This is a genomic window from Streptomyces sp. NPDC005803 (genome assembly GCF_040630435.1).
In the GTDB taxonomy this organism is placed as follows: domain Bacteria; phylum Actinomycetota; class Actinomycetes; order Streptomycetales; family Streptomycetaceae; genus Streptomyces.
In genome coordinates, this window is record NZ_JBEXXO010000015.1 from 11707 (window position 1) to 126649 (window position 114943).

At 71.6% G+C, this 114943-nt stretch carries 92 protein-coding genes, 3 pseudogenes and 1 riboswitch; of the genes and pseudogenes, 26 read left to right on the top strand and 69 right to left on the bottom strand.

Annotation, left to right across the window (positions count from 1 at the left end; all coding sequences use genetic code 11):
- Positions 1–145: 145 nt before the first annotated feature.
- On the bottom strand, positions 146–934 hold the full coding sequence (locus ABZ454_RS21625; protein ID WP_359540165.1) for a GH25 family lysozyme: 789 nt from the start codon (positions 932–934) through the stop codon (positions 146–148).
- Positions 935–1342: 408 nt separating this feature from the next.
- Between ABZ454_RS21625 and ABZ454_RS21630 the strand changes: the two genes are divergently transcribed.
- Positions 1343–2938, top strand: coding sequence for an adenosine deaminase (locus tag ABZ454_RS21630; RefSeq protein WP_359540001.1), 1596 nt, complete (start codon positions 1343–1345; stop codon positions 2936–2938).
- Between the two features lie 53 nt (positions 2939–2991).
- Here ABZ454_RS21630 and ABZ454_RS21635 read toward each other — a convergent pair whose 3' ends face one another.
- From ABZ454_RS21635 to ABZ454_RS21685, 11 genes are all read right to left on the bottom strand, one after another.
- Positions 2992–3588, bottom strand: a complete 597-nt coding sequence (locus tag ABZ454_RS21635) for a dihydrofolate reductase family protein (protein ID WP_359540002.1) — start codon at positions 3586–3588, stop codon at positions 2992–2994.
- 77 nt (positions 3589–3665) lie between these two features.
- Positions 3666–5114 carry a hypothetical protein gene (locus ABZ454_RS21640; RefSeq protein ID WP_359540004.1) on the bottom strand — a complete coding sequence of 483 codons (1449 nt, stop codon included), beginning with the start codon at positions 5112–5114 and terminating at the stop codon, positions 3666–3668.
- A gap of 86 nt (positions 5115–5200) precedes the next feature.
- On the bottom strand, positions 5201–8272 hold the full coding sequence (locus ABZ454_RS21645; protein WP_359540005.1) for a glycoside hydrolase family 3 N-terminal domain-containing protein: 3072 nt from the start codon (positions 8270–8272) through the stop codon (positions 5201–5203).
- A 145-nt stretch (positions 8273–8417) separates the two neighbouring features.
- Positions 8418–10289, bottom strand: coding sequence for a discoidin domain-containing protein (locus ABZ454_RS21650; protein WP_359540006.1), 1872 nt, complete (start codon positions 10287–10289; stop codon positions 8418–8420).
- 54 nt (positions 10290–10343) lie between these two features.
- Positions 10344–11762, bottom strand: a complete 1419-nt coding sequence (locus tag ABZ454_RS21655) for a GH1 family beta-glucosidase (protein ID WP_359540007.1) — start codon at positions 11760–11762, stop codon at positions 10344–10346.
- Positions 11763–11792: 30 nt separating this feature from the next.
- Positions 11793–12800: an ABC transporter ATP-binding protein gene (locus tag ABZ454_RS21660; protein WP_359540008.1), complete on the bottom strand. Its 1008-nt coding sequence runs from the start codon at positions 12798–12800 to the stop codon at positions 11793–11795.
- Positions 12797–13813 carry an ABC transporter permease gene (locus tag ABZ454_RS21665; RefSeq protein WP_356316720.1) on the bottom strand — a complete coding sequence of 339 codons (1017 nt, stop codon included), beginning with the start codon at positions 13811–13813 and terminating at the stop codon, positions 12797–12799. Before ABZ454_RS21665 ends, ABZ454_RS21660 begins: the two co-directional genes overlap by 4 nt.
- Positions 13814–13817: 4 nt before the next feature.
- The gene (locus ABZ454_RS21670) at positions 13818–14798 is read right to left on the bottom strand and encodes an ABC transporter permease (protein WP_356316719.1); all 981 of its coding nucleotides are present in this window, start codon (positions 14796–14798) and stop codon (positions 13818–13820) included.
- Complete coding sequence (locus ABZ454_RS21675; protein WP_359540009.1) at positions 14795–15862, bottom strand: ABC transporter ATP-binding protein; 1068 nt, start codon at positions 15860–15862, stop codon at positions 14795–14797. The genes ABZ454_RS21670 and ABZ454_RS21675 overlap by 4 nt, the downstream gene beginning before the upstream one ends.
- A 39-nt stretch (positions 15863–15901) precedes the next feature.
- A complete protein-coding gene (locus ABZ454_RS21680; protein ID WP_356316715.1) occupies positions 15902–17578 on the bottom strand; it encodes an ABC transporter substrate-binding protein in 1677 nt (558 codons plus the stop codon).
- Between the two features lie 132 nt (positions 17579–17710).
- Complete coding sequence (locus ABZ454_RS21685; protein WP_359540011.1) at positions 17711–18685, bottom strand: LacI family DNA-binding transcriptional regulator; 975 nt, start codon at positions 18683–18685, stop codon at positions 17711–17713.
- Between the two features lie 290 nt (positions 18686–18975).
- Between ABZ454_RS21685 and ABZ454_RS21690 the strand changes: the two genes are divergently transcribed.
- Entirely contained in the window at positions 18976–20844 is a 1869-nt protein-coding gene (locus ABZ454_RS21690; protein WP_359540013.1) for a ricin-type beta-trefoil lectin domain protein, read from the top strand.
- A gap of 67 nt (positions 20845–20911) precedes the next feature.
- Here ABZ454_RS21690 and cimA read toward each other — a convergent pair whose 3' ends face one another.
- The 8 genes from cimA to ABZ454_RS21730 all read right to left on the bottom strand — a co-directional run bounded on the left by cimA (position 20912) and on the right by ABZ454_RS21730 (position 30755).
- Positions 20912–22519, bottom strand: a complete 1608-nt coding sequence (gene cimA, locus ABZ454_RS21695) for a citramalate synthase (protein WP_356316709.1) — start codon at positions 22517–22519, stop codon at positions 20912–20914.
- A 277-nt stretch (positions 22520–22796) separates the two neighbouring features.
- Positions 22797–24128, bottom strand: a complete 1332-nt coding sequence (locus ABZ454_RS21700; RefSeq protein ID WP_359540014.1) for an MFS transporter — start codon at positions 24126–24128, stop codon at positions 22797–22799.
- Positions 24129–24225: 97 nt separating this feature from the next.
- On the bottom strand, positions 24226–24834 hold the full coding sequence (locus ABZ454_RS21705) for a TetR/AcrR family transcriptional regulator (protein WP_359540016.1): 609 nt from the start codon (positions 24832–24834) through the stop codon (positions 24226–24228).
- A gap of 4 nt (positions 24835–24838) precedes the next feature.
- Entirely contained in the window at positions 24839–25840 is a 1002-nt protein-coding gene (locus ABZ454_RS21710; protein ID WP_359540167.1) for an agmatine deiminase family protein, read from the bottom strand.
- A gap of 26 nt (positions 25841–25866) precedes the next feature.
- On the bottom strand, positions 25867–27555 hold the full coding sequence (locus ABZ454_RS21715) for an urease subunit alpha (RefSeq protein WP_359540017.1): 1689 nt from the start codon (positions 27553–27555) through the stop codon (positions 25867–25869).
- On the bottom strand, positions 27552–28232 hold the full coding sequence (gene ureA / locus ABZ454_RS21720; RefSeq protein WP_359540018.1) for an urease subunit gamma: 681 nt from the start codon (positions 28230–28232) through the stop codon (positions 27552–27554). The genes ABZ454_RS21715 and ureA overlap by 4 nt, the downstream gene beginning before the upstream one ends.
- A 152-nt stretch (positions 28233–28384) precedes the next feature.
- Positions 28385–29473: a branched-chain amino acid aminotransferase gene (locus ABZ454_RS21725; protein ID WP_356316699.1), complete on the bottom strand. Its 1089-nt coding sequence runs from the start codon at positions 29471–29473 to the stop codon at positions 28385–28387.
- Between the two features lie 241 nt (positions 29474–29714).
- Positions 29715–30755 carry a 3-isopropylmalate dehydrogenase gene (locus tag ABZ454_RS21730; protein WP_356316697.1) on the bottom strand — a complete coding sequence of 347 codons (1041 nt, stop codon included), beginning with the start codon at positions 30753–30755 and terminating at the stop codon, positions 29715–29717.
- Between the two features lie 130 nt (positions 30756–30885).
- On the opposite strand from ABZ454_RS21730, the gene ABZ454_RS21735 reads away from it, so the two are divergent.
- Entirely contained in the window at positions 30886–32457 is a 1572-nt protein-coding gene (locus tag ABZ454_RS21735; protein WP_359540020.1) for a metallophosphoesterase family protein, read from the top strand.
- A gap of 74 nt (positions 32458–32531) precedes the next feature.
- Here the strand turns inward: ABZ454_RS21735 and ABZ454_RS21740 are convergent, their stop codons facing one another.
- Together ABZ454_RS21740 and ABZ454_RS21745 are read right to left on the bottom strand one after the other, a co-directional pair.
- Positions 32532–32663, bottom strand: coding sequence for a hypothetical protein (locus ABZ454_RS21740; RefSeq protein ID WP_351398127.1), 132 nt, complete (start codon positions 32661–32663; stop codon positions 32532–32534).
- 259 nt (positions 32664–32922) lie between these two features.
- Positions 32923–33142 (bottom strand): annotated as a pseudogene (locus ABZ454_RS21745) (LysR substrate-binding domain-containing protein); the annotation flags it as partial.
- 6 nt (positions 33143–33148) lie between these two features.
- Here ABZ454_RS21745 and ABZ454_RS21750 point away from each other — a divergent pair.
- A pseudogene (locus ABZ454_RS21750) lies at positions 33149–33369 on the top strand (NADP-dependent oxidoreductase); the annotation flags it as partial.
- Positions 33370–33372: 3 nt separating this feature from the next.
- Here ABZ454_RS21750 and ABZ454_RS21755 read toward each other — a convergent pair.
- On the bottom strand, positions 33373–33930 hold the full coding sequence (locus ABZ454_RS21755; RefSeq protein WP_359540022.1) for a GNAT family N-acetyltransferase: 558 nt from the start codon (positions 33928–33930) through the stop codon (positions 33373–33375).
- Positions 33931–34029: 99 nt separating this feature from the next.
- Between ABZ454_RS21755 and ABZ454_RS21760 the strand changes: the two genes are divergently transcribed.
- The 3 genes from ABZ454_RS21760 to ABZ454_RS21770 are packed head-to-tail and all read left to right on the top strand — an operon-like array spanning position 34030 to position 36664.
- A complete protein-coding gene (locus tag ABZ454_RS21760) occupies positions 34030–34602 on the top strand; it encodes a CDP-alcohol phosphatidyltransferase family protein (protein WP_359540024.1) in 573 nt (190 codons plus the stop codon).
- Positions 34599–35459, top strand: coding sequence for a phosphatidate cytidylyltransferase (locus ABZ454_RS21765; RefSeq protein WP_359540027.1), 861 nt, complete (start codon positions 34599–34601; stop codon positions 35457–35459). Before ABZ454_RS21760 ends, ABZ454_RS21765 begins: the two co-directional genes overlap by 4 nt.
- Entirely contained in the window at positions 35456–36664 is a 1209-nt protein-coding gene (locus ABZ454_RS21770; protein WP_359540029.1) for a lysophospholipid acyltransferase family protein, read from the top strand. The genes ABZ454_RS21765 and ABZ454_RS21770 overlap by 4 nt, the downstream gene beginning before the upstream one ends.
- Before the next feature lie 101 nt (positions 36665–36765).
- Here ABZ454_RS21770 and pruA read toward each other — a convergent pair whose 3' ends face one another.
- The gene (pruA, locus tag ABZ454_RS21775) at positions 36766–38397 is read right to left on the bottom strand and encodes an L-glutamate gamma-semialdehyde dehydrogenase (protein WP_359540032.1); all 1632 of its coding nucleotides are present in this window, start codon (positions 38395–38397) and stop codon (positions 36766–36768) included.
- Positions 38398–38435: 38 nt separating this feature from the next.
- A complete protein-coding gene (locus tag ABZ454_RS21780; protein WP_359540034.1) occupies positions 38436–39362 on the bottom strand; it encodes a proline dehydrogenase family protein in 927 nt (308 codons plus the stop codon).
- 189 nt (positions 39363–39551) lie between these two features.
- Here ABZ454_RS21780 and ABZ454_RS21785 point away from each other — a divergent pair, with 189 nt between their 5' ends.
- A complete protein-coding gene (locus tag ABZ454_RS21785) occupies positions 39552–40694 on the top strand; it encodes a helix-turn-helix domain-containing protein (RefSeq protein ID WP_359540036.1) in 1143 nt (380 codons plus the stop codon).
- Between the two features lie 98 nt (positions 40695–40792).
- Here ABZ454_RS21785 and ABZ454_RS21790 read toward each other — a convergent pair whose 3' ends face one another.
- The 8 genes from ABZ454_RS21790 to ABZ454_RS21825 form a co-directional block, all read right to left on the bottom strand.
- The gene (locus ABZ454_RS21790; RefSeq protein WP_359540038.1) at positions 40793–41326 is read right to left on the bottom strand and encodes a hypothetical protein; all 534 of its coding nucleotides are present in this window, start codon (positions 41324–41326) and stop codon (positions 40793–40795) included.
- Positions 41327–41427: 101 nt separating this feature from the next.
- Entirely contained in the window at positions 41428–42033 is a 606-nt protein-coding gene (locus ABZ454_RS21795) for a TetR/AcrR family transcriptional regulator (protein ID WP_356316679.1), read from the bottom strand.
- A gap of 132 nt (positions 42034–42165) precedes the next feature.
- Positions 42166–43758 carry a phosphoglycerate dehydrogenase gene (gene serA, locus ABZ454_RS21800; RefSeq protein ID WP_359540040.1) on the bottom strand — a complete coding sequence of 531 codons (1593 nt, stop codon included), beginning with the start codon at positions 43756–43758 and terminating at the stop codon, positions 42166–42168.
- A gap of 276 nt (positions 43759–44034) precedes the next feature.
- Positions 44035–45036 carry a ketol-acid reductoisomerase gene (ilvC, locus tag ABZ454_RS21805; RefSeq protein ID WP_359137153.1) on the bottom strand — a complete coding sequence of 334 codons (1002 nt, stop codon included), beginning with the start codon at positions 45034–45036 and terminating at the stop codon, positions 44035–44037.
- A gap of 107 nt (positions 45037–45143) precedes the next feature.
- On the bottom strand, positions 45144–45671 hold the full coding sequence (gene ilvN / locus ABZ454_RS21810; protein WP_136329340.1) for an acetolactate synthase small subunit: 528 nt from the start codon (positions 45669–45671) through the stop codon (positions 45144–45146).
- Between the two features lie 22 nt (positions 45672–45693).
- Positions 45694–47550 (bottom strand): acetolactate synthase large subunit, encoded by a 1857-nt coding sequence (locus ABZ454_RS21815; RefSeq protein ID WP_356316673.1) that lies wholly within the window; start codon positions 47548–47550, stop codon positions 45694–45696.
- 217 nt (positions 47551–47767) lie between these two features.
- Positions 47768–50704, bottom strand: coding sequence for an EAL domain-containing protein (locus tag ABZ454_RS21820; protein ID WP_359540043.1), 2937 nt, complete (start codon positions 50702–50704; stop codon positions 47768–47770).
- Between the two features lie 183 nt (positions 50705–50887).
- Complete coding sequence (locus ABZ454_RS21825; protein WP_359540044.1) at positions 50888–51850, bottom strand: 2-hydroxyacid dehydrogenase; 963 nt, start codon at positions 51848–51850, stop codon at positions 50888–50890.
- A gap of 113 nt (positions 51851–51963) precedes the next feature.
- Here ABZ454_RS21825 and ABZ454_RS21830 point away from each other — a divergent pair, with 113 nt between their 5' ends.
- The 3 genes from ABZ454_RS21830 (at position 51964) to ABZ454_RS21840 (ending at position 54768) form a co-directional block, all read left to right on the top strand.
- Positions 51964–52920, top strand: a complete 957-nt coding sequence (locus tag ABZ454_RS21830; protein WP_356316745.1) for an aldo/keto reductase — start codon at positions 51964–51966, stop codon at positions 52918–52920.
- A 286-nt stretch (positions 52921–53206) separates the two neighbouring features.
- Entirely contained in the window at positions 53207–54397 is a 1191-nt protein-coding gene (locus ABZ454_RS21835) for a PQQ-dependent sugar dehydrogenase (protein WP_359540045.1), read from the top strand.
- 59 nt (positions 54398–54456) lie between these two features.
- The gene (locus tag ABZ454_RS21840; protein ID WP_359540046.1) at positions 54457–54768 is read left to right on the top strand and encodes a DUF6191 domain-containing protein; all 312 of its coding nucleotides are present in this window, start codon (positions 54457–54459) and stop codon (positions 54766–54768) included.
- 39 nt (positions 54769–54807) lie between these two features.
- Here ABZ454_RS21840 and ABZ454_RS21845 read toward each other — a convergent pair whose 3' ends face one another.
- The 3 genes from ABZ454_RS21845 to ABZ454_RS21855 form a co-directional block, all read right to left on the bottom strand.
- On the bottom strand, positions 54808–57951 hold the full coding sequence (locus ABZ454_RS21845; RefSeq protein WP_359540168.1) for an AAA family ATPase: 3144 nt from the start codon (positions 57949–57951) through the stop codon (positions 54808–54810).
- 56 nt (positions 57952–58007) lie between these two features.
- Positions 58008–58187, bottom strand: coding sequence for a hypothetical protein (locus tag ABZ454_RS21850; protein ID WP_356316663.1), 180 nt, complete (start codon positions 58185–58187; stop codon positions 58008–58010).
- Between the two features lie 427 nt (positions 58188–58614).
- Positions 58615–59208 carry an NAD(P)H-dependent oxidoreductase gene (locus tag ABZ454_RS21855; protein ID WP_359540048.1) on the bottom strand — a complete coding sequence of 198 codons (594 nt, stop codon included), beginning with the start codon at positions 59206–59208 and terminating at the stop codon, positions 58615–58617.
- Positions 59209–59558: 350 nt separating this feature from the next.
- Here ABZ454_RS21855 and ABZ454_RS21860 point away from each other — a divergent pair, with 350 nt between their 5' ends.
- On the top strand, positions 59559–59894 hold the full coding sequence (locus ABZ454_RS21860; protein WP_359540171.1) for a DUF6281 family protein: 336 nt from the start codon (positions 59559–59561) through the stop codon (positions 59892–59894).
- A 76-nt stretch (positions 59895–59970) separates the two neighbouring features.
- On the opposite strand, the gene ABZ454_RS21865 is transcribed toward ABZ454_RS21860, so the two are convergent.
- The 4 genes from ABZ454_RS21865 to ABZ454_RS21880 form a co-directional block, all read right to left on the bottom strand.
- Entirely contained in the window at positions 59971–60633 is a 663-nt protein-coding gene (locus tag ABZ454_RS21865) for a hypothetical protein (RefSeq protein WP_359540049.1), read from the bottom strand.
- Between the two features lie 148 nt (positions 60634–60781).
- Entirely contained in the window at positions 60782–61873 is a 1092-nt protein-coding gene (locus ABZ454_RS21870) for an alpha/beta hydrolase-fold protein (RefSeq protein ID WP_359540050.1), read from the bottom strand.
- 108 nt (positions 61874–61981) lie between these two features.
- Positions 61982–63241 (bottom strand): serine hydrolase domain-containing protein, encoded by a 1260-nt coding sequence (locus ABZ454_RS21875; protein WP_359540052.1) that lies wholly within the window; start codon positions 63239–63241, stop codon positions 61982–61984.
- 84 nt (positions 63242–63325) lie between these two features.
- The gene (locus tag ABZ454_RS21880) at positions 63326–63553 is read right to left on the bottom strand and encodes a hypothetical protein (RefSeq protein WP_359540053.1); all 228 of its coding nucleotides are present in this window, start codon (positions 63551–63553) and stop codon (positions 63326–63328) included.
- 249 nt (positions 63554–63802) lie between these two features.
- On the opposite strand from ABZ454_RS21880, the gene ABZ454_RS21885 reads away from it, so the two are divergent.
- Positions 63803–66244 (top strand): helix-turn-helix domain-containing protein, encoded by a 2442-nt coding sequence (locus ABZ454_RS21885; RefSeq protein ID WP_359540054.1) that lies wholly within the window; start codon positions 63803–63805, stop codon positions 66242–66244.
- Positions 66245–66284: 40 nt separating this feature from the next.
- Here ABZ454_RS21885 and ABZ454_RS21890 read toward each other — a convergent pair whose 3' ends face one another.
- On the bottom strand, positions 66285–68504 hold the full coding sequence (locus tag ABZ454_RS21890; protein WP_359540056.1) for an MMPL family transporter: 2220 nt from the start codon (positions 68502–68504) through the stop codon (positions 66285–66287).
- A 306-nt stretch (positions 68505–68810) separates the two neighbouring features.
- Here ABZ454_RS21890 and ABZ454_RS21895 point away from each other — a divergent pair, with 306 nt between their 5' ends.
- Positions 68811–70811: a protein kinase gene (locus ABZ454_RS21895; RefSeq protein WP_359540057.1), complete on the top strand. Its 2001-nt coding sequence runs from the start codon at positions 68811–68813 to the stop codon at positions 70809–70811.
- Between the two features lie 80 nt (positions 70812–70891).
- On the opposite strand, the gene gatB is transcribed toward ABZ454_RS21895, so the two are convergent.
- From gatB to ABZ454_RS21940, 9 genes are all read right to left on the bottom strand, one after another.
- Entirely contained in the window at positions 70892–72400 is a 1509-nt protein-coding gene (gatB, locus tag ABZ454_RS21900) for an Asp-tRNA(Asn)/Glu-tRNA(Gln) amidotransferase subunit GatB (protein WP_356316642.1), read from the bottom strand.
- Positions 72401–72416: 16 nt separating this feature from the next.
- A complete protein-coding gene (locus tag ABZ454_RS21905) occupies positions 72417–72659 on the bottom strand; it encodes a hypothetical protein (RefSeq protein WP_356316640.1) in 243 nt (80 codons plus the stop codon).
- Positions 72656–74158, bottom strand: coding sequence for an Asp-tRNA(Asn)/Glu-tRNA(Gln) amidotransferase subunit GatA (gene gatA / locus ABZ454_RS21910; RefSeq protein WP_359540059.1), 1503 nt, complete (start codon positions 74156–74158; stop codon positions 72656–72658). Before gatA ends, ABZ454_RS21905 begins: the two co-directional genes overlap by 4 nt.
- 5 nt (positions 74159–74163) lie before the next feature.
- Entirely contained in the window at positions 74164–74460 is a 297-nt protein-coding gene (gatC, locus tag ABZ454_RS21915; RefSeq protein ID WP_003966094.1) for an Asp-tRNA(Asn)/Glu-tRNA(Gln) amidotransferase subunit GatC, read from the bottom strand.
- 219 nt (positions 74461–74679) lie between these two features.
- Positions 74680–76734: a bifunctional diguanylate cyclase/phosphodiesterase gene (locus ABZ454_RS21920; protein ID WP_359540173.1), complete on the bottom strand. Its 2055-nt coding sequence runs from the start codon at positions 76732–76734 to the stop codon at positions 74680–74682.
- Positions 76735–77088: 354 nt separating this feature from the next.
- Entirely contained in the window at positions 77089–79326 is a 2238-nt protein-coding gene (gene ligA / locus ABZ454_RS21925) for an NAD-dependent DNA ligase LigA (RefSeq protein ID WP_359540062.1), read from the bottom strand.
- A gap of 30 nt (positions 79327–79356) precedes the next feature.
- On the bottom strand, positions 79357–80382 hold the full coding sequence (locus tag ABZ454_RS21930) for a methionine synthase (RefSeq protein ID WP_359540065.1): 1026 nt from the start codon (positions 80380–80382) through the stop codon (positions 79357–79359).
- 100 nt (positions 80383–80482) lie between these two features.
- Complete coding sequence (locus ABZ454_RS21935; RefSeq protein ID WP_359540068.1) at positions 80483–81172, bottom strand: SDR family oxidoreductase; 690 nt, start codon at positions 81170–81172, stop codon at positions 80483–80485.
- A gap of 38 nt (positions 81173–81210) precedes the next feature.
- On the bottom strand, positions 81211–81750 hold the full coding sequence (locus tag ABZ454_RS21940; RefSeq protein ID WP_356316627.1) for a TIGR00730 family Rossman fold protein: 540 nt from the start codon (positions 81748–81750) through the stop codon (positions 81211–81213).
- 77 nt (positions 81751–81827) lie between these two features.
- On the opposite strand from ABZ454_RS21940, the gene ABZ454_RS21945 reads away from it, so the two are divergent.
- Entirely contained in the window at positions 81828–82163 is a 336-nt protein-coding gene (locus tag ABZ454_RS21945; RefSeq protein ID WP_356316625.1) for a DUF427 domain-containing protein, read from the top strand.
- Positions 82164–82269: 106 nt separating this feature from the next.
- Positions 82270–83070, top strand: a complete 801-nt coding sequence (locus ABZ454_RS21950; protein ID WP_359540070.1) for an alpha/beta fold hydrolase — start codon at positions 82270–82272, stop codon at positions 83068–83070.
- 271 nt (positions 83071–83341) lie between these two features.
- Here the strand turns inward: ABZ454_RS21950 and mnmA are convergent, their stop codons facing one another.
- Positions 83342–84478, bottom strand: coding sequence for a tRNA 2-thiouridine(34) synthase MnmA (gene mnmA, locus ABZ454_RS21955; protein WP_356316621.1), 1137 nt, complete (start codon positions 84476–84478; stop codon positions 83342–83344).
- Positions 84479–84539: 61 nt separating this feature from the next.
- Here mnmA and ABZ454_RS21960 point away from each other — a divergent pair, with 61 nt between their 5' ends.
- Positions 84540–85217: an N-acetylmuramoyl-L-alanine amidase gene (locus ABZ454_RS21960; protein ID WP_356316619.1), complete on the top strand. Its 678-nt coding sequence runs from the start codon at positions 84540–84542 to the stop codon at positions 85215–85217.
- 178 nt (positions 85218–85395) lie between these two features.
- Here ABZ454_RS21960 and ABZ454_RS21965 read toward each other — a convergent pair whose 3' ends face one another.
- From ABZ454_RS21965 to ABZ454_RS21975, 3 genes are all read right to left on the bottom strand, one after another.
- A complete protein-coding gene (locus ABZ454_RS21965) occupies positions 85396–86565 on the bottom strand; it encodes a cysteine desulfurase family protein (protein WP_359540073.1) in 1170 nt (389 codons plus the stop codon).
- Between the two features lie 162 nt (positions 86566–86727).
- Positions 86728–87105 (bottom strand): DUF4190 domain-containing protein, encoded by a 378-nt coding sequence (locus tag ABZ454_RS21970; RefSeq protein ID WP_359540076.1) that lies wholly within the window; start codon positions 87103–87105, stop codon positions 86728–86730.
- 97 nt (positions 87106–87202) lie between these two features.
- Positions 87203–87400, bottom strand: coding sequence for a hypothetical protein (locus ABZ454_RS21975; protein WP_359540186.1), 198 nt, complete (start codon positions 87398–87400; stop codon positions 87203–87205).
- A gap of 64 nt (positions 87401–87464) precedes the next feature.
- Here ABZ454_RS21975 and ABZ454_RS21980 point away from each other — a divergent pair, with 64 nt between their 5' ends.
- A complete protein-coding gene (locus ABZ454_RS21980; RefSeq protein WP_359540079.1) occupies positions 87465–88091 on the top strand; it encodes a TetR family transcriptional regulator in 627 nt (208 codons plus the stop codon).
- Between the two features lie 396 nt (positions 88092–88487).
- Here the strand turns inward: ABZ454_RS21980 and ABZ454_RS21985 are convergent, their stop codons facing one another.
- The 10 genes from ABZ454_RS21985 to ABZ454_RS22030 all read right to left on the bottom strand — a co-directional run bounded on the left by ABZ454_RS21985 (position 88488) and on the right by ABZ454_RS22030 (position 99713).
- On the bottom strand, positions 88488–89354 hold the full coding sequence (locus tag ABZ454_RS21985) for a thioesterase family protein (protein ID WP_356316611.1): 867 nt from the start codon (positions 89352–89354) through the stop codon (positions 88488–88490).
- Between the two features lie 94 nt (positions 89355–89448).
- Complete coding sequence (locus ABZ454_RS21990) at positions 89449–90108, bottom strand: trimeric intracellular cation channel family protein (RefSeq protein WP_359540082.1); 660 nt, start codon at positions 90106–90108, stop codon at positions 89449–89451.
- A gap of 52 nt (positions 90109–90160) precedes the next feature.
- Positions 90161–91552, bottom strand: coding sequence for a dipeptide ABC transporter ATP-binding protein (locus ABZ454_RS21995; RefSeq protein ID WP_359540176.1), 1392 nt, complete (start codon positions 91550–91552; stop codon positions 90161–90163).
- A 47-nt stretch (positions 91553–91599) separates the two neighbouring features.
- Complete coding sequence (locus ABZ454_RS22000; protein WP_356316607.1) at positions 91600–92694, bottom strand: ABC transporter ATP-binding protein; 1095 nt, start codon at positions 92692–92694, stop codon at positions 91600–91602.
- Entirely contained in the window at positions 92691–93701 is a 1011-nt protein-coding gene (locus ABZ454_RS22005; protein WP_356316605.1) for an ABC transporter permease, read from the bottom strand. The genes ABZ454_RS22000 and ABZ454_RS22005 overlap by 4 nt, the downstream gene beginning before the upstream one ends.
- 141 nt (positions 93702–93842) lie before the next feature.
- Positions 93843–95606, bottom strand: coding sequence for an ABC transporter substrate-binding protein (locus tag ABZ454_RS22010; RefSeq protein WP_356316603.1), 1764 nt, complete (start codon positions 95604–95606; stop codon positions 93843–93845).
- A gap of 69 nt (positions 95607–95675) precedes the next feature.
- Positions 95676–96674: an ABC transporter permease gene (locus ABZ454_RS22015; protein ID WP_356316601.1), complete on the bottom strand. Its 999-nt coding sequence runs from the start codon at positions 96672–96674 to the stop codon at positions 95676–95678.
- A 461-nt stretch (positions 96675–97135) separates the two neighbouring features.
- A complete protein-coding gene (locus tag ABZ454_RS22020) occupies positions 97136–97900 on the bottom strand; it encodes an enhanced serine sensitivity protein SseB C-terminal domain-containing protein (protein ID WP_359540084.1) in 765 nt (254 codons plus the stop codon).
- Between the two features lie 253 nt (positions 97901–98153).
- Positions 98154–98924, bottom strand: coding sequence for an enhanced serine sensitivity protein SseB (locus tag ABZ454_RS22025; protein WP_356316597.1), 771 nt, complete (start codon positions 98922–98924; stop codon positions 98154–98156).
- 102 nt (positions 98925–99026) lie between these two features.
- Complete coding sequence (locus tag ABZ454_RS22030; RefSeq protein WP_359540086.1) at positions 99027–99713, bottom strand: AAA family ATPase; 687 nt, start codon at positions 99711–99713, stop codon at positions 99027–99029.
- A gap of 169 nt (positions 99714–99882) precedes the next feature.
- Positions 99883–99976: riboswitch (glycine riboswitch) on the top strand.
- A gap of 142 nt (positions 99977–100118) precedes the next feature.
- On the opposite strand from ABZ454_RS22030, the gene gcvT reads away from it, so the two are divergent.
- The 7 genes and pseudogenes from gcvT to ABZ454_RS22065 all read left to right on the top strand — a co-directional run bounded on the left by gcvT (position 100119) and on the right by ABZ454_RS22065 (position 107839).
- Positions 100119–101234, top strand: a complete 1116-nt coding sequence (gene gcvT / locus ABZ454_RS22035; protein WP_356316593.1) for a glycine cleavage system aminomethyltransferase GcvT — start codon at positions 100119–100121, stop codon at positions 101232–101234.
- 102 nt (positions 101235–101336) lie between these two features.
- Complete coding sequence (gene gcvH, locus ABZ454_RS22040; protein WP_356316591.1) at positions 101337–101714, top strand: glycine cleavage system protein GcvH; 378 nt, start codon at positions 101337–101339, stop codon at positions 101712–101714.
- A 19-nt stretch (positions 101715–101733) separates the two neighbouring features.
- Positions 101734–102993 carry a serine hydroxymethyltransferase gene (gene glyA, locus ABZ454_RS22045; RefSeq protein ID WP_356316589.1) on the top strand — a complete coding sequence of 420 codons (1260 nt, stop codon included), beginning with the start codon at positions 101734–101736 and terminating at the stop codon, positions 102991–102993.
- Between the two features lie 271 nt (positions 102994–103264).
- Positions 103265–104647 (top strand): L-serine ammonia-lyase, encoded by a 1383-nt coding sequence (locus ABZ454_RS22050; protein ID WP_356316587.1) that lies wholly within the window; start codon positions 103265–103267, stop codon positions 104645–104647.
- Positions 104648–104706: 59 nt separating this feature from the next.
- A pseudogene (locus ABZ454_RS22055) lies at positions 104707–104952 on the top strand (hypothetical protein).
- A gap of 368 nt (positions 104953–105320) precedes the next feature.
- Positions 105321–106760, top strand: a complete 1440-nt coding sequence (locus ABZ454_RS22060) for a protein kinase (protein ID WP_356316585.1) — start codon at positions 105321–105323, stop codon at positions 106758–106760.
- 161 nt (positions 106761–106921) lie between these two features.
- Complete coding sequence (locus ABZ454_RS22065) at positions 106922–107839, top strand: restriction endonuclease (RefSeq protein ID WP_359540178.1); 918 nt, start codon at positions 106922–106924, stop codon at positions 107837–107839.
- A 138-nt stretch (positions 107840–107977) separates the two neighbouring features.
- On the opposite strand, the gene ABZ454_RS22070 is transcribed toward ABZ454_RS22065, so the two are convergent.
- Positions 107978–108562, bottom strand: a complete 585-nt coding sequence (locus ABZ454_RS22070; protein ID WP_356316583.1) for a hypothetical protein — start codon at positions 108560–108562, stop codon at positions 107978–107980.
- A 453-nt stretch (positions 108563–109015) separates the two neighbouring features.
- On the opposite strand from ABZ454_RS22070, the gene ABZ454_RS22075 reads away from it, so the two are divergent.
- Entirely contained in the window at positions 109016–109702 is a 687-nt protein-coding gene (locus ABZ454_RS22075) for an NADH oxidase (RefSeq protein WP_359540088.1), read from the top strand.
- Positions 109703–109884: 182 nt separating this feature from the next.
- Here the strand turns inward: ABZ454_RS22075 and ABZ454_RS22080 are convergent, their stop codons facing one another.
- The 4 genes from ABZ454_RS22080 to ABZ454_RS22095 all read right to left on the bottom strand — a co-directional run bounded on the left by ABZ454_RS22080 (position 109885) and on the right by ABZ454_RS22095 (position 114300).
- Complete coding sequence (locus ABZ454_RS22080; RefSeq protein ID WP_356316579.1) at positions 109885–110496, bottom strand: response regulator transcription factor; 612 nt, start codon at positions 110494–110496, stop codon at positions 109885–109887.
- A 20-nt stretch (positions 110497–110516) separates the two neighbouring features.
- Complete coding sequence (locus tag ABZ454_RS22085; protein WP_356316577.1) at positions 110517–111629, bottom strand: histidine kinase; 1113 nt, start codon at positions 111627–111629, stop codon at positions 110517–110519.
- 230 nt (positions 111630–111859) lie between these two features.
- Entirely contained in the window at positions 111860–114136 is a 2277-nt protein-coding gene (locus ABZ454_RS22090) for a TOMM precursor leader peptide-binding protein (RefSeq protein WP_359540090.1), read from the bottom strand.
- Positions 114133–114300, bottom strand: coding sequence for a hypothetical protein (locus ABZ454_RS22095; protein ID WP_356316573.1), 168 nt, complete (start codon positions 114298–114300; stop codon positions 114133–114135). The genes ABZ454_RS22090 and ABZ454_RS22095 overlap by 4 nt, the downstream gene beginning before the upstream one ends.
- Positions 114301–114943 lie beyond the last annotated feature (643 nt).

Here is a 114943-nt window from a genome sequence, read left to right on the forward strand (position 1 = left end):
GCCATGCCGTCGCATGAGGTCGTCATCGGTGTGGACAGCTCCACCCAGTCCACCAAGGCCGCGTTCGTCGACGGCCGCTGCGGCCCTCGCACTCCTCACGCGCAAGCCCCGCCCGGGCGGGCGCGGCGTGTTACGGCATCCACCGTCACGGGGTGTTGTTGGCCAGCGCCAGCAGGCGGGAGCGGTCACCGCTGAAGCGGTCGCGGTCCACGTTGCCCGAGACACCGCTCACCGAGCCGGTGGAGGTGTACTGCCAGACCGTCCAGTACGGGAAGCCCGACGGAATGCTGGGGCTGGCGGCGGAGGTCCAGTGCGCGACCCACAGCGGGCTGCGGGCGGACATGCCGCTCCAGCCGCCGGTGCAGGAGTTCCACCAGCTCGGGCTGGTGTAGATCACGACGTCACGGCCCGTGCGGGCCTTGTACGTGGTGTAGAAGTCGAGGACCCACTGCCGCATGGCGGCCTGGGAGTAGCCGTAGCAGGTTCCCTCGATGTCCAGCACGCCGGGCAGCGTGAGGTTGTCGCGGGACCAGGCGCCCCCGTTGCTCGCGAAGAAGCTCGCCTGGGCGGCGCCGCCGGAGACGTCCGGCCGCGCGTAGTGGTAGGCGCCCCGGATCACGCCCGCGTGGTAAGCGTTCAGGTAGTTGGCGCTGAACGTCGGGTCCTTGTACGTGAGGCCCTCGGTCGCCTTCATCCAGGCGAACTCGATGCCCGCGCCCCGGACGGAGCTCCAGTTGATTCCCCCCTGCCAGCTGGACACGTCGATGCCCACGGGGTTCGCCTTGAGCTCGGCGTCCGCCTCGGCGTCGAGGCGCAGCCGCCGGGTGTCGGGCATGAAGTCCTTGGTGTCCTGGAGGTAGCCGACGCCCAGGTATCCCTTGCCGTAGGGCACGGGGTTGTCCGGCAGGGGGGCCGCCGACGCGGTGCCGGACATCAGACCGAGCAGCAGCGCGGCGCTCGTACCGATGACACCGGCCAGGGTGAGTCTCTTCCGGGTGGGCTCGGGGGAGTTGCTCCGGGGGTACAAGGCGGCCTCCTGCTGGGTGGGGGGAGTGCGCTTCCGCGACTGGCGGCGGCCACGCGCTTTCCTTCACGGTCTACGCGCGTCCAGCTGTCGCGAACACGACATAGTGAGCCACAGGAGCCCGCGCCCGGTAAATAGCCTTCACCCTTCATTAGTGGTCCAGACCAATCCCCACCCCGGTGAGCTGTACGAACGGCCGGCGCCTGGCAGAAGTTTTCCGAACTGACAGCCACCCCCGCGCACTCGATCGGGTGGACGTTTCCCGTTATGGACGTGGTTCGAGGGATAAAGAGCCCTTCCAGACGCGATCATGCGGCGGTGATCTCTACTCATCGGACGGCAATCCGTCCCAAGTCCCCGCTCCTGGCCGGATTCGGCGGCGCGCTCGCCCTGCTGACCCTGCTGCCGGCCGTCCCGGCGGCCGCCGCACCCGGGAACGACGTGCCACCCCGCGCCGTGACCCCGGCCGAGCGGAGGACCGCCGCGTACCTCGACTCGCTGCACGGCAGGCCCGCCGCGCTGAAGGCCTTCTTCAAGGACCTGCCCAAGGGGGGCGACCTTCACAACCACCTGTCGGGCGCGGCCACCACCGAGTACCTGATCAAGCTCGCGAGCGACAAGGGCCTGTGCATCGACGCGACGATGACGGCCGTGGCGCCGCCCTGCGGTCCGGGCACGAGGCCCGCCGCCGACGCGCGGACGGACGCCGCCTTCCAGCGGCAGATCGTCCGGGCCTGGTCCATGCAGGACTTCCCGGCCGGCCAGTCCGGGCACGACCACTTCTTCGACACGTTCGGCAAGTTCGGCCTGGCGACGTGGGACCGGGGCAAGCTCCTGGCCGATGTGGCCAACACCGTGGTGGAGCAGAACCAGTTCTACCTGGAGACCATGGTCACGCCCGCCTCGGACAGCGCCCGCGCGCTCGCGGAAGAGGTGGGCTACGACGCCGACCTGGCCGCGTTCCACCGCAAGCTCCTGGCCGGCGGGCGCCTGGAGCGGGTCGTCGACGAGGCGGTCCGGGAGGCCGACGCCGGTGACGCGGACTTCCGGAAGACCGCCCACTGCGACACCGCCCGCCCCGACCCCGGTTGCCGGCTGCCCGTCCGCTGGATCTCCCAGGTCTCCCGGGGCAGTTCACCGGCGCGGGTGTTCACGCAGATGGCGGTCGGCATGCGGCTGGCCGAGCGCGACCCGAGGTTCGTCGCGGTCAACCTCGTACAGCCGGAGGACTGGGACAGCTCGCTGAGCAACTACAGCCTCCAGATGCGGATGCTGAAGTACCTGCGCGGCCAGTACCCGGGCGCCCACCTCACCCTGCACGCCGGCGAGCTGGCCCCCGGTCTGGTCAAGCCGGAAGACCTGACCTTCCACATCGACGAGGCCGTACGCGTCGCCGGGGCCGAACGCATCGGCCACGGCGTCGACCTCGTCCACGAGGACGACTGGCAGCGCCTCGCCCGGACCATGGCCCAGCGCCAGATCGCGGTCGAGGTGCCGTTCTCCAGCAACAAGCAGATCCTCGGCATCGCGGGGGCCGAGCACCCGTTCAACGCGTACCGCCGCTACGGCGTCCCCGTCGTCCTGTCCACCGACGACCCGGGCGTCTCACGGATCGACATCAGCCACGAGTACCAGTACGCCGCGAAGACGTACGGCCTCTCCTACACCGAGCTGAAGGACCTGGCCCGCGCCTCGCTGGAGTACGCGTTCCGTGACGGCCGCAGCCTGTGGGCCCCCGGTTCGGCCGCCTCCGGCTACCGTCCGGTCCCGGCCTGCGCCGACAGCCGTCCGGGCGGCGGCCGCCCGGACGCGCGCTGCGCCCGCTACCTCGCGGACAGCCCGAAGGCCGCGACCCAGTGGCGTCAGGAAGCGGCCTTCGCCGCCTTCGAGAGCGACCACGGCGGCCGTCGCTGACGCAGGCGGCCGCGCGCCGTCGGGGGTGGGGTGCGGGCCGTGGCCCCGTACCCCTACCCCTTCGCCGCCGGACGGTACGTGCACACCCGCACACCCGCGTCGCTCGTGGTGTGCGCGACCAGTTCCAGCGTGCGCAGCCCGCCGTCCGCCGGGAAGATCGACTTTCCGCCGCCGAGCAGCACCGGCATGATCACGAGCCTGAGTTCGTCGACGAGGCCCCCGCTCAGCAGGCTGCGTACGAGGGTGGGGCTGCCCATGACCAGGAGGTCGCCGCCGTCCTTCTCGCGCAGCTCCTGGATCCGGGCCGCGAACTTCTCGCCGGGGATGCGCTCGGTGTTGTTCCACGTCAGGTCGTCGTCGCCCAGGGTGTCGGTCACGACGTACTTGCCGATGGCGTTCATCCGGTCGGCGAAGGGGTCCCCGGCCCGCTCGGGCCACGCTCCGGCCATCGTCTGCCAGGTGCGGCGGCCGAAGAGGAGCGCCTCGGCCGAGCTCATCGAGTCGTCGAAGGCGCCGCCCACCACCTCCGGGTCGAAGAACGGGTGCGACCAGCCGCCGTGGGCGAAGCCGCCGTCCGTGTCCTCCTCGGCACCGCCCGGCGCCTGTACGACGCCGTCCAGGCTGATGAACTCGCTGATGACGATGCGCATGTGACTCGCTCCTCGAATGCTGATCAGGTGTACGGGAAGAGAGACTGCCGCGCGGCCCGGAAATCATCGCCGTTGTCCTAGAAGCCGCCGCCCCCGAAGTCGCCACCGCCGCCGAAGCCTCCGCCGTCACCGAACCCGCCCCTGTCGCCGAACCCGCCGCCACCGTCGCCGAATCCGCCGCCGTCGAAGCCGGACGAGTCGAAGTCGGAGCCGGAGAAGTCGCCGCCGGAGAAGTCACCGCCTCCGAAGTCGCCCCCTCCGTACTCCGCCGCGTACGCCGGGGTGGCGAGCATCGAGCCGAGCATGGTGCCGACCAGCAGGCCGGGGAGCAGGCCGCCGCCGAAGTAGCCGCCCGCCCAGGGGCCGTAGGCCGGACCGGCCTCCCAGTACGGGCGCCGGCTGCCGTCGCCCGTGTCGACGGTGCGGCTCATCGGGTCCTCGCCGTTGCGCAGGCGCACCGCGTCGGCGCCGCAGACCGGGACCTCGCGGGCCGTGCCGCCGGGCGGGGACCAGCGGACGTCGGCCACCGAGGGGCCGTGGCGCGGGTCGAAGAAGCAGGGCGGGCGGCGGGCCGGGAGTTCGCCGCCGGTGCGGCGGGCGTCCAGGACGGCCAGCGAGTAGCGCCCGTCCTCCAGGGCCTGGGTCACCCCGCGCACGTCCGAGGGGTGCCGGGCGTGTTCCATCCGGGACTTCGCGCGCTCGTAGGAGTCGAGGGCGCGTTCGTAGTCGGCGCGCATCGCGTCGTCCGCGCCGGGCTCCGCGGGGTGGAAGTCGAGCCGGTCCAGGGTTTCGCCGTATGCCGTGATGTCCTCGTCGACGACGACCCGGAGCTTGTCGAGGGCGGCCTGCTCCTCGGCCTCCTTGCGCTTGCGGTTGCGGCGCACGACCGTGTACGCCGCCGCTCCGCCGAGGACCACCACCGCGCCGACCGTGATCAGGCCCGCGGTGGCCGAGGTGCTGCGGGCGGACGAGCCGCCGCCCCAGGTGCTGGGGGCATGGCCCCGGGCCTGCTCGACGGCCCGGTCGACGAAGGCGTTCAGCTGGGTCGCGGCGGAGGTGTCCGCGCCGGGTGTCTTCACGGCGGCGGTGAGGTTGCGGACCGCCTGCACGGACATCACCCGCGGGTCGGCGCCCGCGTTGAAGCCGTCGCCGAGGCGGATCGCGTAGACGCCGGTGATCCCGGTGTCGGTGCGCAGGGTGCGGAGCACGCTGTCCTCGGGAAAGGCGGCGCTCTGCGGCAGTACGGCCACGAAGACCGGCTTGTCGGCGTCCTTGATCTTCTTCGTCAGGGCGTCGGCCTGGCTCCGGGAGAGCTGGCCGGCCGCTGCGGGATCGACGTACACCGGGCCCTTGCGCAAGGCCTGGGCGACCTCCTCGACGCTGGAGGCGCCGGTCGCGGCCGGGGCGGCGGATAGCGAGGCGCCGGTCGCGGCAGGGGCCAGCAGCAGGGCGGCCGCCGCCAGCAGGAGCAGCAGCCCCGCCAGGAGTGCCGGGGCCAGGGAGGTGGGGAACGCTTTGCTCCGCATACTACGAAGCTAACCCAGACGGGTGATAAATGCGTGACGGGCGGACCGACGGCGCCTTCGCCGTCCGCCCGCCCGCCCGCGAGGGCTCAGGCGGCCCGGTACGCCGCCCGCAGCTTCGCCACCGCACCGGTCAGGTCACCGGTGAGCAGCAGGTGGTCGGCATCGGCGAACGGCTTGGACACCGCTTCCGTCAGCTTCCCGCCGGTCTTCTGCTGGACCAGCAGACGGGCCTGGCCGACGATGGTGCGGCCCACGTCCGTCCGGCCGAGGCCCGTCCTCTGCGCGACCTGGGCGGCCAGCGCGAGCGCGCCGAGCGTGAGTTCGCCGCCGGCCGGGGGCTTCTTCAGGGTGGTGAGGCCCCAGCCGTACGGGAACTGGGGGTCGTACGCCGCGTCGCCGACGTTGATCGGCAGCTGCGACTCGGACTTCGGCCAGGTCACCGGCAGCTGGCCGGTGAAGGCGCGCTTACCGAAGAGCACGTCGGCCACGCCGTCGCCCTCGGTGCCCGGCAGCCAGGAGGCCACCAGCGCGTCGATGTCGCCGAGCCGGTCGCCGATGAACTGCGGGCGGCCCGAGACGATCAGGACGGCGCACTTCATCGCGGCGCAGACTGTGTCGACCGCTGCCTTGTCGGCGGCGGACAGCTCCAGGTCGTGCCCGTTGCCGACGTCGCCGATGCCCTCCGCGTACGGGGTCTCGCCGACGACCACGACGCCGACGTCGTAGCCGTCCGTGGCGGCCGAGGCGTCCTTGGAGTACGTGACCGAGGCCGCGTCCTTCTTCATGGCCGACAGGATCGTGGTGCCCGGCGTGATGGGGCCGGAGGAGCCCTGCCAGCTGACGGTCCAGCCGCCGGCCTGGTTGCCGATGTCATCGGCGTTGGAGCCGGCGACGTACACCTTCTGCGTGGACTTCAGCGGCAGCACGCCGCCGTCGTTCTTCAGCAGCACCTGGGACTTGGCGGCGGCCTCGCGGGCCACGGCGCGGTGCCCGTCCGACCCGACCTGGTCGAGGTTGGACGTGTCGGCGTACGGCTTCTCGAACAGGCCCAGCCTGAACTTCTGCGTCAGGATGCGGGAGACCGCGTCATCGATCCGGGCCTGGGTGATGCGGCCCGCGGTGACCTCTGCCTGGAGCGTCTTGGTGAAGTCCTTGTACGCCGTCGGGACCATGATCATGTCGAGTCCGGCGTTGATCGAGGTGCGGACGTCGCTCGCGTAGTCGCCGGGGATCTGGTCGATCGCCTGCCAGTCGCTGATGACGAAGCCCTCGAAGCCCATCCGGTCCTTCAGCACGCCGTTGATCATCTCGGCGTTGGCGTGCATCTTCACCGGGCCCTCGTCGTCGCCGAGGATGTCGAGCGACGAGTACGACGGCATGACCGTGCCGACACCGCGCTTGACGGCGTCCTCGAACGGGGCGAGGTGGACGGCTTCGAGCTCCTGCCGCGTGACCTTGGTGACGCCCTGGTCGATGGGGTACGAACCGGTGGTGGAGGAGCCGTACTCGGTACCGCCGTCGCCCACGTAGTGCTTGGCGGTCGCCAGCACCTTGTCGTTGCGGGCGAGGTCCTTGCCGGACGCGGCGCCCTGCATGCCCTGGATCACGGTCTCCAGGGACTCCACGAGGGCCGGGTCCTCGCCGTACGCCTCGTAGGCGCGGCCCCAGCGGTCGTCGCGCGAGACGCAGAGGCAGGGGGCGAAGTCCCACGGGATGCCGGTGGCGCGCACCTCGTTCGCGGTGACCGCGCCGGTCTTCTCGACCGTCTTCGGGTCGCGGGTCGCGCCGAGGCCGACGTTGTGCGGCATGATCGTCGAGCCGATCACGTTGTTGTGGCCGTGCACCGCGTCCACGCCGTAGATCAGCGGGATCTGGAAGCGGGTCGCCTGGGCGCGCAGCTGGTAGGCGTCGACCATCTTCGCCCAGGCCGCGGCGGTGTTGGGCGTGGGGACGGAGCCGCCGCCGGAGAGCAGCGAGCCGAGGTCGTACGTGGCGATGTCGCCCTGCGAGGAGAGTGCGTTGCGCTCCGCCTGCGTCATCTGGCCGGCCTTCTCGGCGGGCGACATCCGGGCGAGCAGGTCGGCGACGCGCTGCTTCACCGGCAGCTTCGGGTTCTGGTACGGCAGCCCGTGGGCGTCGATGACGACCTGCGGGTTCTCCTTCGGCGGCCTGGCTCCGGTGACGGTGAGTTCGAGCGGGACCGTCTTCGCGGACGCGGCGCCCGAGATCTTCTTCGTGGTGACGGCGACCCGGTGGGTGGTGCCGGAGGCGGTGCCCGCGGGGAAGGTGTACGTGCCGCTGACCGGGGCGTAGTCGGTGCCGGAGGCGGCGCTGCCGCCCTTCGTCTCGTAGGCGACGGTGACGGGCTCGTCCAGCGGGAGCGAACCGGTGGTGGTGACGGAGAGGCCGATGTCCGCGGTCGCGCCCTGCTTGACGGGGTGCACGGCCGCGTCGGTGACGACGCTCGCCTTCAGCGCGGCGTCGGCCTTGCCGTACAGCTCCACGCCGTCCATGGCGAACCTGCCGGGGGCTCCGGGCGGCAGGGTGAGCGCGTAGCCCCACATCTCGTTCAGGCCGAGGACCTGGTCGATGCCGCCGACGGGCTGGTAGTCGCCGCGGTAGGTGAAGTCGGCGAACGGGATCTCGACCTGGTGCCAGCCCTCCCAGTCGTCGGTGAAGGAGGTGGTCCAGAGCTCGGAGGCCTCGCCGTTGGCGCCGCCGTCCTTGATCTCGAAGGCGATCTTCTTGCCCGAACCGGGCGGCAGGGGCGCGGTGTTCTGGCCGTACCACCAGAAGCGGATGCCCTTGTGGGCGGACCAGTCGTGGGCGGGCTGGTCGGCGGCGTAGTCGTGGCTGAGGCCGCCGTAGCCGCTGATGTCGAAGGTGCCTTCGAGGACCTTGGCGCCCTCGGGGGCGTCCGCGCGTTCCTTCAGGGCGAGGGTGGGCGGGTCGTCGGCGTCGCCGCCCCAGGTGAAGATGCCCTCGGCGGGCTGGTTGGCGAAGGGGACCTCGCCCTCGAAGCGGTCGACGGCGACGGGTGCCGGTTCGTCGGCCGCGGCCGCGCTGGGGACGGCCCCGGCGAGCAGGCCGGCCAGGACCGTGGCGGCGGCCAGTGCGGCCGTCGCGGGTCTCGCCCGGTGACGGGTGCGTGGTGGCATGTGCGGCTCCTTCGTACGGTGACCGCGCGCGGCACGGCGGGTGCGGTGCCGCGCCGCGCGCGGGGGGTGCGGGTGGGACCGGGGGGTGACGTTGCGGGGCGGGGTGGCGTGGGTGCGGGCGGGAGGGTGGGTGCGGGCGGGGGTGCTACTTCTTCTGCTCGACCCGGACCCAGTCGATCTCCGCCCTGACCCCGCCCTGGGCGATGCGGTCGACGCTGGACTGCGGAAGACCCCAGTAGGGCTGGGTGACCTTGTTCCATCCGGCGGGATACGCGCCGCCGAGGGCCAGGTTGAGAATCACGTACTGGTCGTGGTCGAAGACCCACTGGCCGCGGGTCGACTCCAGCTTCTGGCGGGAGGTCGTCTGGACGACCCGGTCGTCGACGGTGAACGTCATGCCCTCGGGCGTCCACTCGACGCCGTAGGTGTGCCACGCGTCGGCGCGGCCGCCGTCCGGGTAGGTCTGCTGCTTGCCGATGTTGCCGTCGGCGGAGTAGCCGGGGCCGTGCAGCGCGGAGCTGGTCCAGTCCCCGTAGCCGATGTTCTCCATGATGTCCGTCTCGCCCGAGCCGGGCCACGAGACGGACGGGTCGTCGACGTTGCTGCCGAGCAGCCAGAAGGCGGGCCAGAAGCCGTCGCCGACCGGCAGCTTCATGCGGGCGCTGACCTTGCCGTAGGTGAAGTCGAACCTGGTGTGGGTGTCGACCCGTCCGGAGGTGAAGTCGAAGGTGCCGGCCGGCGTGGGGGTGCAGCCCTTGCAGTACTTCGGCTGCAGGACCAGGGCGCCGTTCTCGGTGCGGATGGTGTCGGTCGAGTCGACGTAGGCCTGCGACTCGCCGTTGACGGGGCCCATCTCCGTACCCGTGCGCACCACCCGCCACTTGGAGCGGTCCAGGCCCGAGCCGGTGAAGTCGTCGAAGAACGTGGTGCTGTACGTGCCGCCGGGGTTCTTGGGCAGGGCCGGGTAGGCGGCGTCGGCGCTGCCTCCGGTGCCCCAGACCTGGAACTCGTAGAGGGAGTAGCCGAACTGCGCGGTGGCGGGCGCGGGGTTGTAGAAGGAGCGGCGCTCCACGCCGAGCATCCGGACGTAGCGGCCGGTCGCCGGGGTGGACAGCTTGACCGTGTCGTGCCGTCCGACGGCGTCGCCGGGTGACTTCACGTCCGCGCGGCGGGCGGCGACCTCGGCGGCGGAGGGCTGGTACACGGTGCGCCAGGTGCGGTTGTCGTCGGAGACCTGGATCCGGTAGTCGACGGCGTACGCCGCCTCCCAGTACAGGTCGACCGTGTCGATCGTGGAGGCGGCCCCGAGGTCGACCCCCACCCAGCGGTCCGCGTTCCAGTCGCTCGACCAGCGCGACCGGTCCGCCTTGAGGTCGGCCGGCCAGCCGCCGTCGGTGACGAACGCCGGTGAGTTGCCCGCGTGCTGGTAGAGGTTTCCGTACGCGGGGTGGTTCAGGGCGAGGTTGGCGCGGGTCGTGGAGGCGGGGGCCGGCTCCCCTCCGTACACCTTGAAGGAGTACAGGGAGTAGCCCCAGGGGGTGGCGCGCTGGATGCCGCGCATCCGGACGTAGCGGCCGGTGACCTCCTGCGGGTAGGTGTGCGCGGTGACGCTGCCGCCGGTTCCGTCGTCCTCGGTGTAGAAGGCGGTCCAGTCGGTGCCGTTCCTGGACACCTCCAGGACGTACTTCTTGCCGTAGGCGGCCTCCCAGTCCAGGGTGACCCGGCTGATCCGGAGGACGGAGCCGAGGTCGACCCGGATCCAGGCGTTGTCGGCGAAGTCGCTGGACCAGCGGGTGGCGCCGTCGCCGTCGGCGGCGGCTCCCGGTCCGGTGCCGGCGTTCTCGGAGCCGGACGCGGTGACGGACGCGGGGTCGGCGGCGTGGGCGGCGGCCGCCCGGTCGGTGTCCCACGCCGCGGCCTGCGCCGCCGGCCGGGGGGCCGGGGCGGCGAAGGCCATGGGGGCGGCGAGGGCGATCAGAGCGGTGGTGGTGACTGCCAGAGTCGTACGAGAGGGCACGGTGGGGCTCCCGTTCGTATCCTTGGGGGTCGCGCGGGCGCTGCCGGACAGGCCCTACGCGTTGCGGGTGAGGCGGATGGTGTCGCGGTACCACTTGGCGCTGTCCTTGAGCGTCCGCTCCTGCGTGTCGTAGTCGACGCGGACGATGCCGAATCGCTTGTCGTAGCCGTAGGACCACTCGAAGTTGTCCATCAGCGACCAGGCGAAGTAGCCCCGGACGTCGGCGCCCTGGGTGCGGGCGGCGGCGACGGCGGCGATGTGGTCGGCCAGGTACGTGGTGCGGTCGGCGTCGTGGATCTCGCCGTCCGCGGAGACGGTGTCGTCGAAGGCGGCGCCGTTCTCGGTGATGACCGTCGGGAGGCCGTAGTCCTTCTCCAGACGGACCAGCAGGTCGGTGAGGGCGGTGGGGGTGATCTCCCAGTCCATGGCGGTACGGGGCAGCTCGCGCTCCACGACCCGGGTGACGGGCAGGCCGTCGGCGTCCGTGGTCGCGCCCTCCTCGGTGACGCCGGAGAAGAGCGAGCCGCGGTAGAAGTTGACGCCGAGGACGTCCAGCGGGGTGGAGATGACCTCCAGGTCGCCTTCCTGGACGGGGAGTTCGATGCCCTGGGCCGCGAGGTCGGCGACGATGTCCTCGGGGTAGGCGCCCTTGACGACGGGGTCCAGGTAGAGGCGGGCGCCGAGCCCGTCGGCGCGGCGGCAGGCCTCGGCGTCCTCGTGGCTGCCGGTCTCGGGAGTGGCGGTGCCGAGGTTGAGGGTGATGCCGAGTTCGAGCGCGTTGCCGCGCGCGGCGGACTGCTCCCGCATGTACTGCGAGGCGAGGCCGTGGCCCAGGAGCAGGTGGTGGACGGCGTGGATCGCCTCGCCGAAGTCCTTCCGGCCGGGGGCCTGGTTGCCGTACGCGTAGCCGAGCATCGCCGAGCACCACGGCTCGTTCAGCGTGGTCCAGTGCTTCACCCGGTCGCCCAGGGCGTCGTAGGCGAGGGCGGCGTACTCGGCGAAGCGGTGGGCGGTGTCGCGGGCCGGCCAGCCGCCCGCGTCCTCCAGCTCCTGCGGGAGGTCCCAGTGGTACAGCGTGATCCACGGGGTGACGCCCTTGGCGTCCAGCTCGTCGAGCAGGCGCTTGTAGAAGTCCAGGCCCTTGGCGTTGGCGGGGCCGCGGCCGCCGGGCTGGATGCGGGGCCAGGCCAGCGAGAAGCGGTACGTGTCGACGCCCAGGCCGGCGATCAGCGAGACGTCCTCGGGCATCCGGTGGTAGTGGTCGCAGGCCACGTCACCGTTCTCGCCGCGGACGACCATGCCCGGCACCCTGCAGTACGTGTCCCAGATGGACGGCGTTCTGCCGTCCTCCGCCGCCGCTCCCTCGATCTGGTACGCGGCTGTGGCGACGCCCCAGCGGAAGTCGGCGGGCAGCCCGGGTACGGCCTGGGCGGCGATCTCGCGGGCGTAGGCCTGGGGGGTGACGAGGTTCATGGGTCTCCTGTGGTGTGCGGTGCGAAGTGCCTACGACCGGGCGGCGGCCGGGGCGTCCCGGTGGAGCCAGCAGGCCACCGAGCGGGAGGCGTCCCCGGCCGGTGCCGCGAGCACCGGGACGTGGCTGTCGCACGCCTCGACCTTCTTGGCGCAGCGGGGGTGGAAGGCGCAGCCGGCCGGCATCGCCGACAGGTGCGGGGGCGATCCCGGGATGCCGCTGAGTTCGCGGCGGGGACCGTGCAGGGCGGGGAAGGAGTGCAGCAGGCCGTCGCTGTACGGATGGCGGGGGTCGCGGTAGATGTCGGACGCGCCGGCCTCCTCGACGATCCGGCCGCCGTACATGATCGCGATCCGGTCGGAGAACTCGATGAGGAGGGAGATGTCGTGCGTGATGAAGACGACGGAGAAGCCGAGTTCCTCGCGGAGCCGGACGAGCTGGCGCAGGATCTGGCGCTGCATGACGACGTCGAGCGCCGTCGTGGGCTCGTCCATGATGACGATCTCGGGTTCCAGCGCGAGGGCCATCGCGATCATCACGCGCTGGCGCATGCCGCCGGACAGCTGGTGCGGGTAGGCGCCGAGCCGGTCGGCGGAGATGCCGACCAGGCTGAGCAGTTCCTTGGCCCGCGCGGTCCGTTCGGCCTTCCTCATCTCCGGGCGGTGCGCCTGGAGCACGTCGGTGAGCTGGCTGTGGACCGTGTGCACCGGGTTGAGGGAGTTCATCGCGCCCTGGAAGACGATCGACAGCTCCTGCCAGCGGAAGGCGCGCAGCTCGGGCGCCGACAGGGTCAGCAGGTCGAGCGCCTCGCCGCCCGGCTGGTGGTAGTGGACCTCTCCTCCGGTGATCACGCCGGGCGGGGACAGCAGCCGGGTGACGGCGTAGGCCAGGGTGGACTTCCCGGAGCCCGACTCGCCCGCGAGGCCGAGGACTTCGCCGCGGTGCAGGGTGAGGTCGATGTCGCGCAGCGCGTGTACGGCCTCGGCGCCGGTCCCGTAGTCCACGTTGAGGCCGCTGATGGTGAGGACGGGCTCGCTCATGAGCGGTTTTCCTTCTCGGGGGTGCCGGTACGGGCCACGGGGGTGAAGCCGGCCTCGGAGGTGCCGGTACGGGCCACGGGGGTGAAGCCGACGCGCATGCGGACCTTCCGGGAGCCGCCGGTCTCGGTGCGCAGCCGCGGGTTGACGAATTCGTCGATGCCGAAGTTGATGAGGGCCAGCGACATGCCGAGCAGGGCGATGCAGAGCCCGGCCGGGACGAACCACCACCAGGCGCCCTGGGCGAGGGCCTGGTTGGACTGCGCCCAGAACAGGACGGTGCCCCAGTTCCAGCTGGAGATGTCGGCGACGCCGATGAAGGCGAGCGTGATCTCGGAGAGGATCGCGAAGATGACCGTGCCGACGAAGCCGGAGGCGATGACGGCGGTCAGGTTGGGCAGCACCTCGAAGAGGATGATCCGCCAGGTCGACTCCCCGGTGGCGCGGGCCGCCTCCACGTAGTCCCGGCGGCGCAGCGAGAGCGTCTGGGCCCGTAGCACCCGGGCGCCCCAGGCCCAGGAGGTCAGGGCGATGACGGCCGCGATCAGGAGGTCGCCGGTGTCGGAGACGAAGCTGGCGATGATGATGATCAGCGGCAGTCCGGGGATGACGAGGAAGACGTTGGAGAGCAGCGAGAGCACCTCGTCGGCGGTGCCGCCGAGGAAGCCGGCGCTGACGCCGATCAGCACGGACAGGATCGTGGCGAGGATGCCGGCGAGGAAACCGACGACGAGGACGCCACGGGTGCCGACGAGGATCTGCGAGAGCACGTCCTGGCCGGTCTGCGTGGTGCCGAACCAGTGGGAACCGGAGGGCGGCTGGAGCAGTTCGTTGCTCATGGTGTCGGGGTCGTACGGAGCGATCCAGGGCCCGATCACGGCGATCAGCACGAAGAAGAGCAGGATGCCGATTCCGACGACGGTCTTGCGGCCGCGCAGGAAGCGGAACTTACGCTTGCTCGCTGCCGGGGTCTCGGTCGCGTCGAGCACGGCGACTTCGGTGGCGGTGACGGCCATGTCCCTAGGCCTCCCTTCGGGTACGGGGGTCGAGGACCATGTAGAGCACGTCGGCGAGGAGGTTCGCCGCGAGGACGGAGAGCGTGATGATGAGGAAGACGCCCTGCATGAGGGGGTAGTCCTTGGCTCCCACACCCTGGAAGAGCTGGTAGCCGATGCCCGGGTAGGAGAAGACCATCTCCACCAGCAGCGTGCCGCCGACGATGAAGCCGAGCGAGAGGGCGAAGCCGGAGATGTTGGGCAGGATCGCGTTGCGGGCGGCGTACCCGAACATCACCCGGCGCTCGGAGAGCCCCTTGGCCTGGGCGACCATGACGTAGTCCTCGCTCGACACCGTCACCATCATGTTGCGCATGCCGAGGATCCAGCCGGCCACGGCGCTGAGCACGATCGTGAGACCGGGCAGCGCCCCGTGGTAGAGCGCGCTGGAGATGAACGGCCAGTCGAAGGCGGGCACCAGCGAGTTGTCGTATCCGCCGGCGGCCGGGAAGAGCGGCCACTTCACGGCGAACAGCGAGATGGCGATGAGGCCGAGCCAGAAGTACGGGATGGCCGAGATGAACGTGGTGACGGGCAGCAGGCTGTCCATCCAGGAGCCGCGCCGCCAGCCGGTGAAGACCCCGATGCCGGTGCCGAGCACGAAGCTGATCAGCGTGGTGATCCCGACGAGCGCGAGCGTCCACGGCAGCGACTGGGCGATGACCTCGCTCACCGGGGTCGGGAAGAAGGTGAACGACAGGCCGAGGTCGCCGTGGAACAGGTGCGACCAGTAGTCGGTGTACTGCTCCCACAGCGACTGGTGCTTGTCGAGGCCGAACAGGGCCTTGAGCGAGGCGATGGCGTCGGTGTCCAGCTGGCCCTGGAAGCGGGCGATGAGGGACTGCACCGGGTCGCCGGGCATCAGCCGCGGGATGAGGAAGTTGATGGTGATCGCGGCCCACGCGGTGACCAGGTAGAAGGCGAGCCGTTGGAGCAGGTACTTCACTTCGCAGCCTCCTTCTCGTGGTCGTCGGTGGGGGTGGTGTCGCCGGCGGAGCCGTCGTACAGCCAGCAGGCGGCCCACTGGCCGTCGGCCAGGTCGAAGCGGGGCGGAAGTTCGGTGCGGCAGCGCTCCATGGCCTTCGGGCAGCGGGGGTGGAAGCGGCAGCCGGCCGGCGGGTCGATGAGCGAGGGCGGTTCGCCGCTGCCGGTCTCCTCCTGCTCCTCCTCGTCGACGACCCGGTCCGGGTCGGGCGCCGAGGCGATCAGCAGCTGGGTGTAGGGGTGGGCGGGGCGCTGGGTGACGGTCTCGCTGTCGCCGCCCTCCACGATCCGGCCCGCGTACATCACCAGCGTGGAGTCCGCGAAGTAGCGGGCGGAGGCGATGTCGTGGGTGATGTAGAGGATCGCGAGGTGCAGGCGGTCCTTGAGGTCCTTGAGCAGGTTGAGCACGCCGAGCCGGATCGAGACGTCCAGCATCGAGACGGGCTCGTCGGCGAGGAGGACCTGGGGGTCGGCGCCCAGCGCGCGGGCGATCGCCACGCGCTGGCGCTGACCGCCCGACAGCTCGTGCGGGAACTTGTCCAGGTACTGATGGGGAGGAGTCAGCTGGACGCGGTTCAGCAGAGCGGTCAGGTTCTGTTCCAGTTCCGCCTCGCCGCTGCCCGCCCGGCCGTGGATCTTCAGGGCGCGGGTGAGGTGGTAGCGCACGGTGTGCACGGGGTTCAGCGAGGCGAACGGGTCCTGGAAGATGAGCTGGACCCGGCGTACGTAACTGCGGAAGGACCGGCCACGTCCGGCCTTCACCGCCTGTCCGCCCAGGTGGATCTCGCCCTCGGTGAGCGGATACAGCTGGGCGAGCAGTCTGGCGACGGTGGACTTCCCGGAGCCCGACTCCCCCACCAGTGCCGTGACCGTGCCGCGCCGCAGGCGCAGGGAGACGTCGTCGACGGCGTGGACGGTACGGCGCTTGCCCGCGAGCAGGTCGCGGCCGGTGCGCCGTACGGCGAAGTGTTTGGTGACTCCGCGTGCTTCGAGCACGACTTGGTTCTTCTCGGTCTGTTCGGACATGGCCGGTATCTGGATCCCTGGGTATGAGGCCCGACGGCCTTACTTGGACGGCTTGAGCTTCAGCACGACTTCCAGCGACGAGGGCTGGGTGTGCTGTGGGTCGGCGTACGGGTCGGCCTCGGTGGGCCAGCCCACCCAGTTCTTGGTGGAGTACTCGGCCCCGATGGGGGCGGCGGCGGTGGGGATCATCGGCGCCTGCTCGACCATGATCTTCTGCAGGGTGTTCATGGCGGTGGTCCGCGCGGTGTCGGTCGTGGCGCTCGCGAAGTCCTTCAGCGCCTCGGTGGCCTCGGTGTTCTTGAAGCGGCCGAAGTTGCCGAGCTGGGAGGCCTTGCCGATGGGCTGGAGCAGCGCGCCGTCCATGATGTTCTGGTACATGTCGTACGGGGTGGCGCCGCTGTTGGTCCAGTGCAGGGTGGCGTCGAAGTTGCCGTTGGCGACGTCCGCGCCCCAGGCCTCGGCGGTCTGCGTCTTGACCTTGGCCTCGATGCCGATCTTCTTGATGTTGTCCTTGATGATCGCGAGGCCGGTGATGTAGTCGTTCCAGCCGGCCGGGTCGGTGAAGGTGAGCTTCACCGCCTTGCCGCTCGGGTCCTTCAGGACGCCGCCGTCGAGCGTGAAGCCGGCCTTCTCCAGGATCTTCTTGGCGCCCTCGACGTCCGGCTTCGTGGTGGCGCTCTTGTACTCGGGCGCGAGGAACGACTCACCGGCGGGGAGCGGAATGCCGGTGGGGTTGGTGATCTCCGGGTAGAGGGTCGCCTCGGCCTGGGTGTAGATGGCGTTGCGGTCGACGACCATCGCCATGGCCTTGCGCAGCGCCGGGTTGTCGAACGGCTTGCGGGCGGTGTTGAACCACAGCCCGTGGATGCCGAGCCCGGAGGGGAACCACAGCTTGTGGTTCTTGGGGTCCTTGGCGATGTACAGCTGCTTGTAGTTCGGCATGAAGACGAACGACCACTCCAGCTTGCCGCCGGCCAGGGCGGTGGTCGCCGCGCTGTTGTCGTTGTAGGTGCTGTAGCGCAGCTCCTTGACCTTGGTCGCGCCCTTCCAGTACGTGGGCGTGGCGGTCAGCGTGGTGGTCTGCGGGGTGAACGTCTTGAGCTTGTACGGGCCCGAGCCGACGGGGGTGCGGTTGGGCCAGGTCTCCGGATCCTTGACGCCTTCCCAGATGTGCTTGGGCACGATGAACTGCTGGATGATCTTGTTCTGGTTGACGTACTGGGAGTCGTCGAAGGTCAGGACGACCTGCTTGCCCTGGATCTCCACCCCGCCGAAGGCGATGCCGTTGCCGTTGAGCGCCGGGTGCTTCTTCAGGAGGTTGAAGGTGAACGCCACGTCCTCGGCGGTCAGCGGCTTGCCGTCGGCCCACTTGGCCTTGTCGTTCAGCGTGAAGGTGACCTTGGTGAAGTTGAGGTCCCACTTCCAGTCGGTCGCCAGCCACGGGTCGGCCTTGTCGGCGGGCCGGATCTGGCTCGTCATCGCCAGCGGCTCGTAGATCATGTAGCGGTAGCCGAGGGTGGCGCCGGCCGAGGTGGCGAGGAACGGGTTGCTGTTGTTCGTCTGCGGCCCGTCCGGCTTGCCGAGGGTCAGGACGCCCGATGCGCCGCTGCCGCTCTTGTTGTGGTTCGAGTTGGCCGACGAACAGCCGGCGGCGAGCGCGACCACCGCGGTGGCGAGCGCGGCCGCTCTGAGCGTGTGGTGACGGCGTGCGGACATGGCGACTCCAGGAGGGACTGGCGGGTCTGGGAGATCCGGAAACGGGCAGCGCTCGGCGCGCCGGGTACGGGCGGTGCGGGTGCGTACAGGCGGTGCGGTGGGTACGGGTGCGGCGCGGGCGGGCCCGCGGCGCTAGGGCGCCGAGTGGCGCACGACCAGTTCGGTGGGCAGCACGAGGGGTGCGTCGGGTACGGGGGTGCCGCCGAGGTGGGAGAGCAGCATCCGTGCGGCCGTCTCACCCATCTGCCGGGTGGGCTGGCGCACGGTGGTCAGGGGCGGTTCGGTGTGCTCGGCCATCGGGATGTCGTCGAAACCGACCACCGCGATGTCGCCGGGCACGGTCCGCCCCGCGGCGCGCAGCGCCCGCAGGACGCCTGCCGCGGTGATGTCGTTGTGGGCGAAGACCGAGTCGAACTCCGCGCCTGAGGCGAGGAGTTCCTCCACGGCCAGCCGGCCGCTGCGCTCGGTGAAGTCGCCGCGGACGACGAGGTCGGTGGGCAGGACGGAGACGAATCCGGCCAGCCGGTCGCGTACGCAGCCGAAGTCCTGGGGGCCCGTGATGACCAGGGGCCTGGTGCGGCCGGCGTCCCGCAGATGGCGGGCGGCCGACGCGCCTCCTTCGTAGTTGGTGGTCACGACGGAGGGGAACTCGGGGTGGTGGCCGCGATCGTCGATCAGCACGATCGGCAGGCCACCGCGGTGCAGTGCGGTGAGGTGGTCGAGGGTGTTCTCGGGTTCGACCACGACCAGTCCGTCGAAGGCGCGCGCCGACACCTGGCTGGTGAAGCGCTCCACGGACTCGGCCCCGCGGTTGCACGTGAAGAGCAGCAGCCCGTAGTCGGCGGCCTCGACGGTGTCGACGACGCCCTGCAGCACCTCGCCCATCCAGGGCCAGGTCAGCGAGGGCACCAGCATGCCGACCGTACGACTGCTGCCGCGGGCCAGGCCGACCGCGCCCGAGCTGGGTACGTATCCGAGCTGTGCGATCACTTCACGAACACGGGCCGCCGTCGAACCGTCCACCTCGCCCTTGGTGTTGATGACCCGGGAGACGGTCGTCTTGCTGACGCCGGCCTCGCGGGCGACATCAGCGATGGTGACACGCATCGGGGGCCTCCAGGACACAACAGGACAGAGCGAACGAGCGGCTGTGGAACCGGTACCGCAACCGGTTCCGGAACCGGTACCGGCGTTGGTGGCGTGAGTTAACCCCGCCGGAACATGGCCGTCAATACTTCACGTCGAGATTGGTCCGTACCCATTCCCTGAGCAGCAGGAAGCGCACTTGCGTTCAAGTCCTGAACGCACAACCCCTTGACGTGGTCACGTAAGGGCAGTTCACTCTCGCCTCGTCCGACGGCACGTCCCCCACGCTCCCGCCGAGGAAGGCATCAGCCATGACCCGAACAGGAAGGGCGGCCAGGGCGCTGCTCGCCGCAGTGCTCGCGACCGCCGGCCTCACCGGGCTCTCGTCCACCGCCGCGCAGGCCGCGGGCGAGACGGTGAACATCGCCCTGACCACCACCGACGACTCCGGCGGCCGCCACGTCACCCGTGGCCTGCAGGCGCAGGCCCCGGTCGCGTTCGCCGCCGGGAACGGGGGCGGCGGTACGAACATCACCGTCGACGAGAACACCCGCTACCAGACCTTCACCGGCGGCGGCGCCTCGTTCACCGACACCGCCGCGTACCTGATGAAGAGCAGCGGGGCGCTGAGCCAGGCGACCCGCGACGCCACGATGAAGAAGCTGTTCTCCCCCACGGAGGGCATCGGGCTCTCGTTCGTACGCAATCCGATGGGCGGTTCGGACCTGGCGCGCTACGGCTACACGTACGACGACCTGCCGGCCGGGCAGACCGATCCGTCCCTGTCGCGGTTCTCGATCGCACACGATCTGACGGACGTGCTGCCGCTGACGAAACAGGCCAAGCAGCTCAACCCCGCGCTGACGACGGTGGCGTCGCCGTGGACCGCTCCGGCGTGGATGAAGGACAGCGGGCAGCTGAACGGCGGCTGGCTGAAGGCGGAGAACTACGGCGCCTACGCCGACTACTTCGTGAAGTACCTCCAGGCCTACCGGGACCAGGGCGTACCGGTCGACTACGTCACCGCGCAGAACGAGCCGACGTGCTGCGGCGGCTACCCCTCGATGAGCTGGAACGGCTCCGGGCTGGCCTACTTCACCAAGAGCGAGCTGCTGCCGAAGCTGGCATCGGCCGGCCTCGCCACCAAGGTGCTGGCGCACGACTGGAACTGGGACACCTACGACGCGTACGCGGCGGCCACGGTGGACGACGCGGCCGTGCGCAACCACCCCAACTTCGGCGGGGTGGCGTGGCACGGCTACGGCGGTGACATCGCGAAGCAGACGGCGGTGCACAACCAGTACCCGTCGATGGACGCGTTCCAGACCGAGCACTCGGGCGGCACCTGGATCGCCGACCAGCAGCGCGAGGACATGCTGAACATCATCGATTACACCCGCAACTGGGCGAAGTCGGTGACCAAGTGGTCCCTGGCGGTGGACCAGAACCGCGGCCCGCACAACGGCGGCTGCGGCACCTGCGACGGGCTGATCACCGTGCACGACGGGGACAGCAGGAGCGGACAGGTCGACTACACGATCGAGTACTACACGATGGGTCACCTGACCAAGTTCGTCCGCCCGGGAGCCGCCCGGATCTCCTCCACCGCCAGCTCCACCGTGCCCAACGTCGCCTGGCGCAACCCGGACGGCTCGAAGGCCCTGATCGCGTACAACGGCGGCGGCTCGGCCCAGCAGCTGACGGTCAACTGGGGCGGCCAGAAGTTCACCTACTCGCTGCCCGCCCGCACGTCGGCGACCTTCACCTGGCCGGGGACGCAGTCGGGGGCGGAGGCCGCCTCGGGGGCGCTGACCGGCCTCGGCGGCAAGTGCCTCGACGCGACGGGCAACACCGGTGCGGACGGCACCCCGGTCCAGCTCTGGGACTGCACGGGCGGCGCCAACCAGCGCTGGACGGTGCAGGGCGACGGATCCGTCCGCACGCTCGGCGCCTGCCTGGACGTGGCCTCGGGCTCGACGGCGAACGGAGCGAAGGTCCAGCTGTACACCTGCAACGGCACCGGGGCGCAGCGCTGGACGTACGACGCCGCGACGGGCGACCTCGTCAACACGGCCGCGGACAAGTGCCTGGACGTGACCGATCAGTCGACGGCGAACGGGGCCCGCACCCAGATCTGGACGTGCACGGGGGCGGCCAACCAGAAGTGGCGCCTCCAGTAGGAGCCGCACGCCGCACACACCTGGACCGCGGGCCGGAGAGCCGGCCCGCGGTCCGGGCGCGTCCGCACTACTCCGTCGGCTCGATCCCGGCGCGCAGCAGCCCGAAGGTGTACGCGTCCTCCAGGGCCTGCCAGGACGCCGCGATGACGTTCTCGGCGACGCCCACGGTCGACCAGTCGGCGGTGCCGTCGCCGGTGGTGATCAGGACGCGGGTGGTGGACTCGGTGCCGGTGCGGCCCTCCAGGATGCGGACCTTGTAGTCCACCAGCTCCAGCTTGGCGAGCTGCGGGTAGATCCGCTCCAGGGCGACGCGCAGCGCCCGGTCGAGCGCGTTGACCGGGCCGTTGCCCTCGGCGGTGGCGACGATGCGCTCGCCCTTGGCCCACAGCTTCACGGTCGCCTCGTTGGCGTGGGTGCCGTCGGGGCGGTCCTCGACGATCGCGCGCCAGGACTCGGTGCGGAAGTACCGGCGTACCCGGCCCTCCGCCTCGGCGCGCAGCAGCAGCTCGAAGGAGGCGTCGGCCGCCTCGTACGTGTAGCCCTGGAGCTCGCGCTCCTTGACCCGCTCGACGACGCGGCCGATGAGCTCGCGGTCGCCGCCGAGGTCGATGCCGAGCTCCTGGCTCTTGAGCTCGATGGAGGCGCGGCCCGCCATGTCCGAGACGAGCATCCGCATGCTGTTGCCGACCAGCGCGGGGTCGATGTGCTGGTACAGGTCGGGGTCGACCTTGATCGCGGAGGCGTGCAGCCCGGCCTTGTGCGCGAAGGCCGAGACGCCGACGTAGGGCTGGTGGGTGGAGGGCGTGAGGTTGACGACCTCGGCGATGGCGTGCGAGACGCGGGTCATGTCGGCGAGCGCGCCCTCGGGCAGGACCTTCTTGCCGTACTTGAGCTCCAGTGCGGCGACGACGGGGAAGAGGTTGGCGTTGCCGACCCGCTCGCCGTAGCCGTTGGCGGTGCACTGGACGTGCGTGGCGCCCGCGTCGACGGCGGCCAGGGTGTTGGCGACGGCGCAGCCCGTGTCGTCCTGGGCGTGGATGCCGAGGCGGGCCCCGGTGTCGGCCAGGACGGTGGCGACGACGGCTTGGACCTGGGCGGGGAGCATCCCGCCGTTGGTGTCGCAGAGGATGACGACGTCGGCGCCGGCCTCGGACGCGGCCCGGACGACGGCCTTGGCGTACGCGGCGTTGGCGCGGTACCCGTCGAAGAAGTGCTCGCAGTCGACGAAGACCCGGCGGCCCTGGCCGACCAGGTGGGAGACGGTGTCGCGCACCATCTCCAGGTTCTCCTCCAGCGTGGTGCGCAGGGCGAGCTCCACATGGCGGTCGTGCGACTTGGCGACCAGGGTGATCACCGGGGCGCCCGACTCCAGCAACGCCTTGACCTGCGGGTCCTCGGCGGCCTTGCCACCGGCCCTGCGGGTGGCTCCGAAGGCGACGAGCTCGGCGTTGCGGAACTCGATCTCCTGGCGGGCGCGGGCGAAGAACTCGGTGTCGCGGGGGTTGGCGCCCGGCCAGCCGCCTTCGATGAACCCGACGCCGAAATCGTCCAGGTGCCGGGCGATGGTCAGCTTGTCCGCGACCGTCAGGTTGATGCCTTCACGCTGGGCGCCGTCGCGCAACGTGGTGTCGAAGACATGGAAACTGTCGTCGGTGGGCTTGGCCTTGGTGGTCATGCTGGTCTGACTCCTGTCGGATGAGTGGATCCGGACGATCTGATTCCACTTGCCCCCATCATCCCGCGCGCCTCGTCCCGGCCGGTGGTGAGGGCCGGAAAACAAAAAACCCCTCGCGGGTGCGAGAGGTCTGCGCGCGGGTCTGGGGCACGGTGGCCGTGCCGTACATGGTGGTACGGGACGATCACTGCGGACCGGCGCGCCTGTTGCCGATAATCATGACGAACGAGGACACGGAAGCAGTCTGACACAGGACCGCCTCCGTGCCCGGCCCGTCTCAGGATGCGGGCGTGACGCTCGTCGCTCCGGCCGGCTCCCCCTTCTCCCCGGCCCGCACGGCGGCGACGCGGTTCAGGTCGATGTCGCGGGTCTCGCGCATCGTCAGGTAGACGACCAGCGAGACCGCGGCGCACCCGGCCACGTACCAGTAGAAACCGGATTCGGCGCCGGCGTTCTTGAACCACAGCGCCACGTACTCGGCGGTGCCGCCGAACAGGGCGTTGGCGACGGCGTACGAGAGACCGACGCCCAGGGCGCGGATGCCGGTCGGGAACAGCTCGGCCTTCACGCAGGCGTTGATGGAGGTGTAGCCGGTGATCACGAGGAGCGCGAGGAGCGCGAGGCCGAGCGCCGGCCAGAAGGTGTCCGCGTGCTTGAGCATCGTCATGATCGGCACGGTCAGGAAGGTCGAGCCGACCGCGAAGGTGATCAGCAGCGGGCGGCGGCCGATCCGGTCGGACAGCATCCCCGCCAGCGGCTGGACGCACATGAAGACGAACAGCGCGCAGAAGCTGACGAGCGAGGCGGTGGACTTCTCCATGCCGGCGCTCTTGGAGAGGAACTTCGTGAGGTAGGTCGTGTACGTGTAGTAGGCGACGGTCCCGCCCATGGTCAGCGCCATCACGAGGAACGCCTCGCGCCGGTGCTGCCACAGCACCTTCAGCGTGCCGCGGTCCTGCTGCTCGGCGGCGCCGGAGTCCGCGTACACCTCGGTCTCCAGCATGGAGCGGCGCAGGTAGAAGACGATGCCCGCGCCGAGCGCGCCGACGACGAACGGGATGCGCCAGCCCCAGTCGTGCAGCGCCGCCTCGGACATGTTGCGCTGCAGGAGGATCTGGAGGCCGAGGCCGACGAGCTGTCCGGCGGTCATGGACACGTACTGGAAGCTGGAGGCGAAGCCGCGCTTCTCGGGCGCGGAGGCCTCGGTGAGGTAGGTGGCGCTGGCGGCGTACTCCCCGCCGACGGACAGCCCCTGGAGCAGCCGGGCCAGCATCAGGACGGCGACGCCTCCGTACCCTGCCACGTCGTAGGTCGGCGCGATCGCGATCAGGACCGCGGAGGCCGACATGAGCGTCACGGTCAGCGTGAGGGCGGCCTTGCGGCCCCTGCGGTCACCGATCCGGCCGAGCAGCCAGCCGCCGACCGGCCGCATGAAGAAGCCGACGGCGAAGATGCCCATGGTGTTCATGAGGTTGGCGGTCTCGTTGCCTTCGGGGAAGAACGAGTCCGCGAAGTAGACCGCGAAGGTCGCGTACACGAACCAGTCGAACCACTCGACCATGTTGCCGGCCGAGCCGACCCAGATTTTCTTCCACTGCTCTCGTCCCATGGTTGGCCACCGTGCCCGAACCGCCGGAACCCCAACAAGGGTGCACGGCGCAACGATCGCGCGTACTTACGTGCGTTTCGTTCACGGTCGGGTGAACTCAGCCGTCGAGGGACAGCGATTCGTCGAGGAACTCCCGCACTTGGTCCAGGACGTGCTCGCGGCCCGTGCCGGGGAGGCCGACCGCCACATGGACGCTGAAACCGTCCAGGAGGGCGCGCAGCCGGGTGGCGAAGCGGTCGGCGTCGACCCGGCGCAGCTCCCCCCGCGAAACGCCCTCGGCGAGCAGCGCCACCAGGTCGCGGTGCCAGGCGCCCTCGATCGCGGCCTGCCGGACGCGTGCGTCGTCGTCGGCGTCGCGCGAGCGGTTCCAGACCTCCAGCCAGAGCGTCCAGTGCGGGTCGCGGTGGCCGGCCGGGAGGTAGAGGCCGATGTACTGATCGAGCCGCTCGCGGACCGTCGCGGGCCGGGAGAGCAGCCGGCGCCGCTCGGCCCCGAGCCGGTTCTCGCTCCACTCCAGGGTCTGGAGCAGCAGTTCGTCCTTGGTGCGGAAGTAGTAGAGGAGGTGGCCGCTGCTCATGCCGACCTCCCGGCCGAGCCCGGCCATCGTGAGGCCGTCGAGACCGCGTTCGGCGACGGTGGCCATGACGGCGGCGAGCACGTCCTCGCGGGGCGGGGCGGTGTTGCGGGTGCGCGGGGCGGGGGGCACGGTGTCAGACCTTCGGCTGCTGCTGGGTGATGCAGTGGATGCCGCCGCCCCCGGCGAAGATCGCGCGGGCGTCGACGAGAGTCACCGTACGGCCGGGGAACAGCTGGCGGAAGGTTGCGGCGGCCGCCTCGTCCCGCGGGTCGCCGAAGGCGCACAGGACGACGCCGCCGTTGCACAGGTAGTGGTTGATGTAGGAGTAGTCGACCCACTCCCCGCCGGCCCGCAGCACGGTGGGCGCCAGGACTTCCACGACCTCCAGCCGCCGCCCCTTCGCGTCGGTGGCGGCGCGCAGGACGCGGACGGTCTCCCGGGTGATCGCGTGGTCGGGGTGGGCCGGGTCCGGCTGGACGTGGGCGAGGACGGTGCCGGGGCGGGCGAAGGCGGCGACGATGTCGACGTGGCCGAGGGTGCCGTAGGTGCCGTAGTCACCGGCCAGGCCGCGGGGCAGCCAGATCGCCTTCCGGGTGCCGAGGCGCGCGTGGACCTCGGCCTCGACGTCCGCGCGGCTCCAGCCGGGGTTGCGTTCCCCGCCGAGCTGGACGGTTTCGGTGAGCAGGACGGTGCCCTCGCCGTCGACGTGGATCGCGCCGCCCTCGTTGACCAGGGGCGAGCTGTGCACGGGGACCCCGGCGAGCTCGGCGACGGAGCGCGCGATGTGCCGGTCGTGCTCCCAGCGGGCCCAGCTCTGGGCGCCCCAGCCGTTGAACGTCCAGTCGACGGCCGCCAGCTCGCGTCCGTCGGTGACGAAGGTGGGCCCGATGTCACGCATCCACGCGTCGTCGAGCGGGCGCACCGCCAGCTCGATGTCCGGGCCGAGCAGGGCGCGGGCGCCCTCCTCCTGGCCGGGGCCGACGACCACCGTGACGGGTTCGAAGCGGCGGACGGCGTGGGCGACGGCGGCCCAGGCGCGGCGGGCCTCGTCGAGTTCCGCGGCGGTGCCGAAGGTGGGGTTGGGGCCGGGCCAGGCCATCCAGGTGCGTTCGTGCGGGGCCCATTCGGGCGGCATGCGGAAGGTCACGGGAGCGGAGGTCCTTACAGGAAGTAGAGCCGGTTGAGGGAGACCGAGTCGGCGGGCTCGGAGCTGAGCGGGTCGCCGTCCAGGGTGACGAGGCCGCTGCGCGCGTCCACGTCGACCGCTCCGGTACGGGAGTTGAGGCGCAGGTCGGCGGGGCCGATGCCCCGGGTGCCGTGGACGCCGACGCGCCGCCTTCGGGTCGGCATGGCGTCCGCCCCCAGCTGGGTGGCGGCCTGCGAGACGAAGGCGACCGAGAGATCGGCGGCGGTGGCCCCGTACGCGCCGAACTGCGGCCCGAGGACCAGCGGTTCGCAGGTGTCGGTGGCGGCGTTGGGGTCGCCGGTGACGCCGTAGGCGGGGAAACCCGACTTCAGGACCAGTTGGGGCTTCGCGCCGAAGAACTCGGGGCGCCACAGCACGATGTCGGCGAGCTTCCCGGTCTCGATGGAGCCGATCTCGTGGGCGAGGCCGTGCGCGATGGCCGGGTTGATGGTGAGTTTGGCCATGTACCGCAGCACCCGGGCGTTGTCGTCGCCGGGCCCGTCGCCCTCCATCGGGCCGAGTTCGGCCTTCATCTTCCCGGCCATGGCGAAGGTGCGGCGGACGGTCTCGCCGGCCCGCCCCATGCCCTGGGCGTCGGAGGAGGTGATCCCGATGGCGCCCAGGTCGTGCAGCACGTCCTCGGCGCCCATGGTCCCGGCCCTGATCCGGTCGCGGGCCATGGCGGCGTCGCCCGGCAGGTCCGTCTTCAGGTCGTGAACGGAGACGATCATCCCGTAGTGCTCGGCGACCGCGTCCCGGCCGAAGGGAAGCGTCGGGTTGGTGGAGGAGCCGATGACGTTCGGCACGCCGGCCATCTTCAGGACGTTGGGGACGTGCCCGCCGCCGCAGCCCTCGATGTGGAAGGCGTGGATGGTGCGCCCCTCCAGGACGCGCAGGGTGTCCTCGACCGACAGGCACTCGTTCAGCCCGTCGCTGTGCAGGGCCACCTGGACGTCGTACTCCTCGGCGACGCGCAGCGCGGTGTCCAGGGCGCGGGTGTGGGCGCCCATATCCTCGTGGACCTTGAAGCCGCAGGCCCCGCCCTCCGCGAGCGCCTCGACGAGCGGCGCCTCGTGGGAGGAGGAGCCGCGGCCCAGGAAGCCGATGTTGACCGGCCAGGCGTCGAAGGCGTTGAAGGCGTGGCGCAGGGCCCATGGCGAGTTGACGCCGACGCCCCAGACCGGGCCGAACTCCTGGCCGATGACCGTGGTGACGCCGGAGGCGAGCGAGGCCTCCATGATGCGCGGCGAGAGCAGGTGGACGTGCGTGTCGACGGCGCCGGCGGTCGCGATGAGGCCCTCGCCGGACACGATGGAGGTCCCCGTGCCGACGACGACGTCCACCCCGTCGAGGGTGTCCGGGTTCCCGGCCCGGCCGATCGCCGAGATCCGGCCCTCGCGGATGCCGACGGACACCTTCCGGATGCCCTGCACGGCGTCGATGACCAGCACGTTGCTGATCACGACGTCACAGGTCTCCCGGACGGCGGCGGCCTTGAGGTGCAGGCCGTCCCGGGCGGTCTTGCCGAACCCGGCGAGGAACTCGTCGCCGGGCTTCTGCGCGTCGGACTCGACCCTGACGGTCAGCCCGGAGTCGCCCAGCCGGACCCGGTCACCGGCGCGCGGGCCGTGCACGGCGGCGTACTCGTACGGGTCGATGCTCATCGCTCCGCTCCCAGGTAGCCGCAGGCGGCCGCGCGCCGCAGCGCCTCCTCGCGCGCCCCGGGCGCGTCGAGCGGGCCGTCGACCAGCCCGGCGAACCCGATCGCCACGCGGTCGCCGCCCAGCGGCACCAGGCCCACCTCGACGTGCTCCCCCGGCCCGAAGCGGACGGAGGAGCCGGCGGGCACGCCCAGCCGCATCCCGTACGCCGCCGCACGGTCGAAGTCGAGCCGTGGATTGGCCTCGAAGAAGTGGAAGTGCGAGGTGACGGAGACCGGGACGGTGGCGGTGTTGCGGACGCTCAGGCGTACCGCGGGACCGGGCTCCGGCGTGGCGGGTCCGGGCACGACCGCGCCGGGGGCGTCGTCGCCCAGGCCCGCGCCCAGCGGCCGGGGGACCACGGCGAGCCGCGATCCGTCGTCGAAGACGGCCTCGACGTGCACCTCGGTCACGATGTCGGCGACCCCGGGCAGCACGTCGTCCGGCCCCAGGACCCGGCGGGCGGCCTCGATGGCCTCGGCGAGCCGGCGCCCGTCGCGGGCGGCCTCGCAGACGGTGTCCGCGATCAGCGCGGTGGCCTCGGGGACGTTGAGCCTCAGGCCGCGGGCCCGGCGGGCGCGGGCCAGCTCGGCGGCGCCGAAGAGCAGCAGCCGGTCGCGCTCGGTCGGGGTCAGTCGCATGGCTCACACCTCCTGGTTAGAGCAGCACTCTAACTGGAAGGCCGGGAGAAAGGGAACCTGCTGACGGGCCGATTCGAGCAGCACTCCAATTCCACGCGCACAAAAAGGCCGCGTCCGGGGGACGCGGCCTTCTGCGTGGGTGCGCGGGTCGGCTAGCCGAGCGGGTGCATCCAGCCGTGGGTGTCCTCGGCGACACCGCGCTGGATGTCCAGCAGGCGCTCGCGCAGCCGGAGGGTGACCGGGCCCGGCGTGCCGTCGCCCTGGGTCCACTCGCCGCCCGCGCTCTTCACGGTGCCGACGGGGGTGATGACGGCGGCGGTGCCGCAGGCGAAGACCTCGGTGAGGGTGCCGTTCGCGGTGTCGTCGCGCCACTGGTCGATGGAGACGCGGCTCTCCTCGGGCTCGTAGCCGAGGTCGGCGGCGAGCCTGAGCAGCGAGTCACGGGTGATGCCGGCGAGCAGGGAGCCGGTCAGCGCCGGGGTGACGATCTTGTTCCCGTACACGAAGTACAGGTTCATCCCGCCGAGTTCCTCGACCCACGTGTGCTCGACGGCGTCGAGGTAGGCGACCTGGTCGCAGCCCTTGGCCGCGGCCTCGGCCTGGGCGAGGAGGGACGCGGCGTAGTTGCCGCCGGTCTTGGCGTCGCCCATGCCGCCCGGGACGGCGCGCACGCGGTCCTCGGAGAGCCAGATGGAGACGGGCTTCACACCGCCGGGGAAGTAGGCGCCGGCCGGCGAGGCGATGACCAGGAAGAGGTACTCGTTGGCGGGCCGGACGCCGAGGCCGACCTCGGTCGCGATCATGAACGGGCGCAGGTACAGCGACTCCTCGCCGCCGTGGGCCGGGACCCAGGCCGCGTCCTGCTGGACCAGCGCGTCGCAGGCCGCGACGAACGTCTCGACGGGCAGCTCCGGCATGGCGAGCCGGCGGGCGGACGACCGGAAGCGCTCCGCGTTCGCCTCGGGGCGGAAGGTGGCGACCGTGCCGTCGGGCTGGCGGTAGGCCTTGAGGCCCTCGAAGATCTCCTGGCCGTAGTGCAGCGTCATGTTGGCGGGGTCGATCGACAGCGGCGCGTACGGGACGAGCTGGGCGTCGTGCCAGCCGCGGCCTTCGGTCCACTTGATCGTCACCATGTGATCGGTGAAGTGGCGGCCGAATCCGGGCTTGACCAGGATCGCCTCGCGCTCCGCGTCGGACAGCGGGTTCGAGGAGGGCTTGAGCTCGATCGTGGGCGTCGTCATGAGTACGTGTCCTTCACCGGTTTTGTGTGTGTAGGACCACGCCCACGCCAGCTCCTGTCGGACAGGTGCTAGGACGTCCGAGCTTCGCGGCAAGCCACGGTCCCGTTCGATTATCTCTCGTGGGAGGCCGTGCACGAAATGACGTGAATGCGGTCCAGGGTTCGATGGTGGCACCCGGGGCCGCACAGGAGAAGCCGCCGGGTGCGTGTGCGACCCGGCGGCTTCTGAGCAAGTCGTCGGATCAGCCCGCTACGCGTACCGCGAGCGCGTCGCCGATCTCGTCGGTGCTGCGGGCACTGCCGTCGCGCTCCGCGAGGTCGGCGGAGACGGCGTCCTCGATGCGCACGGCCTCGGCCTCGTAGCCGAGGTGGCGCAGCAGGAGGGCGACGGAGAGGACCGTGGCGGTCGGGTCGGCCTTGCCCTGGCCCGCGATGTCGGGGGCAGAGCCGTGGACCGGCTCGAACATCGACGGGAAGGCGCCCGTCGGGTTGATGTTGCCGGAGGCGGCCAGGCCGATGCCGCCGGAGACGGCCGCGGCGAGGTCGGTCAGGATGTCACCGAAGAGGTTGTCGGTGACGATGACGTCGAAGCGCTCGGGCTGGGTGACGAAGAAGATCGTCGCGGCGTCGACGTGCAGGTAGTCGGTGGTGACCTGGGGGTACTCGGCGGCGACCTTGTCGAAGGTGTTCTTCCACAGGTGGCCCGCGTAGACGAGGACGTTGTTCTTGTGGACCAGCGTCAGCTTCTTGCGCGGGCGGGCGGCGGCCCGCTCGAAGGCGTCGCGGACGACGCGCTCGACACCGAAGGCCGTGTTGAGGCTGACCTCGGTGGCGACCTCGTGCTCCGTACCCGTGCGCAGCGAACCGCCGTTGCCGGTGTACGGACCCTCGGTGCCCTCACGGACGACGACGAAGTCGATCTCCGGACGGCCGGCCAGCGGGGTCGCCGTGTTCGGGAACAGCTTCGACGGCCGCAGGTTGATGAAGTGGTCGAAGGCGAAGCGCAGCTTCAGCAGCAGCCCGCGCTCCAGGACGCCGGAGGGCACGGACGGGTCACCGATCGCACCGAGCAGGATGGCGTCGTGGCCCTTGAGGGCCTCCAGCTCCGCGTCCGGGAGGGTTTCACCGGTGCGGTGCCAGCGCTGGGCGCCAAGGTCGTACTCCTTGGTCTCCAGCTTCACATCCTGCGGGAGAACAGCGTTGAGGACCTTGAGGCCCTGGGCCACGACCTCCTGGCCGATACCGTCACCGGGGATCACTGCGAGATTGATGCTGCGAGACATGCCCGGCACATTACTGCGCGTCCCATCCCATGACACGTCACGTCCACCATACGGACACATGGGCAGCTGTACGTGTAGCGTTCACCTATCCGACGGAGTGCCGCCAGGGAACGGGTGGAGGTTGTCGCCCATGGACATCCCCCGTTTCGGCATCCCCGAGAAGCTCGCCGACCGCATGAGCATGGCCGAGCAGCACGACTACCTCCGCACCCGGCTGACCCGGCGCGGGGTGCTGCGTACGAGCGTGGCGACCGCCGCCGTGGCCGGCGCCGGCCTCGGCTCCTCGCTCGCCGCCTCGCCCGCGTACGCGGCGCCGGCGGTTCTCACCTCGCACAGCACCACCCGGGTGGACGGTTCGCTGGTCGCGCCGTTCGGCCGGCACCTGGCCTACGGCTTGGACCCGAAGACGCGGATGACGGTCTCCTGGCAGGTTCCGTTCGCCGTGCGCCGCCCGTACGTCCGCATCGGCCTGAAGCCTTGGTCGCTGAGCCGGAAGATCGACGCCGAGGTGCGTCACCTCACGACGCCGCTGCTCAACGACGGCAAGATCGCGGCGGCCGAGCAGTACTACGTCCACGCGGCCCTGGAGCGGCTGAAGCCCGGCACGACGTACTACTACGGCGTCGGCCACGACGGCTTCGACCCGGCCGACACCCGCAACCTGGGCACGCTCGGCACCTTCACCACGGCGCCCGCGCGCGCCGAGAAGTTCACCTTCACCGCCTTCGGCGACCAGGGCGTCAGCTACCACGCGCTCGGCAACGACCAGCTGATCCTGGGCCAGAACCCCGCCTTCCACCTGCACGCCGGCGACATCTGCTACGCCGACCCGTCCGGCTCGGGCCGGCCGACGGACACCTACGACGCGCGCACCTGGGACCAGTTCCTGGCGCAGACCGAGACGGTCTCCAAGACCGTGCCGTGGATGGTGACGACCGGCAACCACGACATGGAGGCCTGGTACTCGCCCAACGGCTACGGCGGCCAGAACGCCCGCTGGACCCTGCCGGACAACGGCCCGGACCCGGTGAACCAGCCCGGGGCGTACTCCTTCACGCACGGCAACGTCGGCGTGATCGCGCTCGACGCCAACGACGTCTCCTACGAGATCCCCGCCAACTTCGGCATCAGCGGCGGCAAGCAGACCCGCTGGCTGGACCGCCGCCTGGGCGAACTGCGGGCCCGTCACGACATCGACTTCCTGGTGGTCTTCTTCCACCACTGCGCCTTCTCCACCACGAACGCCCACGCCTCGGACGGCGGGGTGCGCGAGGCCTGGGTGCCGCTCTTCGAGAAGCACCAGGTGGACCTGGTCATCAACGGGCACAACCACGTCTACGAGCGCACCGACGCGATCCTGAGGAACGAGGTCCGGCGCCAGGTGCCGATCGGCGAGCGCACCGACCCGACGCGGGACGGCATCGTGTACGTCACGGCGGGCGGCGCGGGCAAGGCGCTGTACGACTTCCCGGCGCCGGACAGCTTCGAGGGGCATGTCGCGGACCGGGAGAGCGTGGACACGTATCACTCGGTCAAGGGCGGCGGTAAGGCCGTCGAGACCGTGGAGTGGTCGCGGGTGCGTTACACCGGCTTCTCGTTCCTCGCGGTGGAGGTCGAGCCCGGGCGGAACGCGCGGATGAAGGTCACGGCGCTCGCCGAGTCCGGTGAGCGCATCGACCACTTCGAGATCAGCCGCGACTGATCCCGGCGCACGGCCCGGACCGGGATCGGGAGACGGCGCCCGGGGCCGGGGCCGGGGCCGGGAGACGGCCCGGTTCAGTGACCGGTGGAGCCGCCGTTGTCCCTGCGGTCGAGGGCCCGCTGCAGGGCGGCGGCGGCATTCTGCCGCTCCGACTCGGTGGGGCGGGGGGTGTGGCGGACGCGGCGACGGACAGTGGTCTCGGCCATGGTGGATCGACTCCTTGAGATCGCGAGGATTTCGAGATCGAAAAATCGTGAACGTGATGTCGAGATCAGGGATTTCGAGGTGCCGGAAGGGGCGGGGAGCAGGCGCCGCAGGGGTTGCCTGCTTCGGGGCGCGCGCTCACGACCGCCAGTCGCTTGATCTAGCGAGACGTTCGGCTTCTACAAAGCTAAGGCAGCCGCGCCGGTCTGTCTCCACAATTACTCGGACTTCCTACTATCTGAGACGGAGGTTTACGCGCGCTTACTCCCCACTCACTCTCAGCTCCCGGATGAGCGCCCGCACGGCGAGCGATCGTGCCAGCTCAGGGGTGGTGACATAGCCCACCGAACGCGTCGGGCGCTCCGGCCCCGAGAGCGGTGATCGCGACCGCGTCCGGTGCTCCTTCGAGTGACAGTCCCGGCATGATCGCCATACCGAGACCACGGGCCACCATCGAGAGCACCGCTCCGTCGTCCTCTGCCGCCTCTTCTCCCTGGTCGAGTCCCCGGTCGCCGCTCCCGGCCCCGGCGAGGCCTGGGTGGAGAACCTCTACCTCTCCGTCGACCCGTACCACCGAGAGGAGATGGACAACGGCTGGACGCTGAACACCCCGCTGGAGGCCGGGCCATCGGCCGGGTCGTCGCCTCCCGCGACCCTGCTCTCGCCGAGGGCGACCTCGTCTTCCACGGCCGGCGCAGCCACGCCCTGGCCTCACATCACGTCCCCGTCCCGCCAGTCGAAGACGAGCACCTCCGCGGCCGGCCCTCCACCGCACCGGAGCGCAGCACCCCCCGCCCCCCGGACGTACACACTGCCCTCCTCCTCGGCCAGCCGCTCCACCCCGCGCGGCCCCTGCACGGCGATCCGTCCCGGCCACACCGTCCAGCCGCGCCCCGCGTACAACGCGGCCCCGGCGGCCGACGCGGACAGGGCCCCGAACGCGTACGCCCCGTCGACGACCTCCTCCAGTGCGGCCATGACCTGCCCGCCGAGGCCCTCCCGCCGCCGGTCGGCGCGGACGGCGACGCCCTCCACGTAGCCGACGCGGCGGGAACGTCCGGCGTGGATCACCCGCCGCTGCACGACACTGCCGTGCGCGAGCAATCCGCTCGCATCGCGCACGCACGCGTGGATCCCGCCGAGCGTATGGTCCCAGTCGTCGTCGCTGAACGTGCCCGCGAAGGCGGCGTCCAGGAAGGCGCGGATCTCGTCGAGGGCCGCGGGGGCAAGCCTGCACGTGTGCACGGTCCGCAGTATCGGCTCAGTCATGCGCGCCAGCCTCTCAGGCCCGCACCTCCCCGGTACTCAGCCGCCGTTTGAGTACCTGTCCCGTGTCGAAGGATCGCGCGGCGCACGAGAGTTGGCTCCATGAACGGCCTCTACGCTCTCAAGCCCTGGTACGCGAACCGGCTCTCCGGTGTCCGCGCCTCGCTGGTCCGCCGTGAGGTGTCGCCCGACACCCTCACCGCCGTCGGCGTCGTCGCCGCGGCCGGCGGCGCGGCCGCGCTCGCCTGGCTGCCCGCCGGCATCTCCGCCCTTCCGGTCGCCGTGCTGCTCGCGGCCCGGCTCGCCTTCGCCAACCTCGACGGGGCGCTGGCCCGCGACACGGGCCGCACGACCAGGCGCGGAGCGGTGCTCAACGAGCTGGGCGACCGGGTCGCGGACCTGGTCGTCCTGGCGGGGTTCCTGGCGCTCGCCCCGCTGTGGCTGGTGGCGGTCGCCGCGCTCGCGGCGACGCTGCCGTCCTGGGTGTCGCTGGCCGGCGCCGCGGCCGGGGCGCCCCGGCGCAACGGCGGACCTGTCGGCAAGACGGAGCGCTGCCTGCTGGTCGTGGTCGCCGCGGCCAGCGGCTGGACCGTACCGGTACTGATCGTGATCGCCGCCGGTTCGCTGCTCACGGCGGTGCTCCGGCTGGCCGGGCTGTGGAGGGAGCTGGCATGAGCGCCGTACTGATCGCCGAGGAGGCGGCCGCGCGCGCGGTGCCGCTGGTCGCGGGTGTGCTGGGGGCGGGCGGGGTCGCGGTCGCGGTCCTTCCCTCGAAGGTCCGGATGCGGGCCGAACTGCGCAGGCGGTGGCGGACCTGGGCCCTGGTCGCGCCGGTCTTCCTCGGGGCGTACTTCCTGGGCGGCGGCGGCACGTACGCACTGGCCGCCGGCCTCGGGGTGATCGCGGTGAGCGAGTTCGTCCGGATGGCGGGGCTGCCGCGCGGCGACCACCTGGTGCTGGCGGCGGCAGCGGTCGTCCTCCCGGCGCTGGCGTGGCTGGCTCCGCAGCTGCTGGACGTGCGGGCGGCGGCGGTGCTGCTGGTCGCGGCCGCCCTGCCGGCCGTGCTGGCCGGGGACGACCGGACGGGCTTCACCCGCACCGCGCGCACCGCGTTCGGACTGCTGTGGATCCCCGTCGCCCTGACCGGTCTGGTGACGCTCGGCGAGACCGCGGTGGCGGTGGGCCTGGCGGTGGCGCTCGGCGATGTCGGCGCCTGGTGCGGGGGCACGGCACTGGGCCGGCGCGGACCGCTCGCCCGGCCGCTCTCACCGCTCTCCCCCAACAAGACCTGGGCGGGCGTGCTCGGGGCGGGCGTCGCGACGGCCCTGCTCCTGCTCGTACTCGGCGCGTTCAGCTTCCCGCTGTGGGCAGCGGTGACCGGTGGCTGTGTGCTCGGCGACCTGATCGAGTCGATGGTCAAGCGCGAGTCGGGGGTCAAGGACGCGGGCAGCTGGCTGCCCGGCTTCGGCGGCCTGCTCGACCGGATCGACTCCCTGCTGGTGGCCCTTCTCCTGGCGACGGTGACGACATGACGCACATCCTCGCGCGCACCCGCGGCCCGGCCGTGCTCCCGCGCCGCTCCCGGATCGGCTCCGCGCTCCGTCGCGGGCTGTGGTGGGGCGTGCTCAGCCTCACCGGCGGGGTCGAGCGACGCGGCCGGCTGCCGCGCGGCGGCTGCGTGGTGGTCGCCAACCACTCCTCGCACGCGGACACCGCGGCGCTCCTCGCGGCGCTCGACGCCCGGCACGCCCCGGCGATCGGGGCGGCGGCCGACTACTGGTTCGCCTCCCCGTGGCGGCGGCGGATCTGCCGCAGGCTGGCGGCCGGCTTCCCGGTGCGGCGGGGCGGCGGCGGGATGACGGATCTGCTCACCATGGCAGGGGAACTGCGGGCCGGCCGGGCGGTCGTCCTGTTCCCCGAGGGCACCCGGGCCAAGGGCGGCGCGCTGGGCGCCTTCCACCGGGGGGCGCTGGTCCTGGCCGAGGAGGCGGGGGTGCCGGTGGTGCCGGTGGGAATCGCCGGTACGGACCGGCTGCTGCCCAAGCACGGGCGGCTGCGGTCCTCCCTGGTGCGGGTGACGATCGGTGAGCCGCTGCCGTCCGCGGCCACCCCGGAACGGGCCCGTGACGCGGTGCTCGCGCTGCACGAGCGGACGGCGGCGGAACCCCTGCGGGACTCGGCGGCGCGGCGGCGGGTGGCGGCCGTGGTCACCTCGCGCTGGGGGCTGCCGCTGGCATTCTGCTGGGCGTTCGCGGAGGCGCTGAGCTGGCCGCTGATGCCGGAACTGCTGCTGGGTGTCGTCTGCGTGGCGGTGCCGCGCGCGGCCCTGAAGATGTCCGTGGGCGCGCTCGCCGGCAGCCTGGCCGGCGGGCTGCTCGCCCTGCACCTGGCTGCGGCGGGCGTGCACCTGCCCGCGCCGCTGACGACGGACCGGATGCGGGCGGAGGTCCGGCACGAGCTGGCGCTGGAGGGCGCGTCGGCGGTGCGCCACCAGCCGTGGAACGGCGTCCCGTTCAAGGTGTACGGCGCTGAGGCGGGCCGCGCCGGGGTCGCCCCGTCCGACTGGCTCACCGCCTCGGCGGCCGCCCGCGGCTCGCGCACGCTGACGGTGGGCCTCGCCCTCGCCGCCTTCGGCCTCCTGATGCGCCGGCACCGCCGCCACTACGGCCGCTACCTGGTGCTGCTGTGCGGCGGATTCGCGGTGGGGCTCGCGCTGATCGTGCGCGGCTGGGGCTGAGGCGGCGCGGGCCCGCATGGAAACCGCCCCCCGGCCGGCAGGGGAACCGGTCGGGGGGCGGGATTCGTGGCGGGGCGCCGGGAGGGCGGCGCCCCGGGCTGTCAGCCCTGGTGGGGGTAGGTGTAGTCGGTCGGCGGGACCAGCGTCTCCTTGATGGCCCGGGTCAGGGTCCAGCGCTGGAGGTTCTGCGGGGCGCCCGCCTTGTCGTTCGTCCCCGAGGCGCGGCCACCGCCGAAGGGCTGCTGGCCGACGACGGCGCCGGTCGACTTGTCGTTGATGTAGAAGTTCCCCGCGGCGTACCGCAGCTTCTCCATCGTGTACGCGGCCGCGGCGCGGTCGTTCGCGATGACGGAACCGGTCAGGGCGTAGTCGGAGACCGACTCCATCTGCTCCAGCATCGCGTCGAACTCGTCGTCCTCGTAGACGTGGATCGCGAGGATGGGGCCGAAGTACTCGGTCGTGAAGACCTCGTTCTCGGGGTCGCTGCACTCGATGACGGTAGGACGGACGAAGTAGCCCACCGAGTCGTCGTACGTGCCGCCGGCGATGATCGTGCACGCCGGGTCGGCCGCGGCGCGGTCGATGGCGGCCTTGTTCTTCGCGAAGGCGAGGTCGTCGATGACGGCACCCATGAAGTGGGAGAGGTCGGTGACGTCACCCATGGTGATGGAGTCGACCTCGGCCGCGAACTTCTCCTTGAAACCGGAGTTCCAGATGGAGGCCGGGACGTAGGCGCGCGAGGACGCCGAGCACTTCTGGCCCTGGAACTCGAAGGAGCCACGGGTCAGCGCGGTCTTCAGGACGGCGTGGTCGGCCGAGGGGTGGGCGACGACGAAGTCCTTGCCGCCGGTCTCGCCGACGAGGCGCGGGTAGGTGCGGTACTTCGCGATGTTGTTGCCGACCGTCTTCCACAGGTGCTGGAAGGTGGGGGTCGAGCCGGTGAAGTGGATGCCGGCCAGGTCGCGGTGGTTCAGGGCCACCTCGGAGACGGCGATGCCGTCGCCCGTCACCAGGTTGATGACGCCCTTGGGCAGACCGGCCTCCTCCAGGAGCTCCATCAGCAGCACGGCGGCGTGGGTCTGCGTCGGGGACGGCTTCCACACCACGACGTTGCCCATGAGGGCGGGGGCGGTGGGCAGGTTGCCCGCGATGGCCGTGAAGTTGAACGGCGTGATCGCGTAGACGAAGCCCTCCAGCGGACGGTGGTCCATGCGGTTCCACACGCCCGGGGAGTTGGCCGGGGGCTGCTCGGCGAGGATCTGGCGCGCGTAGTGCACGTTGAAGCGCCAGAAGTCGACGAGCTCGCAGGGGGTGTCGATCTCGGCCTGCTGGGCGGTCTTGCCCTGGCCGAGCATCGTGGAGGCGGCCAGCGTCTCGCGCCAGGGGCCGGAGAGCAGTTCGGCGGCGCGCAGGATGATGGCGGCGCGGTCGTCGAAGGCCATCGCGCGCCAGGCCGGGGCGGCGGCGAGGGCGGCGTCGATCGCGTCCTGGGCGTCCTGCTCGGTCGCGCCGGCGAAGGTACCGATGACGGCCTGGTGGTTGTGCGGCTGGACGACGTCGAAGCGCTCGCCGCCACCCATCCGCTTCTCGCCGCCGATGGTCATCGGCAGGTCGATCGGGTTCTGGCTGAGCTCCTTGAGCTTCGCCTCCAGGCGGGCGCGCTCCGGGGAGCCCGGGGCGTAGGAGTGGACCGGCTCGTTGACCGGCGCGGGGACCTGGGTGACAGCGTCCATGGTGTCCGTTGCTCCTTCAGTAGAGGGGTGGAGGGGGCTCAGCCCTTGGTGAGGATGGAGCGGCCGAAGAAGAGGAGGTTGGCCGGCTTCTCCGCGAGGCGGCGCATGAAGTAGCCGTACCAGTCGGTGCCGTACGCGGTGTAGACACGCATGCGGTGCCCCTCGGCCGCGAGCCGGATGTGCTCGTCGCTGCGGATGCCGTACAGCATCTGGAACTCGTACTCGTCGAGCTTGCGGCCTGCCTTGCGGGCCAGTTCCTGGGCGATGGCGATCAGGCGCGGGTCGTGGGATCCGATCATCGGGTAGCCCTCGCCCTCCATCAGGGTCCTCAGGATGCGGACGTAGGCCTTGTCGATCTCGGCCTTGGCCTGGTACGCGACGGAGGCGGGCTCCTTGTAGGCGCCCTTGACGATGCGCACGCGGCTGCCGGCGGCGGCCAGCCGGCGGGCGTCGTCCTCGGTGCGGAAGAGGTAGGCCTGGATGACGCATCCGGTCTGCGGGTGGTCCTTCCGCAGCTCCTCGTGGATGGCGAACATCGAGTCGAGGGTGGTGTGGTCCTCGGCGTCCAACGTGACCGTGGTGCCGATCGCGGCGGCGGCCTCGACGACCGGGCGGACGTTGGCGAGGGCCAGCTCGTGGCCGTTCTCCAGCGCCAGGCCGAACATGGAGAGCTTGACGGACATCTCCGCCCTGGTCCCCAGGCCGAGCTCCTTGAGGCGGCCGATGAGCTCCAGGTAGGCGTCGCGCGCGGCGGCGGCCTGCTCGGGGGTCGTGATGTCCTCGCCGACCACGTCGAGGGTGACCTCGAGGCCCTTGTCGGTGGCGTCCTCGATGACCGGGACGACCTGCTCGACCGTCTCACCGGCGATGAACCGGTCGACGACCTGCTTCGTGCCCGGGGCTGCCGAGATGAAACGGCGCATCTGGTCGCTGCGTGACGCGGCGAGTATCACGGGACCCAGCACGGGGCACCTCCACGGAAAGTACGGACGAAGGCCGTACCGCCCTGCACGTCCCCAAAGGGAACAGAAGCGGCACAGCACGGAGAACCACCGTGAATCTAAGGATTGCTCCGATCCTGTGCCATCGACAGCTGTCACGCATCCCTGCCCTGGTTCTCAGACATATGTCTGAAGGAATGCGAGAATGGCTGGGTGAAGGGCGATTACCAGGAACTGGTCGACGAGATCTCCGCGTTGCTCGGCGTCCCCGCGACGCTGGAGAACCGGGATTTCGGCCTGGTGGCCTTCGGGGCGCACGACAGCGACGACGACACGGCGATGGACCCGGTCCGCACCCGGTCGATCCTGACCCGCCGCTCCACCCCGGCCGTCCGCGCCTGGTTCGAGAACTTCGGCATCACCCGCGCCACGGGCCCCGTCCGCATCCCCGCCGCCCCGGAAGCCGGTGTCTACCGGGGCCGGATCTGTCTCCCGGTACGCCATCGGGGTGTCGTGCTCGGTTACGTATGGCTGCTGGACGCCGACCCCGGGCCGACCGACCGGCAGCTCGACGCGGCGATGGACGTGGCGGCCCGGATCGGGCCGCTGCTCTCCGACGAGGCGCGGGCGGGCAGCGACCTGTCGCGGGAGTTCGGCGCGGTTCTCACGGCGGGGCGGGGCTGGCAGCGCGACATGGCGGTGGCGGCGCTCAGCGAGGCCCTCGGCCCGGACGCGGAGGGGCTGCACACCGTGGTGTGCGTGACCCCGTGGCCGGATGACCCGCCGTCGGTGCGCACGGTGCCGTCGGCGGCGGCCCTGTCCGGCGCCCCCTCCCCGGCCGGCGCGGGCAGCCGCGCACTGGCCGCGCTGGTCCGGCTGCGGTCCCCCGACGTCCTGGACCCGGCGCTCACCGCCGCGGCCCGGCTGCGCGCCGGCGCGGGGGCGGCCGCCACCGCCGGGATCGCGGTCCCCCGCCGCGGCCTCGCGGAGCTGGCCGACGCGTGGCACGAGGCATCGGGCGCGGCGAGGGCGGCAGCGGCCGAGACCCGGTTCGGCCCGGTCGCCGAGTGGTCCGCCATCGGCCCGTACCGCCTGCTGACCTCGCTCCCTCCGGACACGCCGCCGGACCACGCGGTCCGCCCGCTGCTCACCCCGCCGCACCGGGACCTGGCCCGTACCGCCGAGGTGTTCCTCGACTGCGCGGGCCAGGCGTCCAGGACCGCGGCCGAGCTGGGCATCCACCGCCAGACGCTGTACTACCGCCTCTCGCGGGTCCAGCAGCTCACCGGCCTGGACCTGAACGACGGCGAGGACCGGCTGCTGCTGCACATGGCGCTGAAGGCGTCCCGGCTCTGAAGCCGCCCGGCCCCGCAGCCGCCCGGCCCCGCTGCCGCCCGGCTCTGAAGGCCCCCGGCTTCGAAGGCGCCCCGGCTCCGGAGGCGACCTGCCCCGCCCTACAGCCAGGACGGCGGGTCGGGCGCGACGATCGGCCGGTCGCTGACGACGGCCGCCATGACCAGGGGCGCGTCCCCGTCGCTGTGCCCCACGCTCACGCCGACCCAGCGCTCCCGTGCGGACACCGGCCCCCATGCGGTCAGATCGCCGTAGCAGTCCGCGGCGAGGAGAGCCTCGAAGAGAGCCGGGACCGCCGCCGGTCCGCCGTGCTCCCTGAGGAGCAGCGCCACATGGACCGCCACCTGGTGGTGGGCTCCCCAGCGGGCGTCCAGCTCCGCGACGAGCGCGGCCAGCAGTGCCTCGGCCGCCTCCTGCGCGTCGTCCCACGCCGGGCCGTCCACCCCGTCGAGGGCGTCACCTTCCCAGAGGGGGACGATCCGGAAGCCCTCGCCCGTGGTCACCGCCCACTCCCCGGTGACCGGGTCCCCGTCGGCCGCCGTCGGGCCGGCGGCGGGCAGCGGCGCGGTCAGCAGCGCCTCCACCTCGGCGACGGCCCGCGCGAGGGCGAACGCCTCCCCCGCCCGCACGCTCATCGCACGCGGCCGTTCCCGCGAGGTTCCTGGATCCGCTTCCTCATCCGTACCGACTCCCGCCTGCGCCACCGCCGTTGCCGTGCACGCGCCGACGGCACAGGCTACTGGGAGGCGTCCGGATCCGCGGGACGGACCCGCCCTTCCAGCACCACCTTCAGCCCGTCCGTCAGGTCCTGCGCCGAGGGTGCCGACCCACTGTCCATCAGCCACTGGACCATGACGCCCGCGAGCAGCGCCTGGCAGAAGAGTCCGGCGACCCGGGCCTTCTCGGGTTCGGCCTCGGGGTCGATGCCCAGCATGTTCTCGGCCAGTCCGTCACGGCCGTCGCGCTGCGGGCCGGCGAGGGCCTTCTGCAGCTCGGGGTCGGAGTCGATCCGGGAGACGACCTCCATCTGGAGCTGCCAGACCGCACGGGCCTGCTCGTAACTGCCGATCACCCGCTCCCAGGTCTCGCGGAACTGGTCGAGCGGCGCCGGCGGCACGTCCTGCGGCCCCTCGGCCGCGTCCCCGGTCAGCACATCGCCCCACTCCTCCGTCACCTTGAGGAAGGCGAGGTTGAGCAGGGCCTCCTTGGAGCCGTAGTGGTAGCCGATGGAGGCGAGGTTCGTCCCCGAGGCCGCCACGATGTCGCGCGCCGTCGTCCGGGCGTAGCCCTTCTCCAGCAGGCAGCGCTTGGCGCCTTCGAGCAGATCCTCACGATGTCCCATGACAGCAGCGTACCCGGCATGTGGACGTTTGTGTAAGACGCACGTCTACATGCCGGGTACGGGGGCTGCGGCTCGCGAGCCCCGGCCCACTCGGCCCGCTTCGGACGGGAGGGCCGAAAGGAGCGCGGTGCGTCAGTCGGTGAGGTTCACCGAACGGGCGGAGGCCGCACCGATCTCGGCCGAGATCTCGGCCAGCACCGACGCCGGGACGTCGTCGTCGACGGTGAGGACGACCAGCGCCTCGCCGCCCGCGGCGGCCCGGGAGACCTGCATGCCCGCGATGTTCAGACCGGCCTCACCGAGGATCTTGCCGACCGCGCCGACGACACCGGGGCGGTCGTCGTAGCGCAGCACGACCATGTGGTCGGCGAGCGCCAGGTCCACATCGTGCTCGCCGATCGCGACGATCTTCTGGAGGTGCTTGGGACCGGCCAGCGTGCCGGAGACCGCGACCTCCTCGCCGCCGGACAGCGTGCCGCGCACGGTGACCATGTTGCGGTGGTCGGGCGACTCGGAGCTGGTGGTGAGGCGGACCTCGACACCGCGCTCCTGCGCGAACAGCGGGGCGTTCACGTACGACACGGTCTCGTCGACCACGTCCTCGAAGACGCCCTTGAGCGCGGAGAGTTCGAGCACCTTCACGTCGTGCTGGGTGATCTCGCCGTACACCTCGACGTCGAGACGGGCCGCGACCTCGCCCGCGAGCGCGGTGAAGATCCGGCCGAGCTTCTCGGCGAGCGGCAGTCCGGGACGGACGTCCTCGGCGATGACGCCGCCCTGGACGTTGACCGCGTCCGGCACGAGCTCACCGGCGAGGGCGAGACGGACGGACTTGGCGACCGCGATGCCCGCCTTCTCCTGCGCCTCGTCGGTGGAGGCGCCGAGGTGCGGGGTGCAGACGACCTGGTCGAACTGGAACAGCGGGGAGTCCGTGCAGGGCTCCTTGGTGTACACGTCGAGACCGGCGCCGGCGACGCGGCCCTCCTTGAGGGCGGAGGCGAGCGCCTCCTCGTCGACGATGCCGCCGCGCGCGGCGTTGACGATGCGCACCGAGGGCTTCACCTTGTGCAGCGCCTCGTCGCCGATCAGGCCGAGCGTCTCCGGGGTCTTGGGGAGGTGCACGGTGATGAAGTCGGAGACCTCGAGCAGCTCGTCCAGCGAGAGGAGCTTGACGCCCATCTGCGCGGCGCGCGCGGGCTGGACGTAGGGGTCGTACGCGACGATCTTCATACCGAAGGCCGACATGCGCTGGGCGACCAGGACACCGATGCGGCCGAGGCCGACGACGCCGAGGGTCTTCTCGCTCAGCTCCACACCGGTGTACTTGGAGCGCTTCCACTCGCCGTTCTTGAGGGCGGTGTTGGCCTGGGGGATGTTGCGCGCGGTGGCGACCAGCAGACCGCAGGCGAGCTCGGCGGCGGTGACGATGTTGGAGGTCGGTGCGTTCACGACCATGACGCCGGCCTTGGTGGCCGAGGAGACGTCGACGTTGTCCAGACCGACGCCCGCGCGGGCGACGACCCTCAGCTTCTTCGCGGCGGCGATGGCCTCGGCGTCGACCTTGGTGGCGGAGCGCACCAGGATGGCGTCGACATCGGCGATCGCGGGGAGGAGCTCGGCGCGGTCCGCGCCGTTGCAGTGCCGGATCTCGAAGTCCGGGCCCAGGGCGTCCACCGTGGCGGGCGACAGCTCTTCAGCGATGAGTACGACAGGTTTCGAGCTCACGTGAGTCCTCACAGATCCAGTGCGGACGGCCGTCCCGACGGCCGCAGGCGGTGGAGGGGCTTGCCGCGTGGAAGACGCACGACACTGTGGGCCTGACGCGTGTATGTGTGGAGAAGTGTAGTCATGCGCGACGACGCATACTGCGCCCCGTCGGAAGGATCACCCGCAAGAGACTGGACGACTTGTACACACGTACGACGCCGCCTCTTCCAGCGGTGAAGCAGGGCGGATGCCGGAAAGGGGCGGGTCCGGGACCCGCCCCTTTCCGGCGCCGTGTTACGCGTCCTCGTCGTTGACCCAGCTCATGAGCTTGCGCAGCTCACGGCCCGTGGTCTCCAGCAGGTGGTCGCTGTCGGCCTTCTTGTACTCGTTGTACTTGGGCAGACCGTTGTGGTACTCGGCCATCCAGGCGTTGGCGAAGGTGCCGTCCTGGATCTCGGTGAGGACCTTCTTCATCTCGGCCTTGGTGTCGGCCGTGATGATCCGCGGGCCGGTGACGTAGTCGCCCCACTCGGCGGTCTCCGAGATCGACCAGCGCATCTTCTCCAGGCCGCCCTCGTACATGAGGTCCACGATGAGCTTCAGCTCGTGGAGGCACTCGAAGTACGCGATCTCCGGCTGGTAGCCGGCCTCGGTCAGGGTCTCGAAACCGGCCTTGACCAGGGCGGCGGTGCCACCGCAGAGGACGGCCTGCTCACCGAACAGGTCGGTCTCGGTCTCCTCGGTGAAGGTCGTCTTGATGACGCCGGCCCGGGTGCCGCCGATGCCCTTGGCGTACGAGAGGGCGAGCTCCAGGCCCTTGCCCGAGGCGTCCTGCTCGACGGCCACGATGCACGGGACGCCGCGGCCCTCCTCGTACTGGCGGCGGACCAGGTGGCCCGGGCCCTTGGGGGCGACCATGCAGACGTCGACGCCGGCCGGCGGCTTGATGAAGCCGAAGCGGATGTTCAGACCGTGGCCGAAGAACAGCGCGTCGCCGTCCTTGAGGTTGTCCTTGACGGACTCCTCGTAGACCTGGGCCTGGATCGGGTCCGGCACCAGGATCATGATGACGTCGGCCTCGGCGGCGGCCTCGGACGGCGTCACCACGCGCAGGCCCTGCTCCTCGGCCTTGGCCTTGGACTTGGAGCCCTCGTGCAGACCGACACGGACGTCGACACCCGAGTCGCGCAGCGACAGCGCGTGGGCGTGGCCCTGGCTGCCGTAGCCGAGAACCGCGACCTTGCGGCCCTGGATGATGGACAGGTCGGCATCGTCGTCGTAGAACATCTCGGCCACTGGGTCTTCTCCTTGGTGTGCAGGTGTTGCGTCCCACCGTACGGCGGGGTGCGTCAGTTACGTTGTCGGGTCTCGCCATACGAGCGGCGCGGCGGACCCGGAGTGATTTACGCCGTGCGGTCGAGGGCGCGCAGCGACCGGTCGGTGATCGAGCGCGCGCCGCGCCCTATGGCGATGGTGCCGGACTGGACGAGCTCCTTGATGCCGTACTGCTCCAGCATCTTGAGCATCGCCTCCAGCTTGTCGGCGCCGCCGGTCGCCTCGATCGTGACGGCCTCGGGGGAGACGTCCACGGTCTTGGCGCGGAACAGCTGGACGATCTCGACGATCTGGGAGCGGGTCTCGCTGTCGGCGCGGACCTTCACCAGGACGAGCTCACGCTGGATCGCAGCGGACGGCTCGAGTTCGACGATCTTCAGGACGTTGACCAGCTTGTTGAGCTGCTTGGTCACCTGCTCCAGGGGCAGGTCCTCGACATTCACGACGATGGTGATGCGGGAGATGTCGGGGTGTTCGGTGGTACCGACCGCGAGCGAGTCGATGTTGAAGCCTCGGCGGGAGAACAGGGCGGTGATCCGGGCGAGGACACCGGGCTTGTTCTCGACCAGGACGGAGAGCGTGTGCTTGGTGGACATGAAGTCGGTCTCTCTCTGTCTCTCAGTCGTCTTCGTTGTCGCCGAAGTCGGGGCGGACGCCGCGGGCTGCCATGACCTCGTCGTTGGAGGTGCCGGCGGCGACCATCGGCCACACCATGGCGTCCTCGTGGACGATGAAGTCGATGACGACCGGGCGGTCGTTGATCGCGTTGGCCTCGGCGATGACCTTGTCCAGGTCGGCCGGGTCCTCGCAGCGGATCGCGTGGCAGCCCATGGCCTCGGACAGCTTGACGAAGTCGGGCACCCGGGTGCCCTTGGCCGCGTTGCCGTCCGTGTCGGCGCCGGAGTGCAGCACGGTGTTGGAGTACCGCTGGTTGTAGAAGAGGGTCTGCCACTGGCGGACCATCCCGAGGGCGCCGTTGTTGATGATGGCGACCTTGATCGGGATGTTGTTGAGCGCGCAGGTGGTGAGCTCCTGATTGGTCATCTGGAAGCAGCCGTCACCGTCGATCGCCCAGACCGTGCGGTCCGGCATGCCGGCCTTGGCGCCCATCGCGGCCGGGACCGCGTAGCCCATCGTGCCCGCGCCGCCGGAGTTCAGCCAGGTGGCGGGCTGCTCGTACTGGATGAAGTGCGAGGCCCACATCTGGTGCTGCCCGACGCCCGCGGCGAAGATCGTGTCCGGCGGGGCGAGTTCACCGACGCGCTGGATGACCTGCTGCGGCGAGAGGCTGCCGTCCTCCGGCAGGTCGTAGCCGACGGGGTAGGTGTCGCGCCACCGGTTGAGGTCCTTCCACCAGGCGGCGTAGTCGCCGGTGCGGCCCTCGGTGTGCTCGGCCTGGACCGCCTGGACGAGGTCGGCGATGACCTCGCGGGCGTCCCCGACGATCGGGACGTCCGCGGCCCGGTTCTTGCCGATCTCCGCCGGATCGATGTCGGCGTGGACGATCTTGGCGTACGGGGCGAAGCTGTCCAGCTTGCCGGTGACCCGGTCGTCGAACCGGGCGCCGAGGGCGACGATCAGGTCGGCCTTCTGCAGTGCGGTGACGGCGGTGACCGCACCGTGCATACCGGGCATCCCCACGTGCAGCGGGTGACTGTCGGGGAAGGAGCCGAGCGCCATCAGCGTGGTGGTGACGGGCGCTCCGGTGAGCTCGGCCAGCACCTTGAGTTCGGCGGTGGCCCCGGACTTCATGACGCCGCCGCCCACGTACAGCACCGGGCGCTTGGCCTGGGTGATGAGCTTGGCGGCCTCGCGGATCTGCTTGGCGTGCGGCTTGGTCACCGGGCGGTAGCCCGGCAGGTCCATCACCGGCGGCCAGCTGAAGGTGGTCTTCGCCTGGAGCGCGTCCTTGGCGATGTCGACCAGGACCGGTCCGGGGCGGCCGGAGGCGGCGATGTGGAAGGCCTCGGCGATGGTGTGCGGGATGTCCTCGGCCTTGGTGACCAGGAAGTTGTGCTTGGTGACCGGCATCGTGATGCCGCAGATGTCGGCTTCCTGGAAGGCGTCGGTACCGATGGCGGCGGAGGCGACCTGCCCGGTGATCGCGACGATCGGCACCGAGTCCAGGTACGCGTCGGCGATCGGGGTGACCAGGTTGGTGGCGCCGGGACCGCTGGTGGCCATGCAGACGCCGACCTTGCCGGTGGCCTGCGCGTAGCCGGTGGCCGCGTGGCCTGCGCCCTGCTCGTGACGGACCAGCACATGACGCACCCGCTTCGAGTCCATCATGGGGTCGTACGCCGGAAGGATGGCGCCGCCGGGAATGCCGAATACCGTGTCGGCCCCCACCTCCTCGAGGGAGCGAATGAGGGACTGCGCACCCGTGACGTGCTCAACGGTGGCGGACGACGATCCGCCGTTACGGGCCCGCGGCTGGGGATGGTGGGCCCCGGTGGCCTGCTCGGTCATCGGCATTCTCTTCTCGAAGCTGAGGATTTTTACAAGTGTTTTGCGTTGGTTTGCGTGGCGCCGGTGCAACAAAAAACCCCTCGTGCCGTGAGGCAAGCGAGGGGAGCGCGTCGGTGCGGTCTGCAGAGTGTCATCGAGGGACTCTGCTTCAGCCGACGCGCTTTTCAAGTACGAGAATTCGGGTGCGCATGGCATTGACCCTCTCTCCGACGCACTCGGCGTGTCAAGTGGGTGGGACGGGCGTCTCACCATGTGAGCCGGTGAGGAGGGGGACCGAGCCGCCCGCCAGGACGGGCTGGGCGGCCGGACTGCCGGGCACCGGGAACTCGCCGCGCACCAGCGCGCGGCGCAGCCGGTACTCGTCCAGCGGCCCGGAGAAGGCCATGCCCTGGCCGTGCGTACAGCCCATGGCGCGCAGGGCCAGGACCTGTTCCGGTACGTCGACGCCGTCGGCGACGGACTGCATGCCGAGGTCGCAGGCGATCCGCAGCAGCCCGCTGGTGATCTTGTGCAGCCGGGCGGACTCGACGACACCCTCCACCAGGCCCCGGTCCAGCTTCAGTACGTCGATGGGGAGCCGGCGCAGGGCGTTGATCGCGGCGTAGCCGCTGCCGAAGCCGTCCAGAGCGATCCGTACGCCGAGGCGCCGCAGGGCGACCAGGCGCTGTTCGAGTTCGTCGAAGGAGACCCGGGGGTCGCTGTCGGCGACCTCGATCATCAGGGCCCCGGACGGCAGCCCGTGCCGCGTCAGCAGCGCCTCGACGGAGCCGAACGGCATCCCCTTGTCGAGCAGCCGGCGGGCGGAGAGCCGTACGGCCACGGAGACCTGGTGGCCGGCCCTGGCCCGGTCGGCGGCCTGCTCCACGGCCTCTTCGAGGAGCCAGCGGCCCAACTCCGCGGTGCGGTCGCCGTCCTCGGCGACGCGGAGGAACTCGGCGGGCGTGAACAGGAGGCCCTGGGTGGAGCGCCAGCGGGCCTGCGCGGCGACGGCGGCGACGGTACCGCTGGCCAGGTGGACCACGGGCTGGTGCAGCAGCGCGAACTCGCCGTCCCGCAGGGCGGTGCGCAGCCGGGAGGCCAGCTCGGAGCGGCGCACCACCTCGGCCTGCATCTGCGGGGCGTACAGCTCGACGCGGTCCTTGCCGCCCGCCTTGGCGCGGTACATGGCCAGGTCGGCGTTGCGCATGAGGTCGTTGGGGGTGATGCCGGGCTCGGCGAAGGCGACGCCGATGGAGGCGGTGACCCGGACCTCACCGGCGCCGATGCGGTACGGCTGGGAGAGCGTGAGGCGCAGCCGGTCGGCGATCTCGTGGACCTGGTACTCGCGGGCCGCCTGGTCGCGTCCGCCGTCGCCGACGATGAGCGCGGCGAACTCGTCCCCGCCGAGGCGGGCCGCGGTGTCCCCCGCGCGGACGGATTCCTGGAGGCGGCGGGCGGCCTGGATCAGGAGCTCGTCGCCGGCCTGGTGGCCGAGCCGGTCGTTGGCCGCCTTGAAACCGTCCAGGTCGATGAAGAGGACGGCGGTACCCGCGTCGCCCGTACGGCGGCCGCCGAGGACCCGGCGGACCCGGTCGGTGAAGAGCGCCCGGTTGGGCAGGTCGGTGAGCGGGTCGTGCTCGGCGTTGTGCTGCAACTGGGCCTGCAGGCGTACCCGTTCGGTCACGTCGCGGCTGTTGAGGATCAGGCCGCCCTGGTGGCGGTTGACGGTGGACTCGACGTTCAGCCATTCGCCGGTGCCGGAGCGGAAGCGGCATTCGATGCGGGTGGTGGGCTCCTCGGCGGGCGGGGCCGCGAGGAACCGCCGCACTTCGTGGACCACCTGGCCCAGGTCCTCGGGGTGGATGATCGAGGCGAGCTCGGCGCCGACGAGGTCGTCCGCCTCGCGCCCGTAGACACCGGCGGCGGCGGGGCTGACGTAGCGGAGTATTCCGGTCGGGGCGGCGATCATGATGACGTCGCTGGAACCCTGCACCAGGGAGCGGAAGTGGTTCTCCTTCTGGGCCAGTTCCTGGGTGAGGGCGATGTTGTCGACGAGCATGATGCCCTGCCGCACGACCAGCGCGAGCACCACCGTGCACCCGGTGAAGACCACGACGCGGTCCACCCGGCGGCCCTCGATGACGTTGTAGAGGATGCCCAGGGTGCAGACGGCCGCGGCGAGGTACGGCGTCAGCGCGGCCAGCGAACCCGAGATGGGGCGGCTGACGGTGGGCGGCACGGGCCGCTGCCGGTCGGGGCCGTCCTCGTCCCGGGCGACGCCCCACGGGGCGTACGCGAGGAGCAGCGACCCGGCGAACCAGCCGGCGTCGAGCAACTGGCCTGACCGGTAGGTCTGGCGCAGCAGCGGTGAGGTGAACAGGGCGTCGCACAGGACGGTGAGGGCCAGCGCGGCGATGGCGGTGTTCACCGCGGCGCGGTTGACGCTGGAGCGCCGGAAGTGCAGGGCCAGCACCATGGACACCAGGACGATGTCGAGCAGCGGATAGGCCAGCGAGAGAGCCGCGCGGGCCACGCTGGCGCCCTCGACGTCGGCCTCGTGCGCGGTGTGGGCGAGGGCGAGGCTCCAGGAGAGCGTGAGGAGCGATCCGCCGATCAGCCAGGAGTCGAGGACCAGACAGACCCAGCCGGCCCGGGTGACGGGGCGCTTGGCGAGGACGAGCAGTCCGACGATGGCGGGCGGCGCGAAGCAGAGGAAGAAGAGGTCGGCCGGGGAGGGGCTGGGCACGGGGACCCCGCGCACGAACTCGTACCAGCCCCACACCCCGTTGCCCGCCGCGGCCATCAGGGAGGAGAGCGAGAACAGCAGCCAGGCCGGCCGGGCCCTGTTGTCCGCGGAGCGCGCGAACAGGAAGCAGGAGACGGCGGCGACCAGGGCGGCCGCGCTCAGGCCGAAGTCCCCCATGAACACGGCGAGTCGCTCCGCGCCCCAGCCCACGGCCGCCCCCACGGCGTATCCCGCGCAGACGAGGGCCAGGAGGAGTCTCGGGACCACCGCGGGCGCCCGGCCCACGGCCGGCCGACGGGCCGCGAACGCCCCGCGCGCGCTCGCCTGCGCGCTCACCGGGGTGCCCCCGACGTCGCCGGACGGCTGCGTCGCCGGCGCACCGGACGCGCCGTCGGCAGCCGTCGGCCGCCCTGCCGTGTCGGATCGTTCGCCCATCGGCCGTACATCGCCCCTCGCCCCCTCGCGTGTGGCTTCCTCCCCCGGCACCGTCACTTTCACGGCTGCCCCCTTTCGGGACGATACACCAGAGTCGTCACACAGGGACATAGTTCCTCTACTCTCCGTGACGACCTGCGGTGTTGTCGGCACGCAGAGGTACGAAACGTGCCCGTAGCGTGTTCAGTCGAGGGTGCGCACGACGTTGTGCAGCGGTTCCCCCGCGGCGAAACGGCTGAGCTGTCCGGCGAGCAGACGCCTGGCGCGCGGCAGGAACGCCGAGGTGCTGCCGCCGACATGCGGAGTGATGAGGACGTTCGGAGCATGCCAGAGGGGATGGCCGGACGGGAGCGGTTCCGGGTCGGTGACGTCGAGGGCGGCGCGCAGCCGGCCGGACTCGAGTTCGGACAACAGGGCCTTCGTCTCGACGACACCGCCGCGGGCCACGTTCACCAGCAGCGCCCCGTCCGGCATCGCCGCCAGGAAGTCCGCCCCGACCAGCCCTTGTGTGGACGGGTTCAGCGGGGTGGACAGAATGACGATGTCGGCCTCGGGCAACAGTGCGGGCAGGTCGTCGAGCGTGTGTACGGGTCCGCGTGCGGTTGTCCGCGCGGAGCGCGCGACGCGCGCCACCCGCGCGCACTCGAAGGGCGCGAGCCGGTCCTCGATGGCGGATCCGATCGATCCGTACCCGACGATCAGCACGGACTTGTCGGCGAGGGCCGGGTAGAAGCCGGACCGCCACTCCTCGCTGTCCTGGCCGTGCACGAATCCGGGGAACCCGCGCAGCGAGGCGAGGATCAGCGCGAGGGTGAGCTCCGCGGTGGACGCCTCGTGCACCCCCTTGGCGTTGCACAGGCGAACGCCCGCGGGCAGCAGCCCGAGGCCCGGCTCCACGTGGTCGATGCCCGCGGAGAGCGTCTGCACGACCTGGACCCCGCTCATGGCGCCGAGCGGGCGGACCGCGACCTCCGGTCCCTTCATGTAGGGGACCACGTAGAAGGCGCAGTGCGCGGGGTCGGCCGGGTAGTCCTGCCCGCCGTCCCAGAAACGGTAGCGGAGGCCCTCGGGGAGCCCTTCGATGCCGTCGGCCTCGAAGGGCATCCACACGTCGGGGAGATCGGTGGAACGCCTGGTGGAAGTCATGGTCAGGAGGCTATGCGAAGCGCGGCGGTGCGCAGAGGTTAGTTTTGGGGGTGCGGTGCGAGGGAGGGTTCGGGGAGTTGGAGCGCAGAAGTCTCGGTGCGGCGGCGCTCGCCGTGGGTGCGGTCGGCCTCGGCTGCATGCCGATGAGCTGGGCGTACAGCGCCTCCCGGCAGCGTGGTGACGAGGCGTTGCGCGCGGTGCACGCGGCGCTCGACGCCGGCGTCGACCTGCTCGACACCGCCGACATGTACGGGCCGTTCACCAACGAGCTGCTGGTGGGGCGGGCGTTGAAGGGCCGCCGTGAGCAGGCCTTCGTCTCCACCAAGTGCGGGCTGCTGGTGGGCGATCAGCACATCGTGGCCAACGGCCGCCCTGGTTATGTGCGGCGGGCCTGTGACGCCTCGCTGCGGCGGCTGCAGACGGATGTGATCGATCTCTACCAGCTCCACCGGGCCGACCCCGAGGTGCCGGTCGAGGAGACCTGGGGCGCCATGGCGGAGCTGGTGACCGCGGGCAAGGTACGGGCGCTCGGGCTGTGCGCGGTCGGCGCCAGGGCCGCCCGCAGGCCCGGAGCGCGGACGCACGACGAAACGATTCGGCAGCTGGAGCGGGTCCAGCAGGTCTTCCCGGTGAGCGCGGTGCAGGCGGAACTGTCCGTGTGGTCCCCGCAGGCGCTGGAGGCGCTGGTGCCGTGGTGTGCGGCGCGCGGGGTCGGGGTGCTGGCCGCGATGCCGCTGGGCAGCGGTTATCTGACGGGGACGCTCACTCCGGGGCAGGGCTTCGAGCCGGAGGACCTGCGGGCCAGGCATCCGCGGTTCACGGCCGAGATCATGGCCGCGAACCAGCCGGTGGTGGTGGGGCTGCGGCGGATCGCGGAGCGGTACGGGGCGACGCCGGCGCAAGTGGCGCTGGCCTGGGTCCTGCGGCAGGGGCCCCATGTCGTGCCGGTGCCGGGGACCAAGCAGGAGCGGTGGGCCGTCGAGAACGCGGGGGCGGCCGGGCTCACCCTGACGGCCGGGGACCTCGCCGAGATCGACCGGCTCCCGGCCGCCCGGGAGTCGTGGGACTGAGCGCGGCGTACCGGCGTCGGCGGAGGAAGCGGGTCTCCCGGCGCACCGGCGTCGCCGGGGCAGGTGCGTTGTGGGCGCACCCGCGCCGGCGGTGAAGTTTGATCGCCGAGCGAGAAAGTGCGCGGGCTTCGGGAACCCTGGGCGCGGCCGCGGTGTAAGAACAGGGGGACACGCGGTCGTCGAAGGGGTCGGTGCTGTGCGCGGTGCGAGGGTCGGATCTGTACGGGAACCGGTGGGGCGTCGCGAGACGCCCCGCGGGGGTGCTCGGGGTGCGCGACGGGGCGCGGTGGCCGTGCTGGCGGCCGGCGCCCTGATGTTCGGCGCGGGGTGCTCCTCGCAGGAGGGGGCCGAGAGCACCGCGGGCCAGGGGGCGAGTTCACCGGCCGGCTCACCCGCCGCCCCGTCCAGCCGGGCGGCCTCCCCGTCCGCGTCGCCGTCCGCCTCGCGCCCCCCGGCCGGTCTGCCGCCCGCCAAGGGCTCGGTGAAGGTGGTGTCCACGCTCACGGAGGGCCTGGACTCGCCGTGGGGTCTCGCCGAGCTGCCGGACGGCGATCTGCTGGTGTCCTCGCGCGACAAGGGGACGATCACCCGGGTCGACGCGAAGAGCGGGAAGAAGACGCTGCTGGGCACCGTCCCCGGGGTGGCGGCGGCGGGCGAGGGCGGCCTGCTGGGCCTCGCGGTCTCCCCCGACTTCGCCACGGACCACCAGGTGTACGCGTATTTCACCACCGCTTCGGACAACCGCATCGCCCGCATGCTCTACGACGAGAACGGGACGACCCCCGGTCAGCTGCTGGGGGCCCCGGACACGATCCTGCGGGGCATCCCGAAGGGCTCCGTCCACAACGGCGGCCGGATCGCCTTCGGCCCGGACCGCATGCTGTACGCCGGCACGGGCGAGACGGGGGACGACGGTCTCGCGCAGGACAAGGAGTCGCTGGCCGGCAAGATCCTTCGGATGACCCCGGACGGTGAGCCGTTGCACGGCAACCCGCAGGCCGACTCCGTGGTGTATTCGTACGGTCACCGCAATGTGCAGGGCCTGGCCTGGGACGCGCACAAGCAGCTGTGGGCGGACGAGTTCGGCCAGGACACCTGGGACGAGCTGAACCGGATCGTGCCGGGCGGCAACTACGGCTGGCCGGAGGCCGAGGGCAAGGCGGGCAAGGCCGGTTTCCGTGATCCCGTGGCACAGTGGAAGACGTCCGAGGCGTCCCCGAGCGGCATCGCCTTCGTCAAGGGTTCGATCTGGATGGCCGGTCTGCGGGGTGAGCGGCTCTGGCGGATTCCGCTGTCCGGTACGGCGGACAAGGAACCGCTGGCGGCGCCCCAGTCGTTCCTGGAAGGGAAGTACGGCCGGCTGCGCACCGTGCTCGCGGCGGGCGGCAACAGGCTCTGGCTCGTGACGAGCGAGACGGACACGCGGGGCACCCCGAAGCCGGGAGACGACAAGATCCTGGTGGTCGAGGTGCGTTAGGGGTCTTTCGTCCGCACGACGAGGCCTGGGACCACAGCAGGCGGAAGGGTGCGAGATTCGTGTTCAACTTCTTCGAGGAACTCTTCGCCCCCGGTCGCCGGCACGCCGCCGAGGAGCGGAAGCGGCTGGAGCTGACCCGGGTGGATCTCGGAGTCGGCGACCCCGCGCGCGGCCCCATCGACCTGACCTCGGGCAAGGTCGTGGTCCGCCGCCGTGACGAGGACGGGGACCCCGGCGAGGCGGACGGGGGCCGCGGTGCCGGAGCCGGTGGCACGGACGACGGTGGCACGGACGAGGGCGGCGGTTCCGGGGGCGACGGGGCCGACGGGGCCGGTGCGGGCAGTGACGCCGACGGGGGCGACGGGGCCTGACCGCGCAAGGTCAGGCCGGGCGGTGCCCGGACGGCGGCTCTACGCGTCCTTCGGCGTCCGGTACAGCCTCAGCCGGTGAGCGAGTGCGGCCGCCTCGCCCCGGCCCGTGACGCCCAGCTTGGCCAGGATGTTGGACACGTGCACGCTCGCGGTCTTGGGCGAGATGTAGAGTTCCTCGGCGATCTTGCGGTTGGTGTGGCCGGCGGCCACGAGCCGGTGGACGTCCTGTTCGCGCGGGGTCAGCCCGAAGGACTCCACGGCGGCTGCCGCCGCGGCCCGGAGCTGTTCCTCCGCGTGGTCCGGGCTCCCCTCCCCGTCGCCGTGGTCCGGGACGGTCACGGCCACCGGGATCACGTCGCGGGAGCCGGCGGTCGCGTCGGCGCCGGCTCCGGTGAGCGTGATGCGGGCGCGGCCCGCCAGCAGCTCGATGGTCTCGGTCAGCGGGCGCGCCCCCAGGCGCCGGGCCGTGCCGTGGGCGTCGCGCAGCAGGGTGGCGGCCGCGGCACGGTCACCGGAGGCGACGAGCAGGGCCTCGGCCCAGCGGTGGTGGACCTGGGCCAGTTCGTACGGACGGTGCAGCGGGGCGAAGGCCTGGGCGGCCCGGGACCAGTGCTCCGGGGTGTCGGTCCCTTCCGCCCGGGCCAGTTCGGCGTCGATGAGCACACCGTAGGCGGCCCAGACGGGGACGAGGGTCGGCAGCCGCTTGAGGTGGCTGCGTACGAGCCCGAGGATGCCCGGCCGGCCCGGTTCGGTGGCGGGCAGTCCCCGGGCGTCGGCCTCGGCCGCCGCGACGACGTGCAGCAGCGGGAAGGCGTAACGCTGGGTACCGGTCGGGAAGCCCAGCTCGGCCTGGGCCTCGAAGGCCGCCCGCGCCTCGGGCAGGCTCCCCTGCTGCACCGCGATGGTGATGGTGTGGCGGACGATGTTGATGAAGTGCTGCGGCTGCGGATCGTTGGAGCCGAAGCTCCTTCTGGTCAGTGCGAGTTGGCGCTCCGCCTCGGCGAGGTCCCCGCGCGCCAGGGCCACCTCGGTGCGGCGGGCGGCGACCAGCCCCTGCGATTTCCGGGACAGTGCCTTGCGGGAGGCGGCCTCGGTGGTGGCCAGGGCCTCGTCCCAGCGGCCGAGGGAGAACAGCGACATCGCCTGATTGGTGCGGGTCCAGGACTCCATGTCCGCGACGCCGTGGCTGTGGCAGATCTCGATGCCGTGGTCGGCGGCGGCCACCGCCTCCAGCGACCTGCCCATCGCTTCGAGGGTGGAGGGGAGGTTGATGCCCGCACGGCCCATGACGCCGACGAGACCCAGCTCCTCGGCACGCTCCCGGACGGCGTAGATCTCGGCGATGCCCTCGTCGACGGCTCCGGCGTCGGCGTTCAGCCAGCCGCGGGTGAGCCGTGCGTGCAGCTCGGTGTCCTCGTCGCCCACCAGCCGGGCGTACTCCACGGCCCGGTCGGTGGCGGCGAGCGTCTCGGCTCCGGGCCGGTGCAGGGCGCCCCAGCCGGCCACGCTCGTCAGCACGTCCGCGTGCACGGCCGACGGGGGCAGGCCGCGGACCAGCTCCTCGGCGGTGGCCAGTTCCTCCCAGCCGTCGCCCCGGGTGAGGTCTTGGACCAGGCGGGAGCGCTGGACCCAGAACCAGGCGGCGCGCAGGGCGTCGTCCTCGTCCTCCAGGACGCGCAGGGCCTTCTTGCAGATCGCGTAGGCACGTTCGCGCTCACCGCCGAAGCGGGCGGCGACGGTGGCTTCGGCCATCAGGTCGAGATAGCTCAGGGGCGCGGATCCGTCGCACCCGCCGGCCGGATAGGCCTCGGCGTAGTCGATCGGGCGCAGCGTGCCGCGTATCGCGTCGGGGGCGTCGTCCCACAGTTCCATCGCCCGTTCCAGCAACCGCAGTTGCTCGGCGTAGGCGTTGCGGTGGCGAGCCTCCACCGAGGCTTTCAGCACGGCGGGCAGGGCCTTGGCCGGGTCGTGCGCCCCGTACCAGTAGCTGGCCAGGCGTGTGGCGCGTTCCCCGTCGCGGACGAGGGTGGGGTCGGCCTCCAGGGCCTGGGCGTAACGGCGGTTGAGCCGGGAGCGTTCGCCGGGGAGCAGGTCGTCGCTGACGGCTTCGCGGACCAGGGAGTGACGGAACCGGTAGCCGTTGCCCTCCGGGGTGGTGAGCAGCAGATTGGCGCCGACGGCTCCCCGCAGCGCCTCGATGAGCTCGTCCTCGGGGAGGCCTGCGACGGCGGCCAGCAGTTCGTACTCGACGGCGGAGCCGCCTTCGGCGATGATGCGCGCGACTTTCTGGGCGGCGTCGGTGAGGGCCTCGACGCGGACGAGGAGGAGATCGCGCAGGGAGCCCGGCAGCCCGGCGCCGTCGCCGCACTCCAGGCTGCAGGCGAGCTCCTCGACGAAGAAGGCGTTTCCGTCGGAGCGCTCGAATATCTCGTCCACCAGGGCGGGTTCGGGTGCGCCGGCGAGGATGCCGGTGAGCTGGCGGCGGACCTCGGCGCGGTTGAACCGGGCCAGCCCGAGGCGGCGCACGGTACGCAGCCGGTCCATTTCGGCCAGCAGCGGGCGCAGCGGGTGGCGGCGGTGGATGTCGTCGGCGCGGTAGGTGCCGATCACGACGAGGCGGCCGCTGCGCAGCGTACGGAAGAGGTAGGCGAGCAGGTGCCGGGTGGAGGAGTCGGCCCAGTGCAGGTCCTCCAGGACGAGCACGACGGTGCGCTCCGCGGAGATGCGCTCCAGCAGCCTGGCGGTGAGTTCGAAGAGGCGGGCGGTGCCGTGTTCGTCGGCTGCGTCCCGGCCGGCCTCGCCGAGTTCCGGAAGGAGCCGGGCCAGCTCGCCCTCCTGGCCGGCGCAGGCCGCGGCCATCTCGTCGGGCAGGGTGCGGAGCAGGGCGCGCAGAGCGGTGGAGAAGGGGGCGTACGGCAGGCCGTCGGCTCCGATCTCCACACAGCCGCCGACGGCGACGACGGCCTCGCGGCGGGCCGCCACCGCGAGGAACTCCTCGACCAGACGCGTTTTGCCGACGCCTGCCTCGCCGCCGATGAGCAGTGCCTGGGGCTCGCCGCCACCGCCGTCCGGGGCGGTGGCGGCGGCGGTGGCGCGGGCGAGTGCGTCGGTCAGCGCGGCGAGTTCAGCTGCGCGACCGACGAACACGGGACTGACTGACCTGGTCTCCACGTCGCCGAGCATCGCACACGAGTCCGACAGCACGGAGCCGGGAAGCCGGGCCGTCACGGTCATGCGCCTTACGCGGCGTGTGCGAACCGCTCCCGTTCCCTGTCCGCACTCACCGTCCTCTCGTGCTCCTGGCGCGCGGAGACGCGCGCCGCCTTGCGGGCACGGCGGGCTTCCCGGACGAGCCTCTCGTCGGCGGCGCGACGGATGAGTTCGGCTGCCATGATCTTGTGGAGCTCCAGCTCGTACATGTGATTCCCCCTGGGGACCGGCCCGTTCGGGCCTCGGTGGCGGCAGTGCTTCTGCCGTGCCACCACTGTCGTCCCCCAGGGGGTGGTGCCGCATCGGGCGAGTTCCGCATCTGTGGCGGCGGGAGGCCTTAGGGAGGTGCTCACGCCACCGCACGGGCCCGGGCATGGCCCCCGTACCTGCCTTAGCCGGCGCCGCGAGGCGACGTACGGAGGGAGCCGCGGCCTCCTCGGTGGGCGGGGGTGGCGTCCCGGTGCTGCGGCCTCCTCGGTGGGCGGGGTGGGGTCCTGGTGCCGCGACCTCCTCGGTGGGCGGGGTCCCGGTGCCGCGCCCGCGCCGCGTGCCGGGCGGGGGCCGGGCCCCGTGGGTGTGGCTGTGTGCCGGCGACAGCGGCACTTCGGCACGCCCGCCCGGACCGGGCGGCCCGTCTCAGTCCATCAGCGCGGCGGCGTGCTGCCGTGCCTCACGCAGCCAGGAAGCGCGCCTCTCGTCCGACGCGTCGGTGACCGTACGGAAGACGACTCGGCGGACGTCGGCGATCCCTGCGTACGGCAGCACGCATGCCGCCCAGATCTTCCGCAGCGGGTCGCCGAACTCGCTCTCCTCGCGGTCGGCGGGGGTGTCGGAGGTGTTCAGGACGAGCGCCCGGCGGGCCTTCAGCAGCCCGGCGGGCTCCCCGTCCGCGGTGTCCAGCTTGTAGGCGACACCGGGCGCGAGCACGCGCTGCACCCAGCCCGTGAGGACGGCGGGCGGCATGCCCCACCAGTTCGGGTGGACCAGCACGAGGGCATCGAGGGTGGCCACCTCCGCCCGGTGCGCTGCGACCTGCGCGTCACGGGTGGGGGCGGCCGACCGGACCGTCTCCGTCTCGTCGGCGGTCAGCACGGGGGCGAATCCCTCGGCGCAGAGGTCGTGCGCGAGCACATGACACCCCCGGTCGCGCAGCTCCTCCACGACGGCGTCGGACACCGCGTGGTTGAAGCTGCCCGGGCGCGGGTGCGCAAGGTAGACCCCGACGCGCATGACTGCCTCCCCTGATCGTTGGCCGGTCCTCCCCGACTATGCCGAACGGCCGGATCGCCGGGGAACCGGGGGGTGTTCAGCGGCCTGAGTGCGATCTACCCGCTGCACGGGGCCGCACGCTCACCTCTCGGTCCGGCCGGCGCGCGGCGGGGGAACCTGATCCGAGGTGCCGACGTCGAAGGGCGGAACTCGAGAGCCTCGCCGCGGGCACGGTCGTATCCGTGCTGAGCAAGGGCGAGGTCACTCGGCGAAGAGGAGGCACTCCTCTTCTTTGCGGCGTCTACCGAGGGGGAACACACATGAGCTGGACCAGGCGATCCGCCGGCTTGCTGGGGGCGGCGGCCATGGTGATGTCAGTAGTCGCGTGCACGGCCGCTGACAGTGCGGTCGACTGCGCCGCCTCTGTCTTCACCTATCAGGACAGATCGTATGTGGGCGTGCCGGACGCGATATTCACGCCCGGGAAGAAGCTCGGTGTCGCCACCACGCCGACCTGCGAAGACACCGGCGCCCAGGACGGGAGCGAGGAGCCGCTCACGACGGAGACCGCCTACGAAGTGGACGGCATCTCCCCCGGGGTCGCCATCGCCCTTTACGGGGACACGCCGGAGACGGCCACGCTCTTCGCCCTCGACTCCGGCTCGGGGCTCCCGCGCGAGGTGCGGAAGCTGATCGACGGCTCCTGATCCGGAACGCGGGGATCGGTGTGCTTCCACAGCTGACGCCACACCGAACCCCGCGCGAAGGGCGGGATACGCGGCACTAGCCCGCCGTCGCCGGCGCCGTCGGCAGAGCGACGATGAGGTCGAAGTACATGCACACGGCGATCAGTACGCCCAGCGTCCCGAGGGCGATTCCCCCCTTGGCGACCGCGCGGATCCAGCCCGGCTGCGGGTGCGCGGACGGAGCACCGAACGCCGGCCGGACCAGGACGTAGCCGCCGACGAGCAGCGCGAGCAGGCCGAAGAGGCCGTTGACCAGCGCGGTGGCGTGCCACGCGTCGCCGTAGATCTCGGAGATCTGCTGCGCGGCCGAGGCGCCGGACGAGGTCTTGAACTGCCCGATCAGCGTTTCTCGCTCGGCGGCGACCCGGCCGCTCCACGCCCCGGTGAGGGAGACGACGCCGAGTCCGGCGGAGACGACGGCCGCGGCCGCGGTGGCGAGGCCGGAGGACTCCTTGTCCGCCTCGTCGCCGTCCAGGCCGGGGTCGGGGGCGAGTTCCTGTTCCGGGCCGGATTCCTGCTCCGCGTCGTCGCGGGCCTCCGGGCCCGTCTTGTCGAGCCGCGTCGCCGTGCCGCCGGTCACAGCGTTGTCGGTGCCGGCCTCCCCGGTGGTGTTCTCGGCGGATTGGCCGGCGGTGGTCTTCGACTCGTCGTCGCCCTCGGCGGCCGGAGCGGTGGGAGTAGTGGGGGTGGTGGGGTTCATCTGCCGCACGCTAGGCGGGGCAGATGAGAACCCTCTTAACGCGCTGGCCGGCGGCTCCGAGGCAGCCGGCCGTCGTCGGCTCCCCGGATGACGCCGTGGTACGCGGTGGGGGTACGAGGAGATTCGTACCGCCCCGTGGGGTGGCGGCTCAGCTCGTCATGGCGGGAGAGGTTCGGAGCCGGTTCATGTAGTCGGCGAGGGCGGGAGCCCAGCAGCCGTAGTTGTGGCCGCCGTCACAGGTGGGTGCCAGCGCCGATCCGTCGCCGTAGTCGACGAGGCGGCTGGGGAGACCGAGCCGGTCCAGGCGGGCTCTGACGTTCTTCGCCGCGATCTCGGTGAAGTGATCGATCAGGCCCTGGCTGCCGGTGTAGAGCGTGACCTCGGCTCCCTCCAGTTCGGCCAGGTTGGCCGGGGCGGCGGGGTCGACCGCCTTCCAGATCCGGTCCGCGTCCAGGACCGGGTACGGGGATCCGAAGATCGCGTCGCTGTCGACGGCGGGGCCGTACCCCGTGCACCGGCCGGTGCCGGACGGGCTGGACGTGCTCACCGCGCACCAGGCGCCCGTGGCGTTGAGTTCCGTGGCCAGGACCGCTGCCCGGACCTCCGCCATGCCGAAGTCGATGCCTCCGGACAGGGAGGCGACGTGGCCGAAGAGGTCGGGCCGGGCCTCACCGTAGTGCAGCGCGCCGAAGCCGCCCATCGACAGTCCGACGACGGCCCGGTGGCTCCTGTCCGCGAGGGTGCGCAGATTGGCGTCGATGAACGGGACGACCTGGTCGAGGTGGAAGGTCTCCCAGTCGGCGGCGCCCACGGAGGTGTTCCCCATGAGCCAGTCGGCGTACCAGCCCTTCAGGCCGGCGTCGGGCACGACGGTGATCATCGCGTCCGAGTGCAGCGCCGGGGCGGCTCCGGCGTCGTCCACGGTTCCGCCCGCGCCGTGCAGGAAGTACGCCACGGGCCAGCGCTTGTCCGGGAAGGCCTGGTACCCGCTCGGGAGGAAGACGCGGATCCTGTGCGGGCCGGAGACCCGCCCGGTGGTCACGGTGACCGTGAAGTCGGTGCCCGAGCGCACCTCGGTGCCGTCGGCGACCTTGGTCAGGCCGAAGCCGTCGGACAGCACCGGGGGCGCGACGCCCTCGGCGTGGGCCGGGGGTGTCGCGAGGGTCGCGGCCGTGGTCAGTGCGGCGGCGACGCATGCCGTCCTGACCCGCCCGCGCCACGTGCTCAGCAGTGTTCTCATCGGGTGTCCTTCCGAGAGCGGATGGCTCTCACGGGGGTGCGGGGGCCGTCCGGCGGCCGGGCCCTGTATCGGCCCGGCCGCCGGGAGAGCCCCCCCGGTCGCGGGGCCTCAGAGCGCGCAGAACGCGTCCGTCATGGCCTTGCCCGTGTGGGCCTGTCCCTGCGTTCCTCCGAGCAGATGGAACTCGTTGTTGGCGTGCAGCACCTGCTCGGAGCCGTCCTCACTGGTCAGCCACTCACTGAAGTAGCCGAGCACGGCGCCGTTGTGTCCCCAGGCCCACTTTCCGCAGTCCAGCCTCATGTGCTCGAGGCCGAGCCCGTAGCTCACGTCGGCGTTCACGGGGACGGTGGTCTTGAGCTCGGCCAGCTGCGCGGGTGCAAGGAGCTTTCCGGTCAGCAGCGCCCGGGAGAACGTGGCCAGGTCGTCCATCGTCGACACCATGGCACCGGCACTGCCCGTGACCTGCACGTTGGAAACCGTGGCGTCGCTGATGAGGATCGCCCGGATCACATAGCCGTGGAGGTAGTTGCCGTACAGCGCGGGGTCGGCGGTGGGGAAGGTGGTGTCGCGCAGACCGAGCGGCTCGATGATGCGCCGCCGGACCTCGGCGGCCGGCTCGGCCCCGGTGACGGCCTTGATCACCATGCCGGCGAGCACGTAGTTGGTGTTGGAGTAGCCGAACTTCTCCCCCGGTGCGGACGTCGGCGCGTGCAGTCCGAGGCCGACATCGACCAGGGTCTGGGGCGGCAGGACCTCCCTGGGGTTGGTGTTGAGGAAGTACGGTCCGTTGATCTGCAGGGCACTCAGGTAGTCGGGCAGGCCCGAGGTGTGGTTGAGCAGCTGACGGATCGTGATCTCGGAGCCGTCGTAGCCGTTGGCGGCGACGGCGCCCGGCAGCCACCGGGCGACGGTGTCGTCCAGCGAGAGCCGCTGCTCGCCCTCCAGCTGGAGCAGCACGGTGGAGATGAACGCCTTGGTGTTGCTGCCGATCCGGAACGTCGCCTTCGGGTCCGCCGGCACCCTGGTTGCCCGGTCGCCCACCCCCGCGTGCACGTACTGGGCGGTGTCGCCCTGCCGGACCATGCCGATCACACCGGGGTATCCGTCGGCGACGCCCTGCTGGGCGCCGGCCTGGAGGATGTCCGCCGGGGCCGGCGTGGCGGTGCTCTCCGACGGACGGGCGGCGGCGTTCGCCTGGACGGCTGCGGCGGTCAGCAGGAGGCAGGTCAGGCCGGCGGTCAGCAGCGGCCGCCGCCCTCGCTTGTGCGGGCGTAAGGGCCGCCGGGCCGCACCTCCTGCGTCCGCCTTCTCCGTGTCCCTCGCGATGCCTGCGTCCCTCGCGATGCCTGTGCCGAATACATCGAGCATGCTCATTGTCTTTCCGTCCCTTTCGGTGGGTGGGCGTTCCAGTGGTGCGGTCATCCGGTCGCGCGGTCGCGTTCCTGTCGCGCGTCAGCGCCGGAACAGAACGACGACGATCAGCAACAGCAGGCCGATTCCCGCCATGTGAAGAAATCCGAATCCCCCTTCGGGGCTCCTGCGGTCGGTCTCCACATGACCGCCGGCGGGAATTCCGGGATGCTGCTTGACGTAATGGTCCAACTGACGCTGCGCCCCCTGGGACTCGCCCATCCACGGCGTCTTGAAACCGCACTCGCCGCACCAGAATCGAAAGGCCATGTCAACTCCTCGTAGGTCGTGGCAGGAGAAGTCCAGGAGAGGCGATCGGGTCCGGCGCCAGGGCCGGTCCGGCTCCGCGCCGACTGCTTCTCGGATGTCCGCCCGGTGCGCCGCCCCGTGTCGGCGCACCGGCTCCACCGATCGTGCTGTCGGCGCAGCTCAGGGGACAGGACAACCGACCGGCCATATATGACCGGCCGTCACGCTAGGCTCATCGGCGCACACGCGCGGCGGTGGAGGGATGTCGAAGTGACGGACCAGCTCGGCATGTTGTTGCGTCGGTTACGGAAGCGGGCGGGGCTGACGCAGGAACAGCTGGAGGCGCGTTCCGGGGTGAGTGTGCGCACCATCCGCAGGCTGGAGACCGGCGGGGCCAGCGATCACCGGCTGGGTACGGTGAACCTGCTGGCGGACGCCCTGGAGGCCGGTCCCGAGGACCGTCAGCGGCTGGCGGCCACGCTCACGAAACCGGCGACGGCAGCGATTTCCGGGGCTCCCGCACCGGCCGGCGGTCCGGCGGTCCCGAATTCCGCAGGTGTTCCCTCACGCGGTCCCGCGTCCATTCCCGCGCAGCCTTCCCGCGCGGCGGAACTCACCGTCCCGCACCCGATGCGCAGTGAACTCGCTCTCGCCGTCACCGAACTGGCGAGGGAGATCAGGCGTCGCTGGCAGCGCGAAGAGGAACACCGCCGGGTCCACGACCCGTTTCCGCTCCCCGTGCGCTGGCGGGACGCTCCCGCGTCCCTGACCGACCATTCGGAGAACATCCAGCGTCTGCCGCCCGGCGCGACATCGCGGGACATGGACCTGAGCGGCGATCTGGGCAGCGTGACCGAGGTCTACGGACGCGTGCTGTCCGGGCGGCTCGTGGTGCTCGGCCGGGCCGGCTCCGGCAAGTCGATCCTGACGATCAGGTTCGTCCTGGACTACCTGGAGACCCGGACCGCGCACGACCGCGTTCCGGTGATCTTCAGCCTCGGCTCCTGGGACCCCACGACCGTCGCCCTGCGGGACTGGCTGATCGACCTGCTGGTCCGCGACCACCCCCATCTCACCCGCAGGACCCCCGAGGGGTCGACGCTCGCCGCCGCCCTGGTCGACGCCGACCTCGTGCTGCCGGTCCTCGACGGGTTCGACGAGATCGCGGAAGGCCTGCGGAGCACCGCGCTGGAGACCCTCAACGCCACCTCCCTCCCGCTCGTCCTGACCAGCCGGCGCGGTGAGTTCGCGGAAGCCGTCCAGGAGACGGGCACCCCGCTGGTCTGGGCCGCCGGTCTCGAACTCACCGATCTCACCGTCGACGACCTCGCCGGCTACCTGCCCAGGACGGCCCGGCCGGTCCCGCGTGGCGACAGCGGTGACGCGGCGGTCTGGACCCCCGTACTGGACCGGCTGAGCGCCCCGGAGAGCGGGGCGGCCACCCCGCTGGCCAGGGTGTTGCGCACCCCGCTCATGATCGCCCTGGCGCGGACGATGTACAGCGAGGCCCCCGACAGCGATCCGGCGGAGCTGCTGGACACCGAGCGCTTCCCTGACGAGAACTCCCTGGAGGAACATCTGCTGGCGGGTTTCGTGCCGACGGTCTACCGGCGCCGGGCCGCCGAGCGGGGCGCCCCCGGCCACCGGGAGCGGCACCGGGATCCGCAGCGCGCCGAGCGCTGGCTCAGCTATCTCGCCCACCATCTGGCCCAGCTCGACGGCGACCAGCAGGACCTCGCGTGGTGGCGCGTCGGTGACTCGCTGCGGAGGTCCACGCGGCTGCTGTCCGTGGTGGTGTCCTCGGCGCTCTGCGTCGCGTTCGCCGAGTGGTTCGTGAACCTGATCAACCTGCCGTTCCCGGTCGGCGAGGCCCTGCTGGTGGGCGGTTCGATGGGACTGGCCGCCGGTCTTGCCTTCGGATGCGTCCACGCGATCCTGCTCCGGTTCGGCGCGGCGGCCTTCGAACCCGCCCATGTGCGGCTGCGGCTGCCCGGCGCGGGCACCGGCGCCGGCCGCAGACCGGTGCGCACGTTCGCCGCCCGGTTCGCCGCCGTACTGCCGGGCGGGTTCGTGATGGGCGTCGGATGCGCCGCCGCCCTCGCCCTCCAACGCCGGCTGTACTACGGGATGCCGCTCCTGAGCGACATGGTGATCAAGGCCACGCTGATCAACATGCTGGTCCTGGGCCTGATCTTCGGCGCCGGCGCCGGACTCGTCTTCGGCGTCACGGCGGTGCTCGAAGCCCCGTTGGACGTCGCCTCCACAGCCACCCCGGCCGGGCTGCTGGCCTCGAACCGCGCGACGGTGGCCCGGCAGGTGCTCGTCCTGGTGCCGATGCTCACGCTCGCGATCGCCGTCGGCGGGCACCTGATCACCGAGCTGCTCGACGGGATCCTCGGACCGCTGACCTGGAGCGTGGCGGACGGGCTCGCCATCGGTGTCACCGGCGGGCTCGGCGGCACGTGCTCGTACGCGCTGGCGTTCACCGCCTGGGGGCGGTGGCTCGTCCTGTCGCGGGTCTGGCTGCCCCTGACCGGGAAGCTGCCCTGGGACACCGTCGCCTTCCTGGACGACGCCTACCGCCGGGGCGTGCTGCGCCAGACCGGCGCGGTGTACCAGTTCCGCCACATCAGGCTCCAGCACCACCTCGCCCGCTCCTACCGCGAGCACCAGGGGACCTACGCACCGGCTCGGTTCGGCTCCGGCGCATAGGCCCGTCCGGTCGTGATCCGCCGGACCGGCTCCGCACCGCTCAGTGCACGCGGTGCGCGGCCGCCCCGGCCTCGTCGCCCGCGTACGCCGGCGGGGTCCTCGTGGGCGCGGCCCGGCACTCCGGCGGTTCGATGCTGATGCGCGGCAGCCGCCGGTCCAGCCACCCGGGCAGCCACCAGTTCGCGCCGCCCAGCAGGTGCATCAGGGCGGGGACGAGCAGGGTGCGCAGGACGAAGGCGTCCAGGGCCACGGCCGCGGCGAGGGCGATGCCGAACATGGCGATGACGCGGTCACCGCTGAGCACGAAGGCGAGGAAGACCGAGATCATGATCACGGCGGCCGAGTTGATCACCCGGCTCGTCTCGGTGAGGCCGACCCTGACCGCCCGCCGGTTGTCGCCGGTCTCCAGCCACGCCTCGTACATCCGGCCGACCAGGAACACCTGGTAGTCCATCGACAGGCCGAAGAGCACGGACACCATGATGACCGGCAGGAAGGGCTCGATGGGCCCCGCGCTGCCCAGCCCCAGCAGTTCGCTCCCCCAGCCCCACTGGAAGACCGCCACGACGACGCCGAACGAGGAGGCCACCGCCGCCACGTTCATCGCCGCGGCCTTCAGCGGGATGCCGACCGACCGGAAGGCCATCAGCAGGAGCAGGCAGCCGAGGCCCACCACGGCGCCGATGAACAGCGGGAGCTTGCCGATGACGACCTGGGCGAAGTCGTCGTAGCTGGCCGTCACCCCGCCCACATGGGCCTGCAGCGAGGTGTTCTCGGACGCCTTCGGCAGTACGTCCGTCCTCAGCCGGTCGACGAGCTCGCTGGTCCGCCGGGACTGGGGCGCCGAGTCGGGGACGACGGTGACGTACGCGGTGTCGCCGCTGGAGTTGTACGTCACCGGCTGGGCCCACGCGACCCCGTCGGTGGCACGCAGCGTCGCGGGCAGGGCGTCCATCGCGACCCGGTCGTCGGCCCCGTCCAGGTGCGCGGCGACGGTCAGCGGGCCGTTGACGCCGGGGCCGAAGCCGTGGGCCAGCAGGTCGTACGCCTGCCGGGTGGTCGAGGACCGCGCGTGGTTGCCCTGGTCGGAGCTGCCCAGGTGGAGCGAGAAGGTGGGAAGCGCGAGGACCAGCATCACGACGACGGCGAGCGCGCCGAGCAGTTTCGGACGGCGCTCCACGAACGCGGACCAGCGGGCGGCGAAGCCCGTGGTCAGCTCCGGCTGCGGGCCGTGCGCCGCAAGCCGTCCGCGTTCGCGCCGGCTCAGCGCCCGCGTGCCGATGAGGGACAGCAGGGCGGGCAGCAGGGTCACGGAGGCCGCGACGGTCAGGACGACCGTGAGCGAGGCGGCGAGCGCGACGCCGTTGAGGAAGCTCAGCCGCAGGACCAGCATGCCGAGGAGCGCGATGCAGACGGTGGCCCCGGCGAAGACGACGGCCCGCCCGGTCGTCGCGACCGCGTGCTGCGCGGCCTCGGGCACGGTCATGCCCCGCCGCAGCCCTCTGCGGTGCCGGGTGACGACGAAGAGCGCGTAGTCGATCCCGACCCCGAGGCCCACCAGCATGCCCAGCATGGGCGCGAAGTCGGCGACGGTCATCACGTGGCCGAGCAGCGTGATGCCCGCGTACGCCGTGCCGACCGAGACGAGGGCGGTGGCGAGGGGCAGCAGGCTGGCGGCGAGCGAGCCGAAGGCGAGGAACAGCACGACCGCGGCGACGCCCACCCCGACCGCCTCGCTGAGATGGGCGGCCGGTGCCTCGGTGAGGGCGATGGCCGGGCCGCCCAGCTCGACCTGGAGGTGTTCCCCCGCGGCGGCCTTCGCGGTGTCGACGACGGACCGGACCTGCGCGACCGGCACGTCGGCGGCCTGCCGGTCGAAGGTGACGGTGGCGTAGGCGGTGCGCCCGTCCGCGCTGATCTGCCCGGATCCGGCGTCCGTGTAGGGCCCGCTGACGGCTCCCACGCCGGGCAGGCGCTCGACGGCGTGCAGGGTGTCGGTCATCGTCCGGGTGACGTCGGCGGCCCGCACGGTGGAGTCGTCGGTGTGCCAGACGAGGGTGTCGGTGTCACCGCCGAGCTCCGTGAAGCCGCTCTCCAGCAGCTCGGCCGCCTGCCCGGACTCGGTACCGGGGGCCTCGTAGTCGTTGGAGTAGGCGGAACCCGCGAAACCCGCCGCGGCCGCCGTGCCGCCGAGAGCGAGCAGCCAGATGAGGACGGCGAGCAGGCGGTGCGTGACGCACCAGCGGGCGATGGCAGCCAAGGGACGTGCTCCCTGCGGGTTCGTGGTCTCCACGGAGGTTCGGCAGAACCTCCGCGGGAGAACGCATGACCTGGAGAACCGTCACTCTGACAGCCACCTGAGATCGTTTGTCCCTTTCGTGGCCTTACTCACAACGGTCAGGTCCACATATGGGCGACATGATCACCGTCGTACGGCGGGACGCCCGCGCGGCGCTCCCTGCCTGGCGCGGCCCCGCGCGGGAAGCCGGCCGCCGTCTCCGTTGACCGGGAAAGCACTGACCCGGCTATCTTATGAACCGTCAATTACCGTCCCTGGGGGGATTAGTTGAACAGCGCAGCGCACCACATCGGGCCGGATGCGACGCCGGACAGATACCGCCTGCTCAATTCCATCGGCCGGGGCGGCGAAGCCGTCCTCTACCGGGCGGAGATCGAGCTCGACGGGGCGCCCGAGACCGTGGTCGTGAAGGTCCTGGACTCGAAGACCACGATCACCATCGAGCAGTTCCAGCGCCTCAGCGCGAAGTGGCGGGAGCAGGCGGAGCTGCTGCGGTTCGTGAACCGTCCCGGTGTCGTCGGCGTCCGCGAGCACTTCGAGGGGCCGCCGATCCACGGTGCCGGGGACGCCTCGACCGCGGCCGGGCGGGCCCTCGTCCTGGTCATGAACCATGTGGACGGTCTCGATCTGCGGGACTGGCGCGCCGAGCGGACGCTCGCCAGCCACGCGGAGCGCCGGGAGGTGCTGCGGACGCTCGAACAGCTCGCGGACGTGCTGGACTGGCTGCACTCGGGCCGGGCGACGCCGTCCGGGCGCACCGTCGTCCACGGCGACCTGTCCCCCGGCAACGTCATGGTCGACGAGCACGGCCAGGCCACGCTCGTCGACTTCGGGCTGAGCAAGCTGACCGCGGACCATCAGACGGCGGAGGTCTGGTTCACTCCCGGATACGCCGCCCCCGAGGTCTTCGAGGGCAAGCGGACACCGAACACCGACCGCTACGCGTTCGGCGCGATCGCCTACTTCCTGCTCAGCGGCCAGGCCCCGCCCAGCACCCCCGAGCAGCTGCGCGCCGCGCTGCGCGCCCTCCCCCAGGTGGCGGCCGCGAGTCCGGACCGCTGCGAGCGCATCCTGTCCGTCTGCGCGGCGGAACCGGACGGGCGGCCGGAGAGCCTGTCCGCATGGGTGAAGGACGTGCGCTCGGCGGTGGTGTCGACCACGGTCACCGGGTCGTCCTCGCGCGGGGCCGTGGCGGGGGCGGGGGCCGCCGGGGCGTCCGTGCGGGATGCGCCGCCGACGGCCGGGCCCGCGATCGTGCCGCCCCCGCCGCTGCTGCCGCCGGGCAGCCCCGTCCCCCCGCCAGGCATGCCCGTGCCGCCGGGAGGGCCCGTGCCGGCGCCCGGGAACGCCGGGGCGCCGGGAGGCTCCGTTCCGCCGCCCGGAAGCTCCGTTCCGCCTCCCGGCGGGCCGGCCTCGCAGCCGGCCTTCCCGCCGCCGATCACCGCCTCCTCCGACCCCGGGGTGCCGCTGCCGGCCACGGTGAATCCCGGCCCGCCGCACGAGGGTCCTTCCGGGCCCGTAGCGGCCGCCCCCGCTCCCGCGCACGTCCTGCGCGAGGACTCGCCGTTCGGCACGAAGCCGGACAGCGCGTCGAAGGCGGCGCCCGCCGGGAAGAAGCGCCGTCCGGTCCTCGTCCCCCTGCTCTCTCTCGCGCTGGTGGCCGCACTGGCCACGATCGGTGTCCAGGCGCTGCGTGACGGGGACGCGGAGAGGGGGGACGGCAAGGGGGCGCAGGCCGCGCCGACCGTGACCGTCACGACGACGGCCCCGACACCGGCCGAGCAGGCCGACGGTCCGCAGACGGAGCCGAGCTCCTCCCCGGACGCGTCGAAGGAGTCCGGCACTCCCCCGGAGGCGGCCACGGCCGACACCAAGTCGCTCACGACCCTGGACCCCGTCGCCTCCGGCCAGTACGCCGATCTCGCTGTCGGGAACGGCACGCTGAACAGCAAGTACTACGACACGGCTCTGGTGCCCGACGGCGGCGACGAAGGGTGCAGCGGCTCCGCCGAGTACAACCTGAGCCGCGAGTGGAAGACCCTGACCATGATCGCGGGTGTGGACGACAACTCGTCGGACAAGGCCGCCCGGGTCACCATCGAGATCGACGGCGAGCCGGGCTTCACCGGGGAGGTGCTGCTCGGCAAGCCGAAGACCATCTCCGTGCCGGTGACCGGCGTGCTCCGGCTGAGCATCTCCTATGCCGACCCCGCCGACAGCTGCAACATGGGCGATCTGATCCTGGGGGCCCCGACGCTCAAGAGGTGAGGCGTCGGACCCCGCGCGAAGGGGCGGCACACCCGGTTCCCACCGGGTGCGCCGCCCCTTCACTCACGTACGGAAAGGGCTCAGCCCTCGACGCCGAGCTTCTCCAGGATCAGCTCGCGCACGCGGGCCGCGTCCGCCTGGCCACGGGTGGCCTTCATGACGGCGCCGACGAGCGCGCCGGCGGCCGCGACCTTGCCCCCGCGGATCTTGTCCGCGATGGCCGCGTTGCCCGCGATGGCCTCGTCCACGGCCGTGGACAGCGCGCCCTCGTCCGAGACGACCTTCAGGCCGCGCTTCTCGACGACGGTGTCCGGGTCGCCCTCGCCCGCGAGGACGCCCTCCAGGACCTGCCGGGCCAGCTTGTCGTTGAGATCGCCGGACGCGACGAGCTCGGCCACCCGGGCGACCTGCACCGGGGTGACGGGCAGCTCGTCGAGGCCGCGGCCGGTCTCGTTGGCGTTACGGGCGAGCTCGCCCATCCACCACTTGCGGGCCTGGTCCGACGGGGCGCCCGCCTCGGTCGTGGCGACGATCAGGTCGACCGCGCCCGCGTTGAGAATGGACTGCATGTCGTGCTCGGAGACGCCCCACTCCTCCTTGAGCCGGGCGCGGCGCAGCCGCGGCAGCTCGGGAAGCCCCTTGCGGAGCTCCTCGACCCACTCCCGGGCCGGGGCGACCGGCACCAGGTCGGGCTCGGGGAAGTAGCGGTAGTCCTCGGCGTTGTCCTTGATGCGGCCGGCCGTGGTGGAGCCGTCCTCCTCGTGGAAGTGCCGGGTCTCCTGCACGATCGTGCCGCCGGAGTTCAGCACCGCGGCGTGGCGCTGGATCTCGAAGCGGGCGGCCCGCTCGACGGAACGCAGCGAGTTCACGTTCTTCGTCTCGGAGCGGGTACCGAACTTCTCGGTGCCGTGGGGACGCAGCGACAGGTTCACGTCGCAGCGCATCTGGCCCATCTCCATGCGGGCCTCCGAGACGCCGAGCGCCTTGATGAGCTCGCGGAGCTCGGCGACGTACGCCTTGGCGACCTCGGGGGCGCGTGCGCCCGCTCCCTCGATCGGCTTGGTGACGATCTCGATGAGCGGGATGCCCGCGCGGTTGTAGTCGAGCAGGGAGTGGGACGCCCCGTGGATCCGGCCGGTCGCGCCGCCGACGTGCGTCGACTTGCCGGTGTCCTCCTCCATGTGGGCGCGCTCGATCTGCACCCGGAAGATCTCCCCGTCCTCCAGCTGGACGTCCAGATAGCCGTCGAAGGCGATCGGCTCGTCGTACTGGGAGGTCTGGAAGTTCTTCGGCATGTCCGGATAGAAGTAGTTCTTCCGGGCGAAGCGGCACCACTCGGCGATCTCGCAGTTGAGCGCGAGACCGATCTTGATGGCGGACTCGACGCCGATCTCGTTCACGACCGGCAGCGCGCCGGGCAGCCCGAGGCAGACCGGGCAGGTCTGCGAGTTGGCGTCCTGCTTGAGCTCGGTGGAGCAGCCGCAGAACATCTTGGTCTTGGTGCCGAGCTCGACATGGACTTCGAGGCCCATGACGGGGTCGTACGTCGCGAGGGCGTCCTCGTACGACTCCAGGTCAATGACAGTCACGGTGAAAAGTTCCCTCTCAGCCCAACAGGACGTCGTCGTCGCCGAGACGCTTGAGCTCGCGGTAGAGGATCGCAAGTCCGGTCACGATCGCGGCGGCGGATACGGCGGCGTCGATCAGCCGCAGCGTGTCGTTGTCCTGGCGGGCCATCCGCGCCTGCTTGGCGACGCTGAGCGCGCCGAAAGCGGTGGTGCCCAGGGACATGTACACGCCGGACTTGGACTTCTTGAAGTTCTTGGCCTTCTTAGCCATTGCGCTCATAGTGACGGAGCCTCCTCAAGCAGCGGGTGCCCCCACCTTTCCACGAACGCGGCCTCGACGGCGGCTCCGACCTTGTACAGCCGGTCGTCCTTCATGGCGGGAGCGATGATCTGCAGTCCGACCGGCAGGCCGTCCTCCGGCGCCAGGCCGCAGGGCAGCGACATGGCGGCGTTGCCGGCCAGGTTGGTCGGAATGGTGCACAGGTCCGCGAGGTACATCGCCATCGGGTCGTCGGCGCGCTCGCCGATCGGGAAGGCGGTCGTGGGCGTCGTCGGCGAGACGATGACGTCCACCTGCTCGAAGGCCTTCTCGAAGTCCCGCGTGATGAGGGTGCGGACCTTCTGCGCCGAGCCGTAGTACGCGTCGTAGTAGCCGGAGCTCAGCGCGTACGTACCCAGGATGATGCGGCGCTTGACCTCGTCGCCGAAGCCGGCCTCGCGGGTGAGCGCGGTGACCTCCTCGGCGGACTTCGTGCCGTCGTCGCCGACCCGCAGGCCGTAGCGCATGGCGTCGAAGCGGGCGAGGTTCGAGGAGCACTCGGACGGCGCGATGAGGTAGTACGCGGAGAGGCCGAGGTCGAAGGACGGGCAGTCCAGCTCGACGACGGTGGCGCCGAGCGACTTCAGCAGCTCGACCGACTCGTTGAACCGCTGGACGACACCGGCCTGGTAGCCCTCGCCGGAGAACTGCTTCACGACGCCGACGCGCATGCCCTGTACGGAGCCGTTGCGTGCGGCCTCGACGACCGGCGGGACCGGGGCGTCGATGGAGGTCGAGTCGAGCGGGTCGTGCCCGGCGATGGCCTCGTGCAGCAGGGCCGCGTCCAGGACCGTACGGGCGCAGGGGCCGCCCTGGTCGAGGGAGGACGAGAAGGCCACCATGCCGTAGCGGGAGACGCCGCCGTAGGTGGGCTTGACGCCGACCGTGCCGGTGACGGCGGCGGGCTGGCGGATGGAGCCGCCGGTGTCCGTGCCGATGGCGAGCGGGGCCTCGAACGACGCGAGGGCCGCGGACGAGCCGCCGCCGGAGCCGCCCGGGATGCGGGTGAGGTCCCACGGGTTGCCGGTGGGGCCGTAGGCGCTGTTCTCGGTGGAGGACCCCATGGCGAACTCGTCCATGTTGGTCTTGCCGAGGATGACGACGTCGGCGGCCCTCAGCCGCTTGGTGACGGTCGCGTCGTACGGCGGGACCCAGCCTTCGAGCATCTTCGAACCGACGGTGGTCGGCATGTCCTCGGTGGTGAAGATGTCCTTCAGCGCGAGCGGGACGCCGGCCAGCGGGCCGAGCTTCTCGCCGGCCGCCTTCTTGGCGTCGACGGCGCGGGCCTGCGTGAGCGCGCCCTCGCGGTCAATGTGCAGGAAGGCGTGGACCTTCTCGTCGACGGCGTCGATCCGGGCCAGGTGGGCCTCGGTGACCTCGACGGCCGTGAGCTCACCGGAAGCGATCTTCTCGGCGATCTCGGCGGCGGTGAGCTTGATGATGGTGCTGATGTCCGTCATGACTTTTAGTCCTCCCCCAGGATCTGCGGCACCTTGAAACGCTGCTGCTCCTGGGCCGGGGCGCCGGAGAGCGCCTGCGCGGGGGTGAGCGACGGACGGACCTCGTCCGCCCGCATGACGTTGGTCAGCGGCAGCGGGTGGGAGGTCGGCGGTACGTCTTGGTCGGCGACCTCGGAGACGCGGGCGACCGCGCCGATGATGTCGTCGAGCTGACCGGCGAAGTGATCGAGCTCTTCGCCCTTCAGCTCCAGACGCGCCAGCCGGGCGAGGTGGGCGACCTCCTCGCGCGTGATGCCAGGCATGCAGCGATCCTCAGGGGTTGGTGTGTGGTTCTGGCCGGGGACCGGCGGCAGGTGGAGATGTGCCGCCGGCCCCCAATCCTATGGTGTCGCCCGCACCGGGCAGGGCCACCCGTGGCACACCACCCGGCGAAGCGGCCGCCGGGGGAGATCGAGCCCGTCCGGCGATCGGGGACAAAGCGGCCACCGGGCGGCTGCGGTGACCTCACCGCACCCCGCGCCCTACGTCGTCGCGGGCCGTGACTTGACCGCTCGCCCGGACGGGCGCTGCTCCAGCTCGGGCGTCGTCGCGGCGACCGCACCCGCGACCGCGCCCGCGGCGGCGGCCGCCGCGGCAGCGGCCGCCAGCTCCGCGGGTCGCCGCCATCCGTGCTCGCCGCGCGCCCGCAGCCATGCCGTCGTCTCCTGGGGCGGCATCGCGGCCGCCACCAGCCACCCCTGCACCGCGTCGCAGCGCAGGTCCCGCAGCCGCTCCCAGGTCTCGTCGTCCTCGACGCCCTCGGCGACCACCAGCAGACCGAGCGAGTGCGCCAGGTCGATGGTGCAGCGGACGATCTCCGCGTCCTCGTGGTCGATGGCGAGCCGCGCCACGAACGACCGGTCGATCTTGAGCTCGCTGACCGGCAGCCGGCGCAGGTGGACCAGCGAGGAGTACCCCGTGCCGAAGTCGTCCAGGGACATCTTCACGCCGTGCCCGGTCAGACCGGCCAGCGTGTCCGCCGCCCGCTGCGGGTCCTCCAGCAGGACGTGTTCCGTGATCTCCAGCTGCAGGGCGCCGGCCGGGACGCCGTGCCGGGCCAGCCGGGCGGCGACGCCGCCCGCGAACCCCGGGGTGTGCACATCGCGCGGGGACACGTTGACCGCGACCGGGACGAAGAGCCCCTGCGCCCGCCACCGGGCGACCTGGGCCAGCGCCGTCTCCAGGACGTACTCCGTGAGGTGCGGCATCAGGCCTGACGACTCGGCTATGGCGATGAACTCGTCCGGGGGGACCCTCCCCCGCTCCGGATGCACCCAGCGGACCAGCGCCTCCAGGCCGGCCACCTGACCGTCGAAGCGGACCTTCGGCTGGTAGTGCAGTTCCACTTCGCCGGCGTCCAGCGCGCGCCGCAGATCGCCGAGGAGCCCGAGCCGGTCCGGGGTGTTGCTGTCCCGCTTCGACTCGTACACCTCCACGCCCGTCCGGTCGCGCTTGGCCTGGTACATCGCCACGTCCGCACGCCTGAGCAGCCCCTCCGCGTCCAGCGCGTGGTCGGGGTAGACGGCGACGCCGGCGCTGGCCTCCAGCACCAGGGTGAGTCCGTCGAGGTTCAGCGACGAGGAGAGGTCGGCCACCAGGTGGCGGGCGACCCGCTGCACGCTGGTGGTGGAGTCCGCGGTCGGCAGCAGCACGGCGAACTCGTCGCCGCCGAGTCTGGCCGCCTCCGCGCCCCGCGGCAGGGCGAGCCGGAGCCGGTCCGCTATCTGCAGCAGCAGCCGGTCCCCGGCGAGATGGCCGAGGGTGTCGTTGACCGCCCGGAAGCGGTCGAGGTCGATCAGGACGAGGCCGACCCGGCTGCCGAGGCTCTCGGCCTCCTCCAGCGCCGTCCAGGTCCGCTCCAGCAGCCACTGCCGGTTCGGCAGCCCGGTCAGCGGGTCCCGCAGCTGTTCCTCCGCCCTGGCGCGGGCGATCCAGAGCGTGGAGTCCAGCGCGATCAGCGGGACCGCGAAGAGGGGCAGCAGGACGGGCATCGCCATCGCGACGACGCAGATCAGCGGGGCGATGCCGAGGAGGGCGACGGCGACGAGGCCTTGGCGCAGCAGCGCGGTCCGGGCGACCGTCGGCAGTCCGCCGGCCTGCGGGGACCGGGCGTACCAGAGCAGGACCCGGGTGACGAGCAGGTACGTGGAGGCCGCGAGCAGGACTTCCGGGACGGCGTCGATGCCCCAGTCGAGTGGCTGCCACGGCGATTCGACGGTCTGCACCTCGCCGAACGCCGCCAGGACCAGCGCCGCCGCACCGACGCCCAGGATGTCCACCGCCCCGTGCAGCAGCCCCTGCCACCAGCGGTGGCGGCGGGCCACGCCGACGAGCACGACCACGACCAGGCTGACCAGGCCCGCGGGGACCCAGCCGTAGAGGAGCAGCACGGCGAGCGTGAGGGCGGCTCCGGAGCCGGTGCCGCCCCACCAGCGGTCGCGTCCGAGCGCGACCAGATGACCGACGACGATCCCGGTGAGGACGGCGAGCGACCAGCCGGCCGTCCCGTCCGGGAAGAGTGCGTGTCCACTGCTCATGCTCCGGTAGAAACCGGTCGCCAGCTGCACCGTGGCGAGGGCCACGACGACGGCGCCCACTTTGGGGGTGAGGCCGGCGAAACCTTGCAGCCGCGACACCGGTGCGGCGTTCTCGGTCGGTTTCATTCCGTCCCTCTCACAGCCGGCGATGCCGATGTCACCCGATGGTTCCGTTCCGTCCCACCACGCCCCGTCCCACGCGGTGGCCGGGTACCGCGGGCGCATCTCCCAACAGTAGGCCGCCGAAGGCGTCCACGGGCAGCGGTCTACCGCTCTTGCCCGAATGCGAACCGACCATCCGTCAGCATCTGCTATGCGCCGATCGGGTGAATCCGACGGTGCGTCACCCCCGGCTCACCCTCCGGTCCCGGCACGCCCCGTCGCCGGCTCCCCTTCCTGCTCCCCCTCCTGCTCCTCGGCCGCGACCGCGGCCTCGCGCGCCGCTTCGGGCCCCTGTTCGAGCAGCACCGCGAAGCCGTCCTCGTCCAGCACGGGGACCTTCAGCTGCATCGCCTTGTCGTACTTCGTCCCCGGGTTGTCGCCGACCACCACGAAGGAGGTCTTCTTCGAGACGGAACCGGTGACCTTCGCCCCACGGCTCTGGAGCGCCTCTTTCGCGCCGTCCCTGGTGTGCCCGGCCAGGGTGCCCGTGACGACGACGGTCAGGCCTTCGAGCGGCCTCGGTCCCTCGTCCTCGCCGGCGCCCTCGTCCTCCATGCGGACCCCGGCCTCCCGCCACTTGCGCAGGATCTCGCGGTGCCAGTCCTCGGCGAACCACTGCTTGACCGAGGCGGCGATGATCGGTCCGACCCCGTCGGCGTCGGACAGCTCCTGCTCGGTGGCCTCCTCGATCCGGTCGATGGACCGGAACTGGCGGGCCAGCTCCTGGGCGGCGACCGGTCCGACGTGACGGATGGAGAGCCCCGTGAGGATCCGGGCCAGCGGCGCCTCCTTCGCCGCTGCGATGCCTTCCAGCATGGAGACGGCGTTCTTCTTCGGTTCGCCCTGCTGGTTGGCGAAGACCTGGGCGGTCTTCTCCTCACCGGTCTTCGGGTCCCGTTTGGGCAGTCCGCTGTCCGGGTCGAGCACGTAGGCGCGGATGGGCAGCAGCTGTTCGACGGTCAGCCCGAAGAGATCGCCCTCGTCCCGCAGCGGCGGATCGGCGGGCTCCAGCGGCCGGGTCAGGGCGGCGGCGGCGACGTATCCGAAGTGGTCGATGTCCAGGCACTTGCGGCCCGCCAGATAGGCGACCCGCTCCCGCAGCTGCGCCGGGCAGGAGCGGGCATTGGGGCAGCGGACGTCGACGTCGGCCTCCTTCATGGGCTTCAGCTCCGTCCCGCACTCGGGGCAGTGCGTGGGCATGACGAAGGCCCGCTCGGTGCCGTCACGGAGGTCGACGACCGGGCCGAGGATCTCCGGGATCACGTCGCCGGCCTTGCGGAGCACGACCGTGTCGCCGATCAGGACGCCCTTGGCACGGACCACGTTCTGGTTGTGCAGGGTGGCGAACTCGACCTCGGAGCCCGCCACCACCACCGGTTCGACCTGGGCGTACGGGGTGACGCGGCCGGTGCGGCCGACACCGACGCGGATGTTGACCAGCTTGCTGTTGACCTCCTCCGGCGCGTACTTCCAGGCGATCGCCCAGCGCGGGGCGCGGGAGGTGGAGCCGAGCCGGCCCTGGAGCGGGAGCTCGTCGAGCTTGACGACGACGCCGTCGATCTCGTGTTCCACGGAGTGCCGGTGCTCGCCGAAGTACGCGATGAACTCCCGCACGCCGGCCAGGGAGTCCACCACCCGGTTGTGCTTGGCCGTGGGCAGGCCCCACTCGTGGAGCAGCTCGTAGGCGTGCGACAGGCAGTCGATGTCGAAGCCCTCGCGGGCGCCGATGCCGTGGACCACCATGTGCAGCGGGCGGGTGGCGGTGACCTTGGGGTCCTTCTGACGCAGGGAACCGGCCGCCGCGTTGCGCGGGTTGGCGAAGGGTTTGTCGTCCGCCTCCACCAGCCGGGCGTTCAGCTCCTCGAAGGCGTCCATCGGGAAGAAGACCTCGCCGCGGATCTCGACGAGGTCCGGGATCCGGTCGCCCTTCAGCCGGTGCGGGATCTCCGCGATCGTGCGGACGTTGGGCGTGATGTCCTCGCCGGTGCGGCCGTCGCCCCGGGTCGCGGCCCGGGTCAGCAGTCCGTGCTCGTAGGTGAGGTTGACCGCGAGGCCGTCGATCTTGAGCTCGCACAGGAAGTGGTAGCCGGTGGTGCCCACGTCCCGCGCGATGCGCTCGCCCCAGGCGGCCAGCTCCTCGTCGTCGAAGGCGTTGTCCAGGGAGAGCATCCGTTCGCGGTGCGCGACGGAGGTGAATTCCGTCCGGTACGGCCCCGCGACCTTCTGGGTCGGCGAGTCGGGCGTGCGTAGCTGCGGGTGCTCGTCCTCCAGGGCCTCCAGCTCCCGCAGCAGCCGGTCGAACTCCGCGTCGCTGACGACCGGCTGGTCGTTCACGTAATAGCGGAAGCGGTGCTCCTCGACCTGCTCGGCGAGGAGCTTGTGCCTCTCCTGCGCGTCCACTGGCACTGCGGTCTGCTGTTCGCCGGCCATCGTCCCGTCCTCCCGTTGCCCAGTACCCCGTTACTCAGGGTTGTCTGCGAGCGATTTCGCGGCCCGGGCGCAGTGGGCGAGCGCGGCCCGTGCGTACGCGGGCGAGGCACCCGCGAGACCGCACGAGGGGGTGATCGCCACGGACTCGGTCAGAGTCCCCGGATTCAGCCCCAGCCTGCGCCACAGCGTCCTGACACCCATGACGCTACCGCCCGGGTCCGACAATCCGCCCGAGGCCGGGTCGGTGCCCGGCACCACCCCGAGGAACAGCTGGGTCCCGCCCTCGACGGCTTCCCCGATCGACTCCTCCTCACGCTCGGTGAGCAGGGAGAAATCGAACGAGATGCCGTCGGTCCCGGCCCGGCGCAGCAGGGCGAAGGGGACGTCGGGGGCGCAGGTGTGCACGACGGTGGCGGCTTCGCCGGCCGCGCCCAGCACGTCGCGCAGGGTGTCCTCCACGATCTGGCGGTCCACGGCCCGGTAGGTGCGGTAGCCGCTCGCCGTCCTGATCCGCCCCAGCAGGACCCCGGTCAGCGACGGTTCGTCGAGCTGGAGGATCACGCGCGCGCCGGGCATCCGGCGCCGCACCTCGGCGAGGTGGTCGCGCAGCCCCTCGGCCAGCGAGCCCGCCAGGTCCCGGCAGGCGCCGGGGTCGCCGAGGACGGCCTCACCGCTGCGGCGCTCCAGCGCGGCGGCCAGGGTCCACGGCCCGACGGCCTGCACCTTGAGCGGCCCCTCGTACCCCTGGGTGAACTCCTCCAGGGCGTCGAGGTCCTCACCGAGCCAGGACCGGGCGCGGCGGGTGTCGCGCCCCGGCCGGTCGCTGATCCGCCAGCCGCTCGGCTCGACGTGTCCGTACATCTCGACGAGCAGCCCGATGGTCCGCCCGATCATGTCGGCCCCGGGTCCGCGCGCGGGCAGCTCCGCCAGATACGGCACGCCCTGCCCGTCCCCGAAGGAGCCGGTGACGGTCTTCGCCGCCTCCCGTGCGTCCCCTCCGGGCATCGAACCGATTCCGGTGGCCGGGCACCCGCTGAACTTGCTCTTCTCGCTCACGCGGGAAGCCTACGGCGGTCCGGCGCCCGGGCCGTCAGCGGCCGGGCGGCGTGGGACCACGGCTCCCCGCCCGGACGGCGGGACAGCCGTGCCCCGCCCCTCAGCGGCCGGGGCGCACCGTGAGGTCGTTGACCTCGGCGTCGCGCGGGAGGTCGAGCGCCATCAGGATCGTGGTGGCGACGGACTCCGGGTCGATCCAGCGGGAGGCGTCGTACTCCTTGCCCTCCTGCTGGTGGACCTTGACCTGCATGGGGCTGGCGGTGCGCCCGGGGTACACGGACGTCACACGGACCCCGTTGGCGTGTTCCTCCTCCCGCAGGGAGTCCGCCAGCGCCTTCAGACCGTGCTTGCTCGCCGCGTAGGCGCCCCACTCGGCGTGGGCGGCGAGCCCGGCGCCGGAGTTGACGAAGAGGACGTGGCCCTCGGCCACCCGCAGCTGGGGCAGGAGGAGGCGGGTCAGCTCGGCCGGGGCGACGAGGTTGGCGTTGAGCTGGAAGTGCCAGGCCTTGGGGGTGAGCTCCCCGACGCGGCCGAGCTCGACGACGCCCGCGATGTGCAGCAGCGAGTCGAGCCGCTCCGGCATCGTCTGCTGGCCGAACGCCCAGGAGAGCCGGTCCGGGTTGGACAGGTCCCCGACGATCGTGCGGGCGCCGGGGTGGAGCGCGGCCAGTTCCTTGGCGCGGCCCGCGTCACGGGCCAGGAGGACGAGCTCGTCCCCGCGCTCCGTGAGACGGCGGGCGACGGCTGCGCCGATGCCGGAACCGGCACCGGTGATGAGGTGAGTGGACATGGCCCCATCGTCGCACCCGCCCTCTCACCGCCGGCACATCACTGCAGGCCGGCCCACTCCTCCAGGTAGGCGAGGGCGCCGACCCCGTCCTTCGCGAAGAACACCAGGTCGGTCAGCGGGAGCGGGAGGAAGCCCTCGTCCTCCATGCGCTGGAACTGCTGGCGCAGCCCGTCGTAGAACCCCGCCGTGTTGAGCAGCACGACCGGCTTGGTGTGCTTGCCGTGCTTCTTGAGTTCCAGGATCTCGGTGGCCTCGTCGAGCGTGCCGGTGCCGCCCACCATGATCACGACCGCGTCGGACTTCTCCAGGAGCAGCGCCTTGCGCTCGGCGAGATCGCGGGCGATCACCATCTCGTCGGCGTTCGTCCGGGCCTTCGCGGCCAGGAAGTCCACCGACACCCCGACCAGCTTCCCGCCGGCCTCCTGCACCCCGTCGGCGACGACCTTCATCAGCCCGCTCTCCGAGCCGCCCCAGACCAGGGTGTGCCCGCCGCGGCCGAGCAGCTCGGCGAACTCACGGGCGGGCACGGTGTAGCGGTCGTCGAGGTCGGCGGCGGAGAGGAAAACGCAGATCTTCATGGCTGCCACGGTAGAGCCCGGGACGCACCGCGCGGAATCCGGGGAAGAATCCCGCGGTTTCCGGGGCTGAGAAGGACATGACTGCCATCCGAGGACACCGCATCACCGTCGAGCCCGGCACCGAGCATGTACGTGTGGTCCGGGACGGAGTGCTGCTCGCCGAGAGCCGGCGCCCGCTCGTGCTGCGCGAGACGGGCTGTCCGGTCCGCTACTACCTGCCGCCCGAGGACGTCCGCACCGAGCTGCTGACGGCGTCGGACACCCGGACCCACTGCCCGTTCAAGGGGGACGCCTCCTACTGGTCGCTGCCGGACGCCGCCGACCTCGTCTGGGCGTACCCGGAGCCGAAGGCCGAAGTGGCCGCGATCAAGGACCACTTCTGTTTCTACGACACCGAGACCCTGGCCTCCTGACAGCCGGCGCCCCGTCAGCACCCGTCCTGAGCGGGGGAGAAGAGAAACTTCGAAAAGTTCTCGCGGGGAGCGATGAGTTTCGCCAGGTTCCGCGGTCCACCTCCACATGGACAAGACTCTCTCCCGCGACGGCACCCTGATCGCCTACCGACGCCGGGGCGAAGGGCCGCCGTTGATCCTGGTGGGCGGGGCCCTGGGCACCGCGGAGACCGAGGCCCCGCTGGCCCGCCTCCTCGCCCCGCGCTTCGAGGTCGTCACGTACGACCGGCGCGGCCGGGGCGCCAGCGGGGACGGGTCGCCGTACGCGGTGGAGCGCGAGATCGAGGATCTGGCCGCGCTCGCGGCGGTGGCGGGAGGCCGGCCTTCGGTGTTCGGTGTCGGGGCCGGCGGCGCGCTGGCCCTGGAGGCGCAGGCCGCCGGGCTCCCGCTCGCCCGGCTCGCGGTGTACGAGCCGCCGTACACCCCGGGCGCCGCGGGCCTGCTGTTCAAGGCCGGCTGCACGGCCCGGCTGCACAGGCTGCTCACCGCCGGGGACCGGGGCGGGGCGGTGGAGCTGTTCCTGTCCGTGACCGGGGTCCCCGCCGACATGATCGCCAGGATGCGGAGGGCGCCGCTGTGGCGGACCCTGGAATCCGTGGCGCACACCCTCGCGTACGACGACGCGATACTGGGCGACGGCTCGGTTCCGGCCGGGCGGTTCGCCGCCGTGACGGCACGGGCACTGGTCGTCTGCGGCGGCTTCAGCCCGGCCACGGCCAGGACGTCGACCCACCTGCTGGCCGACGCCCTTCCCCGGGGCCGCCACCGGACCCTGACGGGGCAGACACGGGAACTGGCGCCCCAGGCGATCGCTCCGGTGCTGGAGGACTTCTTCACCCGACCCGCGTACGCACGTCAGGCGTCCTGAGCCCCCACGAGGAGCGCACGGGCGGACCGGGGGGGCCGAGTACGCCCCGCGCGGCCACGCCCGTACAGGGGTCGGACGTAGCCGCGCGGGGCCCGCGCCCGCGCGACGTGCTTCCCGTGGCGGTCGGCCGTGCGTACCCGCCGTCGACGTACACAACCGCACCCGTGGTGAAGCGGGCCTCGGGGCGCAGGAACTGCTCCAGCAGGAGGCGATGTCGTCCGGCTGCACGGGGCACCGCTACCCCGGCCGGCCCCCGGGCCGGCCTTCCCGGTCAGTCGGAAGCGGCCGCCGCCGTCTCTCGCCGGACCGTCGTGGCGATCGTCGCCGAGCCGACGACACGCGTCCCGTCGTACAGCACGACCGCCTGGCCGGGGGCCACGCCCCGTACCGGCTCGGTGAACGTGACGTGCAGCGTCCCGTCGAGGAGTTCGGCCGTGACCTCGGTCTCGCCGCCGTGGGCGCGGAGCTGGGCGGTGTACGTCCCCGGGCCGGACGGCGGTGTGCCGCACCAGCGGGGCCTGATCGCGGTGAGTGCGGTCACGTCGAGGGCCTCGACGGGGCCGACGGTCACCGTGTTGTTCACCGGGGAGATGTCGAGGACGTAGCGCGGCTTGCCGTCGGCGGCCGGGTGGCCGATGCGCAGGCCCTTGCGCTGGCCGATCGTGAAGCCGAAGGCTCCCTCGTGCGTGCCGAGCTTCGCACCGGACTCGTCGAGGATGTCGCCCTCCGCCTTGCCGCCGAGGCGGTCCGCCAGGAAGCCCTGGGTGTCGCCGTCGGCGATGAAGCAGATGTCGTGGCTGTCGGGCTTCTTGGCCACGGCGAGTCCGCGGCGCTCGGCCTCGGCGCGGATCTCGTCCTTGGTGGTGAGGGTGTCACCGAGCGGGAACATCGCGTGGGCGAGCTGGCGCTCGTCCAGGACGCCCAACACATAGCTCTGGTCCTTGGCCATGTCGGAGGCGCGGTGCAGCTCACGGCTGCCGTCCTCGCCGAGCACGACGGTGGCGTAGTGGCCGGTGCACACCGCGTCGAAGCCGAGCGCCAGGGCCTTGTCGAGCAGGGCGGCGAACTTGATCTTCTCGTTGCAGCGCAGGCACGGGTTGGGGGTGCGTCCCGCCTCGTACTCGGCGACGAAGTCCTCCACGACGTCCTCGCGGAAGCGTTCCGCCAGGTCCCAGACGTAGAAGGGGATGCCGATGACGTCCGCCGCACGGCGGGCGTCACGGGAGTCCTCGATGGTGCAACAGCCTCTGGCGCCGGTCCGGAAGGACTGCGGGTTCGCGGAGAGGGCGAGGTGCACACCGGTCACGTCGTGGCCCGCCTCGGCGGCCCGGGCCGCCGCGACGGCGGAGTCGACTCCGCCCGACATGGCGGCGAGCACACGGAGGGGGCGCTGGGAAGTCTCAGTCATAGCTCCACCAGGGTACGGGTCGCCGGGAACCGAAAGCTCGCGGATAAGCGTTGACGATCACATGGGGACCAAGGGGACGGCGGGCGCCACGGGCTCCGCAGGATCGGGGACCGGCACCGGCATCAGCCGGCGCGCGGTGCTGATCGGCGGCGTCGTCACGGCGGCGGGGACGGCGGCGCTGGCGCGGGACCAGCTGAAGCGGGCCTGGTGGCGGCTGCCCGGCGTGGAGAAGCCGCGCAAGCCGGGCGAGGTGGACTACGCACGGGCCACGTGGACGGCGGCCTCCGAGGCGAACTGGCGTCGGGCGGACCGCCCCGACGACTACGACGTCGACCGTGTGGTCATCCATGTCACACAGGGCAGCTTCGCCAGTGCGGTCCGGGCCTTCCAGGACCCGGACCACCAGGCGGCGGCCCACTACGTGGTGCGCAAGGACGGGCATGTGACGCAGATGATCCGCGAGCTGGACGTGGCGTTCCACGCGGGCAACCGCTCCTACAACGAACGCAGCGTCGGGATCGAGCACGAGGGCTTCGTGGACCGGCCGCAGGACTTCACGGCCGCGATGTACGGGGCGTCGGCCCGGCTGACCGCGGCGATATGCGCGAGGTACGACATACCGGTGGACCGCGAGCACATCATCGGGCACGTGGAGGTGCCGGGGACCGACCACACGGACCCGGGCACGCACTGGGACTGGGACCGCTACCTGAAGCTGGTCCGGGCCGCGCGGGTCTGAGGCAGGGCGCGGGGACCGTCGGCCGGGCCCGGACCGGTGCCCTCGACCGAGGCCGGGCGCGGGGGCCTTCGGCCGGGGCGGACCAGAGCCCTCGACCGAGGCCGGGGGCGCGAGCCCTCGGCCGGGGGCCGTCGGCCCGCCGGGGCCCGTCGCCGGGCCCGGCCCCGGGGACAGGCCGTCAGCTGAGCCCCGCGCTCCTCGCCCGCTCCACGGCGGGGCCGATCGCCCGCACCACGTCCTCGACGTCCTGCCTGACCGAGGTGTGGCCGAAGGAGAAGCGCAGGGTGCCGCGGGCCAGGTCCGGGTCGGTGCCGGTGGCCAGCAGGACGTGGCTGGGCTGGGCGATGCCCGCCGTGCAGGCGGAGCCGGTGGAGCATTCGATGCCCTGGGCGTCCAGCAGCAGGAGGAGCGAGTCGCCCTCGCAGCCGGGGAAGGAGAAGTGCGCGTTGGCGGGCAGCCGCCCCCCGGGGGCCGGGTCGCCGCCGAGGACGACGTCGGGGACCCGGGCCAGGACGGCCGCGACCAGCTCGTCGCGGAGACCGCCGATCTTCCGGGCGAAGTCCTCGCGTCCCTCGGCGGCGATCCTGCCCGCGGCGGCGAACGCGGCGATGGCGGGCACGTCCAGGGTGCCGGAGCGCACATGGCGTTCCTGCCCGCCGCCGTGCAGCACGGGCACGGGGGTGTACGCGCGGCCGAGCAGCAGCGCGCCGACGCCGGACGGACCACCGATCTTGTGCGCGCTCACGGTCATCGCGGCCAGCCCGGAGCGGGCGAAGTCGACGTCGAGCTGCCCGAAGGCCTGCACCGCGTCTGCGTGCATGGGCACGTCGAACTCGCGGGCGACCTCGGCCAGTTCCCGTACCGGCATGACGGTGCCGATCTCGTTGTTCGCCCACATCACGGTGATCAGCGCGACGTCGTCCGGGTCGCGGACCAGCGCCTCGCGCAGCGCGTCCGGGTGGACGCGGCCGTACCGGTCGACGGGGAGGTACTCGACGGTCGCGCCCTCGTGCTCGGCGAGCCAGTCGACGGCGTCCAGCACCGCGTGGTGTTCGACGGGGCTGGCCAGGACCCGGGTGCGGCGGGGGTCGGCGTCGCGGCGGGCCCAGTACAGCCCCTTCACCGCGAGGTTGTCCGACTCGGTGCCGCCGGAGGTGAAGACCACCTCGCTGGGGCGCGCGCCGAGGGCGTCGGCGAGGGTCTCTCTGGACTCCTCGACGGTACGGCGGGCCCGGCGCCCGGCGGCGTGGAGTGAGGACGCGTTCCCGGTGACGGCGAGCTGCGCGGTCATCGCCGCGATCGCCTCCGGAAGCATCGGCGTGGTCGCGGCGTGGTCGAGGTAAGCCATGGTGGGCTCGATTCTACGAGCCCGCGGCGGGGCGTAGGGCGGGCGCATGGTGTCCTTGCGCCCGCGCACCGCGCAGGGCGCGGTCCGGGCCGCCCGGTCCGGGGCCCGATCCGGGGCGCGGAGGGCCGGCGTCCGCGCTCCGTCAGCTGCCGTGGAACTCCGTCAGCTGCCGAAGCTCCAGACGACCGCGCCGCTTCCGGTGACGAGGAAGGCCAGGATCACCAGGTCGGCGATACCGAGCGCGAGCCCGAGCAGGGCGCGGCCGCGACGGGCGGTGGAGCGGGCCAGCGCGACGAGCGCCATGACGATGGCCGCCGGGCCGAGCAGCAGGTTCATCACCAGCAGGCCGACGAGGCCGAGCACGAAGGACGCGACGGCGAGGCTGTCCGCGTTCCGGGTGGACCGCACGGCCGGGGCCGACGGTGCCGGGCCGTGACCGGTGGGCGTCTGCGGGGCACCGCTTGCGGTGGTCTCCTTCCCGGCGGTCACGGCGGGCGCGGCGGGGGCTTCGGAGCGGCGGGTGAAGGCGGTGAGTGTCATCGTGCGGACTCCTTCGGATCTGGCAGTTCTCGGGGATCTGGCGGATCTGGCGGGCCGGAACGCGTCGGCGCGGACGGCCGGGCGGCCCGGGGGGCGGTCACCGCGAGTGGCGGCGGGTGCCCGCTCGCTCGCGCACCGCGAAGACCAGCAGCCAGCAGCCGATCAGGGCGCCGAGCGTGAGGGAGACCGAAAGCGGCATCTGGACCACCGCTCCCAGCACGACCCCCAGCAGGAGCAGGACGGCGACGAGGACGATCATGGTCAGCCTTTCCACATTGAGAGTACGACTGTTCACTGACTCATCAGTCTAGACCTCCTTCCCCTTTCCCGCCCCGGAGAACAGTTGTTTACTGAATGGCATGAGTCACACCGCCGGCATCCGTCAGACCCAGAAGCTGAGGACGCGCCAGTCCCTGCTGGACGCCGCCCTCGGGCTGCTGGAGCACCAGAGCCTGAGCAGCCTGGGCCTGCGCGAGGTGACGCGTGCCGTGGGGGTCACCCCCACGGCCTTCTACCGGCACTTCGACGACATCGCCGCACTCGGTGTGGCCCTCGTCGAGCAGACGCTGGGAAGCCTGCACGGAATGATCGGGGCGATCCTCGCCGAGACCGGTGACAGCGAGGTCCGGCTGGACCGCAGCGTCGAGCTGATAGGCCGTCATGTGCGGGAGCAGCCCGCGCACTTCCGCTTCATCGCCCGCGAGCAGCACGGCGGCGTCGGCCCGGTCCGTGAGGCCATCGCGGCCCAGCTCCAGTTGTTCGCCGAGGAGGTGGCGGCGGCGCTCGCGGGGGAACCCGAGTCCCGGGGCTGGAACGAGGAGGACCTGCTGATGCTGGGCGGTCTCTATGTCGACCACATGGTGATCACCGCATCGGCCATGCTGGACGCCGGCCCGGGCGGCGACGACGAGGTGGCCCGCGTCGCCCGGCGCCGCCTGCGACTGGTCACCCTCGGCCGCCTGCACTGGCTGGACGCCGGGTCCTGAGTCGCCGGGTTCTGAGGGCGCAGCCCCCGGCTTGGACCCGCCACCAGGCCGTACGAACGACGGAGCGGGTGCGGGCGGTCCGCGTACCGCTGTGCCGGGAGTACCGACGCAGCCTGCGGGCGGCGAACACGGTGCCGCGCGGGTCGCCGATGGCGACGGCGGCACGCCCCGGCAGCAGGGCGAGGCCCCCCGTGACGGCGGCGTCCGGCGTAGAGGGGCCCACCGGACGCGGAGAGCGCCTCGGCGTCCCGGTGGATGGTGCGTACGGGGACGTCGAGGCGCTCGGCCGGCTCGGTGGCGGGCACCAGCGCTCGGGTCCGGGGCAGCGGCAGGACCGCGAGCCGCCGGTCGGATGTCACCGGCCCAGGGCCCCCAGGGCCCCGCCGGTGCGGGGGGTCAGCCGCGTGGTGCGCGGGCCAGCTGGCGGGACTGGGCGACCAGTCGGTCCGCGCTGTCCCACACGTCCGCGTCCTCCTCCAGGAAGCCGCCCGCCAGGTTGCGGGTGGTGATGGAGACGCGGAGGGGGCCCGGGGCGGGGCGGCAGCGGATGTGGGTGGTGAGTTCGATGGTCGGCGTCCAGCCCTTGAGCCCGAGCTCGAACGAGGTCGGCGGCAGTGCGTCGACGGTGAGGAGCAGCGAGAGGGGGTCGGCGTCGCGGCCGTCAGCGAGCCCGAACCAGCCGCGCATCTCCCCCTTGCCGGACGGTCGGCCGATCGCCCAGCCGATGGTCGCCGGGTCGAGCTTGATGTCGAGCCGCTCGGTGATGGCGGAGCTGCCGGGGATGGGGGCCGGGCCGTCACTCGGGCCCAGGCACTGCTCCCGGGGCGGGATGGCCGGAGGCTGGGCCGCCGTGCGGATGTCGTCGGTCAGGGCGTCCAGGTCGCCGTACGTGGCGAGGACCCGGATGCGCTCGACCTCGGTGCCGTCCTCGGCGAACTGGTAGAGGGAGGCCTGCCCGGTGGACAGGGTGCGGCCGGTGCGGACGGTCTGGGTGCGGATCACCGCCGGGCCGGGCACGGACGCGGTGAGGTAGTGCGCCGAGACCGAGAAGGGGTCCGCGTGCGGCAGGGCCTCGCCGAGCGCGCGGCCGAGCATGGCCAGCAGATAGCCGCCGTTGACGGCGTGGATGATCGTCCAGCCGGCCGAGAGCTCGGCGTCGTAGACGCCCTCCTCGCGGCGGGTGACGGCGGTGTCGCGGTCGAACTCGCTGTCACCGATGGATGCCTGCGCGGCCGGTGCCGCCTGCGTTGCTGCCTGTCCCATGGAGTGCACCGTACACCGATCCTATTACTGAGCGGTAGCTTTTTTTCTTGGCAGGCGATCGGCCGGTTGAGGGGGCCGGACGACGGCCGGCCCCCTATCCCTCTTCCGGGGTCGCCGAGCGCCTGTTGTAGGCACGCGGGGCCCGCCAGTGGTAGCGCAGCGCCAGCAGGCGCAGAGCGAACGCCGTGAGGACCGCGCAGCCGCTGGTGAAGGCGTTGAGCGCGTCGAAGCGGATGCAGAGCACGATCATGGCCGCCCCGACGATGGCGGGAACCGCGTACAGATCCCGGTCCCAGCGCAGCAGCGAGGGCACCTCGTTGGCCAGCACGTCACGCAGCACACCGCCGCCGACGGCGGTGGCCAGGCCCAGCGCCGCGGACGCGGTCAGCCCGAGTCCGTAGTCGTACGCCTTCACCGTCCCCGTGACGCAGAAGAGCCCGAGGCCGGCCGCGTCGAAGACGTTGACGCCGACCTGGATCCGTTCGACCTGCGGGTGCAGGAAGAAGACCAGGCCGGCGGCGAGCAGCGGGGTGGTGAAGTACCCGAGGTCGGTGAAGGCGGCGGGCGGCACCGCACCGATGATCAGGTCGCGGAACAGCCCCCCGCCCAGCGCGGTCACCTCGGCGAGCACCGCGATGCCGAAGACATCGAAGTTCTTGCGTACGGCGAGCAGAGCGCCGGAGATCGCGAAGACGAAGATTCCGACGATGTCGAGCGCATGCTGGACGGAGGGCGTGAACAGTTCGTTGAGCACCGGACAATTGTGCCGGTGCCGGGCCTGTCCGCCGGACAGGCCCGGAGGGGCCTTACTTCTTCGGGCTGTCCCCCGACGCCTCGGGGGGCGTTGCGGTGCTCTCACCGGCGTCATCGCCGGGCACGTCCGGACCGGCCTCGGGAGCCGTCTCGGGCTCGGCAGCCGTCTCGGGCGCTGCGGCCGTCTCCGGCGCGGGAGCCGCCTCAGGCGCTGCGGCCGTCTCCGGCTCGGGAGCCGCCTCGGGCGCTGCGGCCGTTTCCCCGACCGCCTCCGCCACCGGGGCCACCGGCTCGGCCACCGGCTCCGGCTCCGCCTTCACGACCGGCTCAGGCTCGGCCACCGGCTCCGCCTTCGCGACCGTGACGAGCTCGACCGCTTCCCGGGCCGCGGCCAGCACCTGCTCGCCCGGCGCCTGGTCCTCGGCGTTCTCCGGGTGGTGGCAGGCGACCTGGTGGCCGGTCTTCAGCGCGATCAGCGGCGGCTCCTGCGTCTTGCAGATCTCCGTCGCCTTCCAGCACCGGGTGTGGAAGCGGCAGCCGCTGGGCGGCGAGATCGGCGAGGGCACGTCGCCCTTGAGCAGGATGCGCTCGCTCTTCAGGCCGCGCCGCCGCGGGTCCGGCACCGGCACCGCGGACATCAGGGCCTTGGTGTACGGGTGCATGGGCGCCGCGTACAGCGACTTGCGGTCGGCCAGCTCGACGATCTTGCCCAGGTACATGACCGCGATGCGGTCCGAGACATGGCGGATGACGGAGAGGTCGTGCGCGATGATCACGTACGTGAGCCCGAGCTCCTCCTGGAGGTCGTCCAGCAGGTTCACCACCTGTGCCTGGATCGACACGTCCAGCGCCGAGACCGGCTCGTCGGCGACGACCAGCTTCGGGCGCAGGGCGAGCGCGCGGGCGATGCCGATGCGCTGGCGCTGGCCGCCGGAGAACTCGTGCGGGTAGCGGTTGTAGTGCTCGGGGCTGAGCCCGACCAGCGACAGCAGCTCCTGGACGTGGTTCTTGAGGCCGCCCTCGGGCTCGACGCCCTGGAGCTTGAACGGCGCGCTGACGATCGTGCCGATCGTGTGCCGCGGGTTCAGCGAGGAGTACGGGTCCTGGAAGATCATCTGGACGTCGCGGCGCATCGGCCGCAGCTTCCCCATGGACAGGTGCGTGATGTCCCGGCCCTCGAACTCGACCTTGCCGCCCGTCGGTTCGATCAGCCGGGTGATGAGCCGGCCCATCGTCGACTTGCCGCAGCCGGACTCGCCGACGACGCCCAGGGTCTCTCCCGGGTACACCTCGAAGTCGATGCCGTCGACGGCCTTGACCGCGGCGGTCTGCCGCCCCAGCAGGCCCTTGCGGATCGGGAAGTGCTTGACCAGGCCCTCGACCCTGAGCAGCGGCTCGCGCGAGGAGGTCGCCTGCTCCGGGATCTTCACGTCCTTCTCCGCCACCGGGGGATCCTTCTTCTCGCTCACGTCGCTCACATCACTCGCCTCGCTCACAGCTTCGGCGCAATCTCTTCGGTCCAGATCCGGGTCCGCTCCTCCGGCGCCATGTGGCAGGCGGAGAAGTGACCGTCGCCGACCAGTTCCAGCTCGGGACGCGTCGTGCGGGTGAGGTTGTCCTTGGGGATGTCCGCGTACGGGCAGCGCGGGTTGAAGGCGCAGCCGCTCGGGACGTTGATCAGCGACGGCGGCTGGCCCTTGACGGGGATCAGCCGCTCGGTCTGCTCCCGGTCGATGCGCGGCATCGAGGTGAGCAGGCCCCAGGTGTACGGGTGCTGGGCCTCGTAGAAGACCTTCTCCGCCGGTCCGCGCTCGATGCACCGGCCGCCGTACATCACCAGGAGCTCGTCGGCCATCTCGGCGACGACCCCGAGGTCGTGGGTGATCATGATGACGGCGGAGCCGAACTCCTTCTGCAGGTCCCGGATCAGGTCCAGGATCTGTGCCTGGACGGTGACGTCCAGGGCGGTGGTCGGCTCGTCGGCGATGAGCAGTTCCGGGTTGTTGACCAGGGCCATCGCGATCATGGCGCGCTGGCGCATACCGCCGGAGAACTCGTGGGGATAGGCGTCGACCCGCTTGTGCGGCTCGGGGATGCCGACCCGGTCGAGCATCTCGACGGCGCGGGTGCGGGCCGTCTTCTTGCTGACCTTGTTGTGGACCCGGTACGCCTCCACGATCTGCGCGCCGACCGAGAAGTACGGGTGCATCGCGGAGAGCGGGTCCTGGAAGATCATGGCCATCTTGCGGCCGCGCAGTTCGCGCACCCGGTCGTCGGACGCGCCGATCAGCTCCTCGCCGTCCAGCCAGACCTCGCCGGATATGCGGGCGTTGGCGGCCGTGCGGTGCAGGCCGAGCACGCCCAGCGAGGTGACGGACTTCCCGGAGCCGGACTCGCCGACGATGCCGAGGGTCTGCCCGGGCTTGACGTCGAAGCTGACGCCGTCGACCGACTTGACCAGACCGTCGTCGGTGTTGAAGTGGATGCGCAGGTCCCGTACGGAGAGGAAGGCGTCATCGCTGCCGGCCCGCGCGGCGGTGGCGGGCTCGCCCACCGCCGCGGTCTGTGCCTTGGAAACCTCGGTCACGAAAGCCTCACCCTGGGGTCGATGGCGGCGTACACCAGATCCACCAGCAGATTGCAGATGACGATGAAGAAGGCGGCGACGAGCGTCACGCCCATGACGATCGGCAGGTCGTTCTCCTGCACGCTCTTGATGGCGTACTGGCCGAGCCCGGGGAAGGAGAACACGGTCTCGGTGATGACGGCGCCGCCGACCAGCAGGCCGAAGTCCATGCCGAAGATGGTGACGATCGGGGTGAGCGCGGCCCGCAGACCGTGCTTGCCGATGACCCGGCTCTCCTTGAGGCCCTTGGCGCGGGCCGTACGGATGTAGTCCTCGCCCATCGTCTCCAGCATCCCGGCTCTGGTGATGCGGGCGTAGAGCGCGGAGTAGAGGAAGGCCAGCGAGCACCACGGGATCAGCATGTTCCACGCCCAGTCCAGTGGACTGTCCGTGAACGCGACGTAGTTGACGCCTTCCCAGACCGGCCACTGCACGGTCAGCACACCGAGCGCGAGCATGCCGGTGAAGAAGATCGGCAGGGAGACGCCGGCGAGTGCGACGCCCATGAAGAAGCGGTCGAGGATCGAGCCCCGCTTGAGCGCGGAGACGACACCGATCGCCACACCGCTGATCAGCCAGATCGCCGCGGCGCCGATGGCGAGCGAGAACGTGACCGGGATGCGCGCGGTCAGCTCGGGCCACACCTCGACGTGCCGCTTGAAGGAGTAGCCGAAGCACGGCACACCGCAGTGCGTGGCCTCGGGGCCGAACTGGAAGTCGGCGCCGACGAAGAGCTGCTTGAGGAAGTGCCAGTACTGGATGTACAGCGGCTGGTCGAGGCCGAGGTTCTGCTTGACCGCGAGGATGGACTGCGGATTGGCGTCCTTGCCCACGTACTGGGCCGCCAATTGGTCCATCGTCTGCCCGGCCAGTCGGGGGACGAGGAAGAAGATCGCGAAGGTGACTGCGCTGACGATCAACAGCAGCAGTACCGCGCCGAAGACGCGTCGGATGATGTACGCAGCCACAGCTATCCGGCGCCGGTATCTGCTCGCCGGGGGTGACCCATGCGGTCGGACACCGTGCCTTCACCTGCCTTTCGGGACAATTCTGGGGGTCCGGAGGCCGCCTCCCGGGCCGCGTGCGCGGCCCGGGAGGCGGGGCCGTTCCTACTTGGCGGAACCCATCAGCACGTAGTCGTACATGCCGAGGTAGGCCTGGGTGACCGTGACGTTCGTCGCGGACTCCGGGCGGAGCAGCAGGTTCTTGCGGTAGATCAGCGGCACGGCGGTGGCGCCTTCGGCGACAGCCCTGTCGACGTTGGCCCAGGCCTTCGCACGGGCGGCGTCGTCCGTGGTGGCGATGCCGTCGTTGAGCAGCTTGTTAATCTTCGGGTCGTTCAGTTCCTGGACGTTGTTACCACCGGACGGCTTGATGGCCGAGCCGTTGATGATCTGGTCCAGGAAGCCGAAGCCGGTCGGCCAGTCCGCACCCCAGGCGCTCATGATCATGCCGAGCTTGTTCGCGTGCACGTAGCTCGGGTTGCCCGCGAAGTTCTGGAAGTACTTGCCCGCCGGGAAGGTCTTGATCTCGGCGTTGACGCCGATCTTCTTGAGCGAGGCCTGCACCGCGGTGACCATGGCCATCTCGGCGGGGCGGTCGGAACGGGCCGAGATCTTGGTGTCGAAGCCGGTCGGCTTGCCACACTGCTTCAGCTCGTCCTTGGCCTTGGCCTCGTCGCCCTTGTGGCCGGCGGACTCGTACAGGTCGAACTTCTCGTAACCGTTGACCGTCGGCGGCAGCAGGGTCGTCGCGACGTCACCCTTGGGGTCGCCACCCTGGGCGGCCTGGATCGACGCCTTGTCGATGCCCCACTGCACGGCCTTGCGGCAGTGGATGTTGTCGAACGGCGCGACGTTGACGTTCAGACCGATGTACGAGGTGGCGCCCGCGTACGAGTTGTCGGTCTGCTTCTTCAGGTCGGCCTTGGTGAGGACCTTGGGCTGGGTCGCCGGGGCGACACCGGTGCCGGCGCCGTCGACGGTGATGTTGTCGGAGAGCAGGTTGTTGTCGACCGTCTCCTGCTTGACCTTGAAGCGGATCGTCACCTTGTCCGGCAGCGCCGGGCGCAGGGTGTCCGTCTTCGGGTCCCAGTTCGTGTTGCGGACCAGGGTCGCGCCGCGGCCCTCGTCGTACGACTCGAACTTGTACGGGCCCGAGGACACGATGTGCTTCACATAGTCGGCGCCCTTGTCCTTCGCGGCCGGCACGGGGGCCGTCTGCGAGAAGGTCGCCAGGTAGTCGAAGTCCGCGAAGGCGTCCTTCAGCTTGAAGACGATCGTGGAGTCGTCCGGCGTCTCGATGGAGGCGATGCCGTTCGGGTTCTTGTCCTTGTACGGACCCTGGTACTTGTCGCCGCCCAGGAGGTGGGCCTTGAAGTACGTCGGGCCGTTGGACAGGGCCTCCGGCGAGAAGTTGGAGCGCTCGACGGCGTACTTGACGTCCTTCGAGGTGATCGGGGTCCCGTCCTCGTACTTGAGACCCTTCTTCAGCGTGTACGTCCAGGTCTTCGCGTCCGGGCTCGCCTTGCCGAGGCCCTCCGCGAGGTCCGGGACGACCTCCAGCCCCTCCTTGCCGGCAGCCGGCTTGAAGGACGTCAGGGTCCGGCCGTACAGGCGGGAGAAGTTCTGCACCCAGCCGTAGTACGTGTTGCCGGGGTCGAGCGAGTCGGGCTCGTCGGACATCTCCAGCTTGAGCGTCCCGCCCTTCTTGTCCGACTTGTTGACGATCGAGGTCAGCGCGGCGTCGGTGGCGCCGGAGCCGCCCTTTCCGCCCTTACCGCCGTCGTCGTCCTTGGAGCCGTTGCACGCGGAAGCTCCGAGCATCAGGACCACAGCTGTGGCGACCACCGCTGTCGTTTTTCTGGTCTTCACCTGAGGAAATCCCCCTCAATCGATGGTTGCCGTGGCTTGTCGCACGACGTTGTGACGAGCACCCGGGCACTACTTGCTACGAGGATCGAGAGCATCACGCAGCCCGTCTCCCAGCAGGTTGAATGCCAGCACCGTGACGAAAATGGCCACGCCCGGCACGATCATGTACATCGGGTCGTTCTGGTAGAAGTCGATCGCGTTGGTGAGCATCCCGCCCCAGGAGGACTGCGGCGGCGCGATACCCACACCGAGATAGCTGAGGCCCGCCTCGAAGAGGATGTTCGAGGGGATGAGCAGCGTGGAGTAGACGAGGACGGGCGCCACCAGGTTCGGCAGCAGCTCCCGGAAGAGGATGAACGGTCCCCGGGCGCCCAACGACCGTGCCGCCTCCACGAATTCGCGATTGCGCAGGCTCATGGTCTGGGCGCGGACGATGCGGCCCATGTACGGCCAGCTGAAGAAGCCGATCACGAAGATCAGTACCGCGATCCGCAGCGGCAGCCCCTCCAGGCCGAAGGCGCCGTCCTGCAGGGCCGCCGAGATGGAGATCGCGAACAGCAGCAGCGGGAACGCCAGGAAGGTGTCCATCATGCGGCTGATGACGGTGTCCACCCAGCCGCCGTAGAAGCCCGACACCACGCCGAAGAAGACGCCGATCACCACGGAGAGCAGGGTGGCTCCGACCGCGACGACCAGGGACACCCAGGAGCCCTCGATGATCCGGGACATGATGTCGCGGCCGTACTGCGGCTCGACGCCGAGCGGGTGGCTCCAGCTGATGCCGCCCCAGTCGCCCTTGGGCGCGAGCAGCGCGGGGTCGATGAGGTCCTGGTGGAACTCGTTGGGGTCCAGCCCGAAGACGGCCTGGATCGGCTTGGAGAGCACGGCGAGCAGGATCAGCAGGATGACAACGATGCCGCCTGCCACCGCCACCTTGTCGCGCTTGAAGCGCGTCCAGGCGATCTGCCCGAGCGAACGGCCTTCGATCTGGCTCTGTTTGACTCCCGTGAGTACTGCCTCCGGCTGCGCCTCGGCAGCCGAACCGGTGGTCTCGATCGGTGCGGTCACAGTGCCTCTGACCCCTCCCGCCGGCGGTGGCCGGCCCCTACTCGCCGCGGTGACGGCCTGGCGCGTGTCAGCCGAAGCGCTTGACTCGGCTGATGTGTTCGGTGCTCAGCCGCAGCACGTGCTGCGGCTGATGTGTTGTTCGGTGCGATGAATGCGTCTGCGGAATGACCGCTGGGGCAACCTCGTACAAAGGGCGGACGATCCCCACTAGCCGGGAGTCTTCAACGCCGTCGTGATCACCCGCCAGACCTGACGGGGAATGTTTGCTCAAACGTGATGCGGTCAGTGAGCTTCCGTTATCCGGACAGCCTGAACGAGTGAGCGGACTACTCGGCCGCTAATCCACCAGAACGGACATGACGCCCAACGGGCTTCATTGGGTGGCTATTTGGGTGACCGGGGCGGTGGTCTTGTCCGGCGGGGAGCCGTTTGTCCGGTCCTGGGACCGGGGCCGGACGGGCCTAGTAGGCGCGCGGGGCGGGGCCGGGGGGCTGCGGGTAGCCGTAACCCGGAGCGACGGAGGCGCCACGGCCGACCGGGGCGTGCGGCTCCCGGTCGTAGAACGGACGGGAGTTGGCGCGCAGCCACATCGCGACCGGGTCGTAGTCGTCGGCCATCGCGACCGTGGAGACCGGGAGCCCCTCCGGAACCGCTCCGACGGACTGCGCCATCATCGCCCGCACGGCGTCCACGGAGGGCCCGCTCGTGTCGTACAGGTCGAGACCGATGGCGAGGTACGGGACGCCGAGCGCGGGCTGCACCCAGGCGCGGCGAAGCGAGCGGATCGCGGGGGTGCGGTGGGCGTTCTGCGTGAGCTGGGCGTAGAACTGCGGGATCTCGATGGCGGGCTCGCTGATCCGCAGCGGGCCGGCGGGCATCCGCTCCAGGCCGGTGGCGATCCGGCGCAGGTCCAGCCAGGGGATGCCGACGCCGCCGCCCGGGGCATGCGGATTCAGCCAGATGCCCCAGCGGTCGGGGAACAGGGCGCGGGAGATGTCCCGGCCGCCCACGACCTCGTGGTCCCGGTTCCAGCCGCTGGCGGAGAGCTCCTGGGCGGAGGTGACGCAGGGGGCGTAGCCGAGGCCGTCGATCTCCATGTTGCCGTACTGGGCGTCGGGAGAGCCGGCCCTGCCGTGCCAGAGCAGCATCCAGACCTGGTCGGCCGCCAGGGCGTGGAGGAGGGCCTCGTACGCGTCGTAGCGCCCGGGCGTCACCTGTCGCAGCATGTGCTCGACCGTTCCCCGAGCTCTCGGCTCCGCTCGAGCAGGGGAGACCCCATCGGCCGCCCCCATGCCTGACGCACTCACCCTGGGTCCCGCCCCTCTTCGATCCACTGTGTCGGCCTGCCGCTCCCGGGGCTCTCGGGGACGGCGCGGTGCCGAGGCACCCGCCATCAAACCAGCTTATGCGGCGGCCCTGACACCGACTTGACGCCAGGGGCCGCCGCCGTCCCGCGGCGCCGGTCCCCGTGCCCTACCGCTACTCGGCGGCGCGCTGGTAGAAGGGCCGCACCCGCGCCCGCATCCAGTCGGCGACCGGGTCCTGGGCCACGTCGAGCAGCACCAGGTTGACCGGCCAGGGCACCTCGACGCGCCCCAGTGCCCGCCCCAGGGCGTCCATGGGGGCGTTGCGCCCGGCTCCCTCCCAGGTGGAGAACTCGATGCCGACGAAGAGGACGGGGTCCGCGCCCTCGATGCTGGCCAGGGCGCGGCGGGCGCTGAGCACGACGCCGCTGGCCTCGAACTCCCCGGCCGCGGCGGAGAGGAAATCGACGGGGTCCTCCTGCCAGTCCGGCTCGTACAGCCGGACCCGTCCGCCACTGGCCGGACCGTCCAGCACGGTGCGGCCCGCCCGGCAGAGCTCGGCGACGGCGGGCGGGGGGAGCGGCATGCCGACCGCGCCGCCCGGGTTCACCGCGACGCCGAGCTGCGGGGGCAGGCCCCGGGCGAAGTCGCGGGCGGGGGCCACGGTGAACGACATGTGCGCGCCGACGCAGGCGAGGAACTGCTGTTCGGAGCTGAACACGGGGACGTACGGCGCGCCCTCGATGTCCAGCGTCGGCAGATCGAGGTCGGTGGCGTCCGGTCCGCCGCCGTTGGGCAGCGGCACCCAGACATGGCTGCGCCCGAGCACCTCCACCAGCCGGCCGCCCGCCTCGGGGCTGCCGACCGAGGCGCTCAGTACTTCTTCGAGCTCGTTGGCCGGCCATCCGCCCTGCGGATGGGTCCGGGCCGGTGCCGGAATGTCCACTGTCTCCCTCTCTCGCCCCATGTCGTGCAGCAAGAGATTAACGCCGCGCGCGTGGTCCGCCGCCCGTCGCGCACGGCTGTCCAGCCTTCGGACGGCCCCCGCTCAGGCCTCACTCTGTGCGTCTGCGAATGTGATGCGCGTCAGCAGCCCGGCCGCCTCGCGGTCCAGCAGCACCGCCGAGGCGCACCCGAGCGGCAGCAGACCGGACTCGGTGTCCCGCAGCAGCCGGCCCACGGCCCTGCGGTGACGGGCGAACGCGTACCCGGAGACTCCGCGCCCGCGCTCGCGCTGGCCCTCCCGCGCGGTCTGCGGGGTGACGTCGAGCAGCACGAGGTGCAGGGTGCGGCCGCGCCGCCGGGCGTGCCGGGCCAGCCAGCCGCGCACCCAGGCCTGCGTGCCGCAGTCGTGGACGACGACGGAGTGGCCGGAGCGCAGCACCCGCCACAGTCCCCAGTAGTGGGCGACGCGGACGAGCGGGCGGTAGAGGGCGTACGGGAGTAAGCGGGGCATCCGGGCCGCCCAGCGGTCCCTGGTGTCCTGGGAGTCGATGGCGTGGGCCGAGACGGCCCGTCCCATGAGCGTCGACTTGCCGCTGCCGGGCAGTCCGGAGACCACCACCACGTCCCCCGCCGCGAAGTGCAGGCCGCGCGGGCTGCGCCCGTCCCGCTCCCGCAGGTCCCGCACGACGGGTGCGTGCGGTCCCACCGTCTCCGTGGCCGGCGCCCCCGGCTGCGCGGGCAGTGCCCCGTGCGCGACCCCCGCGGTCGTCGCGTACCGCTGCAACGTCATCGCCCTCCCCCTGTCGCCTGACCCACACCTGCTCAAGAAGTGTAAAGAAAAGGTAATGCGGCACAACCGTCCGACCCGCCGGAACCCGTAGGAGACGGGCATCGGCACCGAACCCCCACTCTCCCGCAATGCGTGCGATGATGACCCCGTCAACTGCATAAAGGCCGCTCGAATCCGCGCGGGAGAGTCCCGGCCGCCGTGCCGGGCGCCGAAGGAGCAAGATCCTCCCTTGAATCTCTCAGGCCCCGTACCGCGTGGATGAGGCAGATCTGAAAAGCGAGCCGCCCCGCGGCTCCACCCAAGGTGCAAGCCGAACCCCTGCGGGGCCTCTCGGCGAACCTCTCAGGTTCCGATGACAGATGGGGAGGGATCGTCCTCGTCGTCATGCCCTGGGAGCCTTGTCCAATGAGTACTGCCCCCCGCCTCACCGCCCTCGATGCCGTGCACCGTTCGCTCGGTGCGACCATGACCGACTTCGCGGGCTGGGACATGCCGCTGCGCTACGCCAGTGAGCGTGACGAGCACAACGCCGTGCGCACGAAGGCCGGCCTCTTCGACCTGTCCCACATGGGCGAGATCACCGTCACCGGCCCCGCGGCCGTGGACCTGCTGAACTTCGCGCTCGTCGGCAACATCGGCACCGTCTCGGTGGGCCGGGCCCGCTACACGATGATCTGCGCCGAGGACGGCGGCATCCTGGACGACCTGATCGTGTACCGCCTGGCGGAGACCGAGTACATGGTCGTGGCCAACGCCGGCAACGCGCAGATCGTGCTGGACGCGCTGACCGCGCGGGCCGAGGGCTTCGACGCCGAGGTGCGCGACGACCGCGACGCGTACGCGCTGCTCGCCGTCCAGGGCCCCGGGTCCCCCGCCATCCTGGCCGCCGTCACCGACGCCGACCTGGACGGTCTGAAGTACTACGCCGGTCTGCCCGGCACGGTCGCCGGTGTCCCCGCGCTCATCGCCCGTACCGGCTACACCGGCGAGGACGGCTTCGAGCTGTTCGTCGCACCCGAGCACGCCGAGCAGCTGTGGCGGGCCCTCACCGAGGCGGGCGCCTCGCACGGACTGATCCCCTGCGGGCTCTCCTGCCGCGACACGCTGCGCCTGGAGGCGGGCATGCCGCTGTACGGGCACGAGCTGACCACGGCGCTGACGCCGTTCGACGCCGGGCTGGGCCGGGTGGTGAAGTTCGAGAAGGAGGGCGACTTCGTCGGCCGCAAGGCCCTGGAGGCCGCCGCCGAGCGCGCCGAGACCGCCCCGCCCCGCAAGCTCGTCGGCCTGGTGGCCGAGGGCCGCCGGGTACCGCGCGCCGGGTTCGCCGTCGTCGCCGGCGGCCAGGTCATCGGCGAGGTCACCTCGGGCGCACCCTCGCCCACGCTCGGCAAGCCCCTCGCCATGGCGTACGTCGACGCCGCACACGCCGCGCCCGGCACCGCGGGCGTCGCCGTGGACATCCGGGGCAGCCACGAGCCGTACGAGGTCGTGGCGCTGCCGTTCTACAAGCGGCAGAAGTAGAAGAGCGGCGCGCCACGGGCACCGCGTACGTGACGCAGTCCCGTCTCACACCGTAAGACCATCGTTCATCAGCACTCCCCCGCGTACAGGAGAATTCAGGTCATGAGCAACCCCCAGCAGCTGCGGTACAGCAAGGAGCACGAGTGGCTGTCGGCCGTCGAGGACGGCGTGGCCACGATCGGCATCACGGAGTACGCGGCCAACGCGCTCGGTGACGTCGTCTACGCCCAGCTCCCCGAGGTCGGCGACACGGTGACCGCGGGCGAGACCTGCGGCGAGCTGGAGTCGACCAAGTCGGTCAGCGACCTGTACTCGCCGGTGAGCGGCGAGGTCACCGCCGCGAACCAGGACGTCGTGGACGACCCGTCGCTGGTGAACTCCGCTCCGTTCGAAGGCGGCTGGCTGTTCAAGGTACGCGTCGCGGAGGAGCCGAAGGACCTGCTCTCCGCCGACGAGTACACCGCGTTCTCCGGCAACTGAGACCCCAAGGGACCACCTGATGTCGCTTCTCAACTCCTCCCTCCACGAGCTGGACCCGGACGTCGCCGCCGCTGTCGACGCCGAGCTCCACCGTCAGCAGTCCACCCTCGAGATGATCGCCTCGGAGAACTTCGCTCCCGTCGCGGTCATGGAGGCCCAGGGCTCCGTCCTGACCAACAAGTACGCCGAGGGCTACCCCGGCCGCCGCTACTACGGCGGCTGCGAGCACGTCGACGTGATCGAGCAGATCGCGATCGACCGCATCAAGGCGCTCTTCGGCGCCGAGGCGGCCAACGTGCAGCCGCACTCGGGCGCACAGGCCAACGCCGCCGCGATGTTCGCGCTGCTGAAGCCGGGCGACACGATCATGGGCCTGAACCTGGCCCACGGCGGTCACCTGACCCACGGCATGAAGATCAACTTCTCCGGCAAGCTCTACAACGTGGTCCCGTACCACGTCGACGACACCGGCACCGTGGACATGGCCGAGGTCGAGCGCCTCGCCAAGGAGTCCAAGCCGCAGCTGATCGTGGCCGGCTGGTCGGCCTACCCCCGCCAGCTGGACTTCGCCGCCTTCCGCCGCATCGCGGACGAGGTCGGCGCGTACCTGATGGTCGACATGGCGCACTTCGCCGGTCTGGTCGCCGCGGGCCTGCACCCCAACCCGGTGCCGCACGCCCACGTCGTCACGACCACCACGCACAAGACCCTCGGCGGTCCGCGCGGCGGCGTGATCCTCTCCACCCAGGAGCTCGCCAAGAAGATCAACTCGGCGGTCTTCCCGGGTCAGCAGGGCGGTCCGCTGGAGCACGTGATCGCGGCCAAGGCGGTCTCCTTCAAGGTGGCGGCGACCGAGGAGTTCAAGGAGCGCCAGCAGCGCACCCTGGACGGCGCCCGCATCCTCGCCGAGCGTCTGGTGCAGCCGGACGTCACCGAGGCCGGCGTCTCCGTCCTGTCCGGCGGTACGGACGTGCACCTGGTCCTCGTGGACCTGCGCAACTCCGAGCTGGACGGCCAGCAGGCCGAGGACCGGCTGCACGAGCTGGGCATCACGGTCAACCGCAACGCCATCCCCAACGACCCGCGGCCGCCGATGGTCACCTCGGGTCTGCGGATCGGCACGCCGGCCCTGGCCACCCGCGGTTTCCAGGCGGAGGACTTCACCGAGGTCGCCGAGATCATCGCGTCGGCGCTGAAGCCGTCGTACGACGCGGACGACCTGAAGGCCCGCGTCGTCGCGCTCGCCGAGAAGTTCCCGCTGTACCCCGGTGTGAAGTAGTCGAACCGGCGCATTTGTACATAAGGGCGGGGCACCGCGCACACTGAACAGTGAGCGCGGTGCCCCATTCCTCGGGGGTGTCCCGCCGGTCAGGGCCGGGGCACGACGCCCGGCACGGCACCTCGCGGCGTTGCCGAAACGCCCTGTCCGGCCCTGACCGGCGAGACACCCCTTGCCCCCCGCTCCCTTGTCCTCGCTCTTCGGGCCCACCCGGCCCGTACCGCACCACCCGGCAGACAACGGCGTCTACCAACCCCTTAGGAGTCACCCCGTGGCCATCTCGGTCTTCGACCTGTTCTCGATCGGCATCGGCCCGTCCAGCTCCCATACGGTCGGCCCCATGCGCGCGGCCCGTATGTTCGCGCGCCGGCTGAAGAACGAGGGCCTGCTCGCCCACACCGCCTCCATACGCGCCGAGCTGTACGGCTCGCTCGGCGCCACCGGCCATGGCCACGGCACGCCCAAGGCCGTCCTGCTCGGTCTGGAGGGCGAGTCCCCCCGCACCGTCGACGTCGAAACGGCCGACGACCGGGTCGAGGCCATCCGCACCACCGGCCGCATCAACCTCCTCGGCATGCACGAGATCGCCTTCGACGCCGACGAGCAGCTGGTCCTGCACCGCCGCAAGGCGCTGCCGTACCACGCCAACGGCATGACGGTCTTCGCCTACGACCACGAGGGCGCCCCCCTCCTGGAGAAGACCTACTACTCGGTCGGCGGCGGTTTCGTCGTCGACGAGGACGCGGTGGGCGAGGACCGGATCGTCCTCGACGACACCGTCCTGAAGCACCCGTTCCGCACCGGCGACGAGCTGCTGCGCCTCGCTCAGGAAACGGGCCTGTCGATCTCCTCCCTGATGCTGGAGAACGAGCGCGCCTGGCGCACCGAGGACGAGATCCGCTCCGGCCTGCTGGACATCTGGCGCGCCATGCAGGCGTGTGTCTCCCGGGGCATGTCCCGCGAGGGCATCCTGCCCGGCGGCCTCAAGGTCCGCCGCCGCGCGGCGAACACCGCCCGCCAGCTGCGCGCCGAGGGCGACCCGCAGACCCACGCGATGGAGTGGATCACCCTGTACGCGATGGCGGTCAACGAGGAGAACGCCGCGGGCGGCCGCGTCGTCACCGCCCCGACCAACGGCGCGGCCGGCATCATCCCCGCGGTACTGCACTACTACATGAACTTCGCGGCCGGCGGCGCGACCGAGGCGGAGAAGGACGACAGCATCGTCCGCTTCCTCCTGGCGGCCGGCGCCATCGGCATGCTGTTCAAGGAGAACGCCTCCATCTCCGGCGCCGAGGTCGGCTGCCAGGGTGAGGTCGGCTCCGCCTGCTCCATGGCCGCGGGCGCCCTCGCCGAGGTCCTGGGCGGCACCCCCGAGCAGGTCGAGAACGCCGCCGAGATCGGCATGGAGCACAACCTCGGCCTGACCTGCGACCCGGTCGGCGGTCTCGTCCAGATCCCGTGCATCGAGCGCAACGGCATGGCGGCGGTGAAGGCCGTCACCGCGGCGAAGATGGCGCTGCGCGGAGACGGCAGCCACAAGGTCTCCCTGGACAAGGTCATCAAGACCATGAAGGAGACGGGCGCCGACATGAGCGTGAAGTACAAGGAGACGGCGCGGGGCGGGCTCGCGGTGAACATCATCGAGTGCTGAGACTGAGGCCCTGACCAGCGCTTTTCTGTCTTTCAGCGCTGTCAGGGCCGCCCCTCCGCATGAGCGGCACGCTCGTCCTGGACTGCGAAGTCCTGTCCCGGCCGGTACGACGCACACCTGAGATCACCGAGTGGCTGACGGCATCCGAGGCCGGAGACATCCGCGTCGTCACCAGAAAGTAGGCCCTCGACGCCGTCGTGGCCGCCACCGCGCTCGCCTCCCCGGCCCCAGTGACCGTCCTGACGTCGGACCCCGAAGACCTCCCGATGCTCTGCGGCCCCAGCGTCCGCGTCGTCGAGGTCTGACCGCGCGGCCGCACCTCGGCCCATGTCAAGAAACCGGGACCCGTGGACGTGGACACGGACGGTCCTATCCACGCGGCGACCGACCTGCCCCGCATCGGCCCGGCACTGGCGACGGGCGCGGAACAGCGGAAGCGGTGCCGCCGCCTCCTCGCGGACCGGTGAGCGGCGGTGGAGGTGGCGGATGCCCGTCCCGCGATGACGTGGACGCTGCCGCCGCCGGACCTTCCCGTCACGGCCGGGGCACCAAAGGGGCAGGAGAGGCCGGACCGGCGCAAGGGGTACTCCGGCCACCGGCGGGTACCCGCGTTCCGAGGCGCGTCGGTCACGGCTCACCCAGGGCACCGGACCTCGACGCAGTGGGAGAGGGAATGAGGCTTCGGGAATTCACACAGACCGCCACGTCCCTGCGCACCGCCGAGGTGTTGAGCGGCCGGTACCGTCTGGACGAGATACTCGGCTCGGGGGGTGCGGCGCATGTGCATCGCGGCTACGACCTGCGATTGCGCCGGCCGGTGGCGGTCAAGGTCTTCCGCCCCGAGGCCGACATCGACACCGGCGTCGAGCAGGACCTGCACAACGAAGCGGTCATGCTGGCCCGGTTGCACCACCCAGGACTGGTCACCGCCTACGACACCGGGCAGCACGACGGACGCGCCTTCCTGGTCATGCGGCTGATCGAAGGCGACAACCTGCGCAAGCACATAGCCGAAGGCCCGCTGCTCCCCAGGGCGACCGCCGCCGTCGGCGCGGGCGTCGCCCAGGCGCTGGCTCACGCGCACGAAGCGGGAGTCGTCCACCGTGACATCAAGCCGTCCAACATCGTCCTGGACGCCGCCCACCGCCCCCATCTCGTCGATTTCGGCATCTCACGGCTGCTGGACGCGACCTCCCGCACCACCGCCGGCACCCTCATCGGGACCGCCGCCTATCTCGCCCCGGAGCAGGTACTCGGCCGGCCCGTGGGCCGGGCCGCCGACGTGTACGCCCTCGGCCTCGTGCTGCTCGAATGCCTCACGGGCACGCTCGAGTACGACGGCATCCCGCTGGAGGCCGCGATCGCACGCCTGCACCGGGCACCCGTCCTGCCGCCCGGCCTGCCCGAGCAACTGAGCACGCTGATCCGGGACATGACGAGCCTGGACGAGAGGGAGCGCCCGGCGGCCCGCGACTGCGCGCGCACGCTGGCGGCGCTGGCCGAGGAAGCCCCCACCGCGGCAGGGGCGGCGGCGAACACCACGCGTCTCGTCGCAGGCCGGGGAGCTACGCGGCCGGCCGAGGAAACCCACAGGAGTCCGGCCCCCCGCGGCGAGAGGGCCGCTCCACGGACCGGGTTCGCGCGGGGTCGCCTCCTCCTCGCCGGGGCGTCCGTCGCGCTCGCCGCCGTCACGGTGACCGCTTTCGCCGTCACCGACGGCTCCGTGCCGTGGGGCGACGGCGCCGGCACGTCCGCGGCCGTCACCCCCTCCGCGAAGCCGTCAGAGCCGGGTCCGCCGGCCGGCGCAGCGCAGAAGGCGGCGACGCCGTCGGAGGCGCGGCCCCCCGGGGCGCAGGCCTCCGCCGGGGCACGGCCCGGGCCGGCGGGCACGACCCGCTCGGCGGTCCCGGAGGAAGACGCGGCGCCGGACAGCGCGGGTCCGGCCACCGGAGTGACGCGGGGCGGCCCGGAGGCCCGACCCCAGTCCCAGCCCCCGGGCCAGGCCAAGAAGGCCAAGAAGGAGAAGAAGGCGGGGCCGGCGGAGAAGAGCACCGAGCGGCGATCCCGGGGCCGCGCCGCCTGCGCTCCGCCGGCGTGCGGTTCCCACCCGTAGGAGGAGGGACCGCCCCACCGCCCCCTTCCTCGGCCTCGGGCCCCCGCGCGGCGGAGGCGGGACGGGTCCGCGGTGCACCCCGTCGTGTGCTGGGCACCTAGCCTGACCAGTATGTTCATGGCTGTCAGCGCTGTCAGTACATAAGGGGAGACGTGGCCGAGATGCCGCCCAGGGCTGTGCCGCCGCAGCCGATGCAGATTTCGTCGTGGCAGCAGGCCGAGCTCAACGCGGCCCGCTGGATGCGCCATTGGGGCTATGCCGATGCCACCGCACGCCCCGGGGGCCCGGACTCCGGCATCGATGTCCGCGCTGCCGGCGCACTGGGGCAGGTCAAGTACCAGGCAGCCAGCGTCGGGCGTCCTGAGCTGCAGCGTTTCGTGGGGGCGCGCTCCCGCGGATCGTCCGCTCAGCTGATCTTCTTCACCGGCAGCGATTACGCGGCCACCGCCGTGTCCTACGCCCAGGAGTGGGGCATAGCGCTCTTCACCTATCGTCTGGACGGCGCGATGACGCCGGTCAACGACGCGGCCCGCCGCATCCACCGCTCCCCCGCGCCCGCCGTCGCGCCCCCCGCGTCCCCGGCGGCCCGGAACCCCGCCCCGGCCGCCTCGCGGTCGTTCTGGGACCGGAACTGGCGTGTCTTCGCGGGCGCTGCCCTCCTCATGGCCCCGCTGAGAACGATCGGGGACGAGGAGATGTACACCGGCCCGCTCGCGGTGGACGTCCTGAAGTTCATCGGCATCCTCCTCGCGTGCTGGGCGCTCGGCGCGTTCCTGATAGCGGCCCGGTTCGGGGCTCGCCTCTCCCTCGGAACCCGGCCCTTGCGGGTGGTCGTCTCCCGGCCGGGAACGGACTCGGCGACCGCGGCGGGCCCGACGCGTGTGCCCCGCCCCCCACGCGACCGGGCCCCGGCGCCCTCACCCGCCCGGCAGGACGGCCTGGTGGCCGAGGCCGCTGGCCTGCTCCGTACCGGCAGCAAGCCGCACCACGTCGACAAGATCCTCAAGGATCGCGGCGTCGGCTTCATGGAACGCGGCAGTGTCATCAACGAAGCCAAGAAACTCAACAAGACTCCCTGACGGCCGGCTGTCGACTGCCAGGTGTCGGGGCTGCCGGGCCAGCGCGGCTTCGGCGGTGGGTTCCATGACGCCTTCACGATGGGCTCGACACGCCCTGACCAGCGTGTTCGCGCGGTCTCGCCTGACGTTCGTACCGTCTCACCGGGCGTGGACACGTACGGCGCCGCTCGGGGCGGCCGGGGTGCGGTTGAGGGACAGCGGGGTGAGCCCGGCCAGGAGAACGAGGGCCGCGAGCGGGATCAGGTCGAGACTGACCGAGATCAGGACGAAGGCCACGGCCACGAGCACCGGGCTCCACACGGGCAGCTGCCGGGGCCGGACGGCCACCAGCATGATCAGCAGGGTGAGCAGGCCCAGCTGGAAGGCCATCGGGCCCGCGAACTCGAGGGGGGCGGGCAGCGGCGCGGAGTCGGCGAGACCGGGGAACAGGTCACCGAGGATCACCCAGACGAAGCAGCCCGCGCCGAACGTTCCGACAGCCGTGGCGGCGCCGGCGGCGGCCTTCGTCCGCGGGGTGGCCGAGGGAACGAGACCGCGCAGTTCCACGACGAGGGCGCCGAGCAGGAGGAAGGCCGCGAGGAAGAAGGTGTGGCCGACGTTCCAGGCCACTCCGGGGCCGTGGTCGCCGTCCATGCCGTCGATCAGGCGCAGCACGCCGTACGACAGGAGCAGGAAGGGGATGAGGACACAGAACAGTCGGGTGGTGGGAGCCGTCGATGTCATGCTTCTACGTTCGCTGTCCGGACCGCGCCCGGCCATCGGGACCATCCCCTAGCGCGCCCGGACAGCCGCCCTAGGGGTTGGGCGGCTCCGTCACCGGGATGTCCCGGAGGTGCGCGGGGCGCGGGGCGGCGCACTCGCTCAGGCCGCGCGCCGGTTCCCCCGGTCCGCGCGCAACCCTCGCCCGGGCCCTCTCCGACGCCACCCGAAGGGGCCGTAAGCCGGTGGCGGGCCGGGACCCGCCGGGTGAACCCCGGTCGTCCGGCGTCGCCCGTCGGCGCCGGCCCGCACCCGGCCACCGGCGCTCGCACCGGCCCCGAGGGGGCGTGAGATCTTCACATGGACCCTGTGAGGGGGTAGCTGTCCGCGGTCCCCCGGATGGATCCACAATCAGGCGTTCGGTGAAGACGCGACGAAGCGTTTCACACGAAAGGGAGCGGGAGAAAGAGAGTTGTCATGCCGGACGAGGCCGACGGACACGCGGTCGACCTCTGGTCGCTCGCCGAGGACGTGGTGGTCGAGCCGGGAGACCGGGAGGGCGAGCTGGTGCTCACCGGCTGCTGGGGCACCGAGTGGGTCTCCACCCCGCATCCCGTGGTCGAGGAGGCGCTGCGCCGGATGCAGCTGGGACCGGTACTGCTGACGAACCTCGAATCCCCGGCGGGTGATGCGGTGGGCCAGGAGGAGTGGTACTGCCTGCAACTCCATCTGGAGCGGCTGTCCCACCTGATCGTGCGTACGTTGGGCATCCAGGACCTGGGGGGCCCGCTGCTCTCGGCGACGCCGGTGTCCCCGGTCGCGCACTTCGCTCTCGCCCGGCTGCCGGGCCGGCAGCCGGTGCAGTTGCCCAGTGGCGTGTCCCTCACCGTCGGGCGCGACGGCGTCACGGTGCAGGCGCCCGACTCCTCGTACCGGGTTCTCGTGCACCGCCCGGAAGCGGTCTGGGTGCTGGGCCGGCTGGCCTGGCCGGTCACCCCGGACCAGGTGTCGGCCGCCCTGGCGCTGCCGGCCGGGGTGGCGGAACGGATCATGGACTACCTCGCGGCGGCCGGCATGGCCGCCGCCACGGCCGAGGACGTCCGCGTGCCCCCGCCCGTCCTCGGCCACGGCGAACCCGGGGACGGCGCGGCCCGGACGCCGTGAGGGGCGCGGCCGGATGCGGTGAGGGGTGCGGTCCCGGACCCCGTGACCGCTGCGGCCGGACGCCGTGAGGGGCGCGGCCGGACGCCGTGACCGGTGCGGCCCGTGCCCGGCCGGAGGGTGTGCCGTCCCCGCGGCCCGCCGGCCGTCCGGCAACGCCGCGGGACACGGCCCCTGCGGGCGCCCTACAGCAGCCAGCCGGCCTCCCGGGCGATGCGGATGGCGTCCACCCGGTTGCGGGCGAGCAGCTTCGTCACCACCGTGGTGAGGTAGTTGCGCACGGTGCCGGGAGCCAGATGCAGCTGCTTGGCGATCTCGCCGGCCTCGAGCCCCTCCGCGGCCAGCCGCAGCACCTCCGTCTCCCGTTCCGTCAGCGGAGTCTCCGCGGTGCCCCAGACGGCGAGCGCGAGATCCGGGTCGATGACCCGGTGTCCGGCCGCCACGCGGCGTACCGCGTTGGCCAGTTCGCCCGGCGGGGCGTCTTTGAGCAGGTAGCCGTTGACCTGGGCGGTGAGCGCGCGGCGCAGTGTGCCGGGCCGGCCGAGGCTGGTGAGGATCAGCGTCCGGCACTCGGGCAGCTTCTCCTTGAGCCGGGCGGCGGCGCTCAGGCCGTCGAGACCGGGCAGATCGATGTCGATGACCGCGACGTCGGGCCGGCAGGCCAGCGCGGCGTCCACGATCATGTCGCCGCGCTCCAGTTCCGCGACCACCTCGAAGTCGTCCTCCAGGCTGAGCAACGCCACCAGCGCGCCGCGCACCATGTTCATGTCCTCGGCCAAAAGCAGACGTAGGGCCACCGACGGATCTCCTTTCCGGCTCAGGCCGCCGGATTCTGGGTCATGGGCACCACGATGTCGGCGCCGGACCGGGGGCGTTCGGGAAAGGCCGGAGCCTCGGCGACGAGCCGGAAGGTGTCGTCCGGGCCGCGGTGGGTGGTGAGTTCGCCGGAGATCTCGTGCATCCTGGAGGTGAGGTTGCCGAGACCGCTGCCGCTGTGGGCGGACGGATCGCGGTAGTCGGGGTCCACCCCGTTGTTCTCGACGCGCAGCAGGACCCGGCCGTCCTCCTGCACCGCCTCGATCACACAGTTGTCGGCCTTGGAGTGCCGCAGCAGGTTGGTGACCGCCTCACGCAGAACGGCCGCGAGCACGGTGCTGACCTGCTGGCTCATCGCCCCGAGCTCCAACGTGACGCGGATGTTCACCTCCGCTGCCGTCAACAGCCCCTCGGCGGTGGTGATCTCCTCCACCAGGGACATGTCACGCAGCCCGCTGGCGACCGTCCGCACGTCGGCCAGCGACTGCCGGGAGATGGCGAGCACATCGCGTATCTCCCCGAGGGCCCGCTGGGGATGGGCCGGCACCAACCGGTAGATGAGCTCGCTCTTCAACGTGATCGCGGAGAGGCTGTAGCCGAGGAGGTCGTGCAAGTCGCGTGCGAACCGCAGCCGTTCCTTCGTGACGGCCATCCGCGCCAGCTGGTCCCTGGTGTCGTGCAGCACGTGCACCAGGTCGGCCAGCCGGGTCAGGCCGAAGACCACCAGGCCGGTCAGGAGCGTGGACTGGCACAGATAGACGCTGTCCAGCGCCGGGCGCCCCTCCAGTGCCGGAGGCAGCAGCATGGTGAGGCCCACCGCGGCGTAGAGGGTCCAGGCGAGGCGCGTCGGCAGCATGAGCAGCAGCGAGCCGGCCAGGAATCCGGCCATGCCGCCCCATGCGGCGTGGAAGAAGAGGAGGGGAAGGTACGTCAGAAGCGCCTGGACCCCCAGAGCGGCAACTTTCTGCCACCGGGGGGCCCGATACGCTTCCGGACGTGAGTGTCTGAGCTGCAGGGCGAAAATGGCCGCCAGGCAGGCCAGCGCCACCGTGGCCATCGGGGCGTCCAGACCCGCACCGATCACGTTGAGCATCGTGATGAGCAGGAAGCTCATCAGCGCCGCCATGAGGATGACACGGGCAAGGCGCGGCGCAGGAGGCTCGGGCTGCCATAAGTCCGGGCGCCCCTCGGGCGGTTCCGAAAAACTTCCGGATTCAGCGGCTGAAGCATGTAAGTCTTTTTGTGGCGGCACTGCTCTACCGGCCCCCTCCGCTAGCCCGCAGCCATCACGCAACGAGAGGGATCATAAGTCAAGGTAGTCACATGCGCCCAGAAGTTACCGCCCTAAACGAACACCGGTTCGGAATTCAGATCGGCGTACGGAGTCGGCTCGGACAGCCGGCCGAGCGCGACCGGAACGTCGAAGAGCCGTCCGGGGGCGAACCTCGGCCAGAAGTGGCGCATCCCGGGAACAATCACCTTCACGACTGGTAGTTGCAGGTCGGGGCGCGTCTGATCGAGGACGAGCAGCTCCATGCCGCGCTCGCGGACCAGCTCGGTGACGGCGCGGACGTCGTCGCGCAGATCGGCGCGCGGCCGGTAACCGCGACCGTGTGCCGCGACCGGCGGTGCGTCCGGATCCGGCGTCAGGTGACGCTGGTTGGCGAGGGTCGCGGTGCGCCACCAGCGCACCGGGTCCGGGTCGGCGATGGCGTAGCCCGTGCCGTCCGGGCCGGGCGCGACCGCGGGCAGCAGTTGTCCCATCTCGGTCAGCGCCCGCCGCAGCGCGATCCGCGGATCGAAGTGCGCGCCGAAGCCGAAGACGATCTCCTCGGCGGGCCGGTCGGTGCGCCGGGAGAGCGCCGCGACCACCGGGATACCGAAGTCCGAGGTGAGGTCGAGCGCCCACACCTCCCGGCCCGCGCGCCGGCAGCCGGACCGCATCCGCTCGACGTACGGTTCGTCCGCGCTGTCGAGGTCCACGGCGGGCTGCCGGGTGCGGTTGTACCACCACAGCGCCACGGCATCGCGCTCCACCAGTTCGAGGAAACCCTGCAGCAGGGCGTCCTCCGGGCTGCTGCCAGCGGCGTTGCCGTTGGAGTCGGCGCTCAGGCCGTCGGGTGCCGGCTCCTGGCCGAAGTAGAGCATCGAGGTGGGCAGCAGCCGCTGGGTGTTGCCGGTGAGCGACCAGACCGGCGTCCACTCCGTCGGGCGGTCCTCGGCGAACGGTTCGGGCACGTGCGACAGCCAGGAGCCGGCGGCGTTCCACGTCTCGCGGTCGCGCATCTGCCGATCGCCGTAGAGCTGGCACGCGCGGGGGTGTACGGCGACGGGGCCGAGCGCGGCGTAACTGTCCCGCAGCACCGGCTCGTCGCCGTGCCGGGTGCCGCTGTAGCGCTCGGCCGCCTCGCACAGGGCGCTGGTCCTGGCCTCGGTCTCGGTGACACCCTTGCCGCCGCTGAGCGCGCGCAGGCCGGCCCGCAGTCCGGCCAGGGAGGCCGCGCCCATGGCCAGGTTCTGGCCGGAGAGGAAGGACTCCACGAAGTCCGGGCAGCTCCGGGCCTTCTCGATCCTCTTGATGATGCCGGTGACCGGGTCGACCAGGTGGCCGAAGCGGTCGAGCATCTCCTGCGGGGTGAGCGACCGGTCGCCGCCGGAGCGCTGGTCGGCCTTGGGCCGGGGCACCGGCACGAAGGGGGCGAGCACCCGCCGGGCGACGAGCTCCGGATCGCCGCACACCGGGCACTGCGGGAGCCGGGCCACCGTGTGCGCGTCGGAGGCGAAGCGCAGGGTGTCCAGGATGTGCACGTCGCTCTGACCGGGGTACCGGATGCCGGCCAGCCACTTCGCGGCTTCCAGGGCGGCGAGTTGTGCCGCCGCCGACTCGCAGGCGGGCAGGCCGGCCGACGGCCGGTCCGGGGGCCCGGCGAGCCCGAGGTGGAGCTGGAGCGGCAGTTCGGAGCGGCGGTGTCCGCGCAGCCGGTGGGCCAGGCAGGACCAGCAGGGCCCGGCGTCGGGCCGGAACACCGGTCCCACCCACGGGTCGGCGCCCCCGGTACGGGCGAGCAGCCACGGGATGCCCTGGGCGCGAAGGGCGGCGTCGACGTCCTTCAGGTCCGGGGACAGGTAGTCGGTGCACAGGACGAGGGCGAACCCGGCGTCCTCGCCGGCGGCGGCGATCCGGATCCCGGATTCCCGCAGCGCCGCCTGCGACCGGACCGGGTCGGTTCCGGGCAGCGCCACGAGCCGCACCCGGGCACCGGCCACGTCACGCGCGGCCCGGCCGCCGTCCAGCCCGGCGAGGTCCCAGTACGCCGCGGCGGGCGGGTCCTCCGTAGTCGCCGGGGCGGAGTGCAGCCTGAGCAGGCCGGCTGCCTCCAGCGCGGCGAGCGCCGACCGGGCCGCCTCGGGTTCGAGGGCCTGGGCGGCCTCACGTATCACCGTTTCCCGGTCGCGGGTGCCGTCCAGCAGAGGTGCGAGCACCTCTGCCGCCGGCCCTCGCAGCGCGGTGACCCCGCGCTGCGAGAGCAGGTAGGCGGCTTCTCCGGGCACGATGGCGGCCCGCAGGTGGCTCTTGAATCCGAGGAGACCCGCGGCGCCGTGTGTCCCGGAGGCGGTCATGCGGCGGGGTCTCCCGATATCGGGGCGACCATGGTGTAGGTCACGGTGAACAGCGCGCACTGCTCGGCCGGGACGTCCAGATTCTCGATCACCAGCTGGCCGCCGGACTCGGCGGAAACCGGGGTGTGCCTGAGCGTGCCCGGCTGGGGAGCGTTCGAAGTCATCGCGATCAATTCCCTTGGTCGTGGGCCGGCTTGGTTGGCTACGGGAAAGATTCTGCGGACGCCGGAGGTGTGCACACAGTGCCGGACTCATCACCGAGGGGTGAAGTTTTCACAGTGCGCCGTCACACGTCCTCCATGACGGCTTGAATCCGCGCCTCCCCCGCCCGGCCCCCGTGGCGGTCCCGCCCCGGCCGAGCGCTCCTGACCTGGAGCGACAGGGGGCGTCGGCGGTCGTGCCGCCGGCTCCCGAGGCGGTGCGGCGGTATGCGGGGAGCCGGGGATCACCGTGCCGCGACGAGGAGGCGCCGACGGCGGCACGGGGGGCGGCGGCTGCCGAACCTGATGTGGCCGCGCCCCTGTCGACGCGGAGGGGGCGCGGCTGACCTGCTTCGCCCTCGGCACGGGGGCTGTCGCGATCACCGGCGCCCCGGATCGGCACCCGCGCCGGCGCCCCCGTGGCGACGGCGATAGAAGGGGAGGCGCAGCCGGGTGGGCGCGGCACCGTGATTTCTTCATGATCCAGCACCTGATGAACACATCCCGGCCGCGGTACGGCGACACTGGGCCGCGGGTGGCGCGAATGGCACTGTTGTCAACACCGGGCTTCGGCCCGGCGATCAGGCGAATCGACCTGGAGTTGCCA

What these genes read in the sequence shown, in the direction of transcription:
- ABZ454_RS22030 (WP_359540086.1), bottom strand. Translation starts at nt 99,713, where the DNA reads ATGACGTTGCAGCGGTACGCGACGACCGCGGGGGTCGCGCACGGGGCA.
- ABZ454_RS21905 (WP_356316640.1), bottom strand. Translation starts at nt 72,659, where the DNA reads ATGAGCGCAATGGCTAAGAAGGCCAAGAACTTCAAGAAGTCCAAGTCC.
- ABZ454_RS21645 (WP_359540005.1), bottom strand. Translation starts at nt 8,272, where the DNA reads ATGCCACCACGCACCCGTCACCGGGCGAGACCCGCGACGGCCGCACTG.
- gcvT (WP_356316593.1), top strand. Translation starts at nt 100,119, where the DNA reads ATGAGTACTGCCCCCCGCCTCACCGCCCTCGATGCCGTGCACCGTTCG.
- ABZ454_RS21740 (WP_351398127.1), bottom strand. Translation starts at nt 32,663, where the DNA reads ATGGCCGAGACCACTGTCCGTCGCCGCGTCCGCCACACCCCCCGCCCC.
- ABZ454_RS21730 (WP_356316697.1), bottom strand. Translation starts at nt 30,755, where the DNA reads ATGTCTCGCAGCATCAATCTCGCAGTGATCCCCGGTGACGGTATCGGC.
- ABZ454_RS21665 (WP_356316720.1), bottom strand. Translation starts at nt 13,813, where the DNA reads ATGGCCGTCACCGCCACCGAAGTCGCCGTGCTCGACGCGACCGAGACC.
- ligA (WP_359540062.1), bottom strand. Translation starts at nt 79,326, where the DNA reads ATGGCCGGCGAACAGCAGACCGCAGTGCCAGTGGACGCGCAGGAGAGG.
- ABZ454_RS21960 (WP_356316619.1), top strand. Translation starts at nt 84,540, where the DNA reads ATGGGGACCAAGGGGACGGCGGGCGCCACGGGCTCCGCAGGATCGGGG.
- ABZ454_RS21870 (WP_359540050.1), bottom strand. Translation starts at nt 61,873, where the DNA reads ATGAGAACACTGCTGAGCACGTGGCGCGGGCGGGTCAGGACGGCATGC.
- ABZ454_RS21790 (WP_359540038.1), bottom strand. Translation starts at nt 41,326, where the DNA reads ATGAGCGTGCGGGCGGGGGAGGCGTTCGCCCTCGCGCGGGCCGTCGCC.
- ABZ454_RS21920 (WP_359540173.1), bottom strand. Translation starts at nt 76,734, where the DNA reads ATGAGCAGTGGACACGCACTCTTCCCGGACGGGACGGCCGGCTGGTCG.
- ABZ454_RS21795 (WP_356316679.1), bottom strand. Translation starts at nt 42,033, where the DNA reads ATGGGACATCGTGAGGATCTGCTCGAAGGCGCCAAGCGCTGCCTGCTG.
- ABZ454_RS21985 (WP_356316611.1), bottom strand. Translation starts at nt 89,354, where the DNA reads ATGGGACAGGCAGCAACGCAGGCGGCACCGGCCGCGCAGGCATCCATC.
- cimA (WP_356316709.1), bottom strand. Translation starts at nt 22,519, where the DNA reads ATGACCACCAAGGCCAAGCCCACCGACGACAGTTTCCATGTCTTCGAC.
- gcvH (WP_356316591.1), top strand. Translation starts at nt 101,337, where the DNA reads ATGAGCAACCCCCAGCAGCTGCGGTACAGCAAGGAGCACGAGTGGCTG.
- mnmA (WP_356316621.1), bottom strand. Translation starts at nt 84,478, where the DNA reads ATGACTGAGACTTCCCAGCGCCCCCTCCGTGTGCTCGCCGCCATGTCG.
- ABZ454_RS22070 (WP_356316583.1), bottom strand. Translation starts at nt 108,562, where the DNA reads ATGACATCGACGGCTCCCACCACCCGACTGTTCTGTGTCCTCATCCCC.
- ABZ454_RS21935 (WP_359540068.1), bottom strand. Translation starts at nt 81,172, where the DNA reads ATGTCCACTCACCTCATCACCGGTGCCGGTTCCGGCATCGGCGCAGCC.
- ABZ454_RS22075 (WP_359540088.1), top strand. Translation starts at nt 109,016, where the DNA reads ATGCCGGACGAGGCCGACGGACACGCGGTCGACCTCTGGTCGCTCGCC.
- glyA (WP_356316589.1), top strand. Translation starts at nt 101,734, where the DNA reads ATGTCGCTTCTCAACTCCTCCCTCCACGAGCTGGACCCGGACGTCGCC.
- ABZ454_RS21725 (WP_356316699.1), bottom strand. Translation starts at nt 29,473, where the DNA reads ATGACGACGCCCACGATCGAGCTCAAGCCCTCCTCGAACCCGCTGTCC.
- ABZ454_RS21820 (WP_359540043.1), bottom strand. Translation starts at nt 50,704, where the DNA reads ATGGGCGAACGATCCGACACGGCAGGGCGGCCGACGGCTGCCGACGGC.
- ABZ454_RS21660 (WP_359540008.1), bottom strand. Translation starts at nt 12,800, where the DNA reads ATGAGCGAGCCCGTCCTCACCATCAGCGGCCTCAACGTGGACTACGGG.
- ABZ454_RS21825 (WP_359540044.1), bottom strand. Translation starts at nt 51,850, where the DNA reads ATGACTTCCACCAGGCGTTCCACCGATCTCCCCGACGTGTGGATGCCC.
- ABZ454_RS21760 (WP_359540024.1), top strand. Translation starts at nt 34,030, where the DNA reads ATGAACGGCCTCTACGCTCTCAAGCCCTGGTACGCGAACCGGCTCTCC.
- ABZ454_RS22090 (WP_359540090.1), bottom strand. Translation starts at nt 114,136, where the DNA reads ATGACCGCCTCCGGGACACACGGCGCCGCGGGTCTCCTCGGATTCAAG.
- ABZ454_RS21755 (WP_359540022.1), bottom strand. Translation starts at nt 33,930, where the DNA reads ATGACTGAGCCGATACTGCGGACCGTGCACACGTGCAGGCTTGCCCCC.
- ABZ454_RS21865 (WP_359540049.1), bottom strand. Translation starts at nt 60,633, where the DNA reads ATGAACCCCACCACCCCCACTACTCCCACCGCTCCGGCCGCCGAGGGC.
- ABZ454_RS21635 (WP_359540002.1), bottom strand. Translation starts at nt 3,588, where the DNA reads ATGCGCATCGTCATCAGCGAGTTCATCAGCCTGGACGGCGTCGTACAG.
- ureA (WP_359540018.1), bottom strand. Translation starts at nt 28,232, where the DNA reads ATGCGACTGACCCCGACCGAGCGCGACCGGCTGCTGCTCTTCGGCGCC.
- ABZ454_RS21640 (WP_359540004.1), bottom strand. Translation starts at nt 5,114, where the DNA reads ATGCGGAGCAAAGCGTTCCCCACCTCCCTGGCCCCGGCACTCCTGGCG.
- ABZ454_RS22065 (WP_359540178.1), top strand. Translation starts at nt 106,922, where the DNA reads ATGCCGCCCAGGGCTGTGCCGCCGCAGCCGATGCAGATTTCGTCGTGG.
- ABZ454_RS22095 (WP_356316573.1), bottom strand. Translation starts at nt 114,300, where the DNA reads ATGACTTCGAACGCTCCCCAGCCGGGCACGCTCAGGCACACCCCGGTT.
- ABZ454_RS21815 (WP_356316673.1), bottom strand. Translation starts at nt 47,550, where the DNA reads ATGCCGATGACCGAGCAGGCCACCGGGGCCCACCATCCCCAGCCGCGG.
- ABZ454_RS21845 (WP_359540168.1), bottom strand. Translation starts at nt 57,951, where the DNA reads ATGCTCGGCGACGTGGAGACCAGGTCAGTCAGTCCCGTGTTCGTCGGT.
- ABZ454_RS21710 (WP_359540167.1), bottom strand. Translation starts at nt 25,840, where the DNA reads ATGCCGCCCGAATGGGCCCCGCACGAACGCACCTGGATGGCCTGGCCC.
- gatC (WP_003966094.1), bottom strand. Translation starts at nt 74,460, where the DNA reads ATGCCTGGCATCACGCGCGAGGAGGTCGCCCACCTCGCCCGGCTGGCG.
- ABZ454_RS21735 (WP_359540020.1), top strand. Translation starts at nt 30,886, where the DNA reads ATGGACATCCCCCGTTTCGGCATCCCCGAGAAGCTCGCCGACCGCATG.
- ABZ454_RS21940 (WP_356316627.1), bottom strand. Translation starts at nt 81,750, where the DNA reads ATGAAGATCTGCGTTTTCCTCTCCGCCGCCGACCTCGACGACCGCTAC.
- ABZ454_RS21980 (WP_359540079.1), top strand. Translation starts at nt 87,465, where the DNA reads ATGAGTCACACCGCCGGCATCCGTCAGACCCAGAAGCTGAGGACGCGC.
- ABZ454_RS22060 (WP_356316585.1), top strand. Translation starts at nt 105,321, where the DNA reads ATGAGGCTTCGGGAATTCACACAGACCGCCACGTCCCTGCGCACCGCC.
- ABZ454_RS21945 (WP_356316625.1), top strand. Translation starts at nt 81,828, where the DNA reads ATGACTGCCATCCGAGGACACCGCATCACCGTCGAGCCCGGCACCGAG.
- ABZ454_RS21685 (WP_359540011.1), bottom strand. Translation starts at nt 18,685, where the DNA reads ATGCGTGTCACCATCGCTGATGTCGCCCGCGAGGCCGGCGTCAGCAAG.
- ABZ454_RS21875 (WP_359540052.1), bottom strand. Translation starts at nt 63,241, where the DNA reads ATGCTCGATGTATTCGGCACAGGCATCGCGAGGGACGCAGGCATCGCG.
- ABZ454_RS21860 (WP_359540171.1), top strand. Translation starts at nt 59,559, where the DNA reads ATGTCAGTAGTCGCGTGCACGGCCGCTGACAGTGCGGTCGACTGCGCC.
- ABZ454_RS21880 (WP_359540053.1), bottom strand. Translation starts at nt 63,553, where the DNA reads ATGGCCTTTCGATTCTGGTGCGGCGAGTGCGGTTTCAAGACGCCGTGG.
- ABZ454_RS21765 (WP_359540027.1), top strand. Translation starts at nt 34,599, where the DNA reads ATGAGCGCCGTACTGATCGCCGAGGAGGCGGCCGCGCGCGCGGTGCCG.
- ABZ454_RS21850 (WP_356316663.1), bottom strand. Translation starts at nt 58,187, where the DNA reads ATGTACGAGCTGGAGCTCCACAAGATCATGGCAGCCGAACTCATCCGT.
- ABZ454_RS21625 (WP_359540165.1), bottom strand. Translation starts at nt 934, where the DNA reads ATGTCCGGCACCGCGTCGGCGGCCCCCCTGCCGGACAACCCCGTGCCC.
- ABZ454_RS21700 (WP_359540014.1), bottom strand. Translation starts at nt 24,128, where the DNA reads ATGGGACGAGAGCAGTGGAAGAAAATCTGGGTCGGCTCGGCCGGCAAC.
- ABZ454_RS21690 (WP_359540013.1), top strand. Translation starts at nt 18,976, where the DNA reads ATGACCCGAACAGGAAGGGCGGCCAGGGCGCTGCTCGCCGCAGTGCTC.
- ABZ454_RS21855 (WP_359540048.1), bottom strand. Translation starts at nt 59,208, where the DNA reads ATGCGCGTCGGGGTCTACCTTGCGCACCCGCGCCCGGGCAGCTTCAAC.
- ABZ454_RS21655 (WP_359540007.1), bottom strand. Translation starts at nt 11,762, where the DNA reads ATGAACCTCGTCACCCCCCAGGCCTACGCCCGCGAGATCGCCGCCCAG.
- ABZ454_RS21970 (WP_359540076.1), bottom strand. Translation starts at nt 87,105, where the DNA reads ATGACACTCACCGCCTTCACCCGCCGCTCCGAAGCCCCCGCCGCGCCC.
- pruA (WP_359540032.1), bottom strand. Translation starts at nt 38,397, where the DNA reads ATGGACGCTGTCACCCAGGTCCCCGCGCCGGTCAACGAGCCGGTCCAC.
- ABZ454_RS21965 (WP_359540073.1), bottom strand. Translation starts at nt 86,565, where the DNA reads ATGGCTTACCTCGACCACGCCGCGACCACGCCGATGCTTCCGGAGGCG.
- ABZ454_RS21680 (WP_356316715.1), bottom strand. Translation starts at nt 17,578, where the DNA reads ATGTCCGCACGCCGTCACCACACGCTCAGAGCGGCCGCGCTCGCCACC.
- ABZ454_RS21950 (WP_359540070.1), top strand. Translation starts at nt 82,270, where the DNA reads ATGGACAAGACTCTCTCCCGCGACGGCACCCTGATCGCCTACCGACGC.
- gatA (WP_359540059.1), bottom strand. Translation starts at nt 74,158, where the DNA reads ATGACGGACATCAGCACCATCATCAAGCTCACCGCCGCCGAGATCGCC.
- ABZ454_RS21715 (WP_359540017.1), bottom strand. Translation starts at nt 27,555, where the DNA reads ATGAGCATCGACCCGTACGAGTACGCCGCCGTGCACGGCCCGCGCGCC.
- ABZ454_RS22020 (WP_359540084.1), bottom strand. Translation starts at nt 97,900, where the DNA reads ATGCTGCGACAGGTGACGCCCGGGCGCTACGACGCGTACGAGGCCCTC.
- ABZ454_RS21675 (WP_359540009.1), bottom strand. Translation starts at nt 15,862, where the DNA reads ATGTCCGAACAGACCGAGAAGAACCAAGTCGTGCTCGAAGCACGCGGA.
- ABZ454_RS21770 (WP_359540029.1), top strand. Translation starts at nt 35,456, where the DNA reads ATGACGCACATCCTCGCGCGCACCCGCGGCCCGGCCGTGCTCCCGCGC.
- ilvN (WP_136329340.1), bottom strand. Translation starts at nt 45,671, where the DNA reads ATGTCCACCAAGCACACGCTCTCCGTCCTGGTCGAGAACAAGCCCGGT.
- ABZ454_RS22085 (WP_356316577.1), bottom strand. Translation starts at nt 111,629, where the DNA reads ATGAGCTTCCTGCTCATCACGATGCTCAACGTGATCGGTGCGGGTCTG.